100 protein-coding genes and 1 other RNA gene (2 of these 101 cut by a window edge) are annotated in these 114153 nt (G+C 69.0%); 46 read left to right on the forward strand and 55 right to left on the reverse strand.

Annotated features, from left to right (window positions below; translation table 11 throughout):
* On the forward strand, window positions 1-732 hold the 3' portion of the coding sequence (locus D7Y04_RS18730; protein WP_121760198.1) for a M28 family peptidase. It extends 1410 nt beyond the left edge of the window; 732 of the gene's 2142 nt are visible here — the last part of the coding sequence; the start codon falls outside the window, past its left edge; the stop codon is at window positions 730-732.
* Window positions 733-820: 88 nt separating this feature from the next.
* Entirely contained in the window at window positions 821-1777 is a 957-nt protein-coding gene (locus tag D7Y04_RS18735) for a hypothetical protein (protein WP_147477137.1), read from the forward strand.
* 55 nt (window positions 1778-1832) lie between these two features.
* On the opposite strand, the gene D7Y04_RS18740 is transcribed toward D7Y04_RS18735, so the two are convergent.
* The 3 genes from D7Y04_RS18740 to D7Y04_RS18750 are packed head-to-tail and all read right to left on the reverse strand — an operon-like array spanning window position 1833 to window position 5906.
* On the reverse strand, window positions 1833-4031 hold the full coding sequence (locus tag D7Y04_RS18740) for a peptidase domain-containing ABC transporter (protein ID WP_121760200.1): 2199 nt from the start codon (window positions 4029-4031) through the stop codon (window positions 1833-1835).
* A complete protein-coding gene (locus D7Y04_RS18745; protein ID WP_120574890.1) occupies window positions 4021-4968 on the reverse strand; it encodes an HlyD family efflux transporter periplasmic adaptor subunit in 948 nt (315 codons plus the stop codon). Before D7Y04_RS18745 ends, D7Y04_RS18740 begins: the two co-directional genes overlap by 11 nt.
* A complete protein-coding gene (locus tag D7Y04_RS18750) occupies window positions 4965-5906 on the reverse strand; it encodes an efflux RND transporter periplasmic adaptor subunit (protein WP_121760201.1) in 942 nt (313 codons plus the stop codon). Before D7Y04_RS18750 ends, D7Y04_RS18745 begins: the two co-directional genes overlap by 4 nt.
* Before the next feature lie 402 nt (window positions 5907-6308).
* Between D7Y04_RS18750 and D7Y04_RS18755 the strand changes: the two genes are divergently transcribed.
* Entirely contained in the window at window positions 6309-7070 is a 762-nt protein-coding gene (locus D7Y04_RS18755; protein ID WP_233601487.1) for a hypothetical protein, read from the forward strand.
* Window positions 7071-7090: 20 nt separating this feature from the next.
* On the opposite strand, the gene D7Y04_RS18760 is transcribed toward D7Y04_RS18755, so the two are convergent.
* Entirely contained in the window at window positions 7091-8017 is a 927-nt protein-coding gene (locus tag D7Y04_RS18760; protein ID WP_121760203.1) for an RluA family pseudouridine synthase, read from the reverse strand.
* A gap of 104 nt (window positions 8018-8121) precedes the next feature.
* Here D7Y04_RS18760 and D7Y04_RS18765 point away from each other — a divergent pair, with 104 nt between their 5' ends.
* From D7Y04_RS18765 to D7Y04_RS18780, 4 genes are all read left to right on the forward strand, one after another.
* Complete coding sequence (locus D7Y04_RS18765; protein WP_121760204.1) at window positions 8122-8691, forward strand: hypothetical protein; 570 nt, start codon at window positions 8122-8124, stop codon at window positions 8689-8691.
* Between the two features lie 181 nt (window positions 8692-8872).
* A complete protein-coding gene (locus D7Y04_RS18770) occupies window positions 8873-9100 on the forward strand; it encodes a mersacidin/lichenicidin family type 2 lantibiotic (protein WP_199749692.1) in 228 nt (75 codons plus the stop codon).
* Between the two features lie 116 nt (window positions 9101-9216).
* Complete coding sequence (locus D7Y04_RS18775; RefSeq protein WP_121760205.1) at window positions 9217-12435, forward strand: type 2 lanthipeptide synthetase LanM family protein; 3219 nt, start codon at window positions 9217-9219, stop codon at window positions 12433-12435.
* A gap of 463 nt (window positions 12436-12898) precedes the next feature.
* Entirely contained in the window at window positions 12899-15463 is a 2565-nt protein-coding gene (locus D7Y04_RS18780) for a hypothetical protein (RefSeq protein ID WP_147477138.1), read from the forward strand.
* 25 nt (window positions 15464-15488) lie between these two features.
* On the opposite strand, the gene D7Y04_RS18785 is transcribed toward D7Y04_RS18780, so the two are convergent.
* Both D7Y04_RS18785 and D7Y04_RS18790 read right to left on the reverse strand, forming a co-directional pair.
* Entirely contained in the window at window positions 15489-15806 is a 318-nt protein-coding gene (locus tag D7Y04_RS18785) for a hypothetical protein (protein ID WP_120593302.1), read from the reverse strand.
* A gap of 78 nt (window positions 15807-15884) precedes the next feature.
* Window positions 15885-16235, reverse strand: coding sequence for a PaaI family thioesterase (locus D7Y04_RS18790; protein ID WP_121760207.1), 351 nt, complete (start codon window positions 16233-16235; stop codon window positions 15885-15887).
* Here D7Y04_RS18790 and D7Y04_RS18795 point away from each other — a divergent pair.
* Window positions 16125-16829: a GlxA family transcriptional regulator gene (locus tag D7Y04_RS18795; protein ID WP_121760208.1), complete on the forward strand. Its 705-nt coding sequence runs from the start codon at window positions 16125-16127 to the stop codon at window positions 16827-16829. The genes D7Y04_RS18790 and D7Y04_RS18795 overlap by 111 nt on opposite strands.
* A gap of 16 nt (window positions 16830-16845) precedes the next feature.
* Here the strand turns inward: D7Y04_RS18795 and D7Y04_RS18800 are convergent, their stop codons facing one another.
* Window positions 16846-17202, reverse strand: a complete 357-nt coding sequence (locus D7Y04_RS18800) for a hypothetical protein (RefSeq protein WP_120593304.1) — start codon at window positions 17200-17202, stop codon at window positions 16846-16848.
* A gap of 167 nt (window positions 17203-17369) precedes the next feature.
* Between D7Y04_RS18800 and D7Y04_RS18805 the strand changes: the two genes are divergently transcribed.
* Window positions 17370-18365, forward strand: coding sequence for a zinc ribbon domain-containing protein (locus D7Y04_RS18805; RefSeq protein WP_147454393.1), 996 nt, complete (start codon window positions 17370-17372; stop codon window positions 18363-18365).
* On the opposite strand, the gene D7Y04_RS18810 is transcribed toward D7Y04_RS18805, so the two are convergent.
* Complete coding sequence (locus D7Y04_RS18810) at window positions 18334-19104, reverse strand: hypothetical protein (RefSeq protein ID WP_120593306.1); 771 nt, start codon at window positions 19102-19104, stop codon at window positions 18334-18336. The two genes, D7Y04_RS18805 and D7Y04_RS18810, sit on opposite strands and share 32 nt — an antisense overlap.
* Before the next feature lie 178 nt (window positions 19105-19282).
* Here D7Y04_RS18810 and D7Y04_RS18815 point away from each other — a divergent pair, with 178 nt between their 5' ends.
* The 4 genes from D7Y04_RS18815 (at window position 19283) to D7Y04_RS18830 (ending at window position 25006) form a co-directional block, all read left to right on the forward strand.
* Window positions 19283-20398: a sterol desaturase family protein gene (locus D7Y04_RS18815; protein ID WP_233601500.1), complete on the forward strand. Its 1116-nt coding sequence runs from the start codon at window positions 19283-19285 to the stop codon at window positions 20396-20398.
* A gap of 12 nt (window positions 20399-20410) precedes the next feature.
* A complete protein-coding gene (locus D7Y04_RS18820; protein ID WP_120593308.1) occupies window positions 20411-21271 on the forward strand; it encodes a hypothetical protein in 861 nt (286 codons plus the stop codon).
* Window positions 21272-21497: 226 nt separating this feature from the next.
* Complete coding sequence (locus tag D7Y04_RS18825) at window positions 21498-22580, forward strand: TIGR03118 family protein (protein ID WP_233601489.1); 1083 nt, start codon at window positions 21498-21500, stop codon at window positions 22578-22580.
* A 191-nt stretch (window positions 22581-22771) separates the two neighbouring features.
* Entirely contained in the window at window positions 22772-25006 is a 2235-nt protein-coding gene (locus D7Y04_RS18830) for a M9 family metallopeptidase (protein ID WP_121760211.1), read from the forward strand.
* A gap of 4 nt (window positions 25007-25010) precedes the next feature.
* Here the strand turns inward: D7Y04_RS18830 and D7Y04_RS18835 are convergent, their stop codons facing one another.
* Window positions 25011-25745, reverse strand: a complete 735-nt coding sequence (locus D7Y04_RS18835; RefSeq protein ID WP_121760212.1) for a class I SAM-dependent methyltransferase — start codon at window positions 25743-25745, stop codon at window positions 25011-25013.
* 108 nt (window positions 25746-25853) lie between these two features.
* Between D7Y04_RS18835 and D7Y04_RS18840 the strand changes: the two genes are divergently transcribed.
* Both D7Y04_RS18840 and D7Y04_RS18845 read left to right on the forward strand, forming a co-directional pair.
* On the forward strand, window positions 25854-26096 hold the full coding sequence (locus tag D7Y04_RS18840; RefSeq protein WP_120593312.1) for a hypothetical protein: 243 nt from the start codon (window positions 25854-25856) through the stop codon (window positions 26094-26096).
* A 36-nt stretch (window positions 26097-26132) separates the two neighbouring features.
* Window positions 26133-27002 carry an endonuclease/exonuclease/phosphatase family protein gene (locus D7Y04_RS18845; protein ID WP_233601501.1) on the forward strand — a complete coding sequence of 290 codons (870 nt, stop codon included), beginning with the start codon at window positions 26133-26135 and terminating at the stop codon, window positions 27000-27002.
* A gap of 22 nt (window positions 27003-27024) precedes the next feature.
* Here the strand turns inward: D7Y04_RS18845 and D7Y04_RS18850 are convergent, their stop codons facing one another.
* Window positions 27025-28026 (reverse strand): GlxA family transcriptional regulator, encoded by a 1002-nt coding sequence (locus D7Y04_RS18850; protein ID WP_121760213.1) that lies wholly within the window; start codon window positions 28024-28026, stop codon window positions 27025-27027.
* A gap of 75 nt (window positions 28027-28101) precedes the next feature.
* Here D7Y04_RS18850 and D7Y04_RS18855 point away from each other — a divergent pair, with 75 nt between their 5' ends.
* From D7Y04_RS18855 to D7Y04_RS18865, 3 genes are all read left to right on the forward strand, one after another.
* Window positions 28102-28938, forward strand: coding sequence for a dienelactone hydrolase family protein (locus D7Y04_RS18855; protein ID WP_121760214.1), 837 nt, complete (start codon window positions 28102-28104; stop codon window positions 28936-28938).
* Between the two features lie 275 nt (window positions 28939-29213).
* Window positions 29214-29483 (forward strand): hypothetical protein, encoded by a 270-nt coding sequence (locus D7Y04_RS44060; protein WP_147454394.1) that lies wholly within the window; start codon window positions 29214-29216, stop codon window positions 29481-29483.
* 73 nt (window positions 29484-29556) lie between these two features.
* A complete protein-coding gene (locus D7Y04_RS18865) occupies window positions 29557-30018 on the forward strand; it encodes a nucleoside deaminase (RefSeq protein ID WP_120593317.1) in 462 nt (153 codons plus the stop codon).
* 276 nt (window positions 30019-30294) lie between these two features.
* Here the strand turns inward: D7Y04_RS18865 and D7Y04_RS18870 are convergent, their stop codons facing one another.
* Complete coding sequence (locus tag D7Y04_RS18870; protein ID WP_121760272.1) at window positions 30295-31059, reverse strand: hypothetical protein; 765 nt, start codon at window positions 31057-31059, stop codon at window positions 30295-30297.
* A gap of 140 nt (window positions 31060-31199) precedes the next feature.
* On the opposite strand from D7Y04_RS18870, the gene D7Y04_RS18875 reads away from it, so the two are divergent.
* Window positions 31200-31733: a hypothetical protein gene (locus D7Y04_RS18875; RefSeq protein WP_120593318.1), complete on the forward strand. Its 534-nt coding sequence runs from the start codon at window positions 31200-31202 to the stop codon at window positions 31731-31733.
* A 45-nt stretch (window positions 31734-31778) separates the two neighbouring features.
* Here D7Y04_RS18875 and D7Y04_RS18880 read toward each other — a convergent pair whose 3' ends face one another.
* Both D7Y04_RS18880 and D7Y04_RS18885 read right to left on the reverse strand, forming a co-directional pair.
* The gene (locus D7Y04_RS18880; protein WP_120593319.1) at window positions 31779-32534 is read right to left on the reverse strand and encodes a DNA alkylation repair protein; all 756 of its coding nucleotides are present in this window, start codon (window positions 32532-32534) and stop codon (window positions 31779-31781) included.
* A 157-nt stretch (window positions 32535-32691) separates the two neighbouring features.
* Window positions 32692-33063, reverse strand: coding sequence for a hypothetical protein (locus D7Y04_RS18885; protein WP_121751841.1), 372 nt, complete (start codon window positions 33061-33063; stop codon window positions 32692-32694).
* 313 nt (window positions 33064-33376) lie between these two features.
* Here D7Y04_RS18885 and D7Y04_RS45720 point away from each other — a divergent pair, with 313 nt between their 5' ends.
* Window positions 33377-33577, forward strand: a complete 201-nt coding sequence (locus D7Y04_RS45720) for a DUF1615 family protein (RefSeq protein WP_233601490.1) — start codon at window positions 33377-33379, stop codon at window positions 33575-33577.
* Between the two features lie 28 nt (window positions 33578-33605).
* Here D7Y04_RS45720 and D7Y04_RS18895 read toward each other — a convergent pair whose 3' ends face one another.
* Window positions 33606-35246, reverse strand: coding sequence for a hypothetical protein (locus tag D7Y04_RS18895; protein ID WP_147477139.1), 1641 nt, complete (start codon window positions 35244-35246; stop codon window positions 33606-33608).
* 314 nt (window positions 35247-35560) lie between these two features.
* Complete coding sequence (locus D7Y04_RS18900; protein ID WP_158620535.1) at window positions 35561-37285, reverse strand: FG-GAP-like repeat-containing protein; 1725 nt, start codon at window positions 37283-37285, stop codon at window positions 35561-35563.
* A gap of 222 nt (window positions 37286-37507) precedes the next feature.
* Between D7Y04_RS18900 and D7Y04_RS46385 the strand changes: the two genes are divergently transcribed.
* The 3 genes from D7Y04_RS46385 to D7Y04_RS18910 all read left to right on the forward strand — a co-directional run bounded on the left by D7Y04_RS46385 (window position 37508) and on the right by D7Y04_RS18910 (window position 39498).
* Window positions 37508-37636: a hypothetical protein gene (locus tag D7Y04_RS46385; protein WP_255428478.1), complete on the forward strand. Its 129-nt coding sequence runs from the start codon at window positions 37508-37510 to the stop codon at window positions 37634-37636.
* 1219 nt (window positions 37637-38855) lie between these two features.
* Window positions 38856-39125 (forward strand): hypothetical protein, encoded by a 270-nt coding sequence (locus D7Y04_RS18905; protein ID WP_121760273.1) that lies wholly within the window; start codon window positions 38856-38858, stop codon window positions 39123-39125.
* Between the two features lie 4 nt (window positions 39126-39129).
* Window positions 39130-39498: a DUSAM domain-containing protein gene (locus tag D7Y04_RS18910; RefSeq protein WP_120579501.1), complete on the forward strand. Its 369-nt coding sequence runs from the start codon at window positions 39130-39132 to the stop codon at window positions 39496-39498.
* Here the strand turns inward: D7Y04_RS18910 and D7Y04_RS45725 are convergent.
* Window positions 39456-39785 (reverse strand): hypothetical protein, encoded by a 330-nt coding sequence (locus D7Y04_RS45725; protein ID WP_233597302.1) that lies wholly within the window; start codon window positions 39783-39785, stop codon window positions 39456-39458. The two genes, D7Y04_RS18910 and D7Y04_RS45725, sit on opposite strands and share 43 nt — an antisense overlap.
* Complete coding sequence (locus D7Y04_RS18920) at window positions 39786-40433, reverse strand: hypothetical protein (protein ID WP_121760216.1); 648 nt, start codon at window positions 40431-40433, stop codon at window positions 39786-39788.
* A 239-nt stretch (window positions 40434-40672) separates the two neighbouring features.
* Between D7Y04_RS18920 and D7Y04_RS18925 the strand changes: the two genes are divergently transcribed.
* Complete coding sequence (locus tag D7Y04_RS18925) at window positions 40673-40867, forward strand: hypothetical protein (RefSeq protein WP_120593324.1); 195 nt, start codon at window positions 40673-40675, stop codon at window positions 40865-40867.
* 751 nt (window positions 40868-41618) lie between these two features.
* Here D7Y04_RS18925 and D7Y04_RS45730 read toward each other — a convergent pair.
* The 4 genes from D7Y04_RS45730 to D7Y04_RS18935 all read right to left on the reverse strand — a co-directional run bounded on the left by D7Y04_RS45730 (window position 41619) and on the right by D7Y04_RS18935 (window position 43307).
* Entirely contained in the window at window positions 41619-41756 is a 138-nt protein-coding gene (locus tag D7Y04_RS45730; RefSeq protein WP_233597303.1) for a hypothetical protein, read from the reverse strand.
* 18 nt (window positions 41757-41774) lie between these two features.
* Window positions 41775-42158 carry an NlpC/P60 family protein gene (locus D7Y04_RS45735; protein WP_233601491.1) on the reverse strand — a complete coding sequence of 128 codons (384 nt, stop codon included), beginning with the start codon at window positions 42156-42158 and terminating at the stop codon, window positions 41775-41777.
* 548 nt (window positions 42159-42706) lie between these two features.
* Window positions 42707-42853 (reverse strand): hypothetical protein, encoded by a 147-nt coding sequence (locus tag D7Y04_RS44505; RefSeq protein WP_158627551.1) that lies wholly within the window; start codon window positions 42851-42853, stop codon window positions 42707-42709.
* A gap of 4 nt (window positions 42854-42857) precedes the next feature.
* Window positions 42858-43307 carry a transposase gene (locus tag D7Y04_RS18935; protein WP_233597305.1) on the reverse strand — a complete coding sequence of 150 codons (450 nt, stop codon included), beginning with the start codon at window positions 43305-43307 and terminating at the stop codon, window positions 42858-42860.
* Window positions 43308-43459: 152 nt separating this feature from the next.
* Between D7Y04_RS18935 and D7Y04_RS18940 the strand changes: the two genes are divergently transcribed.
* Window positions 43460-44740 carry a TcdA/TcdB catalytic glycosyltransferase domain-containing protein gene (locus D7Y04_RS18940; RefSeq protein WP_158627552.1) on the forward strand — a complete coding sequence of 427 codons (1281 nt, stop codon included), beginning with the start codon at window positions 43460-43462 and terminating at the stop codon, window positions 44738-44740.
* Between the two features lie 381 nt (window positions 44741-45121).
* Here the strand turns inward: D7Y04_RS18940 and D7Y04_RS18945 are convergent, their stop codons facing one another.
* On the reverse strand, window positions 45122-45892 hold the full coding sequence (locus D7Y04_RS18945; RefSeq protein ID WP_121760218.1) for a hypothetical protein: 771 nt from the start codon (window positions 45890-45892) through the stop codon (window positions 45122-45124).
* Window positions 45893-46681: 789 nt separating this feature from the next.
* Between D7Y04_RS18945 and D7Y04_RS44510 the strand changes: the two genes are divergently transcribed.
* The gene (locus tag D7Y04_RS44510; RefSeq protein ID WP_158627553.1) at window positions 46682-46978 is read left to right on the forward strand and encodes a transposase; all 297 of its coding nucleotides are present in this window, start codon (window positions 46682-46684) and stop codon (window positions 46976-46978) included.
* Between the two features lies 1 nt (window position 46979).
* On the opposite strand, the gene D7Y04_RS18955 is transcribed toward D7Y04_RS44510, so the two are convergent.
* The 5 genes from D7Y04_RS18955 to ssrA form a co-directional block, all read right to left on the reverse strand.
* Window positions 46980-48407, reverse strand: coding sequence for an NAD(P)/FAD-dependent oxidoreductase (locus D7Y04_RS18955; RefSeq protein WP_120593328.1), 1428 nt, complete (start codon window positions 48405-48407; stop codon window positions 46980-46982).
* A complete protein-coding gene (locus D7Y04_RS18960; protein ID WP_121760220.1) occupies window positions 48404-49717 on the reverse strand; it encodes a Dyp-type peroxidase in 1314 nt (437 codons plus the stop codon). Before D7Y04_RS18960 ends, D7Y04_RS18955 begins: the two co-directional genes overlap by 4 nt.
* 1 nt (window position 49718) lies before the next feature.
* Window positions 49719-50549 (reverse strand): hypothetical protein, encoded by an 831-nt coding sequence (locus D7Y04_RS18965; protein ID WP_171813212.1) that lies wholly within the window; start codon window positions 50547-50549, stop codon window positions 49719-49721.
* A 9-nt stretch (window positions 50550-50558) separates the two neighbouring features.
* Window positions 50559-51092, reverse strand: a complete 534-nt coding sequence (locus D7Y04_RS18970; protein ID WP_120579509.1) for a hypothetical protein — start codon at window positions 51090-51092, stop codon at window positions 50559-50561.
* Window positions 51093-51404: 312 nt separating this feature from the next.
* Window positions 51405-51768: a transfer-messenger RNA gene (ssrA, locus tag D7Y04_RS18975) on the reverse strand.
* A 157-nt stretch (window positions 51769-51925) separates the two neighbouring features.
* On the opposite strand from ssrA, the gene D7Y04_RS18980 reads away from it, so the two are divergent.
* The 3 genes from D7Y04_RS18980 (at window position 51926) to D7Y04_RS18990 (ending at window position 55994) form a co-directional block, all read left to right on the forward strand.
* Complete coding sequence (locus tag D7Y04_RS18980; RefSeq protein ID WP_121760221.1) at window positions 51926-52933, forward strand: NAD(P)-dependent alcohol dehydrogenase; 1008 nt, start codon at window positions 51926-51928, stop codon at window positions 52931-52933.
* 107 nt (window positions 52934-53040) lie between these two features.
* Entirely contained in the window at window positions 53041-54408 is a 1368-nt protein-coding gene (locus D7Y04_RS18985) for a pitrilysin family protein (protein WP_120575756.1), read from the forward strand.
* Window positions 54408-55994, forward strand: coding sequence for a pitrilysin family protein (locus tag D7Y04_RS18990; RefSeq protein ID WP_120596757.1), 1587 nt, complete (start codon window positions 54408-54410; stop codon window positions 55992-55994). Before D7Y04_RS18985 ends, D7Y04_RS18990 begins: the two co-directional genes overlap by 1 nt.
* Window positions 55995-56015: 21 nt before the next feature.
* Here the strand turns inward: D7Y04_RS18990 and D7Y04_RS18995 are convergent, their stop codons facing one another.
* The gene (locus D7Y04_RS18995; RefSeq protein ID WP_121760222.1) at window positions 56016-57029 is read right to left on the reverse strand and encodes a DUF3616 domain-containing protein; all 1014 of its coding nucleotides are present in this window, start codon (window positions 57027-57029) and stop codon (window positions 56016-56018) included.
* 196 nt (window positions 57030-57225) lie between these two features.
* Here D7Y04_RS18995 and D7Y04_RS19000 point away from each other — a divergent pair, with 196 nt between their 5' ends.
* Both D7Y04_RS19000 and D7Y04_RS19005 read left to right on the forward strand, forming a co-directional pair.
* Window positions 57226-59109, forward strand: a complete 1884-nt coding sequence (locus tag D7Y04_RS19000) for an OmpA family protein (protein WP_121760223.1) — start codon at window positions 57226-57228, stop codon at window positions 59107-59109.
* 257 nt (window positions 59110-59366) lie between these two features.
* Window positions 59367-73211, forward strand: coding sequence for a non-ribosomal peptide synthetase (locus D7Y04_RS19005; RefSeq protein WP_158627554.1), 13845 nt, complete (start codon window positions 59367-59369; stop codon window positions 73209-73211).
* 39 nt (window positions 73212-73250) lie between these two features.
* Here D7Y04_RS19005 and D7Y04_RS19010 read toward each other — a convergent pair whose 3' ends face one another.
* Entirely contained in the window at window positions 73251-73721 is a 471-nt protein-coding gene (locus D7Y04_RS19010) for an FBP domain-containing protein (protein WP_120596753.1), read from the reverse strand.
* Window positions 73722-73855: 134 nt separating this feature from the next.
* Between D7Y04_RS19010 and D7Y04_RS19015 the strand changes: the two genes are divergently transcribed.
* The 3 genes from D7Y04_RS19015 (at window position 73856) to trxA (ending at window position 75959) form a co-directional block, all read left to right on the forward strand.
* Entirely contained in the window at window positions 73856-74545 is a 690-nt protein-coding gene (locus D7Y04_RS19015; RefSeq protein ID WP_147454610.1) for an Ig-like domain-containing protein, read from the forward strand.
* Window positions 74546-74593: 48 nt separating this feature from the next.
* Window positions 74594-75505, forward strand: a complete 912-nt coding sequence (locus tag D7Y04_RS19020) for a LysR family transcriptional regulator (RefSeq protein WP_121760225.1) — start codon at window positions 74594-74596, stop codon at window positions 75503-75505.
* Between the two features lie 127 nt (window positions 75506-75632).
* Window positions 75633-75959: a thioredoxin gene (gene trxA, locus D7Y04_RS19025; RefSeq protein ID WP_120596750.1), complete on the forward strand. Its 327-nt coding sequence runs from the start codon at window positions 75633-75635 to the stop codon at window positions 75957-75959.
* A gap of 3 nt (window positions 75960-75962) precedes the next feature.
* Here trxA and D7Y04_RS19030 read toward each other — a convergent pair whose 3' ends face one another.
* Genes D7Y04_RS19030 through D7Y04_RS19040 form a run of 3 tightly spaced genes read right to left on the reverse strand, consistent with a single transcriptional unit; the run spans window position 75963 to window position 79457 of the window.
* Window positions 75963-77807 carry a DHHA1 domain-containing protein gene (locus tag D7Y04_RS19030; RefSeq protein WP_121760226.1) on the reverse strand — a complete coding sequence of 615 codons (1845 nt, stop codon included), beginning with the start codon at window positions 77805-77807 and terminating at the stop codon, window positions 75963-75965.
* A 10-nt stretch (window positions 77808-77817) separates the two neighbouring features.
* Window positions 77818-78396, reverse strand: coding sequence for a TlpA disulfide reductase family protein (locus tag D7Y04_RS19035; RefSeq protein WP_172817731.1), 579 nt, complete (start codon window positions 78394-78396; stop codon window positions 77818-77820).
* The gene (locus tag D7Y04_RS19040) at window positions 78393-79457 is read right to left on the reverse strand and encodes a CFI-box-CTERM domain-containing protein (protein ID WP_120596748.1); all 1065 of its coding nucleotides are present in this window, start codon (window positions 79455-79457) and stop codon (window positions 78393-78395) included. The genes D7Y04_RS19035 and D7Y04_RS19040 overlap by 4 nt, the downstream gene beginning before the upstream one ends.
* 113 nt (window positions 79458-79570) lie before the next feature.
* On the opposite strand from D7Y04_RS19040, the gene D7Y04_RS19045 reads away from it, so the two are divergent.
* From D7Y04_RS19045 to D7Y04_RS19055, 3 genes are all read left to right on the forward strand, one after another.
* The gene (locus D7Y04_RS19045; RefSeq protein ID WP_121760227.1) at window positions 79571-79858 is read left to right on the forward strand and encodes a hypothetical protein; all 288 of its coding nucleotides are present in this window, start codon (window positions 79571-79573) and stop codon (window positions 79856-79858) included.
* 129 nt (window positions 79859-79987) lie between these two features.
* The gene (locus D7Y04_RS19050) at window positions 79988-81223 is read left to right on the forward strand and encodes a S1C family serine protease (RefSeq protein WP_120599040.1); all 1236 of its coding nucleotides are present in this window, start codon (window positions 79988-79990) and stop codon (window positions 81221-81223) included.
* 151 nt (window positions 81224-81374) lie between these two features.
* Window positions 81375-81647, forward strand: coding sequence for a vegetative protein (locus D7Y04_RS19055; RefSeq protein ID WP_120575743.1), 273 nt, complete (start codon window positions 81375-81377; stop codon window positions 81645-81647).
* A gap of 36 nt (window positions 81648-81683) precedes the next feature.
* Here the strand turns inward: D7Y04_RS19055 and D7Y04_RS19060 are convergent, their stop codons facing one another.
* Entirely contained in the window at window positions 81684-82424 is a 741-nt protein-coding gene (locus D7Y04_RS19060; RefSeq protein WP_120599041.1) for an RNA methyltransferase, read from the reverse strand.
* Between the two features lie 51 nt (window positions 82425-82475).
* Between D7Y04_RS19060 and D7Y04_RS19065 the strand changes: the two genes are divergently transcribed.
* Together D7Y04_RS19065 and D7Y04_RS19070 are read left to right on the forward strand one after the other, a co-directional pair.
* The gene (locus D7Y04_RS19065) at window positions 82476-83066 is read left to right on the forward strand and encodes a hypothetical protein (RefSeq protein WP_120599042.1); all 591 of its coding nucleotides are present in this window, start codon (window positions 82476-82478) and stop codon (window positions 83064-83066) included.
* Between the two features lie 78 nt (window positions 83067-83144).
* Window positions 83145-84101 carry a phosphoribosylaminoimidazolesuccinocarboxamide synthase gene (locus D7Y04_RS19070; RefSeq protein WP_120575740.1) on the forward strand — a complete coding sequence of 319 codons (957 nt, stop codon included), beginning with the start codon at window positions 83145-83147 and terminating at the stop codon, window positions 84099-84101.
* Between the two features lie 27 nt (window positions 84102-84128).
* Here the strand turns inward: D7Y04_RS19070 and purB are convergent, their stop codons facing one another.
* The 16 genes from purB to rimP all read right to left on the reverse strand — a co-directional run bounded on the left by purB (window position 84129) and on the right by rimP (window position 103285).
* Window positions 84129-85442 carry an adenylosuccinate lyase gene (gene purB, locus D7Y04_RS19075; protein ID WP_120599044.1) on the reverse strand — a complete coding sequence of 438 codons (1314 nt, stop codon included), beginning with the start codon at window positions 85440-85442 and terminating at the stop codon, window positions 84129-84131.
* Window positions 85439-86398: an ABC transporter substrate-binding protein gene (locus D7Y04_RS19080; protein WP_171809677.1), complete on the reverse strand. Its 960-nt coding sequence runs from the start codon at window positions 86396-86398 to the stop codon at window positions 85439-85441. Before D7Y04_RS19080 ends, purB begins: the two co-directional genes overlap by 4 nt.
* Entirely contained in the window at window positions 86398-89439 is a 3042-nt protein-coding gene (locus D7Y04_RS19085) for an SUMF1/EgtB/PvdO family nonheme iron enzyme (RefSeq protein ID WP_121760229.1), read from the reverse strand. Before D7Y04_RS19085 ends, D7Y04_RS19080 begins: the two co-directional genes overlap by 1 nt.
* Before the next feature lie 113 nt (window positions 89440-89552).
* The gene (gene dut / locus D7Y04_RS19090; protein WP_120599047.1) at window positions 89553-90008 is read right to left on the reverse strand and encodes a dUTP diphosphatase; all 456 of its coding nucleotides are present in this window, start codon (window positions 90006-90008) and stop codon (window positions 89553-89555) included.
* A gap of 75 nt (window positions 90009-90083) precedes the next feature.
* Window positions 90084-91094 (reverse strand): M23 family metallopeptidase, encoded by a 1011-nt coding sequence (locus tag D7Y04_RS19095; protein WP_121760230.1) that lies wholly within the window; start codon window positions 91092-91094, stop codon window positions 90084-90086.
* An 11-nt stretch (window positions 91095-91105) separates the two neighbouring features.
* Entirely contained in the window at window positions 91106-91903 is a 798-nt protein-coding gene (locus D7Y04_RS19100; RefSeq protein ID WP_121760231.1) for a hypothetical protein, read from the reverse strand.
* Between the two features lie 274 nt (window positions 91904-92177).
* Window positions 92178-94334: a polyribonucleotide nucleotidyltransferase gene (gene pnp, locus D7Y04_RS19105; protein WP_121755226.1), complete on the reverse strand. Its 2157-nt coding sequence runs from the start codon at window positions 94332-94334 to the stop codon at window positions 92178-92180.
* 374 nt (window positions 94335-94708) lie between these two features.
* On the reverse strand, window positions 94709-94978 hold the full coding sequence (gene rpsO, locus D7Y04_RS19110; RefSeq protein ID WP_014398807.1) for a 30S ribosomal protein S15: 270 nt from the start codon (window positions 94976-94978) through the stop codon (window positions 94709-94711).
* Between the two features lie 125 nt (window positions 94979-95103).
* Window positions 95104-95433, reverse strand: coding sequence for a hypothetical protein (locus tag D7Y04_RS19115; protein ID WP_120599794.1), 330 nt, complete (start codon window positions 95431-95433; stop codon window positions 95104-95106).
* Window positions 95434-96297, reverse strand: coding sequence for a tRNA pseudouridine(55) synthase TruB (gene truB / locus D7Y04_RS19120; RefSeq protein ID WP_121760232.1), 864 nt, complete (start codon window positions 96295-96297; stop codon window positions 95434-95436). It lies immediately after the preceding gene.
* 10 nt (window positions 96298-96307) lie between these two features.
* Window positions 96308-96667, reverse strand: coding sequence for a 30S ribosome-binding factor RbfA (gene rbfA, locus D7Y04_RS19125; protein ID WP_120599792.1), 360 nt, complete (start codon window positions 96665-96667; stop codon window positions 96308-96310).
* Window positions 96664-97272 carry a DUF503 domain-containing protein gene (locus tag D7Y04_RS19130; RefSeq protein ID WP_120599791.1) on the reverse strand — a complete coding sequence of 203 codons (609 nt, stop codon included), beginning with the start codon at window positions 97270-97272 and terminating at the stop codon, window positions 96664-96666. The genes rbfA and D7Y04_RS19130 overlap by 4 nt, the downstream gene beginning before the upstream one ends.
* A gap of 120 nt (window positions 97273-97392) precedes the next feature.
* Complete coding sequence (gene infB / locus D7Y04_RS19135) at window positions 97393-100593, reverse strand: translation initiation factor IF-2 (protein ID WP_121760233.1); 3201 nt, start codon at window positions 100591-100593, stop codon at window positions 97393-97395.
* 120 nt (window positions 100594-100713) lie between these two features.
* Window positions 100714-101010, reverse strand: coding sequence for a YlxR family RNase P modulator (locus D7Y04_RS19140; RefSeq protein WP_121760234.1), 297 nt, complete (start codon window positions 101008-101010; stop codon window positions 100714-100716).
* Window positions 101011-101028: 18 nt separating this feature from the next.
* A complete protein-coding gene (gene nusA / locus D7Y04_RS19145) occupies window positions 101029-102729 on the reverse strand; it encodes a transcription termination factor NusA (RefSeq protein WP_120598526.1) in 1701 nt (566 codons plus the stop codon).
* 70 nt (window positions 102730-102799) lie between these two features.
* Window positions 102800-103285 (reverse strand): ribosome maturation factor RimP, encoded by a 486-nt coding sequence (gene rimP, locus D7Y04_RS19150; RefSeq protein WP_121760235.1) that lies wholly within the window; start codon window positions 103283-103285, stop codon window positions 102800-102802.
* Window positions 103286-103496: 211 nt separating this feature from the next.
* Between rimP and D7Y04_RS19155 the strand changes: the two genes are divergently transcribed.
* From D7Y04_RS19155 to D7Y04_RS19180, 6 genes are all read left to right on the forward strand, one after another.
* Window positions 103497-104300 carry a carbon-nitrogen hydrolase family protein gene (locus D7Y04_RS19155; RefSeq protein WP_120580019.1) on the forward strand — a complete coding sequence of 268 codons (804 nt, stop codon included), beginning with the start codon at window positions 103497-103499 and terminating at the stop codon, window positions 104298-104300.
* Window positions 104301-104429: 129 nt separating this feature from the next.
* Window positions 104430-104840 carry a FecR family protein gene (locus D7Y04_RS19160; RefSeq protein ID WP_171809357.1) on the forward strand — a complete coding sequence of 137 codons (411 nt, stop codon included), beginning with the start codon at window positions 104430-104432 and terminating at the stop codon, window positions 104838-104840.
* A complete protein-coding gene (locus D7Y04_RS19165; protein WP_121760236.1) occupies window positions 104837-105688 on the forward strand; it encodes a peptidoglycan-binding protein LysM in 852 nt (283 codons plus the stop codon). Before D7Y04_RS19160 ends, D7Y04_RS19165 begins: the two co-directional genes overlap by 4 nt.
* 29 nt (window positions 105689-105717) lie before the next feature.
* Window positions 105718-107436: an HD domain-containing phosphohydrolase gene (locus tag D7Y04_RS19170; RefSeq protein ID WP_120598523.1), complete on the forward strand. Its 1719-nt coding sequence runs from the start codon at window positions 105718-105720 to the stop codon at window positions 107434-107436.
* Between the two features lie 56 nt (window positions 107437-107492).
* Window positions 107493-107879 (forward strand): DUF971 domain-containing protein, encoded by a 387-nt coding sequence (locus D7Y04_RS19175; RefSeq protein ID WP_120598522.1) that lies wholly within the window; start codon window positions 107493-107495, stop codon window positions 107877-107879.
* A 31-nt stretch (window positions 107880-107910) separates the two neighbouring features.
* Window positions 107911-109896 carry a serine/threonine-protein kinase gene (locus tag D7Y04_RS19180; protein WP_121760237.1) on the forward strand — a complete coding sequence of 662 codons (1986 nt, stop codon included), beginning with the start codon at window positions 107911-107913 and terminating at the stop codon, window positions 109894-109896.
* A 21-nt stretch (window positions 109897-109917) separates the two neighbouring features.
* On the opposite strand, the gene D7Y04_RS19185 is transcribed toward D7Y04_RS19180, so the two are convergent.
* The 5 genes from D7Y04_RS19185 to D7Y04_RS19205 all read right to left on the reverse strand — a co-directional run bounded on the left by D7Y04_RS19185 (window position 109918) and on the right by D7Y04_RS19205 (window position 113576).
* Complete coding sequence (locus D7Y04_RS19185) at window positions 109918-110460, reverse strand: ClpXP protease specificity-enhancing factor SspB (protein ID WP_120598520.1); 543 nt, start codon at window positions 110458-110460, stop codon at window positions 109918-109920.
* Window positions 110461-110496: 36 nt separating this feature from the next.
* On the reverse strand, window positions 110497-110982 hold the full coding sequence (smpB, locus tag D7Y04_RS19190) for an SsrA-binding protein SmpB (protein ID WP_014398822.1): 486 nt from the start codon (window positions 110980-110982) through the stop codon (window positions 110497-110499).
* 17 nt (window positions 110983-110999) lie between these two features.
* Window positions 111000-111854 (reverse strand): pantoate--beta-alanine ligase, encoded by an 855-nt coding sequence (gene panC / locus D7Y04_RS19195; protein WP_120598519.1) that lies wholly within the window; start codon window positions 111852-111854, stop codon window positions 111000-111002.
* A gap of 2 nt (window positions 111855-111856) precedes the next feature.
* Window positions 111857-112765 (reverse strand): 3-methyl-2-oxobutanoate hydroxymethyltransferase, encoded by a 909-nt coding sequence (panB, locus tag D7Y04_RS19200; protein ID WP_120598518.1) that lies wholly within the window; start codon window positions 112763-112765, stop codon window positions 111857-111859.
* Between the two features lie 169 nt (window positions 112766-112934).
* Window positions 112935-113576 carry a deoxynucleoside kinase gene (locus D7Y04_RS19205; protein ID WP_120598517.1) on the reverse strand — a complete coding sequence of 214 codons (642 nt, stop codon included), beginning with the start codon at window positions 113574-113576 and terminating at the stop codon, window positions 112935-112937.
* 181 nt (window positions 113577-113757) lie between these two features.
* Between D7Y04_RS19205 and D7Y04_RS19210 the strand changes: the two genes are divergently transcribed.
* Complete coding sequence (locus tag D7Y04_RS19210) at window positions 113758-114048, forward strand: hypothetical protein (protein WP_121760238.1); 291 nt, start codon at window positions 113758-113760, stop codon at window positions 114046-114048.
* 20 nt (window positions 114049-114068) lie between these two features.
* Here D7Y04_RS19210 and rsmA read toward each other — a convergent pair whose 3' ends face one another.
* Window positions 114069-114153, reverse strand: partial view of a 16S rRNA (adenine(1518)-N(6)/adenine(1519)-N(6))-dimethyltransferase RsmA gene (gene rsmA / locus D7Y04_RS19215; RefSeq protein ID WP_121760239.1) — the end only. 794 nt of this gene lie beyond the right edge of the window; only the last 85 of its 879 coding nucleotides appear in the window; the start codon falls outside the window, past its right edge; it ends in the stop codon at window positions 114069-114071.

The following is a 114153-nucleotide window of genomic DNA, read 5'->3' on the forward strand; positions in this document are numbered from 1 at the left end:
CAGCTGCACCGCGCGGCGTTCGCGGGCCTGGCCGGCATCACCGTCGCCGCGTGGGCCGAAGGCACGGGCGCCCTGGAGCTCTCGCGCCTGGTGGCGGTGCATGGCGCGAAGCGCGTGGCCGAGGACGAGTTCCGGGCCCGCCGCGAGCTGGCCTCGACGCCCGCCGCGCAGGTGCCCGGCTTCGCCCGTCTGGCCCGAGCAGGGGTGCGCGCGGGCTACCAGCGCGAACGCGACGCCCTGCGCTCCTGCTTGGCCCTGGGCGCGCCCTCCGAGCCGGTGAAGGCGATGGTCCAGGCGCTGGAGACCGCCGAGTCCCAGGCCCTGAAGCGCCTGGATGCGGACGGGAAGGCGCGCGGCGTGTCCCTGAAGGAGCCCTCACCTGGCGAAGCCGAGCGCAAGGCACGGGCCTTCGTTCCCCGTCGCGTGAAGGGCCAGGAGCTGGCTTCGTTCGATGACCTGGAGCGCAGCGCGCCCCCCGAATCCAAGGCCCGGGTGGAAACGGTGAAGGCCGCCATGACCACCGCATCCACGGCCCTGCGCGAGCAGGGGGAGAGCGAGCTGCGCTTCTACCAACTGGCGGATGCGCTCGCGAGCTACGCCGACGGCAAGCGCTCCGTGGCGGACATCCGCGACGCGGCCCATGCCGAGTATTGCTATGTCTTTCCCGTGGAGGCCCTGCTGGAGCTGTTCGAGCTGCTGGAGCAGGGCGGCGTCATGACGCACGGACGCTGAGGCCTGGAGACCGCAGGAAGTCCTCTTCGACCCGTTGGAGTCATTCCTCGCGTTCGACGCCCCTGGGAGCCTCGCGCATACTGGAGCGATGTGGCGATCCATCCGGTACAGCGTTGATATCCATTACAGCTGGGCAGGTCCCCCCAATGCCCAGGACCGCGACATCAATGGGCCCATCTCGCTCCGCGGCCAGTTGAAGGACGGACTCACGACGACCTACCAGATGTACTTCTGGTGTCTCGACGCGGAGGTCGCCGCGTTCCAGCGGAAGTTCCAGGCGCGCGGAATCAAGAACATCACCGTGCGCGGAATGCAGTCCTTCCTCTCCACCTGCACGGGCACCGCTTATCGCTGGTGGTACTGGTATGGCGGGAAGCAGGACGACGTCGTCGCGCGCGTCACTCCCATCATCCAGGCCGCGGCCAGGCCCACGGCGACAGTGCGGGAGCGCGTCAATGCGAAGAACGTGTGGAGCTTCTTCGTGCTCTACACGTGGGGCGGCTACCACTTCGACACCGGCATCGAGGCGGACACCACCCGGACCGTCCGGCTGACCACATACAACCAATACAAGGCGCCCGCGGTGCTCACGGAGCGGAGCATCGGGTACTGCCACATTCAACGGAGCACCCTCGGGGGGGTGAATGGAATGTGCAGCACGGTGGCCTCCGCGAGCGAATGGCGCGATGGGCACGGGCGGAACAGCACCGAGGACGGCAGGGTGGGCTACCACGACGATGTCTGGGCGCTCTATGCGCCGCGCTATGACGCGCGCGTGTTCCGGTCGCTGTACTGGTATTGCCGCATCTGGGATCACCTTGAGTTGAAGCGCAGGGCCATCGCGAACGAGCGCGACGAGGAGGCCTACAAACAGGCCAGCCGGTATGCAGTCATCGACGCGCTCAACACCGGCTTGTCCCACACCGACAAGGGCGCGTGCCGGGACGTGGAGAAAGCCGACTTCTGGGACGCGGGCGCCTCACTCAACGATGGGCTCATCGCCGAGTTGGGCATCCGCAAGCGGTACTACGGCTCGCACCGGTAACGCGTCCCCTGGCGGTCCGTCTCAAGGCCTTGGGGGCTCTCTTCACGCCCGGAGGTCAGAGCTGGGCTGACACAAGCCGGGCGTAGGCGCCGTCCTCTTGCACGAGCGTCTCATGGCGCCCCTGCTCGACGATGCGCCCGTCCTCCATCACCAGGATGAGGTCCGCCTTGCGGATGGTGCTCAACCGGTGCGCGATGACGATGCGCGTGCAGTTCAGCGAAGCCAGCGCGTCCTGGACCCGGTGCTCCGTGACGGAGTCCAGGGCGCTGGTCGCTTCATCCAGGAGGAGGATTTTCGGGTCGCGCACCAGGGCGCGAGCCAGGGCCAGCCGCTGCCGCTGGCCTCCGGACAGGGACATTCCCCGGTCCGCCAGCGGCGTGTCGTACTGGAGCGGCATGGCCATGATTTCATCGTGGATCTGCGCCTGCTTCGCCGCGCCGACGATGCGCTCCGGGGGCGCTGCAGGGTCGCCGAGCGCGATGTTCGCGCGCAGGGTCGCCCCGAAGAAGGAGGGCTCCTGCAGGACGATTCCCACCTGCTCCCGCACCGCGCTCAAGGACAGCTGCTCCAGGTCGACCCCGTCGTAGAGCACCCGTCCTCCCGTGGGCAGGTAGAGCCCCAGCAGCAGGTTCGCGAGCGTGCTCTTCCCCGCGCCGGAGCGCCCGACAATCGCCACCAACTGCCCGGGCTCGATGCGCACGGACACGTCCTGGACGATCATCGGCGCCAGGGTGCCGAAGCGGAACGAGACGCGCTCCATTTCAATCCGTCCCTGCAGCTCCGCGCTCGCCTCCGGCCGCGCCGGGTCTCGCTCCACCGGGGTGTCCAGCACGTCATCGATGCGCTCGATGTAGCTGCCCACCAGCTGCAGCTGACCCATCGTGGCCACCAGGTTCGCCAGGGGCGTGAGCAGGGCCACGGCCAGCGCGTTGAGGCTCAACATCGTCCCCAGACTCATCCGACCCTCCAGGACCTGGAGCGCGCCCATGCAGAGCAGCAGCAGCGGCGCGCTCAACTTCAGCGTGCCGGAGAGCGCGTCCACCCAGGCGGTCAGCCGGCCCCGGGCCAGGGAGACGTTGAGCACGTCCACGAAGAGGCTGGAGTAGTGCTGGACCGCGCGGTGTTCCGCGCCGAAGGCCTTCAGCGTCTGCATCCCCGTCAGCATTTCAATCTGGTAGCTCTGGTTGCGCGCCTCCAGCTCCAGGTTGCGCGCGAGCAGGCTGCGCTGCTGACGCCGGGACACCTCGAACACCAGCACCTGCAACGCACCCAGGGCGCCCACCAGCAGGGCCGTTCCGGGGCTCGCCACGGTCAGGATGACGAAATAGAGCACCACCAGCAGGCCATCCAGCAGCGTGGACACGAGGCTGGAGGAGAGCACCTCGCGCACGGTGGCGGTGACGTTGAGGCGCGCCATCAGGTCGCCCGCGGCGCGCGCCTGGAAGAAGGGATACGCCAGCGACACCAGGTGCTCGAGGAAGCCGAGCGTCATGTCGGAATCCACCCGCGTGCGCAGCTCCAGCAGCAGGTGGCTGCGCACCAGCGAGGTCAGCAGGTGGAAGCACACCAGCGCGCCCAGCCCCACGCCCAGGACCAGCAGCAGGTGGTAGTCGCCCCGGGGAACGACGCGGTCCACCACCAGGCCGGTCAGCAGGGGGATGGAGAGCGTCAGGACCTGCAACATCAACGACAGGACGAACACCCGCGTGAGCGTCTGGGATTGGCGCGCGAACTTATCCACGTAGCGCGACCTGCGCTTGGGTTTGCCCGGGGCGCGCACGAAGCTTTCGCCGGGCTCGAAGAGCAGCGCCACGCCGGTGAAGAACTGCCGGAACTGCTCCATGGACACGAAGCGCCGACCTTGAGCAGGGTCGACGATGTGCACGCCGTCGGAGGCCCACCGCTCCAGGACGACATAGTGGGTGAACTTCCAGTGGAGGACCGACGCCTCGGGCAGGAAGGGCACGCCGTCCAGGTCGACGGAGACGCCCCGCCCCCTCAGGCCGAAGGCGCGTCCCGCCGTCAGCAGGTGCGCCGCCGCGAGCCCGTCCTGGGAGGTGCCCATCACGCGCCGCAGTTCGTCCAATTCCACGCCCCGGCCATGGAAGCCCAACACCATGGCCAGACAGGCGAGCCCGCACTCCGCCGGCGTCATCTGCCGCACTTCCGGGATGCGCTGTCCGCGCGGCGCCGCCTGGAGCCTCCTCAGCGCGGGGAAACGTTCCACGAGCCCCCGTCCAGGTTCATCCGCCATGGGGGAGCAGCTCCTTCAGTCCGGGAACGAGCGTGAGCAGGATGCTCTCCGATTTCACCCGCGCCTCCGCTCGCGCCGGCATGCCGTCGTAGTAGTTGAAGGTCCGTCCCTCACGGACGAACGTCCGAAGCGGCAGCCGCGCGCGCACGAGCACCAGCGCTCCCTCCAAGGGAATGGCGTCCCCCAGCTCCGAGCCCAGGAAGCGCCGCGCCTCCGCGGGCCCGATGATCTGATCACCCACGGACTCGATGACGAGGTCGCGGTACTCGTAGGCGAAGCCCTGCAGCTCCAGGCGCAGGTCCATGCCCGGCACGAGCAGCGGACGGTACTGCCCCGGCAGGAAGCCCAGCACCACCACCGTCGCGTCGTCTCCCAGGAGCGACAGCGCGCGCATGCCAGAGGGGATGTACTGGCCGGGCTGCAACCGCAGGTCCCCGACGACGCCCGCGTGGGGTGCCCTCAGCGTGCGCTCCTCCAGCCGGGCCTGGGCCAGTTCGCGCTCGGCCCTGAGGCCCGTGAGCGCCTGGCGTGCCCCTTCATCCGAAGGGTCGCGCAGGTAGCGGACGAGTTGCAGTTCGAACTCGCGGGAGATGCGCGCCAGGGTCCCCTGCTCCTGTTCGGACGCGAAGTGCACCAGCGGCTGGCCCGCGACGACGCGCTGGCCGGGCTGCACGTCCACCGTCAGCACCACGCCGGAGAACGCGACCGTCAGGTCCGTCTTGCCCTCCACGCGGATCAGCGCGGGGCCCGCCGCGTATTCGAAGAGCGTGCCCACGCAGAAGAAGAGCAGTGAACAGGCCAGCGCGCCCACCAGCACCCAGTAGGCCCACCGGGTCCACGCGGGGCTGATCCGCAAGAGGTCCCCCCCGGACTCCGCGTGGGCCCGCTGCCGGTACTCCAGCGCCTCCTTGCGATACGGGCTCGGCCTGGACGTCATGGCGTGACCGCCTGGGATGCCGCTTCCTTCTGGACGAACACCCGCACCACGACACCCGAAGGCACCGGCGCATGGCCTTCCCGCGGCACGCTCGCGATGGCCAGGACCATGCGCGAGGCCGCGTCCACTTCCGGCGCCAGGTTCTCCACCCTCCCCTCCAGGACCTGCCCCAGGGACGGCATCTCCACGGACAGGCGCGTGCCCACCGAAAGGCTCGCCACCTGGTCCTCCGGAATGGCGAAGCGCACCTGCTGTGCTCCGGAGCGGATGAGGTGGAAGACGGCGCGGCCGGGAGCCACCATCGCCCCGGTGTCGAGGTAGCGGTTCGCGACCTGCCCATCGAAAGGCGCGAGCACGGAGGCATCGGAGATCTTCTGGGCAATCTGCGCCACGCGCGCCTTGCGCTCCGCCACCATCGCCTCCGCCGCGCGCAGACGTGCCACGGCGGTCTGCTCCTGGAAGCGCGCGGTGGCCAGTTCCTCCTCGGAGAGGGCCCCCAGGGCGCGCTGCTGCGGGTCGGAGCGGCGCTGGAGCCGCTCCTGCATCTCCGTGAGCGCGATGGAGGCGATGTGTTGCTCCGCCTCCCCTGCCTGGAGTGACGCCTGCGCCACCGCCAGCTCGCGTTGCAGGGCCCGCGTGTCCAGTTGGGCGAGGACCGCGCCCTGGCGCACGGTGTCTCCGACCTGCGCGTTCACGCGTTCGAGGGTGCCTTCCAGCCTGGCGGCCACGTCCACGCTGCCGCTGGCGACGATGACGCCCAGGAAGCCCTCACGGCGGGACGCAGGCTCCATCACGCGGGGCACGAGTTCCTGTGAGACAGCCGCTCCAGGCCGGGCCACGGCCGAGGCTCCACGGCCGCCGTGCCACCGGATGAGCAGGAGCGCCCCCAGGAAGACCAGGGCGCCCAGGCCCATCATCCATGTCGTGCGTCGTGACATCACACAGAAGTCATGCGGGGGGCGGCTCGCACGGGCTCCAAGGGGCAGAATCGAAGGAAGGTGAGGCGAGTCGTAACCAGTGCCGCATTGTACTTCGGCGGGGCGCGACGCCACTTTCCATCTCCAGGGGACGGGAGGCCAGGAGCCGGGCCAGCGCTCCCCTCCCCAACAGCGCTCCCATTTCTCCTATGTTTCATCGCGCTCCCCCCACCGCGCATACAGGTCCTCCCCATGCTCCGCCCGAGACTCGTAGCCCTTGCCCTGCTCCCGCTCGTTTCCGCCTGCTCCGACCCAGAGTGCACGGACACATCGGACTGTGCGTCCCGGGGCCCCAACATCGTCTGCGTTGAGGAACGCTGCGTTCAGGCGTCCTCGCCAGATGCAGGTGCGGGTGACTCGGGCGTGGACGCAGGCACGTCCGACGACGCAGGTTCGGGGGACGCGGGCTCCGGCGACGCGGGCTCCGGCGACGCGGGCTCCGGCGACGCGGGCGCTCCGGATGCGGGGGACTCGGATGCGGGCACCCTGGATGGCGGTGAGCCTCCGCCGGAAGCCTCTCTTCGCATCACCGAGATCAACCCAGACGCCCCGCAGGACCTCATCGAACTGGTGGCCGTCACTGGCGGGACGCTGACCGGTATCTCCCTCCAGGAGCTCACCAACTCCGAGTTCGCCTTCACCTTCCCCCAGGGCTACACGGTGGAGACGGGCGCCGTGCTGGTGCTTCACCTCGGCGGTGCCTGCACCGACGCTCCCAGCAACGCGGCATCCTGTGGACAGACCGAGCCCTTCAGCGCCAGTGCATGGGACTTCAGCATGACTGGCACGCTGAGCTACTCCGGCAAGGCGTTCGAACTGCTGTCGTCGACGGGCGTGCCTGTTGATGGCGTTCCCTTCGTTCGAGCCTCCGGAGAGATGCCCTTGAGCATCGTCGCCGCCGTCAAGCGCCTTCAAGCGGACCGCGTCTGGGATGCCACCCCCTGCATCCACGACATGACCACCGGCTTCGCGAAAGACCGCTACTGCCGAAACATCGCCGCGGACTGGTCCAGCCTCAACGAGAGCTCCAGCATCATGCGCATCAGTGGCACCGCGCCGCTGACGACGCCGGGGCTCAAGACGCAATGGAGTGGCCCGCTTCCTTCGCGCTGGGGCTCCTACTGAGGCCATTGCGTGTCGGGAGCTCAGGATTCCGACGCCATCCTCAACGCGGCCGGAGGTGGGGCGTACAGTCGCAGACGCTCCGCCGTCATGGGGTGCGTGAACGCGAGCGTCTCCGCATGGAGCAGGTAGCCTCCATCTCCGGGCAGGCCGGGCGCGTGCTCGCGGGGCAGACCTCCCGAGGCGAACATCGGATCTCCCGTGAGCGGATGACCGATGGCCGCCAGGTGGATGCGGATCTGCTCGGGGCGGCCCGTGTGGATGCGCACCTCGAAGAGGGTCTGCCCTTCACGCCGCTCCAGGACCTCCGCGCGGCTGTGTGACGGCTTGCCCTTCGCGGTCGCCCCGTGCACCGACCCCAGCAAGGGGTGCGGCACCAGCCCGATGGGCGTGTGGATGTCATAGGCCGCCTGCGCCGCGACCCCGTCCGAGAGCGCCCGGTAGCGCTTCTCCACGTCGCCCTCGCGCCAGTTGCCAGAGAGCTTCGCGGCGGCTTCCTGCGTGCGGGAGAAGAGCACCAGCCCCGAGGTCGCCCGCCCCAGCCGGTGCAGCGCGGACGCCTCCGGCCAGCGCAGCCGCACGAGCGAGAGCAGCGTGCGCTTGAGGAAGCCGCCGGAGGGCAGCGTCGGCAGCCCGCTCGGCTTGATGACCGCGAGCAACGAAGCGTCCTCGTACACCAACTCGAAGCTTTCGGGCGCCTCCGGTTCCCGCCAGGGCGGCCGGTACCAGCAGAGCTCCTGGTGGGCCCGCAGCACCTCTTCGCCGGTCGCGACGAGGCCGTCCAGTCGCACCTCGCCGCGCACGAAGCGCGCACGCCACTCCTCCTCGGTGGAGTGCCGGTACTTGTCCGACAGGTGGGCGAGCGTGGTGCGCCCCACGGAGGCGGCGCCAATCCGCTCGCGGTACACGTAGCCGTCATTCAGGCCGGAGGAATCGTCAGGCTGGGACATCACCCGTGCACTCTACGTCAGTGCTGCGGACACCAGGACCTCGTGGTCCTTCCATGGGACGCGATATCAAAATAGAGAGAAGGCACACGCCCCAAGGAGGACAGATGTCGCCGCGTCATCTCGCGCCGTGGTTGTTGCTGGTGACCCTTGTTACTGCCTGCGCATCGTCCCCGCCGGTGGAGCAGCGAAGGCAGCCGCCCCCGAGGATTCTCTTCGAGTCGCCCCTCGCGTTGCTGCTCGAGAACTATCAGGACCTGGGGCTGAGCACCGACCAGTTGATCAAGATAGGCCAGCGGGACGAAGCGCTGACCGTGACCAACAGGCCCCTGCGTGAAGAGCTCCGGGCCATCTGGACTCCCCCCATGGGAGGCAATCCGCCGCCGGGAGCCATGCCTGTCAGGGTCGGCCCCGCGGGCCGAGGAGGCCGGCCTCCGTACAGGCCACCGGCCCAACCTCCCGAACCCGTGAGCGAAGAAGCGATGAAGCGGCAACAGCTCCTGCTCCAGGCGATGGAGGCCAACGAGACAGCGGCATACAGCGAGGTCGAAGCACTCCTGGAGGAGCCGCAGAAGGAGAAAGCGCGAGCGCTGGTCGAGAAGCAGCGCGAGGAGCGGGTTCGCGCACGTGAGTCGATGCAGAAGGCCCCCGAAGCCCCACCCGAGACGGAGTCCTGAAGGGGTCTCGGTGCGTGGCTCTTCACCACGCGTGATTACCCTCCCACGCGCCAGGGGAAATGGGGCGCCCGCGACTCACACCGGCATCACCCGGTGATACATGAAAAGGCCGCAGACGTTTGAAGCAGCCGGAGTTCGCGGGCTAGCCTGGGTGGGCCGTCAAAAAAGGAGGCGGCTCAACATGATGACCCCCGACATGATCATCCGCGCCTGGAAGGACCCGTCGTTCCGCGAGAGCCTCACCGCCGAGCAGCGCACCCAGCTGCCCGCGAACCCCTCCGGCGCGACGCTGAACGAGCTGAGCGAGACCGAGCTGATGGACGTGGTCGGCGGCAGGATCGACGTCGGTTTCACCGCCACCAACTCCTGTGAGTACATCTGCACCAACCTGACGTTCTCCATGTGCTGATGGACGGTGTGTGACGGGCGACTCCCACGAGGAGTCGTCCCGTTTCACTCGAGGCGCGGGGGCTCCGGTCCTCGCGCCTGTCTTTTTCCAAGTCCAGACGGACGTGCAGGGCGCGCATGCGAGAGGGCTCGAAGATGGGTGCGTGGGAGCGGGCTGCCTTCCTCCATGAGCGGGAGGCCGCGGGAGAGGACCCTTCCGCCCCGTCGCTCCAGCAAGCCGAGTCGCGCCTCCAGGCGTGGCGGCGCAGCACGCTGGGGGATGAGGCGTCCTTCGATGAGCGGCTTCGAGGCGTGGGGCTGGACGCGGCGTCCTTCGTGCGCAGGCTCGCGGGAAGCACGACGCGGACGGAAGCCCTGACGTGGCTGCCGCTCATGGAAGAGGTGCTGTCGGACCGCGCGGCCGACGTCGCCCTCCCCTCCCCCGTGGATCCGAGCCCACGGATGCGCGTACCCGCACTGACGCGCCGGTTCCTCCAACTGGGACTGCGCCGGCTGCGGGCTGGCGTTGATGCGCTGGCCACCCGGAGCGGATTGGCCGCCGACGCGTTGCTGGACGCGCGCGCCGAAGCCTGGCTCGTGGACGCGCTGGAGCAGCGGCTGATGCAGACCGCGACCCGGTCTCTGGTGCTGGAGCTCAACGTGGCCCGGCTGCGCGGCGAACTGCATGGCGAAACACCCCAGGCGCGCTTCGAGCACTTCGCGCTGCACCACCTGGAGGCCCCGGGCCGGCTCGCCGCGTTCCTGGAGGAGTACCCGGTGCTGGCGCGGCTCCTGGTGACGTCCCTGGAGCGATGGATCCAGACGAGCCTGGAGCTGCTGACCCACCTGGCGGAGGACCGGGAGGCCCTGGTGGCCGTGCTCGGCGCGGACGTGGATCCGGGGCCGCTCGTGGAGGCGCGCACGGGCGCGGGAGATCCGCACCGCGAGGGCCGCAGCGTGGCGCTGCTGACGTTCCGCTCCGGCTTGCGGGTCGTCTACAAGCCGCGGTCGCTGGAGGTCGAGGCCCGCTACCAGGACCTGCTGGAACAGTTGGAGCGCTGGGGCCTGCGCCATCCGCACCGCAGGCTGAAGGTGCTGACGCGCGAGTCGCATGGCTGGGTGGAGCACGTCGAGACCGGCGGGTGCGCCGACCGCGACGCCGTGGCGCGCTTCTATTGGCGGCAGGGCAGCCACCTGGCGCTGCTGTATCTGCTGCGCGGAGTGGACCTGCACTCCGGCAACCTCCTCGCCGCCGGGGAGTTCCCCGTCCTGGTGGACCTGGAGGGGCTCTTCCACCAGCTGCCCGCTCCGCGCGCTGACGACACGGCGGTGTCCCGCGCCGCGCGCTTCCTGGAGCGGTCCGTGCTCAGCAGCGGCCTGCTGCCCACGCTCATGTTCGGAAGGGAGGGCCGGGCCGGAGTGGAGCTGAGCGGCCTGGGCGGCGAGGCCGGCCAGCTCTTCCCCCACGCCGCACCCACGCTGGAAGACCGCGCGCGGGATACCCTGCACGTCGTCCGTCGGCAGCCGACCACGGCGGCGGCCCACAACCGCCCGCTGCTGGACGGCCGGCCCGTGGACGTCACTGCGTTCGGGGCGTGCATCGAGGAGGGCTTCCAGGAGACGTACGCGTTGCTTCTCCAGCATCGCGACGAGGTAGCGCGGACACTCGAAGGATTCCGGGACGTGGAGGTGCGCCACATCGCGCGGGCGACGATGCGCTACGGCTTCCTTCTCCAGGAGGGCCTGCACCCGGACTTCCTGCGCGACGCGCTCGACCGGGATCAGCTGCTCGACAAACTGTGGGCAGAGGTCCGCGTGCGTCCTTCGCTGGCGACGCTGACGCCCTCCGAGCACGAAGACCTCCGGCTGGGGGACGTGCCTGTCTTCACCGCGCGACCGGGTTCCCGCCACGTCTGGGACAGCCGGGGGCACTGCATCCCGGACCACCTGCCGCACGCCGGCCTGGAAGGCTCGCGCCAGTTGCTGGAGGACCTGGGCCCCGAGGACTGCGCCGACCAGGTGGCGCTGATCCGCCAGTCGCTGGTGACGCTCGAGCGCGAGCAGGAGACCGTTGCGCCCCGAGCGTCGGGCATTGCCGCCGGGGATGCCCTGCCCCCGCCCGCCACGGCCGAGGCGTGTCTGGCGGGCGCGGTGCAGTTGGGCGAGCTGCTGGCGGCCCGAGCCATCCAGGGCGCCCACGACGTCGGCTGGATTGGCGTGGGCATCCAGGACCTGGAGCGCCGTCGCTGGGGGCTCACTCCCCTGCGCACGGACCTCTTCGACGGCGTGGGGGGCGTGGCGCTCTTCTACGGCTACCTGGCGGCGGTGACAGGCCGGGAGGACTTCGCGGCGCTGGCGCGCAGGGCGTCCGTGCCAGTACGCGAGCAGTGGCGCGCGTCCGAGTCCCAGGACCCTTCCGGCGTGGGGGTGTTCACGGGGCGCGCGGCGAACATCTACGTCCTCAGCCATCTGGCCGTGGCGCTGGGCGACACCGCGATGCTGGACGAGGTCCACGCGGGCCTGGGTTCGCTGGAGGCGAGAATCGACGCGGACACGGCGCTGGACCTGATCGCGGGCGTCGCGGGGACCGCGCTGGTGCTGACGCGGCTCCACCAGCAGACCGGCAGCGAGGAGGCGCTCCGGCTGGCGCGCAAGTGCGGAGAGCGGATGCTCCAGGCAGCGAGCGACTCCGAACACGGTGGACGTGCGTGGGTGGTGCCCGCCGCCGGGCGCGCGCTCACGGGCCTGGCCCACGGCGCGGCCGGCTTCGTCTGGGCCCTGCTGGAATTGGCCACGCTCACCGGCGACGAGCGCTACCGGGAGGCGGCACGCCAGGGATTGGCCTTCGAACGGGCCCTGTTCATCCCGGAGCGCGGCAACTGGAAGGATTTGCGCACGTCGAAGGAAGGCGAGCCGCTGGTGCCCGGCGGCTTCATGACAGCCTGGTGCAACGGGGCCGCGGGCGAAGCACTGGCCCGGCTGCTGTCACTGAGCCACCTGGACGATGTGCGGCTGCGCGACGAGCTTCGCGCGGGACTCGCCACCGTGCAGCGGGAAGGCTTCGGCGGCAGCCACAGCCTGTGCCACGGGGACGTAGGCAATCTGGAGGTACTGCACCTGGCGGGAGAGGTGCTGGGCGACGAGTCCTGGAAAGAGGCCGCGCGCTCGCGGGCCGCGAGGGTGCTGTCTCAGGGCCGGGACGGAGCGTGGCGCTGCGGCCTGCCGAGGTTCACCGAGGCGCCAGGATTGATGCTGGGCCTGTCCGGAATCGGGATGGGACTCCTGCGCCTGTCCGCGCCCGACTTCGTGCCGTCCGTGCTGGCGTTGCAGCCTCCGCGCGGCCTCCCCTCTCGGTAGCGTCGCTCATGACTCGGGGCGCATCAGACGCCCGCCCGGGAAGCCCCCTGCTCGCCCGGCCACCAGGGCCCAGGCCATCCAGGTGAGGTGTCTGCGGTTGCCGCAACAGGTCGTGTTCTCGTTGCTCCCGAGGTGCCATCCTCCAGCGCCTGGGGCGTGAAACACCGACCTGGTGGACTTCCGCCCGCGACAAGGACGGCACATGGTCTGGCTTGTGAACGTGGATCCCAAGAGCGGCACGGCCCGGATCCAATACGATCTGGAGTGGCTGCTCGCGGTCATGACCGTGTCCGCCAACTCGATGGTGCCGTTCACGTTCTTCTCCGTGGGGAAGGCGAAGAACCGGAGCTTCCCATCGCGGTCCTACCCGCGCTCCGCCACGCCGGGGTTCATCCTGGGCCCGAAGAGCGCGATTGATACCTCCGCGCGCGCGGGTGGCCGCCTGCATGTCGACGGGGCTCGCGTGTTCGAGCTCTGCGACCTCTTCGCGCCAGGGACCCGGGACCTCCCGATTCCCCTCAGCGACGTCGCGATCCAGTCCAAGCGGGCGGTCTGCGTGGAGGTGCTCCGGACCTTCAAGGGCAAGAACTTCCAGCTCAGCGGCGGAAATCCCCACAGGGACAGCCGGTCTCCGGACTGGCGGATCCACGGCTACCCCATGCTCTGCATCATCGGAGGGGCGAGCAAGGTCTTCCCGAAGGACCAGGGAGAATGGCGGGCGGTCCAGTGTGTCTTCGGCGCGCTGCTGACCCAGCAGATTCGCGCCAGGGGGATTGGCATCGAGGTCGTCTCGCGGGAAGGGTTTGGTTCGGTGTTCCCGACGCTCGCGGACCTCCCGGACGGCATCCGGCTCGACCCGGGACTGCTGCCGCCCGGCGCGGGAGCGGCCGCCATCGCCGCGGCGCTCACGGTCACCGACCAGTTCATCACCGAGATGCGGAAGCTGAAGGTGCCCGAATCGATCGGCACCTTGAATGGCTACACCTCCGCGGCCCTTGAAGCCGTCGACCGCCTGATGGCTGTCTTGCATGACCACGCATTGACGACGCCCCTGGCCAACGCCAGCACCTACGCGGCGGCCGTCTCGAGGTACACCGGCCGCGCGGCCGAATGCGCGCTGCCAGCGGTCAAGGCCACCATCGCCTACGAACTTCCCGGCATGCTGCCCATCGCCTGGGGCCCCAAGAAGAAGCTCCGTCCCGAGCCCGAGGAGGACTCCGGCTATGGGTCGGAGTCCGATTACGAGGACGAGGACGAGGACGAACCGGCGCCTAAGAAGAAGAGCGGCAAGAGCGACGGGGACGAGGAGGTCGCGACCCGCGAAGGATTCACCGTCAAGAAGATCTCCGTTCTCTCCGGCATGGCCGCGCTCCGGATGGCCACGTTCTACGGGATGCATTATTCCAAGGCCTTGTTCAACGCCAAGGGGAGCATGAAGGACAGCGGATTGACAGGCACGCAGTTGCTCAATGCCTGGGCTCCCTACTTCGAGCTCGACCACGATCCGATTTATCAGGGAATTGTCTCGAAGGATGGCGTGCGGCTCCTGGTCATGGACGGCGCGCCGAACCCCATCAACATCACCGGCGACGCCATTCCGAAACAGAATCAACTGGGCGCCGTCGTCATTGACACGACCAACAACACGTCGAGCGAGAAGGCGGAGTATCTGGCTTTCTTCCAGGCACTCCTGGCGAGCGCCCCAGACTCCAAGAAGCCCGGCGGATTGCTGTTCATGGTCGAAAGCGCCAGCAAGCACCCCACGGGCGGAGACCTGGTTCACGGGGTCATGCGGGTGTGTGGCACCCGCGTGTCGGTCAGGGCGTTCTTCACCAATTTCCTCAAGAACCACCTTGAGATCATGAGCAGCACCACCAGCGCCTACGGTCTGACAGTGCTGGACGACAATGAGACGCTCGCGCGGCGAGCGATGCTCACGAACCGGCTGGTGATGCGAAACGGGGATCTCTTCAGGACGGGCGGCACCGCCAGCCCCGTGGGCTCCGAGCCTGGCGTCTCCAAGCCGGGCGGCGTCGAGCTTGTCGGCTCCAAGCCTGGCGGTGCCGAGGATGCGCCGGCAGTACCGCGTCCGAGCACGGACCTCCCGCTGTTGGCCCTCCGGAACAGGGGCAAGGTGAGGCGGGTCGCGCTCCGCCCCCTTGTGGCGCCGGCTCCCATCGATGGCTCGAAGAAGAAGGAAGTCCCGTCAGCCAGCGCAGAAGGGAGGGAGGAGCCGGATGTGGCTTCGTTGAAGAAGCAATTCGCGGCGCTGGGGTCGTTCGAGGCCCCGCCGCTGGTGGCCCCGAATCTCGAAGCCCCCGGCTACTATTACGAGGAGGACGACATCTACAACCTCCAGCGGTACCTGCTCAGGAACCAGGCGAATGTCGCGGTCCTGCCAGGGGTCAGCAGGCCACAGTGGCTGCAGATGGGCCCCGCCGCGTACACCACCGGCGTGCACCCGGCGATCACCACGAATACGCAGATCATCATCCAGCCGCTCAACCGGGGCGGCAACCACTGGGCCCTGCTCTACATCACGCTGGGCGCGCCCGACCCGCTCGGGGGCCGCCACGCGAGGCTGCTCTATCTCGACCCGCTTCACCCCAACGATGTCCCCGTCGAAGACCTCCGTCTTCTGCAGCTGCCGTTCCCTGGAATCGAGATCGAGCACTGCGACATCCCATATCAGGATGACAACGATGGACCTCTGCTGAAGGGCCAGGACAGCTGTGGCGCCTGGGTTGTCCATCTGGCGGTGCACCTGGCGAGCAACGGCCATGTCCTGCCTCCCGCCAGCCCGAACCGCAGGACCGCCGCGCTGCTGCTGCGACATGACCACAATGCAGACATCGCGGCGGCCCGGGTCCTGGACCTGCCGGTCGCCCCCGTTGACCGCCGGCTGCATGTCGTTGAACCGCGCGGAGGGCCCGTCTTGAGGCGCCGCGCCAGCTTCGGGAGCCTGCCGGCCCTGGCGTCGTCAGGGCTCCAGGGAGGAAAGAAGAAGCCCCCCAGCTCCGAATACTGAGGGTCTTCCCTGGCCTGTGTGAGCCTCAGGGGCAATGCGTGCAGTAGAAGTAGTCGGTATAGACGGGGTAGGCGCTCTCCACGCCCCAGCAGGTGGGATTGCAGGACGCATCCAGCTCACACTCACCGACCTGCCCATCGGCTTGCATGGGGAGTGAGGTCCAATAGGTGGTGAGCCTGGGGACGTAATATTGAGTGCAGGCGCTCGCCTTCACGGAGCCTCCTGACTCGGAGACCACCGAAGGCAGCTGTCCTTCGTTCCCGGTGCCTTCCAGGCTGGAATCGCCTCCGCACGCAGCCAGACCCGACGCCAGGAACGCAGCCACTGCCAGGAGTTGCTTCATGGGGCCCTCACCTCGTGAAAGGAGTTACGGATGAATCTCGCACATTCGTTCATCCCAACTCCAGCCGGGGTCGCCTCTTCACCTCAGATAAGCAGTTGCCTGGAAGGCCGCGACCTGCCGCTCCCCGGAGTCAAGCACGCGCACTTCATACGTGGCCAGCTTCCGGCCGCGTGAAAGCTCGCGGGCTGTCGCATCCAGGGGACCGTCATTCGCCGCGGTCAGGTACGTGATGTTGGCCTGGATGCCGATGGCTGTCTGGCCATGCGAGTTGCAGGCCGTGGCGAAGGCGATGTCGGCCAGCGCGAAGATCAAGGCGCCGTGCGGCGTCCCAAGCCCGTTCAACCGGCGAGAGGACACCGGAAAGCGGACGCGAGCGGTCCCTGGACCGCGCACAACCAGCTCGCGGAGACAGGCCTGCTCCATGGACATACGGCCACGACCCACTGGGCCAGCCTGGACCGCTGCCGGCAGCAGTATCCCGGAGTCGACTGGACGAGCGACCTGCGCATCTCGGTCACGGGGCAGATCGTGACCGCACGAGACATGGGTGCGTCCGCGGTGGCACTCTGTCACGGGGTCGGCCGCGCGCTGAGCGCCGCCATCGCCGAGCGCACCTACCAGTATTCGCTCATCCAAGAGCCCGGCTCCGAAGCGTTGCCGCTCCTGCACACCCTCCCCCTCCGAGACCACCGGGACGCCCCGGTTCTTGAGGTCCAGGAGTGGCTCGAAACCCGCTACGCCGAGCCTCTGTCAGCGAAGGAAGCCGCGAAGCGGGTGCACATGAGCCCGCGAAACCTGCGCCGCCGCTTCCTTGAAGCGACAGGGCGAACACTGTTGGCGTACCTCACGGAGGTCCGCCTGGCGCGAGCGCGGGCGCTGCTGAACTCCAGCGACGAAGCCGTCTCACAGATTGCGCACCGGGTGGGCTACGCGGACGCCTCCACGTTCACCGCGCTCTTCAGGAAGCACCACGGCCAGACGCCGACCCTCTATCGCGAGTCGTCCAGGGGCGCCGCTGGCTGACCGGCAGCGCGCGCACTCAAAGCGCCAGCAGCACATCCACTTGCGCCTGGAGCGTCCGGGCCTCTTCATGCTTGCCAAGTCGGGTGTAGAGCGCCACCGCGTCGCGACGCTCCTGCATTTCACGCTGGACGAGCGCATCCACCGCCTCCGGCGACAACAGCAACCGGGCCACCTCTCCACTGCCGAGCCCGCTCACGCCGCCGGCGATGCCGCCAGAGACCGGAGCAGGAGCGACGCTCACGTCGGGCGCCTCGGCATTGTCGATGGCGGCGAGCGTTTCCCGAAGCACCGCCGAAGCGGGCGCGTTTCGGGTGCGCAGGGACTCCTTCAGCGCGGCCCGCAGCGTTGCCTTCCATTCATCCACGGTCTTCATGCGTCCACGGTAGCAGTCGACAGAGTCCTACGACGCCTGCAAACGCTCTTGGACACAGGCGACCCAGAAGAGGACGCGTCAAGGCGGATTGACGGCTCCGGGTGGGACGCTGGACAGTGGCGGCCCCAGGGTCCTTCAACGCGCCCAGCCCCACCAGACAGGTCCACATGTATCGCTGCCCCCGTTGCAAGCACGAGTTCGTGGTCAACGCGTTTCTCGTCGGCGAGGCAGAGCTCACCAAAGCCTGCCCGCAGTGCAAGGCGGGCAGGCCGGCAGCGGGAAGCGGGGCGAGCAGCGCGCCCCACCCGCGGCGCGAGAGATACGCCAACTCCGCTCGCAGCATGGGGGGAACCCTGGCCATCTGGATTGGACAAGGAGACAACCCGGGACAGGTGCACAACGCGCAGCTCGTGAAGGCCTCGGAGAACGCGGTCCTGCCCTCCGAACGGGCCTATCCCGAGGCGTTGGCGGGCGTCTGCAATGCCATCGTCACGGAGTTCTTCCGCGTCCTGCTCACGGGGGACTCCCTCATCCCCTTCTACGAAGACATGCTGTGCATCACCGACTTCTACCGGAAACTTCAAACCCACTACAACCAGACGATGCAGGAATACCGGCTCGCCGCGAGGTTGGTGGCAAGGAACGACCTCCTCATCCAGCGGTACACTGCCCTCCTCGCTGGTGGCGGACAGGTACAGCCCGCCATCAGGGCGCATTGGGAAGCGCAGCGGGCGCGCGCACTGCAAAGCATCGATGACAACTCCGACAAGGTGTTCAGGTTGGTCAAGCTGCTCTACACGACCCCGAGTCTGGTCAGCAGCGGCATCACGGACACGCTGGTTCAGAAGAACCTTCCGGTGGATGCCTCCATCGCACTGAAGGCCATCTCTTCCGCGGGCTGTTATCTGTTCGCACTTCAGGGAAGGACCCAAGGACACGCGGTCGGAATCTACAGGACGAAGAACCTGTTCAGGGATGACCTGTTCCTGTTCATTGATCCGAATTCGGGTGTGTTCGCGTTCCGCGACCTCACTGCCTTCAGCGCCTTCCTCAGGATCTACTGGGACGTGGCGCTGGCCAAGGTCTACACGACCGGCACGATCTGCCAGTACGCATTGAAGAAGAAGCAGGTCAGGTCGAGTACCAGACCCGGTGGGGAATGAGCGAGGGCATGTCGTTATAGAGCGCCTCCCAGAGCTTCACGAGGAAGGCGGCGAGCCCCTTGGGATCCTGGACGAACCGGAACTCTCCCACGTTCGGGTCGAAGAACTCGTACACCGTCCTGCGTTCCAGGCGCCTGCGCAGGGCTTCCTCTTCGCTCATGAGCGGTTCGCGGATGTAGAAGGCCACCGCGTGCCCCACCTTCTTCTCCGCCGAATCAAATTGGAGGATCAACCCCTGGTATTTCGAAAGAGGCTCGTCCTCCATGTCGAGCAGACTGCTCGCGACGATTGACGTGAAGGCAGTGACGGGCCGTGCCCTGTCCACCTCCAGCTTCTTCAGGGTGAGCGCATGCAGCTCCTTCCAGCCGAACTCCTGGGCCTCCTTGTCCGCCAGATGCCGGAACTTGGAATGGACTGCCTTCGGGTCGTGGTCCAGCTTCGACAGCTCCATTGCGAGTTCCATGGTCAGCGCCGTGGTGGGAGCCTTGAGATGCAGGTCATGGATGGTGATATGCCGGGTGGCGAGGGTGAGCTTTGCCTGCCGACTGGTGAAGTCGGCATGGTCGAAGTTCTTTCCACCCGCCATCTTCCGGCGCAGCCAATCCATGCTCATTCCCAGACACACCCCACCCCGGCTGGCGATGCGCCCATCCAACGACTGGTCCCAGAAGTAGACCAGCCGCTTCTGCTCTTGTGCCTCCAGCTTGAGCGCCTCGAACTTGACCTGATTCACCGGCATGCAACCTCCCAGGAGTTCAAGCGAGTATCGGCAACAAGCCCGCAAGGTGAAAGCCACTCTCTCGCTTCCACATCCGATATGGCAGTGCCCGGGACAGGCCCGGACCTTCGCTCTCTTCTCCTGAAGGTGGTGTAGGCTCATGCCTCGCCGCACTCCTTCTGGACGGTCTTCCTTGGAAATGCTTCTTGATCCCGCCCGGCGCATCGACCTGGGCAAACGCGCCGGTGTCACCGGCGGGTTGTTGGGTGTGCTCTGCGTGGTCGCGGAGTTCTGCTTCCTGTTCCCCCACGTGCTCGTGTCCAACGATGGCCGGGCCTTCTATGTGGAGCACCTGGAGGTCTTCCGGGGCATCCTCCAGGTGTCCATCATCGCCACCTTCCTGCTGGGCACCTTCAGCGTGATGACCCTGCGCTCCAAGGCGCACGGCGGCATCGCCATGGTGCTGGCGCTGGTGGCGCTGCTTCTGGGAGGCAGCGAGGCGGAGCCCCTGACGCACACGCAGCGCGCGATGAGCGCGGGCCTGGACTTCTTCGCGTTGGACCTGCTGGTGCTCGGGCTCGTGTTCATCCCCATGGAGCGGCTGTGGGGGCTGAACGACCAGAAGATCTTCCGCCCCGGCTGGCAGACCGACCTCAAGCACTTCTTCGTCAGCCACGTGGGCGTGCAGCTCATCTCCTTCGCGGTGCTCATCCCCGTGCAGGTGTTCCTGTCCTGGGCCGTGAAGCTCGACTTCCAGGCGCACGTGGCCGCGCAGCCCATCTGGTTGCAGTTCTTCGAGATCCTGCTGGTCATCGACCTGGTGAGCTACTGGGTGCACCGGGCCTTCCACACCGTCGGGTGGATGTGGAGCTTCCACGCCATCCACCACTCGACGCTGCAGATGGACTGGCTGGCCAGCTCGCGCAGCCACCTGGTGGACATCCTGGTCAACCGCTTCGCGGGCTTCGTGCCGGTGTTCCTGCTCGGTTTCCACCCGTCCGCCATCTACGGCTACCTCGTCTTCGTGTCCTTCCACGCGGTGTACATCCACGCCAACGTCAACCACCGCTGGCCGTACCTGCGCTGGATCTTCGCGACGCCGGAGTTCCACCACTGGCACCACACGTCCGATGACGAAGGCATCGACAAGAACTTCGCCGTCTTCCTGTCGTTCATCGACGTCATCTTCGGCACCGCGCACATGCCGTCCCACTGGCCCTCGAAGTACGGCACCACGAAGTTCCAGCCGCCGGAGACCTACCTGGGTCAGCTGGCGTACCCGTTCAAGCGCCATGAAGAGACGCCCTACGGGTAGCCCTCGACCACCATGGGAAAATACAAGCTGATCTCCAAGCCGTTTCCCGCGCTCACCACGGGGGACGTCAAGCACGGCGGGACCGGCCTCATCGAGGACGCACGACACGTGGTGTCTCCGTTGAGCGTGGGCAACAGTCACGCGAGCACGCCTCTTGAGTTCCTTTTCAAGAAGTTCGCGGTGCACGTCATGTCCTTCGAGATCGAAGGTGCCGAGGCGCCGAACTGGTTTGGCGTGAGCTTCCGCAAGGGCATCCAGTCCTTCGATTCCGTGAACATCTTCTGTCACCCCAGCCCGGGGACCGCCGGGATGACGGACCGGGACTACCCGACGCGCGCGGGTTCGTGGCCGCGCCTGTTCCGCTACGCGCAGATGATGGGGGCCCAGTTCGCCATCGCCGGCTCCGACCAGGTCGCGATCGTCCCCTTCTTCAACAATGCGTCGTACTCGAGCACGGGCCTCTTCGGTGCGAACTGGAAGGACATCGTCCTGGACATCCTGACGGAGGTGAGGGCGGAAGCGCTGCAACGCACCGACCCCTTTCCCGTGGTGCTGAAGGACGTCGTGCTCTCCGACTTCAGCTTTGGCCGTGGCCTGATGCGGAACATCCGGGCGCGAGCCCCCGGCCTGTCCCGATACCTGCGGGAGATCTGGGACTTCGACGGTGTCGGCGGGGCGCCTCCCTACGGAGCGGGAGAGGTGGGCGCCATCCTCTACGACCAGTCCACCGGCGGCGACCCGCGCATCTTCCATGTGCCGCCGACCCGGTGGCAGCAGTTCCACGGCAAGATTGCTTCAAGCGTCCACAGCAACATCCCGGACCTGCTCGCGTGTCACGCGGCCACGGTGAGCACCGTAGGCCGCGGCGGATAGCGCCCGGTCCGGGGTCGGATGACGCGTTGGAAGCCGGGCAATAAGCACTGGCAGTCATTTCCCTGCTCAAAAGGGCCTGTTGCGGTGGAGTGCCCCTCTTCTCAGGTTTCAGCCAGACGAGAAGGTCACAGCAGCGCGATAGCTCAAGGGGGGAATCATGAAGACAACGTCGATTCGCGAACTGGGGCTGCGGTGTAGGGGATATGTGCTTGGATTGTCGCTTGCCGTGGTAGCGCTGCCTGGAGCGGCCATCGCCCAGGCACCAGGCGGGCTTCCCAACACGTACACCCAGAGGAACCTTGTCTCCGATGGCAGCGTGGCCGCGGAGCATCCGGATCCCAATCTGATCAACGGCTGGGGGCTTGCCTTCAACCCGTTCGGCGCCGCCTGGGTCGCCGACAACGGGACGGGGGTGTCCACCCTCTATGACGGCGATGGGAACGCGCAGCCGCTCGTGGTCACCATCCCGGTGCCCACGGGAGCCACGGCTCCGTCGAGCCCCACGGGCGTCGTCTTCAACGGCTCCGAGAGCTTCGTGGTCACCTCGGGAAGCGCCAGTGGGGCTGCTCGCTTCATCTTCGTGACGGAGGAGGGCGTCGTGGCCGGCTGGTCTCCGCTGGCGGCCCCAGCCAGTGCCATCCTCACGGTGGACAACTCCGGCAGCAACGCGATCTACAAGGGCGTCGCCCTGGCGAACAATGGCACCGCCGCCTATCTCTACGCGACCGACTTCCACAACGGGAAGGTGGATGTCTTCGACAGCAATTTCGCGGCGGCCACGCTGAGCGGGAACTTCACGGACCCGAACCTGCCTGCCGGCTTCGCGCCGTTCGGCATCCAGAACATCAACGGCGACCTCTACGTGAGCTATGCGCAGCAGGACGATGAGCGCGAGGACGACGTGCACGGCGCGGGCCTGGGCTACGTCAACGTCTTCGATTCAAACGGGAACCTGATCCGCCGGCTCATCTCCGCGGGCAGCCTGAACGCGCCGTGGGGCATGGCCGTGGCGCCAGCCAGCTTCGGGCGGTTCGCCGGGCGCCTGCTGGTGGGCAACTTTGGCGACGGCACCATCAACGCCTTCGACACCGTGACGGGCACCCTGGATGCCCAACTCCAGGGCACCAACGGGCAGCCGATCGTCATCGACGGCCTCTGGGGGCTCGCATTCGGCAATGGCCTGCTGAACCAGCCCACGAGCACGCTGTTCTTCACCGCGGGTCCGGCGGAGGAGAGCCAGGGCCTGTACGGCCGGCTGGACGTGGCCACCCCGGGCGCGACTCGCGTCCCCTCCCGTCCCACGCGCTGAGCCGCGCGCGGTCGAAGCAGGGAACACTTCAGGGATGCGCCCGGGGAAGCCTGCCCCGGGCGCGTCCCTTTTTCTTTCGCATCGACAGGGCCCCCATCCCTCGAATGCGTCAGGCCTGTCAGACCTGTCTGCTAAATCATGCTCAACACGAATCAACCCAAGCCAAAATCCCCCACCCGGAGCATGAGTGCATGCGTTGTCCTGCCACGGATTGGTATCGCTGGAACTTCGCCTTCGCTGTTGGGCTCATCCTGTGCGCGACGAGCGCGCTCGCCCGCCCTGGTGCGCCCCCACCCGCCGAGTCCTCCTGGGAGGGCCACGGGCTGGAACATCCCCATCAACGCATCCAGCCCGACGAGCGCGAGCCGGAGATGGCCCCCGAGCGACTGCGACAGAAGCACGCTCCTGGCCTCCGGTCGCGGACCCTGGTGGCCTGTGAGCCGGCTGCCTTCGCGTCCGCCAGTGGCATGGAGCTTGTCTCACGGGTGAAGGGCTCCACGGAGGACTGTCTCAACTCGCTGTTCTATGCGACGGCCCCCCAGTCCGGGCAGATCTTCATCGAGAGCAAGATGGTCACCATCGCCAACGCGCTCACCGTCAGCGCCCAGCAGTACGCGGGCAACAACTCCGCGCAGACACTCCAGCTCATCCTGTTCCTGCGCGCTGGCTACTACGTCCAGTTCTACCAATCAGGCACGGTGGGCAGCTACGGAGCCTCGCTGCGCGACGCCATCCGCCCGGCCCTCGCGGCCTTCGTCGCCAATACCCATTTCACGGACGTCAACGACGCGCACGGCGCGGTGCTGCGGGAGTTCGTCATCCTCATCGACAGCGCGGTGGAGGCAGCCCAGCACCTGGGCACGCTCCGGGGCCTGCTGGACCGCTTCAATGCCTCCGCCGAGGCGTCCTATTACATGAGCAGCGCCACCAACAGCGTCTACCAGGTCCTCTACCGGAGCCATTCCAACGCGGACTTCCTGGCGGCCGTGCAGGCGGACACGTCCATCCTCCAGGCGCTCGAGTCCTTCATCACCCGCACCGAACACCTGCTGGGCACCTCCAACCAGTACCTCACCGTCAACGCGGCGCGCGAGCTGGCCCGCTTCCTCAGACACACCGGACCGCTCCAGACCCTGACGCGCCCCAAGGTGAAGGCGGTCATCGACAACCACTCGATGACCGGTCCCTCGGCGGGCGTCTGGGTGGGCACGGCGGAGATGGTCGACTTCTACGACAAAGCCAATTGCGCGTACTACGGCACCTGCGACTTCCGCCGGACGGTGGAACAGACGGTGCTCGGCATCACCCACACCTGTGGCGCCACCCTGCGCATGCGCGCGCAACACATGACAGCGACACAGCTCACGCAGAGCTGCGGCCAGCTCGCCACGCAGGAGACGTACTTCCACGACACGCTGAAGACGAACCGCGTGCCCGTGGCCAGCGACAACAACACGTCCCTGGAGGTGATCATCTTCGACAGCAGCCTCGACTATCAGAACTACGCCGGGGTGCTGTTTGGCATCAGCACCAACAATGGCGGCATGTACCTGGAAGGGGACCCCGCCGCCTCCGGCAACCAGGCCCGCTTCATCTCCTACGAGGCGGAGTGGCTGCGGCCCAGCTTCGAAGTCTGGAACCTGCGCCACGAGTACGTCCATTACCTGGATGGCCGCTACAACATGAAGGGTGACTTCAACACGAGCACCAGCCAGCCCACCGTCTGGTGGATCGAGGGCCTGGCCGAGTACATCTCCAAGAAGAACGACAACGCCGGCGCGGTGACGCTGGGCAAGAGCAAGGCCTTCCAGCTCAGCGAGGTCCTGCGCAACAGCTACAGCAGCAGCGCCGACCGCGTGTACTCATGGGGCTATCTGGCCACGCGGTTCATGTTCGAGCGGCACGCGGACCAGGTGGACACCTTCCTCAACCAGTTCCGCGCGGGCAATTACGCCACCTATCGCCAGTCCCTGGATGCGCTGGGCACGACGAACGACACGGAGTTCCACCAGTGGATTGACTGCGTCTCGAGGGCCGCGGACCCGAGCGTCTGCGTGCCCCCTGGCTCCGGCCCCGGGCCGATTCCTGCCTGCACGGCGTCCAACCCGCAGCAGCTCGACAACGACTGCTACCGGGGCCCGCTGGCCTCCACCGGCACGCTGCTCTACTTCTATCTCTATGTGCCTCCCGGCGCGCGCAACCTGCGCTTCGTGGCAAGCGGCGGCACGGGCAACGCGGACCTGTATGTCCGCAGCGGCACCTGGCCCTCGCAGACCGTGTATGACTACCGGCCCTACCTCCCAGGCAATGACGAGACGGTGGAAATCCCCTCCCCCACCACTGGCGCCTACTACTACCTCATGCTCATGGCCCGCACGCCCTACTCGGACGTGAAGCTGGAGGCCCACTTCGACAGGGTGCCCTGAGGGGCTACTCCGCCACGCAGGTGAACACGGTGGCGTGGGGCTGTCGCAGATAGGGCTCCCAGTAGCTGGCGCCCATGGCGGTGACGCCCTCCGGGGAGACCTGCGGCTCGCGCCAGGTGATGTCGCGAAAGCCTGCGTCCCGGAGGGCTGCCTCGTAGGTGGACCGCGTCCAGTGGTACGCGACGAGCGCGAAGGGCAGCTCCGGGAGGACGCTGACCATGCGCACCTCGTCGCCCTCCTGGCCGCGGGACTGGAGCTCGAAGCCATAGGGCCGGTAGTAGCCGGAGTCGGCGAGCTGGATGTCCGGGCTCATGCAGATGGACACCAGCCGGTGCCCGGGCGCCAGTGCCCGGCGAAGCATGCCGCACATCGACCGCAGGTCCTGACGAGAGGGCGCGTAGTGGAGCAGGTACGCCGCCACCACCACGTCGAAGACGCCCATATCGCCCGCGCGGGCCGCGTCCTGGACGACGTACTCGATGCCCAGCGGAGCCTCGCGCTCCAGGTGGCGGGCGTAGTCGATCATTCCCTCGGACGCGTCCAACCCGACGACCCGTTTCGCGCCGCGCTGTTTCAACCGCCGGCTGTAGAGACCGGTGCCACAGGCCACGTCCAACACGGATTGGCCTGTGACGTCGCCCAGCGCACTGAAGAAGGTGAACTCCTCGAAGTGCTTGCGGTAGGGCGCTTTCGCGGTGGCCTCGCTCAGCTTCGCCAGCAGGTCGTATTGGTTGCTCATTTGTTATTGACCGGGGAACCCGACGGCTAAGGTTTTCCATGGTTGCCAAGCTCATCTCGAAATGCAACTATTCCAGGAAAACATCCCTACTGCGTCGGAGGTTTCGCCATGAAGTTGTCGAAGCAGTCCCTGCTTGTCGCGGCGGTGTTTCTTCTCTCGGCGAGCAGTGGCTTCGCGCTGTCCTTCCAGGGTACGGGGCCCGTGTCCCAGGCGCCCCGGTTCTGCACCAACTCCCTTCAGTGTGAAAACCCGTGGTCGCCAGACGGCGAATGCTGCGCCGTCCAGCCCCTGGACCCCAGCATGGGCATCTGCGCCCCGCGCCAGGCCGGGCTGCCCTGCCTTGACGTCTGAACCCGCACATTCCCAGGAGGAGTCCACGTGAAGCAGATGCTGATGGGATTGTTGTGTGCCCCCTTCGTCGCGCTGGCGAGCGAGGCTCCGGCCCCGGCCGAGTCCCGCGAGGCGCAGGAAGCGGCTGCGTTGGTCAACCCCGGTTACATCGTCGCGATCACCCACAACATCGCGGGAGAGCTTGCCTACGGGGGCGGCACGGGCGCCATCGACCTGGTGAACGCCTTGATGGGCGGCGCCAATCAACCTGACGTGGTCGCCCTCCAGGAGGTCTGCCAGACGCAGGCAAGTGCGTTCTGGAACGCCAACTATCCCCGGGGCTATTGGGCCGCGTTCTACCCCACCAAGTACAAGGCTGCGTGCGGAGGCGTCGGTGGGGCGCTCAACCACGGCAACCTGATCGCCGTGCGGACGGAGTACGGCCCCTCCGTGCAATACAACCTCGACCTCCCCGGGAACTCGGGCCACGGGATGATCTGCATCGACTTCACCAAGCAGAGCCGGGCCTTCCGGGCTTGCAGCACCCATCTCATCGCGGGCTCGGGCCCGGACGACAACACGCGGCTGGCTCAAGCCAATACAATCCGCTCCTGGGCGACCAGTTGGATGAACTCGGGCTACCGGGTCATCGTTGGCGGAGACTTCAACGCGGCGCCCAGCTCGCCCGTCATCCAGACGTTGAACCACCTGGGCAACGGTGACCCTTTCATCGACGCGGACTTCAAGGCGCCCCGCGAGACCAAACGTCAGTACAGCCCGGCCTGCAACCAGCCGTGGAACTCGAAGCTCGACTACGTGTTCTTCTCGTACAACTGGACGGGGAGGAACAACATCGAGGCCACCCTGCGCGGGGAGACGTGCTCCGATCACCGCGCGCTCATGGGAACGGCCAAGGTGACGAACTGAGCCGGGTTCACCGGCTCGGAACTCATCCCTGACGGGAGCCCCTCGGCCGCCTGCCGCGGGGGCTCTCGCCGGCGTATCGCCGGTACACGCGTCGAAAGGCAGCCGCGTCGGCGTAGCCCACCCGGGCGGCGACGTCATCGACCGAGTCCCGGGTCGTCTCCAGGAGATGGGAGGCATGCGCCACGCGGACGCGCTGCACGAACTCGAGCGGCGTCATGCCCAGGCCGGCCTGGACCCGTCGCGCGAGCGTGCGCGGTGACGTGGCGGCGGCGCGGGCGAGCTCCTCCAGCGACAACTGCCGGCCGAGGTTCGCGGTGATGAACCGTTCGACCAGGCGCAGCGCCGGGTCCGAGACGCGCAGATGCTCCATCACCATGTATCGGGCCTGCGAAACGCGCTCGTCGAGCACGAGGTAGCGAGCCACCAGGTGCGCCAGTGATGGGCTGGCGACGCGCGCGAGGATGGCCAGCATCAAGTCGGCGTGCGCGAAGGCCGAGCCCGCGGTGAGGATGCCGTCACTCTCGATGACCATCCGGTCCGCGCGGACGGTGACCTGGGGGAAGCGGCGCACGAACGCGGGCACCAGCCACCAGGTCGTCGTCGCGTCCCGTCCCGCGAGGAGCCCCGCCGCCGCCAGGACGAAGGTCGCCGAGCACGAAGCCGCGACCATCGCCCCCTTCGCCGCCGCTCGCGCGAGCAGCGCCATGCCGCGTGCGGTGTCGGCGCGGGAGAGCAACTGTTCGACGGCGCGCTCACTGGCCGCGGAGAGTCCGGGCACCAGCAGCACATCTCCCGCCTTCACGCTTCGCAGGCTGAGCGCGCCGTCCACGCAGACGGAGCGACCCGTGCCGGAGCGGACCGGGCGGCCGTCCAGCGACACCACGCGTTGACGCAGTGGGTTCGCTCCTCGAGGAGCGCTTGGGACAAGGCCTGACTCCAGCAGGCGCGTGGCCGTGTTGATCACGTCGAGGCCAACACCCAGCGGGCCCTCGGCCACGCCATCCAGCACGACATGCCAAATCATGCGTGGCAAGAGTAGACCGAAAGCTGTCAGTGTCGCCACTGGCTCGCCAGGGAGGGTTTCCCGCATCGTCCGGGCATGACTCCTCCCGCCCCCGAGCCCACCGCCGACGATCCCCTGGATGACTTCGAGCGGCGCGCCATCACGCTTCAGGAGACCGTGCGCACCGTCTACGTCGCCGGTCGAGGTCCCGCGGTCATCGTCATGGCCGAGATGCCTGGCATCAGCCCTCACGTCGCGCGCTTCGCACGGTGGGTCCGGGATGCAGGCTTCATGATTTACATGCCGTCGTTGTTCGGGAGGGATGGGGCCTATCCGCAGGCGGAGGCGGGGCTCGCCGTGATGAAGAAGGCCTGCGTGAGCGCGGAGTTCCGCGCGTTCGCTGCGAATGCGTCAAGCCCTGTGACGCAGTGGCTGCGTGCGCTCGCGAGCCTCGCGCACCAGGAATGTGGAGGACCCGGCGTCGGCGCCATCGGCATGTGCTTCACCGGCAACTTCGCGCTCAGCATGATGCTCGAGCCCGCCGTGCTGGCGCCCGTCCTGTGCCAGCCCTCGCTGCCGCTCGACACTCCGGGCGCGATTCAGATCGCCCCCGAGGAAGCCGCGGCCGTGAAGGAGCGGCTCGAGCGTGAAGACCTGACGGTGCTCGCATACCGCTTCGACGGCGATCGCTTCTGCACGGCGCAGCGCTTCGCCGCCTACGCCGAAGCGCTGGGGCCTCGCTTCCGCCCCAGGGTGCTGCCGTCGTCGGCCGCGAATCCCAAGCCCCCGCCCTTCTTCGAGCGGATCGTCGGCGGTGCGCACAGCGTCGTGACCGCGCACCTCATCGACGCGGCCGGAGAGCCGACCCTCGCGGCGCGAGACGACATCTTGTCCTTCTTCGCGCGGAGGCTTCGCCAGGAGGCGGCTCCGTGAGGACCGGATGAAGGGCGGGGTCACCCGTTCTTGCGCAGCCCGTCGTGTCGCGTGGCACGGCGACGAGGATGCGAAGGAGGCCACGGCGCCGGAAACGCGATATCCTGGCAATGCAGTACAACCAGGGAGACGTCATGCGAGGATTTTTCGGGACGGTTCTGTTGGCCGGGCTGCTGGCCGCATGCGGTGGCTCGGAGCCGGAGTCGGAGTCGGACGCCAGAGGGGTGCAGGAAGCGTCGTGCCTGAGCGAGTGCCAGGCGGAGTACCACCAGTGCATGGTTGAGAACGCTGGCAACGGCCCCGGCAAGGTGCTGTGTGGCTACGCGCTCAATGCGTGCAAGGCGAACTGTCCTCCGGGGGGCGCGCCCGCGGCGGAGCATGTATCGCAAGCCGAAGCGTCCATCGTCATCCCGGACTGCACCGTGTTCGAGGGCTACGCGTGCGCGCCCCCGCGTGCACGAAAGAGCTGCTACCACAACCAGTCGGGCCAGCAGACTCCTGGCCTGTGCATCTGCTCGGCTGCGGGCATCTGGTCCTGCGGGTGAATGAGGGCAGCGGCCCTCGATGAAGCGAAGCCACGCGCCACTGCGTGCTGCTCGTCGCAGCCGGAGGTCTCTGATGGAGCCGTCCACCGAAGAATTCATGCGCGAGGCCATCGCCCTGGCTCGCGCCAATGTTGAGTCGGGTGGCCGTCCGTTCGGGGCCGTGCTCGTGCGCGACGGTCGGGTGATCTCGCGCGCGGTCAACGAGGTCATTCAAACGAAGGATCCCACCGCCCACGCCGAGCTTCTGGCCATTCGCAATGCAAGCCAGAGCCTCGGCAGCGCCAGCCTGAGTGGCTGTATCATCTACGCCAGCGGTCATCCCTGTCCGATGTGTCTGGCCGCCATGCACCTGTGCGGTATCCAGGGCGCCTACTTCGCCTACGCCAACGAGGAGGGCGAAGCCTTCGGCCTCTCCACGGCGCCAATCTACGCGCAGTTGGCCCGCGGGCCCCAAGCCCAGTCCCTCCCGCTGCGAGCGCTGCGCCCGGCGGACGAGCATGGACTGTACGACGAGTGGAAGCGCCGGCAGGACTGACCCATCAGGAACTCCAGATGAGGCCCCTGCGGCCGCTCCCACCCGGCCTGCGTCTGGATTACAGCGCGTAGCGCACGCGGAAGCCGTGGATCAGCACACTGTCGTTGATGACTGACTTGGCCGCGAAGCCGATGGTGTAGCTCGCACGTGTCACGCGTCGGGCGGGAGGGGATGGTGCAAGGGTAGAAACCATCCACATCAAGACGCCCGATGTATGTCTTGATGCATCTCCAAGACAGCCCCATGACCGAAGACCTGCTTCGGGAAGCGCACTCATCACCCCTCGACGATGAACGTGGTGGAGTCCACTCCGGTGTTGCCGGTGACGGGGTCGTACGCAGTCACCGTGACTTCGTATGCGCCCTGCTGCTGAACGGAGAGTTCTGCCTCGAAGGTGCTGGTCTTCCCGGCGTACTTCAGGGGGACCTGGGTGAGCGGCTTTCCATTGTGCTTCACCGTGGCCTGCAACTCATAGCGATTGGAGTCCCAGAGCCCCTGGGGCTCCGTCGGGCAGCCACACATGAGGACGAGGTTGGCGCGAAGAGGCAGGGTGAGCTTCTTGTCTTTCGCGAGCTTGACGAACTCGTGAGCGGAGGGCGTCAGCACATCCACCACGAAGCCAGGCAGCTCCAGGATGAGGCCATCGCCCTCGATGTGCTTGCCGGGCAGCAGCCAGAGCTGGGTCGTGCTGGTCGCGAGCGCCTGCCGCTGCGCAAGAGGCCCGGACACCTCCACCGTCACCAGCCGCGGCTCGGCGAGGTCCAGGGTGGCCGTGAACTTCGCGGAGGCCTCATCCGCGAGCGGTGCGCCCCGCACCTGTGGCTGCTTCATCAGCGTCTGCGTGTTGCCTGTCGAGCCGGCGGTGACGCCGCTGGCCAGCATCTGGCCGGTCTGCCCATCCCGGAGCACCACGCGCACGCCCCCCATGGACGTCCCGATGAACTTGCCGTCCCGCGCACGGGCCCTCACGACCAGCCGCGTCTCCGCGGCAAGTGCCGTCGAGGAGAGCAACACCAGGACCCAGGGGATGAGGCTTCGCATGATTCGCTCCGTATCGGAAGGGAAGGTCTGAAGCGAAGCCACGTACCACGGCTTGCTCCCCGTGAAGGCGCGCACTGCTAGAATCTCGCGCCATGAGTCAGAAAGCTGCTTCGAAGTCGGGTGGGGCCAGGATCCTCCTCATGCTCGGTTGCGTGGTGCTGGCGATGGGTGGCGGCGTCTTCGCGGCGTTGAAGCTGCTCGGCGGCGGCGCGGGCAAGACCGACGTTGGAAACCGGAAGGCGCTCGCTTCGGTGCAGGCCCAACTGCGCACGGTCGATGCGTGTGTCATCGAATACAACCAGTGGACCCGGTCCCATCACCGGCAGATGCACCGGCGAAACGTCTTCATCACGTCCTGCGATGCGAAGGGCCTCGTTCCCAGGAGCGCGAAGGTGGTGCTCCCCGAGCAGTGGTCGCATGACACACTCTCGTTCAAGGCGGAACGCTCCTCGGTGAATGACGAATGGTCCATCCTGGTGGACACGGAAGCGGTGCCCTTCCCGGTCCTGGTCGCGGGACTGGAAGAGCTCGCGCCCATCGTCGCGCGTGATGCCTCCGAGGCCCTGGAGAAGAGCCGGGCCGCCGAAGCAGCGAGCAATGCGAAGTATGAAGAGCAGCAGCGCCAGCAGGAACAGCAGCGGCGGCAGAACCAGGAAAGCTACCCCTCGCGGTGAAGCGGGCACAAGCCCTTGCAGAGGCATCGAGGACGCGCCGCGAGTTCAGGATGTCTTGTACTCCAGCGACAGCAGCGCCTTCCGTTGCTCCGGCTCCAGCCGTTCAATGGCATAGCGCAGGGTGTCCCGCTGCATCCCGGAGATGTTCTCCTGGATGAATGCCACCACCGCCTCCCGGTGGTGGTCCGCCGCGACCTTCAGCAGCCACCCCACGCTCTTCTGCACATACGGCTCCGGATCCAGTAGCAACCGGTGTGCATTTCCGAGAATCACTTCGAGGGGCAGCATGTACTTGGAGGATCGAATCCCGCGGCTCACGAACTTCACGAGCGCGACGTTCGCCGCCCTCCGACACCAGGGGGAACGGGATCCGGTCCAGTGCTGGATTCGGGTGAGCGCGGGCGTCCGGGTGAGGAAGAACGGGTAGAGCACGGTCAGACACAGGTCGTCGCACTGGGCCCAATTCCAGACGGAGTGCTCCAACCAGTACCGGAAGCGTTCCAGCAACGACTCGTCGAACGAGCGCCCGACCACCTTGCGAACTACGGCGAACCCCAGGAGCACCTCCTCGTGATGGGTCGCCTGGGCGAGTAGCGCCTCGGTCACCGCCAGGCGGTCCTCGGGCGGCAGGCCCTTCTCCTGGATGAACGCATCGGCGATGCGCCGCACCTCCGCGTTGCGGACCCCAAGGGCACGGATGTCCGTGGGGAAGTAGCGGCGCGTCGCCTCGGCGAGGCGGGGGTCACTCCGCGCCTTCAGGGTGCGTCGAAGCTCTTCGGTCACGGCGTGGGTCGCGCTCATTGGCCGCCACTCCAGGCCGCGGGGTGTTGAAGGTCAAGCCGCCAGGGCCAGGCCCCTGCCGCGTCCCGCCTGGGAAGGCGGCTGGGCGGGGCTGGCGTGTGTCCGCTGGAGATGAATGGCTTCTGCGCCGGTGAGGAGCGCGATAGCCAGTCCGCCGTCAGTTGCCGCGGTAGGTGGTGTTGAGGATGCCGATGCCCGCGCCTTCCACGTACAGGCTGACGGACGTGCCCTGGGTGGCGGCCTGGGTGGCGCGCTCGAACAGGCCCAGGCGCTCGGCCTCGCTGTACTGGTAGCCGGCGGACGAGGCGCCCGAGCCCAGGTAGTAGTAGTTGCCGACGAAGCTCCCTGTGCAGTTCGCCCCGGTGTTCACCTGCACGACCACGTAGCCCTGGCCGTAGGTGACGTTGGGTTGCCGGGTGTACGTCGCCGCGCAGACGTAGCCATTCACGGTGATGGGGGCCGCCAGGGCCGTGCTGGCAAATCCGACCGACATCATCACCGCCGAAACAACGATGGACGCTCGCTTCATTGTGTTGTCCCCTTATGCCGTTGGTTGAGGCCTCCGCGCCCAGGATGGGCGTGGGGCTCCGGAAAGCGTTTCTGCATTTCCGCTCGAAGTAACGTGCGGGGCGGTATTTCCTCCTCACCTCTTTTTCGCGTTCGAGTGCTTCTCGGAAACAGCAACCACAACCAGGTCGCGGGCTCTCACGCGAATGAGTCCCTTGCCACACCGGGCGTTCCGACGTGGTTCACCCATGCCCCTGAGGGTGCCTTGCATGGCCACCCAAAGGACATTCGCCCTGGATGTGTTCGCGTGCTGGAGGTGTGGAGGCAGGCGACGGGTGTTGGCGTACGTGAAGCGAGTGCGCACCTGGCCCCTGCGCGAGGGCCGCCCCAGAGCGCGGATGCTCTTCGCGGACTTCAACAGCGGTGTCTACAGCTCACGCAACGCCGCGCTGCAAGCCCAGGTCAGCAAGCTCACCGGGTCCGTGGACGTGCGCCACCCGCAGTGCCTCACCCGCCACCGCCAGACGGCGCGGTAGCGGGCGGGCCCGCCCGGGACTCCGCGGGCTACGGCGTGGTGAACGCGGCGCTGAACGTGGACGCGCTGGAGCCGGGCAGCCGCTCCATGCTGATGGAGGGCGCACGCCAGGGCTCGAAGCCCGGCGAGCCATCCGCCGTCACACGCAGGAAGTACGTGGAGGCGGGCTCCAGCGCGTTGGGAGGCAGGCGCAGGTACGTCCTGTCGCCGGGCACGTAGAAGCGCTTCGCGGGCGGCGTGACGGAGCTGTCGGTGAGCTGGGTGAGCGTCACGCTGTAGGCCTGGGGCGTGCCCAGGACCGGCTGCCGCCAGCTCACCATCGGCTGGGTGGTGCCCACCGACCGCGACACGTAGGCATCCAGGCCGTCGATGCGCACCTCCCGCGGCGGTGAGATCTTCGGCACGATGGGACCCGCGATGAAGTGCTCCAACCGGTCGACCACGGTGATGGAGCCAGTGGGGTAGTGCCCCCTGGCCCCCACGACGACCGGGGCCCCCGCGCGGAACGTATAGGTCGCGTACCCCAGCACGCCCCACGAGGCGGGATAGGGATTGCCGAAGGCCATCCGGCGCGTGATGACGCCGTTCTCACCGCGCGGCAGGGTCAGATTGAGCAGCTCTCCCTGGTAGCCCACCCAGCCATCCTCCAGGCCGTGCGGCACGGGCAGCACCTGGAAGATGGGCAGGCTGAGCGTCGAGTCCGGGTTCACGTCCGCGCGCCAGCGGGTGAACTCGGACAGGCGCCACTCCATGGAGAACTCGCTCCGGGGCGTGGGCTGCAGGCTGCTCGTCAGCGACAGGGGCGTGGTGCCATCCGGCGTGAACGCGAAGGACGGCAGGTGCTGGCTGCTCGTCACCGTGGTGTAGGCCATGGGCGCGCCGCTCGGCAGGGTCCCGGACGGCACGGCATTGAGCTGGTTGACGTACACCCGGTCGCCCTTCGCCGGGTCCAGGACGGGCAGCGGGTAGCCGGTGAAGCCTGTCAGGAAGGCGTCCGGGTCTTGATGGGACGTGGTGCCGGCCGAGGGCCACGCCGCGAAGTCGAGCGACGCGGCCAGGTCCACGTCGCCGCTGACCACCTGGAAGAGCGTGCCCGGCGAGCTGATGGACTCGTAGTCCTGCCAGGGATCCATCTGGGACAGGTCCGCCGTCACGGGCGTGTAGGTGACCGGCGAATAGACGGCGTCCGGACGCCCCACGCGGTTGACGCCCAGGTCGAAGCGCCGCTCCCGGGTCAGGTAGTAGAGGTGGTTGGAGCGGACGAAGAACTCCCCGTCCGGGATGTTCTCGAAGCGCATGCCGCCCGGCACGGGCGTGCCCGAGCGCCGGTCGAAGCCCACCCCGCTCGGGTCGGGCACGAGGAGCTCCAGGTCGCGGGTGGACAGGTCCTGGGGAACCACCGTCACGCCGGTGCTCGCATGGAAGCGGGAGTCGGCCGTCACCAGCACGGAGGTGTCGGGTACGCCCGCGTCCGGCTCCACCGGCCCCGCGTCGGGTTCGCCACAGCCCGGCAGCAGGTCCCCGTCGCTGACCGTCGCGGTGCCTTCGCGGGGGTCGCTCCACACGACGTCCGGACCCTTCACCTCATCCGAGGGAGGCCCTGCTTCCGCGCAGCCCAGCCAGGCCGCGCAGGAGGGAACGAGCAACAACGACAGACGGCGCAATGACATGACGGTCCCGGGAGGCATGCAATGGATTGACGGCCGGGCCTCAGCCCAGACCCGGCCCCTCTATACGCAGTGGGCGTTTTTCCCTGACTCATTGAATTTCCCGGGATTTTCCAGCAGCTCCCTGCGCGCTGACCGCGTCCGGATGGACCGCGCCGCGGTGGACGGTGAACGCGGAGAGGAGCCAATCTGGCGTGTGTCTCACGCTGCTCCCGCCCGCTACGCCCAAGAGGGCTCCTGTCCTTCCCATGCTCCGCGAGTGCTGCCCGGAGCGGCGTCCTCGCGAGGACGGCGCCGCTCCGGTGACTCCGAGGGGGCTACGGCGCGAGGGCGTTCGCGTCGAACGTCTTGCCCAGGAATACCTGGGTGCCCTGCGGGCGGCTTCCCACCAGGTCGACCTTCCCGTCGTGGTCCACGTCTCCGATGAAGCGAGGGAAGGCGGCCTGCCAGCTTCCGCCGGTGACGGTGAAGTTCTTCAGGACCCGCTGCGCCGGGAGAAACGTCGTGCCGGTGGAGAACGAGACCCAGACGTAGTCATGGCCGAACCCGATGATGTCCGCGCGGCCATCCGCGTTGAGGTCGCCCAGGTATCGCGGGTAATCCGCCGTGGCCCAGCTTCCCACGCTGGGGTCCGCTCCGTAGTCGGCGACCCAGAGGGCCGGCGGCGCGAAGGAGGCGGTGGTCGCGGTGGAGGTGGACAGCGCCACGATGACGCCCCACTCCGAGAAGCCCACGATGTCCGCCTTGCCGTCGCCATTCACGTCGGCGACCCGGCGGGGGTGGCGCACTCCGTCCCAGCCGCCCTGCGCGACGGAGCTGCCAAAGGCGGCCAGGGCCACCACGGGGGCCGCGAACTGCGTGCTCGCGGTGCACAGGGCCCCCGTGCACTGCGACAGAGAGACCACGGTGCCGCTGCCGTTGAAGCCGATGATGTCGTCGGTGCCGTCGCCATTGACGTCCTCGAGCATGCGCGGCGCGGCCAGGGCGCTCGGCCAGTTCGGGCTGGCGTGGTGGAAGCCGACGAAGCTGAAGGCGCCCGGCGTGAAGCTGAAGCCCGTGGAGTAGGAGAGCGAGACGCCGTTCTCGCCGAAGCCGACGATGTCGGCCAGGCCGTCTCCGTTGACGTCGCCGACGGAGCGGGGATGCAGGGTGCCGCTCCAGCCCGCGCTGGTTCCGAAGTCCGCCAGCCAGACCTGGGCCACCTGGAAGGTCCGCTGCGAGGCGTTCGCCGCGGCCACGCGCACGCCGTTGCCGTGGAAGTAGATGAGCTCGTCGTCTCCGTCCCCATCCACGTCCGCCAACTGGCGCAGGATCTCCCCGGGGGTCTCACCCTGGGTCCCGAACTGGTCGGTCCAGCGCCTCGGGCCATACACGCTGGCCACGCCCACCTTGTCGAACGCGCTCAGGTCCTCGGACATATTGCTGTTGCAGGCGTTCATGGACTGCATGAGCGAGTCGCGGTCGTAGCGGGTGTACGCCTGGCCGAGGTTCACATTCGCGCTGCACGGGGACTGGGCGTCGTCGCGGTGCTGCTCGTGGTTGAAGCCCATCACGTGCCCGAGCTCGTGGGAGGCGAGATATTGCAGGCGGCTGAGCCGGCCCGAGAAGTTGGTCCCGGGCAGGTCGATGTAGCCCGACCTGCCCTGCGATGGCAGGCGAAAGGCCCCCGCCATCCCCACGCTCACCATGCCTCCTCCGCTATCCGGGGGCGCGCTCGGTATCAACTCGAGGCGGACGTACTTCGCGGTGCCCGTGGTGGGGCACCCCTCAGTCCAGGTGAATTGGACCTGGGATTCGAACTCCCAGGTGCGAGCGAGGGACTCCTTCATGAGCTGCTTGTCCACGTCGTAGCCGGGCGTCAGCCAGCAGACCGGGATGACCGGGTCCGTGAGCGACCAGAGCTGGACTCCGTTCTCGGAGTAGAGCGCATCCGACTTCACGGAGAGGTCCGGCTCCCGCACGGGCGCCTGGACTTCTCCACCACATCCATTGATGACAACTCCAGACACCGCGAGCCACAGGACACGTCGAAGCAACGCCACGAAGGTTCTCCCCAAGGGGTTGGAATGGAAGACGGAACCCCTTTCGAGTGGGGCGGAGTCTACCGTCCGGGCCTGGAAGCGCTCCAAATGACGGACGTGCTGCTTGCCAATCCGCGCGGCGGTCGCTCGCGCGAGTCTGGGGGGGACTTCAGGGGGCCGGGTGTCAGGCCAGCCAGGTCTCCACATCCTTCAGCTGCGGCTGCGCGTCCGCGAGGAGGAACCATGACGGAGACACTGGAAGTCGTCCCACGGGAGCGAGAGGAAGGCGCGGCGGTCCTCCTGCGTTCCTGGCAGCTGACGAGGGCGCTGCTGCAGGAGCTGTCCCCCAGGGACCTGCGCACGGGGCGCTGATTCACCCAGCTGCTGTCCATCGACCTGCGGCTGGCGTGCGACCTGGCCAGCGCCTTCCACATCCGCTTCGACCCGGAGGACCCCGCGGATGTCTCGCGACTCTACGCCCTCCTCCCTGGGCAGAGGGCACCTGGAAATGCTGGTGCGTCGCTACCGAGAGGAGGGCGTGGCCCACGCGCCCAAGGCCCCGGCCGCCGTGCCACGCGCATACCCGGCGGCGCGGGAACAGGAGACGCCAGCGCGCATCCACTGAGGTCCCCTCCCCTCCAGGCCCTGAAGAAGGAGCTCTGTCGTTTCAGGAGTTCCGCCGGACCTGCACGGTGATCGCGCGGCGCCCGAGCTGCCACGTTGTCGCTGGGGGCATCCATGACATCACCCGGTAGGCCCTCGCCTGGCGTTGCTGTCGGAGGTAGTTTGCAGGAGGGCTGGTTGCACCCGAGTTTGCCGGCTCGGGGATGGCCTCGAAGAGCCAGGAGTGGTGCCTCTAGCGCTCCTGGCCCTTCGCTTCCCCGACCCCATCCTCTGGGTGGCAGGCGCGACGGAAGCCATCAGCCAGGCAGGTCGGTAGAACCGATACCCTCGGCGCTCGTGCCCGCGCGTGCGTGGAGAGCACCCGTCGGGGCGCGTTGTCGTCGATGGGGGTGGCCACCACGGACTCCGTCGCCATCCCGCGTGCAGCCACCGTGAAGGGGGCGGCAAAGAAAAAGCCTGGCAACCCGTACTGGATTGCCAGGCTCTTTCACTGTGGAGGCGGAGGGAATCGAACCCTCCGACCTGGGCTTGGAGAATCGCGCACTTCCCTTCACGGCCCCTCTGGGAAAGGTGAGAGCAGCGGCGCCAGAGCGCTGAACGACGCCAAGCAGCGTAACAACGTTACGCCCGTCTCCCCTGGCGCATCCGAGGTCGCTGCCTACCGCGAGAAGGTGCTGCCGGCCGACGGGCTGCCCGCGCTCATCGCGTAGAGGCGGCGTGCTCCGGGGCCGGCCTTCATGCGCGGCTCCGGCTCCCTCCTGAGAAGGATTGAAGCACAAGAAAAACGAAACTAAACAGCTATGCATGCGCAGTTTGAACACCCGATTCTTGGGCATGCTCGTGGCGGCGCTCGCGCTGGTGGGGGGCGGGCTGTGGTGGCGGTGCCCATGCGCGGGCGAGCGACACCGAGCCCAGCGCCACTGCGGTGTACCTGGCCCAGGCGCAGTGCGGCCCCCAGGACTCCACGGTGATCTGCTGCGTAAAGACGCACCCGGGCAACCCCACGCGCTGCGGGGCCACGGACTTCGAGGCAGAGGAAATCCTCTTCGGCGCCAGGGTCGCCAAGGAGCTGGCCCGCGAGGACCTGCCGGAGTGGAAGCGCTACCGCATGAACGAGTACGAGAAGTGCCAGAATCAGGACTGGATAGGCTCTTGCTACGACTGCTTCCGCCTCTGTGAGGGCCAGCAGGGGGAATGGCCGCACGACCGATGCTTCCGGCAACGGAAGGGCCGGTAGCGGCATGAGCCAGGACATCAACTGGGACGAGGTGCGTGCGCTCGCTGCGCGCATCGAGGCCGGCGAAGCACTGGCGCTCACTCCAGACGTGCGGGAGTTGCTGCTGCGTACTGCGCGCGAGGTGGCCATCCCTGAGCCGGATGCACAGGCCGCCGTCCAAGACGCGGCTACTGCGACCGCGCTTCTGCGCGAGGCTCGCTCGCGGATCCGCGAGGGCTCCATGCGCTTGGCGCGCACGAGGATGCTGGCTGGGGACCTCGCGAAGGCGGGCGATAAAGCCGGGGCCCGGAAGCTGCTGGAGGACCTGCTCGCCGTGGAGGTGGTGCCTCTCTACCGGCAGCAGGCGGAGCTGGAGTTGGAGGACCTGGACTGACCGGCGCTCACGCGCACCGCGGGCACAGCACCAGCCACTTCTTCTGGAAGCTGGTCCCGCGAGTCGTCTCCTTCAGCACGAGCGAACCCTCGCGAGGGGCCACCTGGGCGCCGCAACCGGCAGAGCCCAGCGCGGAGGTTGGGGCGCCTGCCCTGCTCGGCGCTCGCGCACACCAGGTGCCGCGTGCCGGTGGCGGCGGAGTACTCCACGTACTCGCCCTTGAGGATGCGCCCGCTGCACCCGGCCGCCGTGCACGTGCCCGCCTTCGCCGCGATGATGGTGGGCACCTACGCGCCCCACGCCGACGGGCGGCGGGACTCCACTGCGGGGAGCGCGAGCCCCATCTGAGCGCCCTGCCCCACCGGGCGCGGCCGCACATCCCGAGGCGCGGCCGCGCGGCGCTGGCGCAGTTTCCCGGAGACGCGCGCGGGCAGCTCCGGCCCGAGCCCCTTGGCGTCGAGTGCCTCGCGCATCCGCTTCAGCGCCTGTCGGTGGAGCCGCAGCACCTCGTCCTCCGACAGGCGCAGCTCCTGGGCCACAGTCCGCGCCGCGGGCTCAGCGCCCGGGCCCCGCTCGTAGCCCGCCAGCTTCTGGGCCACCACGCGCTGCAGGCGAGGCATCTGGTACAGCTCGGTGAGGGCCGCCTCGCGCTCGGCCACCAGTCGGTGACGCGCGGCCGTCGTGTCCACCAGCCCGAGGCGCGTCTCCATGTTCGCCGCGGAGTCCCGGCCTTCCTCGCCGGCCAGCAGCTGGTCCAGGGAGACGGTGGAGATGGAGCCCTCCCCCAGCGTCAGGATGGAGGCCTCGTCCAGCCCCTGGGCGCGCAGCGCGGTGGACACCGGCACGCCCTCCTTCCGCGCCGCCTTCTTCGCCCGCCGAAGCCGATTCAGGGCGTGGTCGGTGACACCCGCGGCCAGGGTGAGACGCTTCTTCATGGTGTTGCTCCCGTTGAGGGGGGTGGATAGCACCAGGAAGAAGGGGCGGCTCAGACGCGCGGCATCCAGTTCCAGCAGCCGTCCATTGGGGCCTCGGTGGCCGCCTGGCGGCCATGCTCACCGGGAAGGGCAGCGCGTTGGGCGGCTTCACGAGCAGGGACACTGAGCCGTCGCTGTTGACGGCGGTGATGTCCGCCGCGCAGACCAGGACGCCGTGCTGGTAGTGGACGGCGCGGTCGATGGAGGGCTTCTGGCCGGGCGGCACCACCGGAGCCCCGACCGGTCCCGGCAGCACCGTGGACACGGACGCGACCGGCGTGTTGATGGTCTCGGCGACCGCGAGCCAGCCGGCGCGCACCAGTGTGGAGCACTTCTCGAACGGGCGCAGCTCGGCGCCCGTCACCGCGGAGCGTCCTCCGGTGACGCTGCCGTAGCAGTGGTACAGCATCAGGGCGAGGGCGAGCTTGCTGGGGCTGGCCTGGGCCAGTGCCTTCTCGGCACTGGCGATGAGCTCGGGCGGAGGCGTGTACGGCGCGGGGGTGGGCGTGGACATGGGCGCTTTTCCTGGTGCGGCGGATGAGCTGCACCACGAAGAAGGGGCGCCTCGCGGGGGGCTCGCCTCTTGGTGGCTTCGGTCCTGCCTCCGCCTGAGGTCACTTGCGATATGCCAACATGGCCATCAGCCGACGGCGCTTCGCCCCCGCTGAATGGCCAAGCAAATGAAGGAGCGGATCATGCGAACAGCCCCAATCCTGCTGGCTGTCCTAGGTATCCTTGCATTTCAGCCGTCGACCCCAAATTACGGAGCGCCAACGGAGGCCGGCCAGAAGGAAAGCGCCTCGTCCGGCCAAGTAGTAGGGGGGGCCTGCACGCCCATCTCATACGCATGCGCACCAGGCAGTGGTGGGTGGCTGGTCTGTAACGCCCAGGGGGCGTGGGTATATGGGGGGGATTGTCCTCCAGGCACGAGCTGTTGGTTCTATCAGCCCGCCCTGAGCCCATATTGCGTTCCCCAAGGCTTCACACTGCCCTGATTGCAGTAAGCGCTCATGCTGCGCGTTGTTGCGTGCGGGTGGACTTCACGGCACTAGCAGGAAGGGGCGGCTCAGCGGCGTGGCAGCCAGCGCGGGTGGTCGCACTGGCCCAGGCGCCTGCCGCACAGGCGGCATCGAGGTGGCGAGCCCATCAGGAGGTGAAGGGCAGCCGGCGGAAGCCCAGGACGTCGCTCCGGTAGGCGATGCGCGGGTGCGTCTTCACGCGCGCCCCAGCCGCAGCCGCATCGGCCAGGGTGAGCGTCGTGCTCCCGCCTCCGGAGGCTCCCATCACCACGCCCGCTCCGACTTACACCATGACGTGGTTCGGGTCGTCACGCGTCACCGGGCGCCCCTGAAGCGTCGTGTGGCCCGCGCGCCCGTACAGCACGAGGTCGCCTGGCAGCAGCTCCGCCTCCGTCGCCACGGGCGCGCAGATGTCCCAGAGGCGGTCCGTGTTGTGCGTGGCCCGCCAGTCCGGGCCGCCCACCTGGTTGAGAGCCCACGTCACGAGTCCGGAGCAGTCGAAGAGGCGCGGGCCATCCGCTGGCACGCGCTGCCCCTTTGCGCCCCACCGGTAGGGCGAATGCATCCGGGCGAGGACGAGGGCGAGGAAGGCGGCGCGCTGCGAGGTGATGATGGGCACGGTGGACTCCGGGGACTGCGACGTGTTCCCCGGAGAAGGGGTGCCCATTGGCTCACCGCGAATGGCAGCGCTATCCTGGCGAGGCAGCACCAACCCTCAAACCAGGAGAAACGGATGCGAGTGGCAATCATTGCCGGGCTGATGACTGTGGGGCTGATACTCGGCTGCGGCGGCCCTGAAGCAGAGGGAACGGCAGAAGCCAGCGATGGGCGAGCGGATAGTGCTTCAGCTCAATCAGCGTCCGCCGACTGCTACGATGCGTGCAGCGAAAAGCTGAGGATTTGTTATCGAAAAGGGGGCGGCATAAACGAATGTTTTGCCGCATTCGAAGCATGCGAGGCGAAGTGCGAGCTGGCGGGAGCTGCCCCCTCCCGCCAGGACGAGAGCGCAAAGGTTCTCGCGGCAGGCCTCCCACCCGACAACATCTGCCACGTCTGGTGTGACGTCGGCCCTCGCGCGGGCTATCGAACGTCCGCCTACGCCGGCAGCATCGCGGCATGCTTTGCCTTCGCCCGTGATGAGTGTGGAGAATCGGGCACGTACACGTACAACGGCCAAGCCTGGGCCTTTTGATCTGCCACGGCAAGGGATGAGGCTCAGGGGTGGCCAGGGCTTGCGTCCTTGGCCACCACGTTGGCGGCGTGCTGCATCTGCCGAGAGGTGCGCTCCCCCATCAGCAGCGTGACGTGGTTCACCGCCTGGTGCAGCTGCGGCCGCGCGGCGCCCATCCAGCCCTGAGCCATCCCCTCATATGAAGCCAAGCGCTTCTTTGAAGACAGGGTGACAATGGAGGAGTTCGGCGAAGCGCTCGACGAGAGGCCGCAATCGTTCCTCCTTCATCATGGGAATGGCTTGGCAATACATGCAGCCCTGCCGGAAGAGCGAGTAGGTGCGCGTCTTGGCTGTGTTGGCCTTCAAGCCCTTTTCCATCCCCAGACTCTCCCCAGCGGCGCCCAGCAGCGTCAGCAGCACCTGGGCCAAGGCACTCACCAGCAGCAGCCTGTCTCTGCGCTCGGGACTCTTCACACGCACCGAGGACAGTCCCATCCCGAATCTCAAGTCCTTGACGTCCCGGAATGTCTCCTCGCACGAGAAGCGTCGGGCATAGAGGTCCACCACCTGGCGTGCGCTGACAGCCCCCAGGCTGGTGGCCAGACACCACGGCTCCTTCATTCCCTTCTGGCGCACCAGCACCACCGCGGGCACCGGAAGGTCGGCTGGAGCGCTACGGACAGCTTTCGCTATACTCCCCCTCCGCCTAGGAAAACGCCGGGGGTGTGAACATGGGCATCAGGGGCAAGTGCTTCAACAAGCGATACGGCGAACCGCCCAGGCCGTGTCCGTTATTCATGCAACAGCAGGATACAGATGATGGTCTGTGCGCCACCTGCCGCAAAGCGCTGAAGGCTCCAACCGCGCCCAAGTTCGAAGCCCCCAAGACGCCCTACCTCAAGAAGAAACCCACGCCCTCAGGGGTCGTCGAAAAGAAGAGCACCGCCCCGAGGCAGGTGTCCTCCACGTCCACCAGCCTGCCGCCCGTCGAGATGATCTCGGCCCGGGAGCTCACGAAGCCCGCGAACCTTCCTCTCAGGGATGCAATGCATGTGGAAGTGAAGGGGCGTGGAAAGCTCTTCGGCCAGCTCGCCAGCCCGTCGGATGCGCCTACGCTGAAGGTGCGCGTGGGTGGAACCACGAACCAGCATGTCTGGGTCAACGCCCAGGACGTGGTCCCGCACCCCACACTCCAGGCCATGCGCGAGGACGAGGTCTCACGCGAGGCCTTCTCCCAGGCGCTCTGCCGGCTGACCTGCGACGAGCAGCCGCGGCTTCACATCATCTGGTTCGGGAGCGCGCTGCCCGAGGCCCGGATGAAGGCCCTGGACACCTGGATCAGCGCATTCGACCCCGGCCTCCAGGTGTATGTCTGGGCGGACTCACGTGTTCGCGGCTGGGACGCCATCAACTCGCAGTTCTTCGGCAAGTCCCGATGCAAGGTGTTCGATGCCAGCGTGGCGCTGGCCGCGGCCTGTCAGGCGATGTGGACCGATGCCTATGAGAAGGAAATCGGGCTCAGGCCCCGCATGAAGGACGCCGAGTGCTTTGTCGCGTCCGCGGCTGCTTCGGATGTGCTGCGCCTGGTGGTTGTCTACCTGTACGGGGGCCTCTACTTGGACATGGACATGCCCATGGCCCGGGATTGGAAGAAGAGGAACATCTCCTTCCCGCTGAACGAGCACGGCTTCGCGCTTCTGCGGTGGCAGAACGGGCATCCCGTCAACGCGGGCATGGCCGCCCGTCCGAATTCTCCCAAGCTGGCCAAGGTCATCCATGCGTACGTGGTGGCGATGGCGAACTACCTGTCGTTGTACCTCTCCGACAAGGACCTCCAGCTCATCACCCAGACGATGCGCGAAAACCACGACAAGTGGACGGAGGAGATGCCGGTGTTTCTCACGGCGAAGAATTTCACGATGTTCAGGACAGGTCCCGACGTCCTCAATGAGGCCGTCACAATGGTCCTCGGCGCGCCAATGATCACCTGGGAAAGAAATTATCAGTTCGCCGTGGAAGGCATGCATTACGGCAATGAACTCTCGTGGCTATCCCCCAGGGCCATGTGGTTCCCGTAGGGAGTCCTCTGCGCAAAAGTGGCGAAACCCCGGGTCCAGAGCCATGCGCGAGGCCAACTCGTCCGACAGCCCCCGAGCTCGGCCCAAAGAAAAAGCCTGACAACCCGTACTGGATTGCCAGGCTCCTTCACTGTGGAGGCGGAGGAAATCGACCCCTCGGGCAGTTACCCCCTATCAAGGCCTCTGGGCGCTCGCGTTCGGCAACGGCCTCATGAACCAGCCACCCGTACGCTGTTCTTCACCGCGGATCCGGCGATGGAGTCCCAGGCGCTGAGCCTCTCGCGGTCGAAGCAGGAAACATTCCAGGGATGCGCCCGGGGAAGCCTGCCCCGGGCGCATCCTGCTTCCTGTCGGTGACCGCCCCCCGCTGGGAGCTTGTCGCTACCAGATGCAGCTGAGGAATCCGCCGGGGGTGAACACCGGGATGGAGCTCAGCGCGCCATCCGGAACCTCACCGTGCGCGGTGGCGGCCACGGGCGACCGATACATACCGGGGAGAGAGGAGTTGACATACCCCAGACTATACACGGTGCTGCTCGAGCGCTCGCGCAAGAGAGCGCCGCACCAGGGCTCGTGCGTGTTGTTGGCAAGCGTTCCCAAGGGGACGATCTTCACGCTGGACGCGCCCCCGTAGTAGGCGAGGTCCGACGCATTGGTGATGGGGTACTTGGCGCCCGCGATCCAGAGATAGACCTGGCTCCCCGTGCGCTCCTGGACCAGGATCTTGTAGGAGTAGTTGAAGAACGTATCACTCCAGCCGGCGTTCGGGATGTTGTTGACGGTCCTCCAGTCATCCCAGTAGTCCAACTCCGTGGGACTCGGAATCCACCAGAACATCTCTCCCACCACGACATAAATCGCAGAGAAGCCAATCTGGCGGAGCAGCGTGCCCTCCTGGGGAATCTCCGCATAGGAATCGATGGTGGCCTGGGACAGCACCACCGTGCTGGCGGAGGAATAATTGCTCCACTGCGCGGGAGGGATGAAGAACCGCGCGCCACCCGCCACCACGTATCGGTTTGTCGTGTCCGTGCTGAGGAGAACGTAACCGTCCGGGATGGGCGCGTAGCCCGCGAGGGCCTGAGCACCAAAGAGACTCAGCCCCAGAGCGAGCCAACGAGGAAATATTGCGAGAAACGAGACAACGCGCACGGATTCATCTCCATTCAAGGGTGGGTGCTGCCAAGCGGACCGGGTATCCGGGGACAAGGCGATTCCGCTGACAGCCGCTGGGGGCGGACAATGATTCGCACTCCCAGGAACTGACGTCGCCCGGGCCGGTGGCGACGCCTTGAAAGGTAGAGCAAGGCAAACCAATGGAGCAACAAGTGCTTGCCTTGTGAACGCTATCGCCAGGATTTGCACCTTCACCAGGAAGCGAATTGCAACAGGACTGGAGAAGTCCAGAGCAGGTGCCGGAACCGGGCCCGCCCAAGGCCCCTGGCCATGAAGGCTCCCAATACCAGAGGTGAGAGGCCATTCGCGCGCAGGGCTCGTTGAACCCGTAATGCCATGCACGGGAGCCTCCGCGGCCACACCGCCCACCATGCTCCAGCCGCAAAGCAAGAGGCCAGCCCAGGTGGAGCAAGGACTCCTCACTGGTTTTCATCGGAGAATCCCCCACTTCGAGTGGAGTTGGATTCCCACCATGATCTGGTGGGTCATGCGATGGAGTAGGGGCAGCTCTGATCAGACAGGAGCGGCCTCGAACCTCGCGAGCCCCGCCTCCGCACCGGCCTCATCCATGGCCCGGGTGTAGCCGCGGGTGACGGGCTCCCTACCGGCAGTGGACGCTGTCCTTTCCGCATCGGGTGCGGTGGGTGCTGCTCAAGGACGTGGGGCTACTCTCGGACGTCCTCACCCTCTTCCTGCGCGCAGTGTTCGCCCTGCAGCGCCGGAAGGGCACGATGGCATGGCCTACGTGGTGGGCAGGTCGGGGCCGTGTCGTTCATCCAGCTCTTCGGCTCCGCCTTGCAGGTGACTCCTCATTTCCACTCGCTGGTGCCGGACGGCGTCTTCGTGCCGCGGGAGGGCGGCGTGCGCTTCGAGCCGTTGCCTCCGCCCACGCAAGCAGAGGTGGAGCGACTGCTGCGGGTGGCGCGTCACCGGGTGCTGCGCCTGCTGGAGAAAAGAGGGGCCCTGCCCGCGCAAGGGCCCGAGGACACGCTGCAGACATACCAGGCGCACTCCCTGCAGCAGCGGCTGCGCTGGACGGAGGTGGCCGTGCGGCCACGCTGAGTCAAAGCAGCTCCGCGAGGCGAGCCCGGTCCACGTCGACCTGGAGCTGGCGGGCGGCGATGGCCGCCGCACGACCCAGGACGCCGGTATAGGTGGGGAACGAGAGCGGAACTCGAGCCAGTTCCTCCACCCGCATCCCCGCGGCGATGGCGATCGCCGCGGTCTGGACCAGATCGACCGCCCGCTCACCCACCACGTGGCAGCCGAGGAGCTTCCGCGTGGCGCGGTCGACGATGAGCTTGCAGAACCCGGTCGTTCGACCATCGATGAGGGTCCGCGTCGTCGAGTCGAAGCGGACCACCGCCACCACGACGTCGTGCGCTTGACGTGCCTTCGCTTCGGTCAGGCCCGCCTGCGCGTACTCGGGATCGGTGAAGCTGCCAATCGGACACACCTCGTCCGTGACGGAGATCATCGGTGCTCGTGCCGCGTTGGAGCCCGCGACGAACCCGTCCTGCAACGCCTGGGGGACCAGCATCCGGCGCCCTGTCACGTCTCCGGCGGCGAAGATGTGCGGCACGGAGGTGCGCAGCTGGGCATCGACGCGTACGAAACCCCGCGAGTCGGTCTCGACGCCCGCGGCCGCGAGGTTGAGCGCGGAGGTGTCAGCCCTCCAGCCCACGGCGACGACGACGAGCGCGGCCTCGGCGCTGTCTCGCACGCCGTCCCTGGAGAAGACCATCCGCACGCCCCCTGGCGTCGTTTCGAAGCGTTCAATCGTGCCGAAGGCCTCGCGCACCACAATACCGGCCTGACGGAAGGACTCCGCGACGGCGGCGGACACGTCTTCGTCCTCGGTCGGCAGGATGCGTGCTCCCGCCTCGAAGAGCTGAACCTGTGTGCCGAACGCGGCGAAGACCGACGCCACCTGGACTCCCGTGGCGCCACTGCCGACGACCACCATCGACGGCGGAACGGTGGTCAGGCTCCACGCATCGCTGTGGGTCTTCGTGAGCTCGAATCCCGGGATGGGGAGGCGCCGGCTCACGCCACCGGTGCAGAGGATGAACTTCTCCGCTCGAAACCGGAGCCCGCGCTGGGTTTCGAGGGTGTGCGGGTCCACGAAGCGCGCGGCGCCGACGTGCTCGTGCACGGTGACCCTCGCCGCGGCGATCTGCTCACGCAGGGCCGCGTGAGTGCGAACGTCGCCGGCCACTTCGCGCACGCGCTTGAGCAGCCGCTCGTAGTCCAGCACGGGCTCTGTCACCGCGATGCCATAGCGCCCCAGTTGCCGGGCGTCGCGGAGCAACCGCGCCGCCTGCGCCAGCGTCCTCACCGGAACCGGTCCGTCGTGGGCCGCCATGCCGCCGAACGCGTCGCGGGTGACCAGGGCGGTCCGGGCGCCCAGGTCGCCAGCGCGGAGCGCCGCGAGCAGTCCCGCGGGTCCGGCACCGATGACCACGACGTCCATGGGCGCTGAACCATTCATGTCCGGAGCTCCGCCAGCCACCGCAGCGCGCGCAGCCCGGGCATGAAGCAGTACTCGCCTCCGCGCGTGACCACGAACCGCGGAAGGCCCTGCAGACGCCTGGGGATGGGCCGGTTCGGGAAGGAGAAGGCGCCCGCTCCGTCGTGCGCGCCAGCGACGGGGTCCTTCGCGTCGCCCAGCCCCAGGAAGTCACCGCCGTTGGCCCACTCCGCTTGCACGAACTCGAACTGCCGTCCGAGGTGCGCGCCGATGAAGGCGAACATCAACCCTCGCTCGGCGCCATCGTCCTCGAGGACTCCGTCGGGCAGCTCGGGGCCGTAGGCGGTTCCGCGCCGGATCATCCGATGGAGCCTGACCACGCCAGCGACAGACGCGTCGCGGGGGTTCGTTCGCCGGATGTGCGACCCGCGAGGCGTCTTGTATCCGGTCGGGTCATCTGAATAGTGGAAGTCATTGTTGCGCGACGCATCGGCGCCCAGGCCGGGAGCGGTATGGTAGGGGCACAGCGCCAGCGGCGCGCCGCTCCGCCACCTCCCCATCATCTTCGCTGCCAGGACCTCCTCGTCCTCCGGGCTGTTCGCGGCGTTCTTCAGGTACTGCCTGAACGCGGCCACCCGCTGATGAAGCTTGCGGAAGGCGACGTACGTTCCATTGCGCCCCAGGACGTCAGGCCGGGGCATCGGAGGTACGCCGCCCGTCTCATCAGGGTAGCCGAGGACGAATTCGCCCGACCTGAGCGGCGCCTCATGGGGATTGCTCCCTGGAATGCCGCTCCCCTCGACGGCCGGATGGCTGATGCCGTCCCTGAACCCGAACGGCTCCTTGCCCGTGCTCAGTGCGTGGCAATCCTGACGCCAGATGGCCTGGATGCCGCCAAGCTCCCGCAGAGCCGTGTGCGCGCGGTCCAGCGCGGCTTCGAGCCGGGCCTGATCCGGCGAAAGCGCTGTCAACACGACGTGAACCTCGCTCGTTCCCAGCGGGGGTTCCCAGTGTTCGGGGCTGCTCTCACCGTCGTCGTACAGGGCCTTCGCCCGGGCGGCCATGCCCTGCCGGAACTCCCACGCGAAGCTGTCCAGGGAGTCCTGCGGTACACCCAGCGCCTCGAGCCCGTGATACGTGAGCGCGACGCCGAGCCCGCCGTCACGCATCGGGCTGCTCGGATGGCCGGCCGTGGTCACCACCGAGCCGAGCCGCCTCATCAACTCCCGTCCCGCGCTCCGTTCGTCGATGCGCAAGAGGATGTAGGTCGCGACGTACGGAGACGGCCGGGGCCGCAGCACTCCGCTCTGGATGTCGTCCAGTTCGAGCATCTCAATGGGCCGTGGCGAGGTTCTTCCAGAAGCGCACGAGGCTCTCGTCCGCCCCGAACAAGGTGCTGAAGATGGTGGAATCAGCCACCAGGACATCGCCGGCCCTGCCGTCGCCCGGCGGCATCCACACCAGCGCATTGAACTCGGTGTTTCCCGCGTTCGTGAACGGATGGGGCCGGGTCCGGTCGATGGGCTGCTTCGCCAGGACGCGAGCCGAACGGGAATCCTCCTGGGTGACTGCGTAGTGCGGCAGGTGCATGTGGAAGTTGAAGTTCTGGACCCCGGTAAGCCAGCCGCGCGTGTCCAGGTCCGGTGAGTGCCCGACGTCGTGGTGCGGGCCCATCACCAGACAGGTGCCTTCGCGCTCGAGGAATGCGCGGACCGCTTCTATCTCCTCCGGGGCGGCCACCTGTTCGGTGACATCGTGGTCCAGCCCGAAGACGAGCAGCGTGTCCGCATCCGCGAGGACCCGCTCGTCGAGCGGCAGGGGGAAGCCCGCCTGGTCGACCCGCTGGAACATGGGCACCTTGTGCCCGGTGACCTCTTCGATGACCTGCTGGAACCTCACCCACGCCCAGAAGAAGAGCTCCAGGGAGCCCGCGATTCCCTGCTGGAACCTCCGCGGATCCGCCCACTGCGGGGACTCATAGTTGGGCCAGAGCACCCGGCGGACCTCGGTCATCGTCGAGAACCGATTGTCCATCTCGGCGGGGTTGCGATTGGCTTCTCCGGGGTAGCTCCAGGACGTGTAGACGCTGACCCGCCGATGGCTCCTCGAGTATTTCCTCGGCGCGTGGTTCTGGTTGTAGGTCCGCCCGGATGGCTCGCTCATGACAGGTCCCTACTGCATCTGCTCGAGCATCTCGGTGAACGAGGCCTTGAGCTTCAGGGCCTTCTTGATCTCATCGCTCGTGAAGTACGGATACTCGCCGTATTCGAGAAAGCTGGTGCACTGATGGTCCCGGAGGAACTTGACGAACGCAGGCGCGTTGGTCTTCCAGTCCAGGGGAAACCCCTCGAGGTTCTCGAAGGCGGTATTGATGCCTGACTTCGTGAAGAGAACGACCGCGTCCTCGGTGTATTTGTCGAAGTCGGTATCGAAGATGCCCTGATACATGAACCGGGTGTCGTCATCGAAGAGCACCCAGCGGAGGTAGTGGAGCTTGAGCGGTGCGAGAAGGTCAGGGGCGCCCTTGAGCGCTTCGGCCAGACTCTGGCCGTAGCCGCGCAGCGTATCGGCGCGCCCTGGCTTGACGTTGGCGACGATCGTGAAGCCATAACAGGCGGGGGTCTTCGGGAAGATGGGACCGTACTTTCCCTTCTCGAGGTGGTCCGTCGACCTGGGTATCGCCATGGCCTGGGGTTTGATCTCCATCGCCCGTCTCCCTTTGCTCGTGCACTTCAAGCTCGGGGTGGGGATCCGCACCTGCAAGTACGGCATCGCCTTCGAGCGGGAGAGCACAGGCTGTCCCGTCGTCTCGGCACGCAGGGCCGCGAAGGCATGCCGCGGCCGGCAGCGCGTGCTTCAGCGTGCGCCTCAACCCCTCACAGGAAGTGCAGGAACTAAAGCGCATCGGCTGAACCCTTTCACGCGACAACTACATTGACGCTCACCGCTGAGGGCCCATGCGGAAACGCAGCCAAAGAAAAAGCCTGGCAACCCGTACTGGATTGCCAGGCTCTTTCACTGTGGAGGCGGAGGGAATCGAACCCTCGTCCGAAAGCCGTCGGCTCTTCGACCCTACGTGCGTAGTCCGCGATTTGCTACGTCACCAGGGCTCCCACGGACGGGATACCTGATGCCGGTCCTGGAAAGATCTCGTCACCTCGGGCCCAGGCACCCTTGGCGACCAGTCCGCATTATGACGGCCCATCCCCACCCCACGGACCGAGAGCAGGGGGACCGCGCACTAAAGACTGCTAATTAGGCAGCCAGCGCGAGCTCAACGTTGTCGTTGGCTTTTGTGATGTTGTCGGCAGTTTTACGAGCACCCAACAAGCTCGGCACGCGTCTCGAACGTCATTGCCCCCGTCGAAGCCAGGTCGCCCCCGGTTCGATGTACGTCATGCGGCCCCAGCAGCTCCGCACCCGTCCTACATTAACCGCTGAACGCCCTCCGTCAATCCTCCTGAAGCCGCGGCGGTCACTCCTGCGACATTCCCTCCCCTGCCTGCCCCTCAGGCAGCCCCTTCCTTCCGGAGTCCCCCATGCAGGCGTACGAGCTCCACACCCCCACCGGCTCCTCCAGTTGGACCCTCGTGGAGACGCCCCAGCCCCAGCCGGGCCCCGGCCAGGCGCTCGTCCGCATCCACGCCGTCTCCCTCAACTACCGCGACCTCATCATCGCCCGCGGCACCTACCCCGGCCTCAAGCTCCCTCTCATCCCCTGCTCGGACGGCGCCGGCCAGGTCGTCTCCGTGGGCTCTGGCGTCACCCGAGTGAAGGCCGGCGACCGCGTCGCCCCCACCTTCTTCCAGGTCTGGACCGACGGCGAACGCACTCCGGAGAAGGTCGCCCACGCGCTCGGCGGTAGCGTCCCCGGCGTCCTCGCTGAATACGTCTGCGTGGACGCCGAAGGGCTGGTGCTCCTCCCGGACTGGCTCTCCTACGAGGAGGGCGCCACCCTCCCCTGCGCCGCCGTCACCGCCTGGAACGCGCTTGTCCCCCAGGGTGGCCTCAAGCGTGGGCAGACCGTGCTCGCGCAGGGCACCGGCGGCGTGTCCATCTTCGCCCTCCAGTTCGCCCGCATCCTCGGGGCCCGCGTCCTCATCACCTCCAGCCAGGATGACAAGCTCCAGCGCGCGAAGCAGCTGGGCGCGCAGTGGCTCATCAACTACCGCCAGACGCCGGACTGGGAACAGGAGGTGCTCACCCTCACCGGCAACCAGGGCGTGGACCACGTGCTGGAGGTCGGTGGCGCGGGCACGCTGCCCCGCTCCATCGCGGCCACCAAGGAGGGCGGCCACATCGCGCTCATCGGTCTGCTCACCGGCGCCCCCGGCAAGCCGGACACCACCGCCACCAGCGCCAAACACCTGCGCGTCGTCAGCACCTACGTGGGCAGCCGCGAGATGTTCGAGGACATGCTCAAGGCCATGTCGCAGGAGCAGACCCGGCCCGTCATCGACCGCGTCTTCCCCTTCGACCAGGCTCGCGAAGCGCTCCAGTACATGGAGTCCGGCGGCCACTTCGGGAAGATCGTCATCACCCTGTGAGGCAGGGCTCTGGCGCGCAGGTGACATGCGCCGTCAGAAAGCCACCCACTCCGGGCCTACCTCCGGCGTAACGTCCCGCGCGTTCCCAGCACCGAAAGGGTCCGCGCATGCGCCGCCTGTTGCCCCTCCTGCTGCTGCTCCTGATGATGCCGGCGCTGCCGGCGTCCGCGCAGCAGCCTCCAGACGCCTCCCGTTTCTTCCCCTACACGCTGAACACCACGCGCCTGCCCAACGGGCTCACCGTGGTGCGCGTGCCGTTCAACTCTCCCGGCATCGTCGCGTACGTCACCGCCGTGCGCGTGGGTTCGCGCAACGAGGTGGAGCCCGGCCGCACCGGCTTCGCCCACTTCTTCGAACACATGATGTTCAAGGGGACGAAGGCGAACCCGGAGGGCCAGCGCGAGCGCATCCTCGGCGGCTTCGGCTTCGACGACAACGCGTTCACCACCGACGACATCACCGTGTACCAGGTGTACGGCCCCACCGCCGGCCTGGAGAAGCTCATCGCGCTGGAGGCCGACCGCTTCCAGAACCTGGAGTACTCCGAGCCGGCCTTCCAGACGGAGGCGCTCGCCGTCCTGGGCGAGTACCACAAGAACGCCGCGGGCCCGGACCTCAAGCTGGAGGAGGCCCTGGCGAAGACGGCCTTCACCCGCCACACGTACCAACACACCACGCTCGGCTTCTACGAGGACATCCAGGCGATGCCGAAGGCGTACGCGTACAGCCGCTCGTTCTTCGAGCGCTGGTACACGCCCGCCAACACCACCCTCTTCATCGTGGGTGACTTCAACGATGCGCAGGTCGTCTCGCAGGTGACCAAGGCCTACGGCGGATGGCAGCGCCAGCCCACCAGCGTCATCATCCCCACCGAGCCCCCGCAGACGAGTCAGCGCACCGTCCACGTGGACTGGCCGCAGCCCACGCAGCCTCGCCACGTGCTCGCGTGGCACACGCCCGCCGCGCGCGCGGACACGGCCGACGCCGCCATCCAGACCATCCTCGCCGAGTACCTCGTGGGCGACACCAGCCCCGCGTACAAGGAGCTGGTGCTGGAGAAGCAGTACGTCGAGTCGCTGAACGTCTACACCACGCCCCACCGCGACCCGTACCTGTTCCCCATCGACGCCACCTTGCAGGACGAGAAGTTCCGCGCCGACGTGGACGCCGTGCTGCGCCGCGAGGTGACGGCCGTGGCCGGCGCCCCGGTGGACGGCGTGCGATTGAAGGCCATCCAGGACCACCTGCGCTACGGCCTGCTGATGGACCTGGAGACGCCGCGCGACGTGGCCATCGACCTGGCCCTCTACGCGGGCGTGATGGGCCGCCCTGACGCGCTCGCCAGCTATCTGAAGCAGCTGGGCAGCGTGACGCCCCAGCAGATCACCCTGTTCGCGAGGAAGTACCTCGAGGACAAGAACCTCACCGTCCTCACCCTCACCCCCAAGGCCGTCGCCGCCGGAGGGACGCCGTGATGAAGACCCGCGCCATCGTGTCGCTCGTCCTGGCCGCCGCGCTGTCCCTCGCCGGCTGCGCCCACCACAAGCCTCCCGAGGAACCGCCCCCGACTCCGACGCCCACGCCGACTCCCGAACCGGGCTCCGTGCCCGCGGTGCCGCTGAATGAGCCGCCGCCGATGCACCTCGTGGTGCAGGCCCGTGCGGACACGCCCATCGTCAGCCTGCGGCTCGTCTTCCACACGGGCTCCATCGACGACCCGAAGGGCAAGGAGGGCCTCACCGCCCTCACCGCGAAGCTGATGGCGGAGGGCGGCACGCAGCGGCTCACCGCCGCGCAGCTGCTGGAAGCGCTCTACCCCATGGCCGCCGAGCTCAAGGTCTTCACCGACAAGGAGATGACCACCCTCTCCGGCCGCGTCCACCAGGACTTCCTGCCCGCGTTCCTGCTGCTCTTCACGGACACGCTGCTCCAGCCGCGCTTCGACCCCGCGGAGTTCGAGCGCCTGCGCGCCAACGCGCTCAATGCCGTGCGCAACGGCCTGCGCAGCGAGGACGACGAGACGCTCGGCAAGGTGGGCCTGGACGCGCTCATCTACGCGGGGCACCCGTACGCCCACTACACCGGCGGCACCGTGCAGGGGCTCCAGTCCCTCACGCTGGAGGACGTGAAGGCGCACGCGCGCCGCGTCTTCACGCAGGACCGGCTCGTCATCGGGCTCGCGGGCCCGGTGGACGCGAACCTCCAGCAGACGATGACTTCGCGCCTGAGCGCGCTGCCCGCCAAGGGCGCGCCCCGGGTGGAGTTGCCCACCGTGAAGTCCTCCGCGGGGCGCACGCTCATCCTCCAGAAGCCCACGCTCTCCACCGCCGTGAGCATGGGCTTCGTCACGCCGATGCGCCGGGGTGACCCGGACTTCTTCCCGGTGGCGTTCGCGCTGTCGAACCTGGGCGAGCACCGCCAGTTCATCGGCGTGCTCTTCAACGAGCTTCGCGAGCAGCGCGGCCTCAACTACGGCGACTACGCCTACGCCGAGCACTTCATCGAGGACCGGGGCAACGGCACCTTCAACCGCACCAACCTGGTGCGCACCCAGCAGGACGTGTCCATCTGGCTGCGCCCCGTGGTGCCCGCCAACGGCGTGTTCGCCACGCGCGGCGCGGTGTTCTTCCTGGAGCGCATGTCGAAGGAGCCGCTCACCCCGGAGCGCTTCAACCTGGTGCGCGGCTTCCTCCAGGGCTACACGCGCCTGTGGGAGCAGACCGACCAGCGGCGGCTGGGCTTCGCCATCGACTCGCTCTACTACGGCACGCCTGACTTCCTGAACGCCTACCGCTCCGCGCTGACGACGATGACGCCGGAGTCCGTGCAGGCCGCCGTCAAACGGCAGCTGGCACCGGAGAAGCTGGCGCTCGTGTACGTCACGGAGGATGCGCAGGGGCTGGCGGAGAAGCTGAAGTCCGGCGCGCCGTCGCCCATCACCTACGCGTCGCCCAAGCCGCCGGAGCTGCTCAAGCTGGATGAACTCATCATCCAGCAGAAGCTGCCGGTGCGTCCGGACGCCGTGCAGATTGTCCCGGCGTCTGGGTTCATGGAGCGCTGACGTCCGCGCGCCTTCCGGCGCTCAGGGGCTTTCCGGCAACGCCGTCCACATGCCGCGGAAGCGCTTGAGCGCCGGATCCTTCTGGCGCTTGCACTCCACGCCGTCCACCTGCACGGTGCCGTCGTCGCTGAGCAGCAGGATGTCCTCCGACGTGTCGGGCGTGAAGAACGCCTCCGGGTTCACGCCGGACAGGTCCACCGACGTCAGCGGCACCGGCGCGTCGTCTCCGCCCTTCCAGGTGAACAGGCGCGACTTCGCCTCGGAGGCGGTGGCCCCCGCCATGATGAGGTAGCGCCCCCGCCACGACGACAGCGAGCGGATGCCCAGCCCACCCAGCTCCAGCAGCCGGGGCTCACCGAAGCGCGCGGTCGCGCCGTCGCGCACCACCGCCTCCGGGTTCAAGAGCGGCACCACCAGCGCCTTGCCTTGCGTCAGCGGGCTGCGGAAACCAATCAGCATCCCGGGCGCGTCCAGCATCGCCGTCATGCCTTCGATGTTGAGCCCACCCGGCTCCTTGGGCGGCAGCGGCTCCGCCTGCGCGAGCCCGTACGGCGCGAGCCGGGCGTCCGCGAGCAGGTCCTCCAACAGCTGCGTGTACGGCTGCCCTACGAGTTGCACGTGCTCGGGGTCTTCCACACCGGTGGCGAAGAAGCGCAGGCGCGCGGGCTGCTTCTTGCCGGAGCTGTTGCGGCCGTGCGACGTGAGCCAGAAGGCCAGGTTGCCCAGCCGCGAGCCCGCTTCGATGTCCGTCTCCGGTGGCTTCTTCTTCACCGGCAAATCGAGCGACGGCGACAGGTCCACCGTGCGCAGCGGACGGCCTCCCTTCCGCGCATCGTAGACGCGCAGGATGTTGTCCTCGTCGTCCGCCACCACGAACAGGCCCTGGCCCAGCTCCACCGCGCCGGACGCGTCACAGCTGCCTTCGAAGACGACCGTGTTCGCGGACACGGCGGGCAGTGCGTCGCGCCGCACGTTCGCCTCGCGGGTGCCACAGCCCGCCACCAGGACACATCCCCACAGGAGCCAGCGTTTCATGGCCCTTCTTCTCGCTGCTCGCACAGCGTCACGCGCGCCGGGAACCCAGAGGTCCCGCGTGAAATGTGTCGTATGCAACAAGACACACGGCGGATCCGAGATGATCGGGGTTTGTATAAATGGCATGGGGCTGTAGCTCACACCGCGAGGGTGGGTTTTCTTCCGGCGGGGGGAGGTGGGTGCTAAGAGCCTCAGGATGCAATGCCCCGACTCCGAACCTTCGTGGAGCCGGTCCGCGTGCGGCGCGGCCCTGCGACTCGCGCTCCTGGGCCTGCTGCTCACCACGGCAGCGGCCCACGCTCAACCAGACCCCTTCTCCCGAGGCTTCGACGCCGTCCCGGTGAAACCGACGGCCGCGCAGTCCAGCGGCATCGGCCTGGAAGGCGCCACCGTCGAACCGGTGGGCAGCTACCGGGGCGCTCTGCTCTTCGACTTCAACTGGCGCATCCTCGCGTTGAAGCTGGGCGACGAGAAGCTGGGGAACCTGCTGCCGTACCGGCTGGACGCGCACCTGCTGTTCTCCTACCAGTTGCTGGAGCGGTTGGAGCTGGGCGTGGACCTGCCCGTCACGCTCATCCAGGGCGACAACTTCTCGCTCTTGGGCGACGCGCTGAATGCGCCGGACTTCCCCGGCGCCGCGGGCGTCAGCGGCACCACGCTGGGCGACATCCGCGTGCTGCCGCGCGTGAGCCTGTTGAATCCGGACCGCTTCCCGTTGGGGCTCGCGCTGGTGGCGGAGGTGCGGCTGCCCACCGGCAGCGCGCAGAGCTTCACGGGTGAGAGCGGCGTGGTGTTCGCCCCGCGCCTGGCCATCGAGAAGAAGCTGGGGCCCGTGCGCGTGCTCGGCAACGCGGGCGTGCTGCTGCGCCCCGCGGCGCAGTACCTCAACCTGCGCGTGGACGACGAGCTGACGCTGGGCGCGGGCGGCATCGTGGACCTGCCGGACATCAGCCGGCTGCGCGAGGTGAAGGCCACCGCGGAAATGCACCTGCGCACGCCGCTGGCGCGCCCCTTCAACTTCGACCAGGCGGATTCGCTCAAGTCTCCGTGGGAGCTGCTGGTGGGCGCCCGCGCGAAGGTGTGGGGCGACTGGGGCGTGGAGCTGGACGTGGGCCGCGGCCTCAACGTCACCACCGGCTACGGCCGTGAGGCCCTGCGGGTCATGTTCGCGGTGCGCTACGACAAGACCTTCAAGGACGAGGGCCCGGACTCCGACGGCGACGGCGTGCCCGACGTGCGCGACCGCTGCCCCACGCAGCCCGAGGACAAGGACGACTTCGAGGACTTCGACGGCTGCCCGGATCCGGACAACGACGGCGACGGCGTGGCGGACGGCGACGACATGTGCCCCAACAAGCCCGGCCCCAAGGAGAACAAGGGCTGCCCGGTGGAGCCGGACAAGGACACCGACGGCGACGGCGTCATCGACCCGCTGGACAAGTGCCCCCTGGTGCCCGGCCTGAAGGACTTCGACGGCTGCCCGGACACGGACTTCGACGAGATTCCGGACGGTGAGGACGACTGCCCCGACGTCGCCGGTCCGCCCGAGAACAACGGCTGCCCGTACGACGCTCCGCCCTACGTGGTGGTGGAGTCGGACCGCATCCGCATCAAGGGCAACATCCTCTTCGAGACGGGTTCCGCGGTCATCCAGAAGCAGTCGTACCCGCTGCTGGATGAGGTGGCGACGGTGCTCGCCAAGAACCCGACGCTGGGGCCCGTGCAGATTGAAGGGCACACGGACAACAAGGGCTCGCGTGCGCTCAACGTGGACCTGTCCAACCGGCGCGCGAAGTCGGTGCTCGAGTACCTGACGAAGAAGGGCATCGACCGCAAGCGCCTCACGTCGCAGGGCTTCGGGTTCGACCGGCCTATCGCCACCAACGACACGGCGCTCGGCCGCGCAAAGAACCGGCGCGTGGACTTCAAGCTGGTCAAGTCGGAGCTCGAATCCGGCCCGAAGGAGACCATCGTCCCCCACGGCCAGCCGCCTCCGCCCGGCACCGAGCCGGTTCCCGGACCGGGTGCGCCTCCCGCGACTCCCGCGCCTGGAACGGGCACACCGGCCGGCAAGAAGTAACGCGGACCCTTGGGACGGCCCGGCACCAGGGCCGTCCCAAATCGATACATTTGTTGTTTTACGGGATGACTGAAGGCCCGGGGCAAAATGCCCCGCTCCGAGGCCTCGTCTCCCCACCCGCACGACGCTTTCTGTCGAGTGCGCTGCGTCGAAAATAATCGGGAATATCGCCGAGGGTCAGTTTCACCCAGTACCCCTCGCTGACCAGTTATTCTCGAAACATGAGGACATTTGAAACAGAAGGTAACGGCGCGGGGATGACCCCGGAGCAGAAGCGCGCGCGGTTGGCGGAGCTGCTGCGCGGCAAGGTCCGGCCCACGCATGCACCGGTGTCCTTCAGCCAGGAGCGCATGTGGTTCCAGGACCGGCTGAGCCCTGGCAGCGCTGCCTTCAACATCCCGGTCCGCGTGCGGTTCTCCGGCGTGCTGGACGTGGACGTGCTGCACGCCAGCCTCCAGACGCTGGTGCGGCGTCACGCGCCGCTGCGCACCACCTTCGTCGAACAGGACGGCCGGCCGCTGCAACACATCGCGCCCGCGTTGGAGCTCGCGCTGCCCCTGGTGGACCTCCAGTCGCTGCCCGCGTCGGAGCGTGAGGCCGAGGCCACGCGGCTGATCACCGACGAGGCGCGCCAGCCGTTCGACCTGGAGAAGGGACCGCTGCTGCGGACCGTGCTGTACCGGCTGGAAGCGCTGGAGCACGTGCTGCTGCTCAAGCTGCACCACATCATCACGGACGGTTGGTCCATGGGCGTGCTGGTGCGCGAGCTGAGCGCGCTGTACCCGGCGCTCGCGGAGGGCAAGCCGTCACCGCTGGCCCCGCTGCCCATGCAGTACGCCGACTATGCGGCCTGGCAGCGTGAGTTCCTGCGCGGTGACGTGCTGGAGTCGCACCTGGGCTTCTGGCGCGAGCGGTTGGACCCGGACGCGGTGCTGGAGCTGCCCACCGACAGGCCCCGCCCCGCGGTCCTCTCCGGGCGCGGCGCGCGCATCAACGCGGTGCTGCCCGTCGCGCTCGTGGAGTCGCTGAAGGCGCTCGCGCTCGCGGAGGGCAACACGCTCTTCGGCGTGCTGCTCGCGGGCTTCCAGGTGCTGCTGTCGCGCTACAGCGGCCAGCAGGACGTGGTGGTGGGTACCTCCGTGGCCGGCCGTGGCCGCGCGGAGCTGGAAGGACTCATCGGCCTGTTCACCAACTACCTGGCCTTCCGCACGGACCTGTCCGGACAGCCGTCCTTCCGCGAGCTGCTCGGCCGCGTGCGCGAGACGACGCTGGAGTCCTACGCGCACCAGGACGTGCCCTTCGAGAAGCTGGTGGACGCGCTAAAGCCGGAGCGCCAGCTGAGCGTGAATCCCCTCTTCCAGGTGGCGCTGACGATGCAGAACGCGCCCCTGCCGCCGCTGCGATTGCCGGGGCTCGTCCTGGACGCGCAGCCGGTGGACAACCGCACCAGCAAGACGGACCTGTCGCTCATCGCCATGGAGGTGCCGCAGGGCATGCGCCTCACGGCGGAGTACAACACGGACCTCTTCGACCCCGGTTCCATCCAGCGGCTGCTCGCGCACCTGCGCACGCTGCTGGAAGGCGTGGTCGCGGATCCGGGCCGGCGCGTCTCCGAGCTGCCCTTGATGGACTCGGCCGAAGCGACGCGGGTCCAGCGCGAGTGGGCCGGTGAAGCCGCGCCCTTCCCGGAGGACTGTTGCCTGCACGCGCTCTTCGAAGCGCAGGCGCAGCGGACGCCCGAGGCCGTGGCCGTGCGGTTCCTGGGACAGGCGCTCACGTACGCGCAGCTGGATGCTCGCGCGAACCAGCTCGCGCATGCGCTGCGCCGCCGGGGCGTGGGACCGGAGGCCCGGGTGGCCTTGAGCGTGGAGCGCTCGCTGGACGTCGCCGTGGGATTGCTTGGCATCCTCAAGGCGGGCGGTGCGTGGGTGCCCGTGGATCCGATGCTGCCTCGGGAGCGGTTGGCCTTCATGTTGGAGGACAGCGGCGCCTCCGTGCTGGTGACGCAGGCTCCGCTGTTGGAGCGATTCCCGGAGGGAGCGCGCTCCCGTGCGCTGTGCCTCGACGTGGAGCGGGATGGGCTCGCGAGGGAGAGCGTGCTGGCTCCGGCCTCCGGCGTGGGGCCCCGGAATCTCGCTTACGTGCTCTACACCTCTGGCAGCACGGGCATGCCCAAGGGGACCGCCATCGAGCACCGTGGCGTGTGCAACCTGGTCGCGCATGAGGCCACGGCCTACGGCATCGGTGCGGGCAGCCGCGTCCTCCAGTTCGCCAGCCTCTCGTTCGACCTGTCGGTGGAGGAGATCTTCACCACGCTGTGCAGCGGGGCCACGTTGGTGCTGGCACCGCTGGAAGACCTGATGCCCGGCGAGCCGCTGCGCAAGCTGCTGCGCGACGAGGCCCTGACGGTCATCAGCCTCACGCCCGCGACGCTCGCGGCCACGGCCCCGGAAGGACTGCCCGCACTGCGGACCGTCATCTCGGGCGGTGAGGCACTGCCTCCGGAGGTGGTGGCGCGGTGGGCTCCGGGCCGCGTGTTCATCAACACGTACGGCCCCACGGAAGCCACCGTCATGGCCACGCTCACCGAGTGCACGGCGGACGGACGCGTGCCGTCCATCGGCAGGCCGCTGGCCAACGTGCGCGCGTACGTGCTGGATGCCCGGGGCGGGCTCGTGCCCGTGGGCGTGAAGGGCGAGCTGCACCTGGGCGGCGTGGGCGTGGCGCGAGGCTACGCGGGCAGGGCCGCGCTGACGGCCGAGCGCTTCGTGCCGGATGCCTTCTCCGGTGAGGCCGGGGCGCGGCTGTACCGCACGGGCGACGTGGTGCGCTGGCGCGAGGACGGCACGCTGGAGTTCGTGGGCCGCGCGGACGCGCAGGTGAAGGTGCGTGGCTTCCGCATCGAGCTGGGTGAGGTGGAGACCGCGCTGGCGAAGCTGCCGCCCGTGCGGGACGCGGTGGTGGTGGCACGCGAGGACGGGCCCGGCGGCAAGCGGCTGGTCGGCTACGTCGTGCTTCGCGACGGCGTTGACTCCAACGGCAGCGCGCTGCGGGCGGCCCTCAAGGACGCCCTGCCCGAGTACATGGTGCCGTCGGCCGTGGTGGTGCTGGCCACGCTCCCGCTCACGACCAACGGCAAGGTGGACCGCAAGGCGCTGCCGGCTCCGGACATGGCGGGGGGTGATTCTCGGGAGTACGTGGCGCCTCGCACGCCCACCGAACAGCGCCTGGCGGGGCTGTGGCAGGAATTGCTCGGCGTGACGCGCGTCGGGGCGAATGATCACTTCTTCGACCTGGGCGGCCATTCGCTGCTGGCCACACAGGCGCTCAGCCGAATCCGTCAGGCCTTCTCGGTGGAGTTGCCCCTCCGGCGCCTGTTCGAGACTCCCACGCTGGACGCCGTGGCCCGTCTCATCGACGAGGCGCTCGCGGGCAAGGGGCAGCCGGTCCCGGCACCGAACAAGCCACAGGAGGCCCGTGCACGGCCCGCGCCCACGGTTCCGCTGGAGGACGTCGCGCGCGAGTGGGAGGCCCGCGCCGTCGCGCAGCCACGCGACACCGTGATGCCCTTCACGGCGGAGCTGCGCCAGCGGGTGCTGGTGGAATGGAACGCGACGGCGACCGAGTACCCGCGCGACTCCACCCTTCCGGAAGTCTTCGAGCAGGTGGTGTCCCGCTTCCCGGAGAAGGTCGCCGTTGAGTTCGGCGAGACGCGCCTCACCTACCGGCAGCTGGATGAACGCGCCAATCGGCTTGCGTGGCATCTGCGCTCGCTGGGCGTGGTCACGGATTCGCGTGTGGCCGTGGCCCAGGAGCGCTCGCTGGAGCTGGTCGTCTCGCTTGTCGCCATCCTCAAGGCGGGCGCGGCCTACGTGCCGCTGGATCCGGCCTACCCACGCGCGCGTCTGGCCGCGATGGTGGAGGACGCACGGCCTCGCGTCCTCGTCACCTCTCGCGCGCTCCTGTCGAACCTGCCCCACGAAGGCCTGTTGCCCGTGGTGCTGGAGGAAGTGTTCCTCGACGCGCTGCCCGCGCATGCACCTCCACGAAGCGCTTTGCCCCAGAGCCTCGCGTACATCGACTTCACCTCCGGCTCCACCGGCAGGCCCAAGGGTGTCGGCACGCCTCACTCCGCCGTGCTCCGCACCCTCTTCGGCGTCGACTACGCACGCTTCGGGCCCGACGAGACGCTGCTGATGATGGCGCCCCTCGCCTTCGACGCCTCCACCTTCGAGGTCTGGGGCGCGCTGCTGCATGGGGCAAAGCTGGCCGTCTTCCCCGCGCACCCTCCAACGGATCCGCATGAACTGGAGCAGGTGCTGGTGCACCACGGCGTGACGACGCTGTGGCTCACCATTGGCTTCTTCACCCAGCTGGTGGATTCACACCTGCCCGCGCTGCGCTCCCTGCGCCAGGTGCTCACGGGGGGTGACGTCATCTCCGCGTCCCACGTGCGTCGTGTGCTGGAGCAACTGGGCGTCCCCGTCAGCGCGTTCTATGGCCCCACGGAGACCACCGTCTTCGCCACCAGCCACCGCTTCACGCATGTCTCGCAGGTGGGCGCCTCCGTCCCGCTGGGCCGTCCGCACAGCAACATGCAGGTGTACGTGCTGGATGCTTCCGGCCAGCCCGTTCCCCCGGGCGTCCAGGGCGAGCTGTTCATCGGTGGCGACGGACTCGCACGCGGCTACGTGGGCCAGCCTTCGCTCACCGCGGAGCGCTTCCTTCCCGACCCGTTCTCCTCCACTCCCGGCGCGCGCCTCTACCGCACCGGTGACCTCGGCCGCTGGCGTGAGGACGGAGTGCTGGAGTTCCTGGGCCGCGCGGACGCACAAGTGAAGGTGCGCGGCTTCCGCATCGAACTGCCCGAAATCGAAGCCTCCCTGCGCGCCCATCCCGAGGTGCGCGAGGCCGTCGTCATCGCCCGCGAGGACGTGCCCGGCGACAAGCGTCTCGTCGCCTACGTCGTCGCTCCTGAGTCCCTGGACGTGGCCGAGCTGCGCGCGTTCCTCAAGCAGCGCCTGCCCGACTACATGGTGCCCTCGGCCATGGGTCGGCTGGATGCCCTGCCCCTCAACTCCAACGGCAAGGTGGACCGCAAGGCCCTCCCCGCTCCCTCCACCTTCCAGACTCGCGCACGGACGCGCCCGCCGCGCACGGACACGGAGCGGTTGCTCGCCACGCTCTGGGAAGAGGTTCTCCAGACGGGCACGGTCGGCGCCGAGGACAACTTCTTCGACCTGGGCGGCAACTCACTGAGCGCCACGCAGATCCTCTCGCGCATCCGGCGTGCGCTCCAGGCGGAGCTGTCCATCGCGAACTTCTTCGCGGCCCCCACCGTGGAAGCCATCGCGCGTCGACTGGAGTCCCAGGGCCCGGTGCTCCCTACCCTGGCCGTGCCCACGCTCAAGCCGGTGCCGCGCGACGGAGGCCTGCCCCTGTCCTTCGCCCAGCAGCGGCTGTGGTTCTTCGCGAAGCTGGAGCCCGCGAGCACCGCGTACAACCTCCCCTTCGTCATGCGGCTCGAAGGCACCCTTGATGTGCCCGCGCTCGCACGAGGCCTGCGAGAGCTGTCCCAGCGCCACGAATCCCTGCGCACCACCTTCCGTGAAGAGGCATCCGGCCCCGTCCAGGTCATCAGCGCGTCCCCCACGCTGCCCGCGGGCTGGATGGACCTGAGCACGCTGCCGGATGCCGAGCGCGAGTTCAGCGCCATCCTCGACGACGAGGCACGGCAGGTCTTCGACCTGGAAGCCGGTCCGCTCTGGCGCGTCCTCGTGGTGCGCATGAGCGCGCAGCACCACCTGTTGCTGCTGACCATGCATCACGTCATCTCCGACGCCTGGTCCATGGGCGTGCTCCTCCAGGAGTTGACCACGCTGTATGCCGCCCACGCGGATGGCCGGACGCCGCAACTCAAGCCGTTGCCCGTGCAGTACGCGGACTTCTCCGTCTGGCAGCGAGGCTGGTTGCGAGACGCGGCCCTGGAGTCCCAGCTCGGCTGGTGGCGCGAGCAACTCCACGGCGCGCCGAAGGCCCTGGAGCTGCCCACGGATCGGCCTCGTCCCGCGGCGCAGACCTTCCGTGGCGCGGTGGTGCCATTCCAGTTCCCTCGCGAGCTGTCGGACGCGATGCAGGCGCTCTGCCGGAGCGAAGGCGTCACGCCCTCCATGGTGGTGCTGGCCGCGTTCCAGGTGCTGCTCTCGCGCTACAGCGGCCAGGAGGACGTCTCCGTGGGCTCGCCCATCGCCGGCCGGAACCAGGCGGAGCTGGAAGGGCTCATCGGATTCTTCGTCAACACGCTGGTGCTGCGCACGAAGCTGGACGGAGACCCGAGCTTCCGCGAGCTGCTCGCCCGCGTGCGCGACGTGGCCCTGGGTGCGTACGCGCACCAGGACGTGCCCTTCGAGAAGCTGGTGGAGGCGCTCCGGCCGGAGCGTGACCCGCGCCGCACACCGCTCTTCCAGGTGATGCTCGCGTACCAGAACGCGCCCATGCCGGAGACGCTGGGCACGGGCCTCAAGCTCCAGCCGCTGGAGCCCCGGGGCGGCACCGCGAAGTTCGACCTCACCCTGGCGCTGAACGACACCGCGGATGGGCTGAAAGGCCTGCTCGAATACAACACCGACCTCTTCGACGCTTCGACCGCCAGCCGCATGGTGGGCCACCTGCGCGCGTTGCTGGCCGGCGCCCTCCACTCACCGGAGCGCCGCCTCTCCGCGCTGCCCATGCTCACGCTCGAGGAGCGCGGGCTCCTGCTCCACTCGTGGAGCGAAACCGGCGCGGCCACGGCGGAGGATGCTTCCCTGCCCCGGCTCCTCCAGGCACAGGCCCAGCGCCATCCCGACGCGGTCGCCGTCGAGCACGATGGCCAGGTCCTGACCTGGGCGGAGGCTCACCATCGGGCCCGGGAGGTCCTCCGCGAGCTGCGCAGGCGCGGCGTGGTGGCCCTGCCTCCCGCGCCGCCTCTCGTGCCCGTGTCCCGCACGGGCCCGCTGCCCCTGTCCTTCGCCCAGCAGCGGCTGTGGCTCCTTGATCAGCTGGAGCCGGGCAGCGCCGCCTACAACATCTTCCTGGCCCTGCGTGTGGAGGGCGCGCTGGATGTGACCGCGCTGGAGCAGGCCTTCGCCGCGCTCGTCGCCCGCCACGAATCCCTGCGCACCGTCTTCGTCGCGAAGGAGGGCCAGCCCGCCCAGGTCATCCTCGCCGAAGTGCCTTTCGCCCTGGAGGTGGTGGAGCTGGGCGAGGTCTCCCGCGAAGCGCTGGACGAGCGGCTGCGTGAAGAGGCGCGGCGCCCGTTCGACCTGGAGCGGGGGCCGCTGCTGCGCGTCTCGCTGTTGCGCCTGGGCGCAGGGGAGCACGTGCTGTGGCTGAACATGCACCACATCGTCTCCGACGGTTGGTCCATGGGCGTGCTCGTGCGGGAGCTGTCCGCGCTGTACGGCGCCCGGGTTTCGGGCCAGCCGTCGCCGCTGTCTCCCCTGCCGGTCCAGTACGCGGACCACGCGGCCTGGCAGCGCGACTGGCTGAAGGACGAGGTCCTGGATCACCACCTCGCGTACTGGCGCCGTCAGCTGTCCGGAGCGCCGCCACTGCTGGAGCTGCCCACCGACAAGCCGCGTCCGCGCGTCCTCTCTCTCCAGGGCTCCCAGGTGCCCGTGCAGTTGCCCGGAGCGCTGTCGGAGTCCCTCCAGGCGCTGTGCCAACGCGAAGGCGTCACGCTCTTCATGGCCCTGGTGGCGGCATGGCAGGCGCTGCTCTCGCGCTACAGCGGCCAGGAAGATGTCTCCGTGGGCTCACCCATCGCAGGCCGCACGCACGAGGACACGGAGGGGCTCATCGGCTTCTTCGTCAACACGCTGGTGCTGCGCACGCACGTCGACCCGAAGGCCACCTTCCGCCAGCTGCTGGCCCAGGTGCGCGCCACCACGCTCGCCGCCTACGAACACCAGGACGCGCCTTTCGAGAAGCTGGTGGAGGAGCTTCAGCCCAAGCGCAGCCTGAGCCATTCGCCGCTCTTCCAGGCCGTGCTCGCGCTGCAGAACGCTCCGACGCAGCCGCTGGTGCTGCCGAGCGGACCTGGTGCTTCCGAGCCGGTGCGGCTCCTGCCCCTGGAGCAGACCGAACAGACCACGCAGTTCGACCTCACCCTGGCCCTGGCGCAGACCGCGCAGGGCCTGCGGGGCGCGCTCAGCTACCGCACGGACCTGCTCGAAGCCTCCACCGCCGCCCGGATGGTGGAGCATCTGCGCACGCTGCTGGAGGCCGTGGCCACGAAGCCTGATCAGCCCCTGGGCGAGCTCTCCCTCCTCACCCGCGACGAGCGCCAGCGCATCCTCGTGGCGTGGAACGACACCGCCGTCACCAGCCCCACGGACATCCCCGTCCACGTCCACTTCGCCCGGCAGGCACAGCGCACGCCTCACGCGGTCGCGCTCGTGCTGGGGGATGATTCGCTGACGTACGCCCAGCTGGACGCGCGCGCGAACCAACTGGCCTGGCACCTGCGCGCGCAGGGCATCATCCCGGGTGCACGCGTCGGACTCGCCGTCGAGCGTTCCTTCGAGCTGGTGACGGCGATGCTCGCCATCCTCAAGTTGGGCGCGGCCTTCGTTCCCGTGGACCGCAACGCGCCCGTGGAGCGCACCGCGGCCCTGCTGGAGGACGCGGACGTCCGCGTGACGGTGACCCACCAGCCGTTCGCGCCGTTGCTGCCGGCCTCTGGTGGTCGTGTCTGGCTGGATGCGCAGCGGGACGTCATCGCCGCGTTGCCCACGCATGCACCCGACCTCCGCGTGGACGGCGAGGCCCTGGCGTACATCATGTTCACCTCCGGCAGCACCGGCCGCCCCAAGGGCGTCTGCGTGCCGCACCGGGGCATCACCCGGCTGGTGCTCGGCAGTACGTTCATGCGCTTCGGGCCCGACGAGGTCTGGCTTCAGTTCGCGCCCGTTGCCTTCGACGCGTCCACGCTCGAAATCTGGGGCGCGCTGCTGCACGGCGCGAAGCTCGTCCTTCCGCCGCCGCATGCCCTGTCACTGGAGGAACTGAGCGGACAGATTCGCCGCCACCGCGTGACGGCGATGTTCCTCACGACCGCGCTCTTCGAACAGCTCGTCCTGCACCAGGGCGAAGTCCTGTCGGAGGTGCGTCAGGTGCTCGCGGGCGGAGAGGTGATGCCGTGGCCCCGCATGCGCGACCACCTGGCCCGTCTGCCTGAAGGCGCGACGGTCATTCATGCCTACGGCCCGACGGAGAACACGACCTTCTCCACCACGCTGCCCCTGAACCGGGACGCGCGCGTGGAGGGCCCGGTGTCCATTGGCCGGCCCATCCCGAACGCCACCGCGTATGTGCTGGATGCGAACCTGCAACCGGTGCCTGTGGGCGTCGCCGGTGAGGTGTACGTCGGAGGCAAGGGCCTGGCCTGGGGCTACCTGAACCGCCCCGAGCTGACCGCGGAGCGCTTCGTCCCCCATCCCTTCGCGTCCACGCAGGGCGAGCGCCTCTACCGTACGGGCGACAAGGCGCGCTGGCTTGCGGACGGCACGCTCGACTTCCTGGGCCGCGTCGACTTCCAGGTGAAGGTGCGCGGCTTCCGCATCGAGCTGGGTGAAATCGAAGCGGCGCTGCGACAGGTGGAGTCGGTGAAGGAAGCCATCGTGGTGGCGAGGGGCGAGACCACGGAGAAGCAGCTCGTCGCGTACGTGGCGCCGAAGTCTGGCAAGACGCTGGACGTGGACGCGCTGAAGGCGCACCTGCGTCAGCGGCTGCCGGAGGCCATGGTGCCCGGCGTGGTGGTGGTGCTGGAGGCACTGCCGCTCAACGTCAACGGCAAGGTGGACCGCAAGGCATTGCCGGAACCGGAAGCGCCGACGGCCAGCAGCACGTACGAAGCGCCTCGCACGGAGCTGGAAGCGAAGCTGGCTGCCATCTGGGCGCAGGTGCTGCGTGTGCCCCGCGTCGGCGTGAAGGATGACTTCTTCGCGCTCGGTGGGCACTCGTTGCTCGCGACGCAGGTCGTGTCGCGGGTGCGAGCGGAGACGGGCGCGGAGCTTCCGCTGCGCACGCTGTTCGAAGCCCCCACCGTGGAGGCGCTGGCCTCGCGCATCGAGGCCGCCTCTCGTGCTCAGCAGGGCGCACGGCGTCCACCGCTGGTGCCCGTTCCCCGCAACGGCCCGCTGCCGCTGTCCTTCGCGCAGCAGCGGCTGTGGTTCCTCGACCGACTCAACCCGGAGAGCGTCCACTACAACGTCCCTGCCGCCTTGCGGCTCGACGGGCCCCTGGATGCGTCGGCGCTGGCTCAAGGCCTCCAGGCGCTCGTCCAGCGCCATGAAGCCCTGCGCACCACGTTCCACGCGCGCGAGGATGGCGAGCCCGTCCAGCACCCGCACGCGCATGCGGAGCTGTCCATGGCCCAGGTGGACCTGAGCCACCTGCCCGAAGCGGAGCAGGACGCGGAGGCCCGGCGACGGGCCCTGGAGGAAGCGCTCCTCCCGTTCGACCTGACGCGCGCGCCCCTGATGCGCGCCACCCTGATGCGCCTGTCCGCGCGGCGCCACGTGCTGCTCGTCACGCTGCATCACATCGTCTCGGATGGCTGGTCCAACCGCGTCCTCGTCGAGGAGTTGAGGGCGCTCCATGCCGCGTTCTCGAAGGGTGAGCCGTCGCCCCTGTCACCGCTGGCGCTCCAGTACGCGGACTACGCGACCTGGCAACGGGGGTGGCTCCAGGGCGAGGTGCTGGAGCAGCAGCTAGGGTGGTGGAAGCAGCAGCTCGATGGCGTGCCGCATGCGCTGGAGCTGCCCACGGACAAGCCTCGTCCGTCCGTGCAGACCTACCGTGGCGCGCAGGTGGCCGTGCGGCTGTCACAGGCCGCCACGCGGGGACTCAAGGCCCTCTGCCAGCAGGAGGTCACCACGCCGTTCATGGCGCTGCTCGCGCTCTGGCAGGTCCTGCTGGCCTTGTACTCGGGACAGGAGGACTTCGCCGTCGGCTCGCCCATCGCGGGCCGTGAGCAGGGGGAGTTGGAGGGACTCGTCGGCTTCTTCGTGAACACGCTGGCGCTGCGGGCCCGGGTGGACCGCCGGGGCTCGTTCCGGCAGTTGCTGCGCCGGGTGAAGGAGGTGGCGCTGGGTGCGTATGCCCACCAGGACCTGCCCTTCGAGCGATTGGTGGAAGCGTTGAGGCCCGCGCGAGACCCGAGCCGCGCGCCGCTGTTCCAGGTGCTCTTCACGCCTCGGGACGGCGCTCCGCCCGCGCCGGCCGGAGAGGAGCTGACGCTGCGCCCGTTGGACGTGGAGGAGACCACGTCCAAGTTCGACCTGGAGTTGAGCCTGGTGGAGTCACCCGAGGGCTTCACGGGAGCGCTGGTCTACAACACCGCCCTGTTCGAGCCGCGCACGGCCGCGCGCATGGCGGAGCACCTCCGCACGCTGGCGGAAGCGCTCGTGGCCCGGCCCGAGGCGCCCCTCGCGTCCATGTCCCTGCTGACGGAGGGCGAGCGTCAGCGCGTGTTGGTGGAGTGGAACGCGACAGCGACCGAATACCCGCGCGACTCCACCCTTCCGGAAGTCTTCGAGCAGGTGGTGTCCCGCTTCCCGGAGAAGGTCGCCGTTGAGTTCGGCGATACGCGCCTCACCTACCGGCAGTTGGATGAACGCGCCAATCGGCTTGCGTGGCATCTGCGCTCGCTGGGCGTGGTCACGGATTCGCGCGTGGCCGTGGCCCTGGAGCGCTCTCTGGAGTTGGTCGTCTCGCTCGTCGCCATCCTCAAGGCGGGCGCGGCCTACGTGCCGCTGGATCCGGCCTACCCGCGCGCGCGTCTGGACGCGATGGTGGAAGATGCTCAGCCGCGCGTCCTCCTCACGTCGCGTGCGCTCCTGCCGAATCTGCCTCACGAGCACCTGTTGCCCGTGGTGCTGGAGGAAGTGGCCCTTGACGCGCTGCCTGCGCATGCGCCTCCACGAAGCGCTTTGCCCCAGAGCCTCGCGTACATCGACTTCACCTCCGGCTCCACCGGCAGGCCCAAGGGTGTCGGCACGCCTCACTCCGCCGTACTCCGCACCCTCTTCGGCGTCGACTACACACGCTTCGGGCCTGACGAGACGCTGCTGATGATGGCGCCCCTCGCCTTCGACGCCTCCACCTTCGAGGTCTGGGGCGCGCTGCTGCATGGCGCGAAGCTGGCCATCTTCCCCGCGCATCCTCCGACGGATCCGCATGAACTGGAGCAGGTGCTGGTGCATCACGGCGTGACGACGCTGTGGCTCACCTCTGGCTTCTTCACTCAGTTGGTGGATACGCATCTGCCCGCGCTGCGCACGCTGCGCCAGGTGCTCACGGGGGGTGACGTCATCTCCGCGTCCCACGTGCGTCGTGTGCTGGAGCAACTCAACGCCCCCGTCACTGCCTGCTATGGCCCGACGGAGACCACGGTCTTCGCCACCAGCCACCGCTTCACGCATGCCTCCCAGGTGGGCGCATCCACTCCGCTGGGCCGCCCCCTGGGCAACACGCAGGTGCACGTGCTGGATGCCTCCGGCCAGCCCGTTCCTCCGGGCATCCAGGGCGAGCTGTTCATCGGTGGCGACGGACTCGCACGCGGCTACGTGGGCCAGCCCTCGCTCACCGCGGAGCGCTTCATCCCCGACCCGTTCTCCTCCACTCCCGGAGCGCGCCTCTACCGCACCGGCGACCTCGGCCGTTGGCGTGAGGACGGCGTGCTGGAGTTCCTGGGCCGCGCGGATGCACAGGTGAAGGTGCGCGGCTTCCGCATCGAACTGGCGGAGATCGAGGCCGCGTTCCTCGCCCACCCGTCGGTGCGGAACGCCGTCGTCATGGCCCGCGAGGACGTGCCCGGCGACAAGCGCCTCGTCGCCTACGTCGCGCCCGAAACCCTGGACGTGGCCGAGCTGCGCGCGTTCCTCACGCAGCGGCTGCCCGACTACTCGGTGCCTTCCACCCTGGTGTGTCTGGACGCATTGCCCCTCACCGCCAACGGCAAGGTCGACCGCAAGGCCCTCCCCGCGCCCGAGTCCGCGACCTCCGCGTCCGGAAGCTACGTCGCGCCCCGCACGCCCCTGGAGGAGCAGCTGGCCTGGTCCTTCGCGGAGGTGCTGCGCGTGCCTCGCGTCAGCATCACCGACAACTTCTTCGAGCTGGGCGGTCACTCCCTGTTGGCCCTGCGGTTGATCGCCTCCATCCGCGTGCACACCGGGCACCTGGTTCCCATGGCTGCCCTCTTCCAGCACGCCACCGTCGAGCAACTGGCGCGTCGGATCCAGCAGGAGACCACCCCGCTTCCCGCCAACCTCGTGCGACTGAAAGCGGGCACCGACGAGAAGCGGCCCCTCTTCCTCGTCCACGGCGGAGGCGGCGGCGTGCTGGGCTACTCCGAGCTCGTCCGCCAGTTGGGCAATGACCGGCCCGTCTACGGACTGTCCGCGTCGGGCCTGGAGGGCGGCGCCCTGCCTCCCGCATCCATCGAGGCACTGGCGCGCGACTACCTGAGCCAGCTGCGCACCGTGCAGCCGCAAGGGCCGTACTTGCTGGGAGGCTGGTCCTTCGGCGGGCTCGTCGCGCTGGAGATGGCGCGTCAGCTCCAGGCCCTCGGTGAAACGGTGGAGCTGCTGACCCTGATGGACTCCACCGTGCCCACGCCCCAGCCGCGTCCGGAAGCTGACCCGCTCGGACTGCTGGCGCTCGTCGGGCGGACGCTCGGCCTGCGCTGGCAGGACCTGTCCCTGGACCTGGAGCAACTGCGGCGCATGGAGCCGCGCGAACGCCTCGCGTACGTCCTGGAGCAGCTCAAGGGAAGCAACCTGGGGCTGGACCTGGCTGCCGCCGAGCGCCTCTTCGAAATGCACACGCGGTTCTACGAAGCCCAGCGCCTCTACGTTCCTGACGGTGGCTACTCGGGCAACACGCTCGTCTTCCGGGCCACCGCGGGACCGCGTGATGCCGACGAGCCCGCATGGAGCACGTGGCTCACGGGGTCCGTGACTTCGTACGACGTGGCGGGAGACCACTACACGATGCTGAGCGCGCCCCACGCATCGTCGGTGGCGGAGCAGCTCCTCCACCACCTGCGGACGCTGTAGCGCGAAGGAGGGCGGGCCCGGACGCGCGGGCCCGCTTCCTCAATCCGCTGAGCCGGGCTCCAAGCCCAGTGCTTCGCTCGCGAAGCGAGCCATGCGCTCCATCAGCCTCGCCTTGTCGTCCAGGATGCTGCGACCGGACCGGTCCGACATGGACTCCAGCCGCTCACCGCAGCGCAGGTCCAGGCAGGTGATCACACCCACCCTGCGCTTCGAGTCGACATCCGTGGTGATAAGCCCCACCTCCGCCACGGTGGGCGTTCGGCACCAGTCACACATCTTGGGCGCAAGGGTCGGGTCTCCGTGCTGATCCCTGCGGAAGGCGATACCCGTGGGCTGCTTGCTCCCCGGCGCGACGAACACCAGGAAGACGCGCACCCCGTACGGATCCACCCACGAAAGGTAATCCCGCACGAAGAGCGGGAGCTGGGTGCCCTTGGGCAGTTCGACGTGCTTGCGATCCCTGGAGCGGAAGGCTCGCAGCAACTCTTTTTCTGACTCGATTCGGAACATGGCGTGCTCTTACGGACTGCCTTCGAGAACATCCTGAACGTGCGTCAGCTTGATTTTGTCCAACCCTTGCGGACACTGGGTTGAAATCACCACCGCATGCCAGCTTGGCGGGCACTCGCGTTCCGAGGACCCCCATGCACTTATCCCTACGGATCCTGTTGCCCCTGCTGGTCATCGGGTTGGGAGGCATCGCCTGTGGCGATGATGCCTCCTCCCCGCCCAACCAACCGCCCACCGTGAGCGACACCGTCTCCGCACCCACGGCACTGGTCGCGGGAACGACCGGCACCCTGACCATCACCGCGAGAGACCCGGACGGCGACCCGCTGACCTACACATGGATGCAGGTCGCTCCCAGCACAGCGGGCACCTGGGTGGGCGGTACCACCGGAGAGAGCGCGCAGTGGTACTCGCCCGCCGTGGGCACGGAGACCGCGTTCACCTTCCACGTGAGCGTCACGGATGGCGTGAACCCGCCCGTGGTGCGGACCGTCACCGTGCCCGTGTCGGTGCCCCACTACGGCGCGGACATCCAGTCGCTGTGGAACTCCGGGCAGTGCACGAACTGCCACGGCAAGGCCGGCAACCTGAGCCTCGCCCCGCTCAGCAGCCACGCGAGCCTGGTCAACGTCACCGCCAAGGCCTGTGGCACCCTCCAGCGCGTCATGCCCGGCGACCCGGACAACTCGGCGCTCGTGCGGAAGATGGAGGGCACGGCGTGCGGAGAGCGCATGCCCACGGGCAAGCCGGAGTACTTCGATCAGCACCCGGGCATGAACGTCCTGGTCCGCTCGTGGATCCTCGCGGGCGCGGCCAACGACTGACGCACGGCGGGCTCGCGCCCGTTCCAGCCGGGGCATAGGCTCGCGGTCGTGGCCGCGAACCCGCCCCTGCTGGACGACATGGTGCTCTTCGCGGAGGTGGTGGCGACAGCCAGCATCACCTCCGCGGCGGAGCGCCTGGGCCTGCGCAAGTCCACGGTGAGCCGCCGTCTGGCCGCCCTGGAGGAGCGCCTGGGCATCCGGCTGCTGGAGCGCAACACGCGCAGGCTCCGCCTCACGGAAGCGGGCCGCGAATACCACGCGCACTGCGCACGGCTCGTCGCCGAGGCCCGCGAAGTGAACGCGGCGGTGAGCGAGTCGCGCGGCACGCCCCAGGGCACGCTGCGCATCGCCACGCTGTCGCTGCTGGGCGAACTGCTCACGCCCGTCATCGCGGAGCTGCTCCTGCACCATCCCCGGCTGCGCGTGGAGGTGTCGCTCGCGCAGACGCACGTGGACCTCATCGCGGAGGAGTACGACCTGGCGCTGCGCACCGGGCCGCTCGCGGACTCGTCACTGATGGCGCGCAGGCTCGGGCGCCTGCGCACCGGTTACTACGCCAGCCCGCACTACCTCAGCCGCCACGGCACACCCCGAACGCCCGAAGCGCTGACGACCCACGAGTGCATCCTCCTGGCCGAGTCCGGCACCGACGAGGTGTGGTTCTTCGGCGAAGGCCGGAGCGCGCGCACCGTGCCGGTGACGGGCCGCCTGCGCGTGCCGAGCGAGCGCGCGGGACAGGCGGCGGCGCGAGCAGGACTGGGCATCGTCCGGCTCGCGGCATCGCTGGTGGCGGACGACGTGCGCGCGGGGCTGCTCGTCCCCGTGCTCGAAACCGACACGCCTCCGGGCCTGCCCATCTTCGCTGTCTACCCGAGCAGCAGGCAGCTGCCCCTCAAGGTGCGCGCCTTCCTGAAGCTGCTGTCCGCGCGCGGCGCAGCGCTCCCGTGGCAGGAGGAATAGGGGGCTCCTGGCGGAACAATGCGTCCCGCCAGGGGCGCTCGTCGTCACATCCGCCCGCGATTACATCCCGTGGACACGAGGCGCGGCCCCACGTGAGGCCCGCGCCCTTCACGCAAGGATGGGCCCCATGGCTGGCAACGTCATCGAGCTGGGAGACGCGGAGTTCCAACGCGAGGTGCTGGAGTCGGAGGAACCGGTGCTGGTGGACTTCACCGCCACCTGGTGCCCGCCGTGCCGGGTCCTCGCGCCCGTCATCGACTCGCTGGCCGCCGAGTACAAGGGCCGGATGAAGATGGCCAAGCTCAACGTGGACGATCATCCGAAGACGCCCGAGCAGTACGGCATCCGCGCCATGCCCACCCTGCTGTTCTTCAAGGGCGGGAAGGTGGTGAAGCAGGTGGTGGGCGCCGTGCCCAGGGCGAAGCTGGAGGAGGCCGTGCGCCAGGTGCTCTGACGCTCAGCCCACGCCGCCGGACGGCGCCCAGTTGCCCAGGCGCGACTCCACGAAGCGCCGGGTCGCGCTGAGCGCCGCTTCGACGCCGTCCGCACGCGAGCCGCCGCCCCAGGCCACCTCCGGCGAGCCGCCGCCCTTTCCCTCCACGCAGGGCGCCGCCTGGGCCATGAGCTGGCCCGCGTCCATGCCCACGCTGAGAAGCGCGTCGCTCGCGATCGTCACCAGCACCACCTTGTCGCCACGCGTGGCGGTGAGCACCACGCCCATGATCCCCACCAACTCCCGCCGCAGCGCCTCCACCAGCGCCTTGAGGTGCGGCGCCGGCACTTCGCCCAGGTGCGCGGCGACGAGCTTCGTGTAGAAACCCCAGCACGTCGCATCCTGGAGCAGCTGCCGGGCCTGCTCCGCGGGAGCCACGCCCGCGGGCGCCACGGCCTGAGCGGGCTTGCGGCGCGCCTCCTGCTCCAGCCGCGTCAGGCGCTCACGCAAGGCCACCACGCGGCGCATGGGCTGCGGCCAGTTGTGCAGGGTCTCCGACAGCGGCGAAAGCGCACGCAGCCGGGCCTCGCCCTCCAGCCGAGCGGCGGACTCCAGCGAGGTCTCCAGCGCCTCCACCTGCTCGCGCAGCGCCCGGGCCGATTCGCGCGGCGTCTGGCCCGTGGGCGGCGTGAAGGGCAGCGTCAGCGGTCCGAAGCCGACGATGCCGTCACCATCAATCTTGCGCAGCATCGCGTTCGCCGCGGGCCGCACCCCTCCGTTGACGTAGCGCTGCAGCGTGCGCCACGCGTACTGGCGGAAGCCCGACAGGTGCTTCACGTAATACGCGGTCCAGCGGGGCACCGGCTGAGAACCGCGCAGGCTCTTGAACGGATCCGCGCCCGGCCCCAGCTCGATGGTGAGCCCCACCTCCAGCGCGTCCTGCATCAGCCGGTGCACGAGCCCTCTGTACAGGCCCAGCTCCTGCGGCAGCGACAGGTCATAGCCGAACAGCGGGGACCAGACCGTGTCGTCACTGACGTGCGTGGCATAGAAGCCATCCACGCGTCCGTCCTTCACCGCGAGCCAGTACTGGAAGATTCCCTCGCGCAGCGTCCACGCGAACCACTCTTCCGTGAAGTCGAGCGTGGAGTGGTACTTGTCCGCGTTGAGCGACCGGTACAGCTCCCGCAGCCGGGGCGCGCAATCCGGCATCTCCCGCCCGTCCACGACGCGGTAGCCCGCTGCCTCCAGGAGCCGCCCGTCGCGGCGCCGGTTCTCGCGCACCTGCCGGCTGACCTCGTACGTGGGCAGCGTCATGCGCGTGTGCGACCCGTAGACGAAGCCGTAGTCCCGCGAGGCCAGCGTGTTGAGCAGAGGCGACGCGTTCGCCGGGTTGATGGCGGGGAACACGATGGCGTGGCCGGGGAACTGCTCCACCAGGAAGGCGGTGAGGCGCTCCAGCTGTGCCTCGTCCAGGCTCACGCTCAGGTTGCGCAGCACCAGCCAGTGGTCCACGTAGACGCACTTGTCGATGCGCGCCGCCTTCAACATCCCGCCCAGCGTCCGCATGGCCCCGCGCATCACCACCGCGCGCGCCGCGCCGTACGTCTCCGCCGTCACGGCCGCCACCGGCAGGCCGATGTAGCGCACCCACAACGAATGCAGCGGGGAGTTGCCGTACTCCGCTTCGTTGATGGCCAGCGGGATGCGCAGGTCATCCATCGCCAGCAGCCGCAGGGTGGTGCGGTCGGAGATGAAGGCGGTGCTGCCGCGCTTCATCAGCGGGACGAAGTAGTCGCGCGCGAGACGCGCTTGCGGCGTCTCCGGCCAGGCGCACGCGTCAACCGTGTCCGCATCGTAGAGGGTCATGCCCTCCACTCTAGCGCTTGAGTGCGCGCTCGATGCGGCGGCGAAGTCCGTCCTCGGACAGCATGCCGCGCTGCGCGTCGATGACCTTCCCGTCCCGGTCCAGGAAGTAGAGCGTGGGCAGCGCATTCACCTGGAATGCGCGCGCCACGTCGTCGTCCGCGTACACCACGTACGGGCGCAGGTCCGGCTGGAAGCGCTGGAGGAAGTAGTCCACCTCCTGCGACGCCGTGGAGCCCTCGTCCCGGCTGGCCGCCACGAAGACGAGCCCCTGGGACTCGTACTCCTTGGCCAGCTTCACCAGGGACGGCATCTCCTCGCGGCACGGCGGACACCACGTGGCCCAGAAGTCGAGCATCACCACGCTCCCCTTCAGGTCCGACAGCGCGAGCGAGCCGCCCTCGTGCTTCGTCAGCTGGAAGGACGGCGGCGACGCCCCGTCAGGCACCAGCCGCGCACGCTGCGCCTCGCGCACGCCCAGGAACGCCAGCGCCGCCAACCCCAGCACCGCCACCACGGACAGCGCCGTCTTGGCCTTGTCCCCGCGCGCGCCCGGCGGCCGCGTCCCATCCGTCCCAGCCTGCTGTGTCATCCGCGTTCCTTCCGTGTCAGGCGGCCGTGCACCCGCGTCAGGGCCCAGCGCACCCCGGCCCGCACCCGCGGTCGGCGCACCACCCACGCCGCCAGCGGAGGGCCCCAATAATAGTACCCGTCGATGAACCCCTGGCCGAGCCGGCTCTTCCGGAGCACGTCATCGCGGTAGGCCCGGAACGCCACCAACTCCGGCGCGCCCTCGCCAAAGGCCGCCGTCACCACGAAGCACGACGACGCGGGGCTCACCCACATCAGCTTCCCGTTGGTGAGGTTCACCACGACCTTCAACTCCCGCTGCTCCGTGTAGAGGAAGGCCAGCAGGTCGCGCCGCGCGGCCGGGAACTCCTGTCCGCCCGCCTCCTCGAAGTCGATGCGCGTGCTGACGGTGCTGCCCACTTCATCCACCGTGAAGCGGTAGCGCTTGGAGCTGCGCCGGTGCTCCACCTCCAGACCCTTCAATTCGCCGAAGTAGGACAGGAAGGGCACCCGGCACGCCGGGCAGACGAAGCGGTGGTAGGCGTGCGTCGGGACGAAGGCGTAGTCCCCCAGGCGTTTGCAGCCCGTGTTGGGGCACACCAGCTTCACGGTCGCCTGGGCCGCGTTGCGCGGGTCGTAGCGCGACAGGCCGGAGTCCTTGTCGAATACCGGCGGCGGCCGCGGCGGCTGGCCCACCATCTGACGCGTGGGGTGCGCGGCGCGCTCCAGCTCCTGGGCCTTTCGCCACGCCAGCTCCGCCGCCTCCAGCCGGCCGTCCGCGGTGTGCACCAGCGCCTCCGCGTGCGCGCGCAGGGCCGCCACCAGCCGGTCCACCAGCGGCGACACCGCCGGCTCGCGCGCCACCGCGAAGGCCTCCGCCAGCACCCGCTCCATCTCCGGGATGAGCGCCTGGGCCGTCTTGCGCGACGGGTCCTCCGCCCGCCGGTACACCGGAGGCTCCGGCAGTTTCGCGAACAACGCCGAGGCCTGGGCCCGCACGCGCTCCAGCGCAGCGTCCCCCCGCCCCACGTCCAATCCCGCCGCCCGCGTCTGGGCGGCCCTGATGAGTTCTTCGGGCTGCAAGCGCGTGGACCTTAAGGGCCCCCAGGCCCCCTGTCAGCGACTGAGGAGCGACAGGTCAGGAAACTCGCCATGTGCCCGGGGTCGATGTAAGACGACGTAGGAGGATGTGAATCATGGGCGTGTTGAAGTTCCTGGTCTGGACGACCTGCGCTGTGGGTCTGGGCGTCTTCCTGGCGCGGGGCAACGTGGACGGCCGGTCCCCGCTGGAGCACATGGAGCGCACCTGGAAGCGCACCGTGAACCCCTCCACCCTGGACAAGGTGAAGGGCAGCGTGGGGGGCGCACTGGAGGACGCGAAGGGCGCCGTGTCCCAGAAGTCCGCCAACGCGGCGGGCCCGCGCGAGCGCATCACCGCCGAGGACCGGGCGGCCATCAACGACATCATCGCCAAGAAGAAGTAGGCGCCGAAGCAGGCGACGCCGCCCCAGAGGGCCGTTTGCTGATCGCCGGCCTCCCCCTTCCGCCCGCCCCACCCCGTGCCTAGCTTGCGCCGGGGCATTGGGTTGGACGGTGGTGGGAAGGCGGGGCCCATGGGTTGGTCGCGGTTCGGGGGCGGCATCAGGGTGGCGGTGCTGGCGTGCGCGCTGGGGACAGCGGGCAGCGCCGCGGCACGCCCCCCCGGAAAGTTGTGGCTGGAGGCGCAGAACCGCGCCGTCTCCCGGCAGCACTCCAACATCAGTGACGTGGCCCGCAAGGCGATGCCAGCCGTGGTGTCCATCACCACGCGCCAGGACCTCGCGGAGGTGGCTCCGGGCGAGGAGCCCCAGCGCGGCATCGGCTCCGGGTTCATCATCCATCCGGACGGCTACATCCTCACCAGCGCGCACGTGGTGGACGGGGCCTCGGAGGTCACCATCTCCATCCGCAGCGCCAACGGCTACGTGGAGGAGTTCCCCGCCACGGTGGTGGGCGAGGACGAGCGCACGGACTGCGCGCTCCTCAAGGTGGACGCGCCCCGGAAGCTGCCGGTGCTGAAGCTCGCGTCCGCGTCCCACGTGGGCATCGCGGACTGGGTGGTCGTCATCGGCAACCCGTTCGGCCTGGCGCACTCCGTGACGGTGGGCGTGGTGAGCTACGTGGGCCGCACGGACGTGACGCCCAACGGCCGCGACGGCGACTTCGACTACCTGCAGATGGACGCCTCCATCAATCCGGGCAACTCCGGCGGGCCGGTGCTCGACTTGCACGGCGACGTGGTGGCGGTGGCCAACGCCGTCAACGTGTCCGGCCAGGGCATCGGGTTCGCCATCCCCATCGACATCGCGAAGACGGTGATTCCGCAGCTCAAGGCCCACGGGCGCATGCGCCGCGGGTGGATGGGCATCAGCGTGCAGGACTTCTCCCCGGAGGTGGCGCAGGCGTTCAACCTGAACCCCCGAGGCCGGGGCGTGGTGGTGACGGACGTGGTGGAGGACGGCCCCGCGGCCCGCGCGGGCCTGCGCACCGGGGACGTCATCCTGAACATGGACCGGTTGTCCGTGGCGCGGGCGCACACCCTGCGCTGGCAGGTGGCCGCGCGCGGTGTGGGCCAGCACATCCGGCTGCAGCTGCGCCGGCTGGGCCGCCCGCTGGCGGTCAAGGTGAAGCTGGAGGACCTGCCCCTGGTGGAGTCGCCCCCGTCCACGCTGGCCTCGGGTGGCACGCCAGGCGAGCGCGCAGCCGGGGCCCGCTCCGTGCTGGAGGAGCTGCTCTCCCCGGTGCCGCGCACCCAATCCGGACGGTCCGGAGGCATTCCCAAGGCCGAGGACGGCCTGGCCGCCCCCTGACGGATGGGGCCTCCAGGGCCCTGGCGGGTCTCCAGGCTCCTTGCGTTCCGCGAAACCCGGCGATACACCGTCCGCCTTCACATCGTGGCGGATCCACCCCCAGGTGGCGTCACGGGTCTTCCAAGCATCGATTCGCAGGAGAGTCCGTACCATGGCCGAGGCCACCCAGACGACGAAGCCCACCCATTGGCCGCGCACCGCCAAGGGCAACGGCAAGAAGGCGTGCACCGTGGAGGGCTGCAAGCGCCCCTACCGCGCCAAGAGCTACTGCTTCTTCCACTTCAAGAAGTGGCGCCAGGGCGAGCTGCCCCACACGCGCTACCGCGTGTGCTCCAAGCCGGAGTGCCGCGCCAAGGTCGGCCCCAAGGCCGGTCTGTGCGAGAAGCACTTCGCCGAGACCTACAAGAAGGAAGCGGCGGCCTAAGTCGCCCCGGCTGTTCGCGTGGCGCCGGCCCCCGCCTCACTCGCGGGGAGTTCCCGGCGCCACCGCGCGGCCCAGATGCTTGAAGGCGTTGAGCCACAGCTCCGCCTCTCGCTGGGTCAATCGCGCACGCATCAACGTCCGCTCCAGTTCGTGCAGCACGTGCTGCGGCGCCTCCGGGTTGAGGAAGTCCGCCGCCAGCATCGCCGCGCGCATGCGCCCGCTCAGCGCGTTGAGCGTCCCCAGCCGAGCACCGGCCTCCTCCTCCTGAGGCAGCACGGGCGCTGACGTGAGTCCCTGCCGGTGGCAGAGGTACAGCAGCACCGCGGAGGACTGCGCCAGGTTCATGGACGGCTGCACGTCCGACGTGGGGATGACGAGCAGGTCCTGGCAGTGGGTGAGGTCCTCGTCGGACAGCCCGCGCTGCTCCCCTCCGAACAACAGCGCCACCCGCCCCCGCGTGCTCTCCTCCGCCAGCCGCCGCGCCGCGTCCTCCGGCGTCAGGGGGTCACGCTTCACCACCTGGGTGCGCGACGTGGTGCCCACCACGTACACACAGTCTTCCAGCGCCTCCGCCAGGGTGGGTGCGACGCGCATGCCCGAAAGGATGTGGCCGCTCTTCACGGCCATCCGCTCCGCCAGGCTGAAGTCCTGGACCACGGGCTCCGAGAGGATGAGACGTTCGAAACCGAAGTTCGCCATGACCCGGCAGACAGCACCGAGGTTGTCGGGTGAACGGGTCTGATGAAGGACGACAGTCAGCTCCGCACCTGGTCGCATGCACCGGAGTTTAGCTGGTGGTGCGTCAGCGTGATCGGTATATTCCCGTTGATGCGTCGCTGGGTCCCTGGCCTGCTCCTGTCGCTGTCCCTGCTCACCACCGCGTGTGATGGCACGGGTGCGCCCGTGCGCTCCTCGCTCACGGCGCGGCAGGCGCTGAGCAGCTCGCCAGAGGTGGTGGAGTTCGAGTCCCCGTCCGTCCGCCTGGAGCTCTTCCGGGACATCGCCCGCCAGTCGGAGCAGCAGGCCGGGCAGTCCGCGCAGGGCGTGGCGCTCTTCCCCATCATCCAGGGCAACGAGTTCGTCGCGGCGCCGGGCTTCGAGCCCCGCGCGGACCTGCTCCAGCCGCCGGACGCGGGCAGCGGCCTCCAGTTCGTCTTCGACGCGCGGACGGGCGACCGTTGGCCGGAGGACCGGCGGGAGAGCCTGCAGGGCCTGTCGGAGCGCGAGGCCGCGGAGCTGGTGGCGCGCACGCTGCTGGCGCTCTGGGGCATCCAGCCGGAGGGCGCGGTGCGGGTGGACCGGGCGGCGGGCGCGCCGTACGCGGTCGCCTACGTGGACGGCATCCTGCGCATCAACCCGGCGTTCCTCTACCTGGCAACGGCCTACGGTCCTGCTTCCATGACGGCGGGCCTCCAGTAGAGTCGCGCGCCTCATGAGCTGGCCCCGCTCCCGCCCCTTCCCGGCGGTCAGTGGCCGGGGCCGCGAGGCGCCTCCGACGTGAACACCTCCGCCCTCCACGCGCAACTCACCCACACGCTTCGCCAGACGGACCTGCCGTCGCTCGGCACGCCCTACAAGGGCAAGGTTCGCGACACGTACCGCAAGGGCGACACGCTCATCCTCGTGACGAGCGACCGCCTCTCCGCGTTCGACCACGTGCTCACCACCATCCCCTTCAAGGGCGAGGTGCTCAACCGCCTGGCGGCCTTCTGGTTCGACCGCACGAAGCACATCGTCCCCAACCACGTGCTGGACGTGCCGGACGCGAACGTCACCGTGGCGCGCGCCTGCCAGCCCTACTCCGTGGAGGTGGTGGTGCGCGGCTACCTCACGGGCAGCCTGTGGCGCGACTACGAGAAGGGCACGCACACCGCCTACGGGGTGCCCTTCGCGGAAGGCCTGCGCAAGGACAGCGCGTTCGAAGCGCCCATCCTCACGCCGTCCACCAAGGCCGAGTACGGCAAGCACGACGAGCCCATCTCCGAGGCGGAAATCCTCTCGCGCGGGCTGGCCACGCCCCGTGACTGGGCCCGCATCACGGAGGCCGCCCGGGGCCTGTTCCAGGAGGGCCAGAAGTGGGCGCGCACGCGCGGCCTCATCCTGGTGGATACGAAGTACGAGTTCGGGAAGGTGGGCGACGAGCTCTACGTCATCGACGAGATGCACACCCCGGACTCCAGCCGCTACTGGGTGGCGGACGAGTACGAGGCGCGCTTCGCCAAGGGCGAGGACCAGAAGATGTTGGACAAGGAGAACATCCGCCAGTGGCTCATCCGCGAGCGGAACTTCTCCGGCCACGGCGCGCTGCCCGCCATCCCGGACGACGTGCGCGTGGACCTGGCCACCAAGTACGTGGCCGCCTACGAGCGCATCACCGGCACGTCCCTGGTGCTGACGCCCGGGGACGTGCACGCGCGCATCGAAGAGCACCTGCGGGCGAAGGGCTACCTGTAAGCCCCTCGCCCTAAGCCGCGCGGCGCTTCAGCTGGCGCGGCCGAAGACGCGCTGGAACACCGCGTCCATCTGGCGCGTGTGGTAGCCCGGGGAGAAGCAGTCGGAGACCTCCTCGGGCGTCATCATCTTGAGCAGGTCCGCGTCGTTCAGCAGGGCCTGCCGGAAGTCCACGCCCTCCTCGAACATCCTCATCGCGTTGCGCTGGACGACGACGTACGCGGCCTGCCGGTCCATGCCCTTGCGCGCGAGTTCCAGCAACAGGCGCTGCGAGTTCACCACGCCGCCCAGCAGGTCCAGGTTCTTCTTCATCTGCTCCGGGTAGACGCGCATGTTCTCCACCAGGCCCGCGAAGCGGTGGAGCATGAAGTCCAGCAGGACGGTGGCGTCCGGACCAATCACGCGCTCCACCGACGAGTGCGAGATGTCCCGCTCGTGCCACAGCGCCACGTCCTCCATGGCGCTCACCGCGTAGCCGCGCAGCAGGCGCGCCAGTCCCGTGAGGTTCTCCGACAGGATGGGGTTGCGCTTGTGCGGCATGGCGCTGCTCCCCTTCTGTCCCGCCGTGAAGGGCTCCTCCACCTCGCGCACCTCCGTGCGCTGGAGGTGGCGGATTTCGACGGCGAACTTCTCCAGGCTCGCGCCGACCAGGGCGATGGCGGTGAAGAACTCCGCGTGCCGGTCGCGCTGCACCACCTGGCTGGAGGCGGGCGCGGGCGTGAGGCCCAGCTTCTGGCAAACGTGCTCCTCCACCGACGGAGGCAGGTGCGCGAACGTGCCCACCGCGCCGGAAATCTTGCCCACGGCGATGGTGTCTCGCGCGTGCTGGAGGCGCGTGCGGCCCCGGCGCAGCTCGTCGTACCAGATGGCCAGCTTGTGCCCGAAGGTGATGGGCTCCGCGTGGATGCCGTGGCTGCGGCCCATCTGCAGCGTGTGCTTGTGCTCGAAGGCGCGCTTCTCCACCGCGGCCATCACGCGGTCCATGCCCTTCAGGAGCAGGTCCACGGAGTCGCGCAGGGTGAGGCCCAGCGACGTGTCCAGCACGTCCGAGGACGTCATGCCCAGGTGCAGCCAGCGGGCGCTGGGGCCCACGCGCTCCTCCACGAAGGTGAGGAAGGCGATGACGTCGTGCTTGGTGGTGCGCTCGATCTCCTCGATGCGCGCGGCGTCCGCTTCGGTGAAGTCACCGGCGCGGGCGAGGCAGTCCGCCAGCGCATCCTTGGGGGCGAGGCCTTGCGCGACCATGCCCTCCAGCGCGGCGAGCTCCACATCGCGCCAGCGGCGGTAGCGGGCGACGTCGGACCAGAGGGAGGCCATTTCGGGACGGCTGTAGCGTGGAATCACTCGTAGACCTTCACGGCAAAGTCCCGGCGCGCCGCGAACCGGAGCACTTCCAGCGCGACGTCACAGGACGGACCTGACTTCTTCGCGGCGGTGACGTTGAACGAGAGGTCCAGGCCTTCGGGCCGCGCCACCGCCAGCGCGCCGGGGTCGACCTTCTCGAGGATGATGCGATTCGCCAGCCTCCCCGCCTGCTGACCGAGCGCCAGCGGGGCCGGCGAGAGGGCCAGCGTCGCGCCCTCCTTCACCTGGCTGGCCGTGAGCGCCACCAGCGGCACCTTGCGGGAGGCACTGAAGGCGATGAGCGCCTGGACGACGGAAGCGTTGCCCACGGTCTTGTCCGCAACCATCAAGAGGCCGTCCACCTTCCCCGCCGCGCCCTCCAGCACCTCGCCCACGCGCTCCTGCGCCTCCACGGCCAGCGGGACGATGGTGAGCCCCAGGCCAGCGCCAGCGGAGCGGGCCTGCGCCACCGCGCCCGCCGAGGAGCGCGGGTCATGCAGGATGCCCACGCGCTTCGCGCCAGGAGCCACGGCCTTGAGCGCGGCCAGCTCCGGCCCGAAGTCACTGGTGAGCGCGATGCCGGTGACGTTGGAAGCCTCCAGGCCGTACTTCTCGTGGTACGGCACCATGGCGAAGAGCACGGGCACGTCCTCGCCCAGCGAGCGGCGCGCGGCGTTGGCGGCCAGCGGCCCCAGGGCGAGCACCAGCGCGGGCTTCTGCGCGGCCAGCGACTTGAAGACGCGCGCGGCCTCCGTGGGGCTTTCCTCCAGGGTCAGCTCGGTGACGTCCGCGCGGGCCTCGGACGTGAAGCCGGCGAGGAAGGAGGCGTACGGCGCCAGGCTCGAGGACTTCACGGCCACCACGCGGGGCCGGGCAGGACTTCGCGAGGAAGCCTGCGCGAGGGCGACGACGGGCAGGAGGAGCGTGAGGAGCGCGAGCCTCCGGAGCGTCCTCATCACGGCGCGTCTTGGCAGCAGCGGAAGCCCACGTTCGCGGCCTTCAACGACGGAGCACCCCGGCGGCGCGCGGAGCACCGGGCGGTGTCGCCAGCCGTGTCGAAGGAACCGCCCTTGATGAGCAGTTCCTCGGAGTTGGGGTTGGAGTTGGGGACCTTGGAGGCGGTCCACTCGGCGACGTTGCCGGAGAGGTCCGCCACGCCGTAGCCGGAGTGGCAGGCCTGATTGATTCCGGACTGCGCCAGGGTGCGCACCGCGGCCGCATCCGTCGTGCCGGTGTTGCAGGCCGTCTGGGCCTGCTCTTCGCCGGTGGAGAAGCGCGCGTTGCCAGGGCCCTTGCAGGCCTTCTCCCACTCATCCTCGTTGCACAGCCGCTTGCCGAGTCCTTCGCAGGCGGCCTTCGCGTCGAGCCACGTCGCGGAGACGCGGGGCTTCTTGCCGGCCTGGTTGGGGAACTCGAATTCGTCGACACAGAACGAGTTCACCGGGACGTTGGCCATGGGCATTTCGTCGGAGGAGCCGGACGCCTGCAGGTCCTCCGGGGACGCGCCCATCTTGAAGCTGCCGCCGCTCACCAGACGCATGCCCGCCGGACAGGAGCCCGTGGCCAGCATGCCGTCCCCCGCGGCGGCGGTTGCGGGCGTGGGGCTGTTCTTCGCGGCCTGGGCCTGGCGCAGGCGCAGGTAGAGGTAGCCGCCACCCGCGCCCAGCGCGATGCCGGCCACCGCGAGGATGATCATCCACACCATCGAACTGGGGCCGGAGCGGGCCGGCTTCGCCTGCGTGGCCCGCGTCGTGGGAAGCGTGTGCAGGCCGGAGGTGGAAGGCGGCAGCCGGCGCGCCGAGGAGCGGACACCCGATACATCCGGCGGGGGTTCGCCCTTGCGCGAGCGGCCGCCCGTGGAGTTCTCACCGTGAACGCCAGAAGCGCGGACCGCGCCCTGGGCCGCCGAGGCTCGCGGGGCGCGGGGACCCGAGGGCTCCGAGCCGCGCGAGTTCACCGACGACACCGCGCCCGAGGCCCGAGGATTGCGGCCACCGCGGCTGGAGGAACGGGACTCCGAGGGTTCGTCGTCGTCGGAGCTCCGGCCGGCGGCTGCATCCGCGCTCCGTTGGCTGGGGCGGCTGTCGGAGGACGCCTCACCGCCGCGGCCAGAGCGCCCGCCGCCCGACGAGGACTCACCGCGACCGGAGCGCTCGTCACTCAGGGCGGCTTCACCGCGACCGTTGGAGCGCGCGTCGCCAGCGGCGGCCTCGCCACGGCCGTTGGAGCGGCCCTCGCCCGATGCAGCTTCACCGCGACCGTTGGACCCGAGGTTGCCCGAGGAGGACTCGCCGCGACCGGAGCGCCCGTCACTGGATGATTCGCCGCGACCCGAGCGTCCATCGCCGGACGAGGCTTCACCGCGACCGGAGCGCCCGTCGCTGGACGCTTCACCCCGACCGTTGGAGCGAAGGTCGCCCGAAGAGGCTTCACCGCGACCGGAGCGCCCCTCGCTCACGGCGGCTTCACCCCGACCATTGGAGCGCCCGTCGCTGGAAGAGGACTCACCGCCTCCACGGGCCGAGGAGCGCGCCTCAGCCGCGCCCTCCGCGGAGCGAGCACCGCGAGGATCCGCCGGGAACGACGGCTCCTCTGCCTTCGCGAAGATGCGCATCACCGGCTCGGCGGCCTTGGCCGGAGCCGCGCGCGGTTCCTCCGCCGGGCGCGAGGCCGCACGGACCTCCTGCTGCGTCGCCGCGTCGGGGACCTGCCCCAGGAGCCGAGGGTCCTGCGCCGCCTCCGCACCCTTGCGGCCCGCCGGCGCCACCGCGCGCATCTCCTGCTGCGTCGCCGCGTCCGACACGGAGCGCGCTTCCGGCCCCGTGATGTAGTCCAGCGCCTGCGCGTTCGAGCCCAGGATGGCCGCCAGCGTCGCCGCGTCCAGCGGCTGCGTCGCATCCGGCGGAGGCGAGTCGTCCACCGCCGGAATCGGAGCGGCCGGCGTGGGCGCGCTCGCCACCGGCATCATGCCCGTGGGCACCGGCGGCAGCGGCTTGTTCGCCGCGCGCGCGGCCACCGCGGACGGCGGCAGTGCGCCCGACGCGGGCATCGCGCGCTGCCTCGACGCCGCGGCCGGGTGCCGATGCACCAGCGCCGCGAACTCCGCGTGCAGATCACCGCCCGACTTCGGACGGGCCAGCGGGTTCACGTTGAGCGCGCGCCGGTAGAGGGACTCGAACGCGGGCGGCAGGTCCGGATGCCGCACCGACACCTCGGGAACTCCGCCGTCCTCCGGCAGGAGGCCCGTCACCATCTCCCCCATCAACACGCCCAGCGAGTACACGTCCATGCGCGTGTCCAGCTCCGCGCCATTCACGTACTCGGGGGCGATGTACGCCGCCGCCCGGTGCCCCTTCTGCGCCTGCACGAAGGGCAGGTGCGGCACCGCGAGCCCCAGCCCGTAGTCCGACACCTTCAACATGTCCGGCAGGACGAAGACGTTCTCCGGCTTCACGTCCGAGTGCGGCCCGAAGCGGTGCGCCCCGTCCAGCGCCGCCGCCATCTGCGCCAGCAGCGGCTCCACTTCCTTCAGCGTGAACAGCTGCCCCTTCGCCGCGCGCTGCTCCATCATCCGGCGCAGCGAGAGCCCTTCCAGCAGCTGCATGGTGAAGAAGGGCCGGTCCCCGTCCACGCCCTCCTCGTACACGCGCACCAGGTTGGGGTGGTTGAGCTTCTTGCCCACCCGCATGGACAGCGCGAACTGCGTGCGCTCCTCCGGCTGCTGCACCAGCCGGGGCTGGATGACCTTCAGCGCCACCTCCACGTCGATGGCCTGGTCCTGCGCGCGGAAGACGAAGCCCAGAGGCCCCGACCCTACGACCTCCTGGATGGCGTAGCGGTCCGCGACGACGTCGCCCGGCTTGTACGGCGCGCCTTCCGTGCCTCGCTTGCGCGCCGCCCCCGCCGCCTGACGCGCGGCCGCGTCGAACTTCTGGCCACACGTGGCGCAGGTTTCACTCGTATCGGGGACATGGCTGCCGCAGCGGTAGCAGAGCAAAGCAGTGAAACTCCGGAACGGGGCCGCGGGGGGGCGGCCTCCCTGGCGGACGGCCGGGGGGCTCCATTCTGCCCGCTCCGAGGCCGTTGAGGAACGACGTTGCGCGCCGGGCCCTAGCGGCCGGTGGACCCGAAACCTCCGTCCCCCCGGGAAGTCACCTCCAGCACCTCCACCTCCCGCAGGGTCGTGGCCGTCACGGGGGCCACCACCAGCTGGGCCACCCGGTCGCCCCGACGCAGGGTGAAGGGAGTGTTGGACAGGTTCACGAGCAGCACCTGCACCTCCCCCCGGTAGTCCGCGTCCACCGTCCCGGGGGAGTTGAGGCACGTCACCCCGTGCCGGAGCGCCAGCCCCGAGCGGGGTCGCACCTGGCCCTCGAAGCCCGGAGGCAGCGCGAAGGCCAGCCCGGTGGGGACGGCCATCCGCTCCAAGGGCTGGAGCACCCGCTCCCCGTCGATGTCCGCCCGAAGGTCCAGCCCGGCGGCCAGCTCCGTCTCATGGCGCGGCAGGGGCAGCGGGTCCGGATGCGAGCGCACCCGGCGCACGGGGACGGTCAGCGAGGGGTCCATGCCCTCCGCCGTAACACGCACCCCGGCCCCCCTCTACTTCCTGGCGGCGACGTCACGGGTCGTGTGGCCGGCCTGTCACAGCTCGGTCGCGCCGTCCGCCATGCGCAGGGCGGTGCGGAACCCGAACGGGTCCACCGGCCGAGCGGCCAGCTCCAGCTGGTAGTGCAGGTGTGGCCCGGTGGACCGGCCGGTGCTGCCCGACAGCGCGATGGCCTGCCCCTTCTCCACCCGCGTGCCCGCCTTCACCAGCAGCTCCGAGTTGTGACAGTACGCCGTCGTCACACCCCGCCCGTGGTCCAGCACCAGCACGCGGCCGTTGACGGAGTCCTCGCTCGCGCGGCGCACCACGCCCGCGGCCACCGCCGTCACCGTCGTGCCCGAGCGCACCGCCAGGTCCACTCCCGTGTGCATCCGGCGCGTGCGCAGCGTGGGGTGGACGCGGTAGCCGAAGGGGCTCGTCACCGGGGCGCTCTCCGACACCGGCCACCCGAGCATCAGCGCCGTGGACAGCGCCAGCGCCTGCGCGGCGCCCACGGAGGAGCCCTCGAAACCGGGGGGCAGCTGCTTCGCCAGGCGCTCCAGACTGAGCGCCCCACCCTCCGCGTCCACCCGCTCCAGCGCGAAGCGCGCGGGCACCCGCCCGGCGAACACCGCCGTCACCCGCGCCTCCTCCGACGGGAAGTCCGTGGCGAGCGCGTCCAGCATCCGCCGCGTCGCCGCCGGTCCCTTCGCCGGATCCACCAGCGTCTCCGGAGCGATGCCCAGCTCACGAGCCAGCGCGAGCGACGGCTCGCGGGCCTTCGGCTCCAGGGCCTTCAGCGCCGCGTGCGTCCCCCACGCCAGCGCCTCCGCGCTCGTGGGCACGCGAGTGAGCAGCGCGGCGGGCAGCGCGTCCGGCACGGGCATGGCCGTCCCGCTCACGCCGTCGTAGTACGCGAGCAGCGGCCGGGCCGTGGTGCGCGTGTTGAAGGCCCAGGCGCCAGCGCGACGCAAGAGCGCGCCCGCGGGCGTGTGGTGGTACGCGCACCAGACGCAGAGCAGCGCGAAGGTGAAGTCCAAGAGTCCCCGGGCGCGTCGAGCGAACATGCGTCAGGGCCTCAGCGAAGGAAGGACAGCACCGGAGCCGCGTCCCAAGCCGCCGCCAATCCCAGGGGCGCCACCAGCAGGCAGCCCAAGAGCCCGCGAGTCCAAGCCCGCCGCGAACCCACCGCTTCACACGCCGCGTCCGCGTGCTGGAGGTTGCGCAGCACCGCGCGCCAGCCCAGCGACACGCTCACCCCGAGCAGCGCCGCCACCGCCAGCCCCCGGGCCGCCCAGTCCGAGGCGACGTCGCCGAACAGTGGCCGCCACGACAGGTACACCGTGCCCTGGACGAGGCGGGCCACCGTGCACGCCCCCGCGAGCACCACGCCCGCGGTGGCCAGCGGCCGCACCCACCGCATCGGAGTGGGCCGCCGCAGACAGCGCCGCAGCAGCGCCTTCCACGACGAAGCCTCCGAAGCGGACGCCGTCACCGGACGCCAGGGCTCCACGGGCCGGGCCGCCTCGGTCTCGCGATAGCCCAGCGCCGGTAGCGCCAGAAGCAGGTCCGCCGCCAGCTCCCAGGCCAAAGCCAGGCCCCGAGCCAGCCGGGTGCGCGTCTCCAGCGACACCCAATCCACCATGGAAGCGAGCGCGGGGAACTGGCCCACCCACCCATCGAACGCGGAGTCCAACCGGTCCACAGCCGTGAGCAGCCGGTCATCCAGCGTGTCCGCCGCCGCGTGCACGCCCACCGCGACCAGCGCGAGCAGGCCCAGCGGCATGAACGCCCAGCGGAACGCCCCCAGGAACCGGGACACGTCCGTGAGGAAGCTGCTCGAAGGCTCCGAGGAGCTGGATGGGTGGACCGGCATGCAGCGCCTCCAGGGCGGTCCCCCATCAACGCGGGAGGCCCTCCCGGGGTTTTAAGCCTCCACCCTGCCAGGACGAAAACACCGCCGGCTCCCGCCTCGGGCGCGCCAAACCTGTCCGACAGTCGGACAGGTTCGAGCGGTGCGCCGCCGCCGGGCGGAGAGCCCCCAGGCCCGCAATGACAACGCCCCGCCCCTTCGCGCCCGGAGGCGGGAGGAGACGGGGCGTTTCCGGTCGCGGCCTTCCTCACGGAGGGCCGCTACACGGGGGCCGGATTCAGGCCTTCGCGTCCGGCGTCGGGGCGGCCGGGGCGGCGGCGGCCGGGGGCGTGCCCTGCGCGGCGGTGCGCTCGGCCATGGCCTCCTTGCGCGACAGGCGGATCTTGCCCGTCTTGTCGATGCTGACGACCTTCACCAGCACCTCGTCGCCCTCGGTCAGCACGTCCGACACGCTCTTCACGCGCTTGTCGGACAGCTCGGAGATGTGGATGAGGCCGTCGGTGCCCGGGAACAGCTCCACGAAGGCGCCGAACTCGGCGATCTTCCGGACGGTGCCCGTGTAGATCTTCCCGATCTCCGCCTCGCGGGTGAGCGCCTGGATCATCGCGATGGCCGCCTTCACCGCCTCGCCGTTCGCGCTGGCGATGTCCACGCGGCCGGTGTCCTCGATGTTAATCGCGGCACCCGTGCGAGCGATGATGTCCTTGATCACCTTGCCGCCCGGCCCGATGACGTTCTTGATGAACTCCGGACGGATCTGGATGGTCGTGATGCGCGGCGCGAACTGGCTGATCTCCTTGCGCGGCGCGTCCAGCGTCTTCGCCATCTCCGCCAGGATGTGCACGCGGCCCTGACGCGCCTGCTCCAGCGCGCGGCTCATGATCTCCGTGGTGAGGCCGGTGATCTTGATGTCCATCTGGATGGACGTGATGCCCTTGGACGTGCCGCAGACCTTGAAGTCCATGTCGCCCAGGTGGTCCTCGTCACCCAGGATGTCGGACAGGATGGCGATCTTCTCGCCCTCCTTCACCAGGCCCATGGCGATGCCCGCCACCGGCGCCTTGATGGGGACGCCCGCGTCCATCAGCGCCAGCGTGCCACCGCACACGGAGGCCATGGACGAAGAGCCGTTGGACTCGAGGATCTCCGACACCAGACGCACGGTGTACGGGAACGAGTCGCTGGCCGGAATCATGTTGCGCAGCGCGCGCTCCGCCAGGGCGCCGTGACCGACCTCGCGACGGCCGGGGCCGCGCAGGGGCTTGGTCTCGTTCACGCTGAACGGCGGGAAGTTGTAGTGCAGCATGAAGCGCTTGAAGGCCTGGCCGCTGAGCAGCTCCAGCCGCTGCTCGTCCTCGCTGGTGCCCAGCGTGGCGACCACGAGCGCCTGCGTCTCGCCGCGGGTGAAGACCGCGCTGCCGTGCGTGCGGGGCAGCACGCCCACCTCGTTGGTGATGGAGCGCACCACGTTGTGCGGACGGTCACCGATGCGGCCACCGTTCACGGTGAGCTCACGCATGTGGTCGTACTTCAGGTCCTCGATGACCTGCTTGGCGTGCTTCTCCACCTGCGGGGTGAACTCCGCGCCCAGCTTCTCCTTGAGCGCCGCGACCGCCGCCTTCTTCGTCTTGGAGAGCGCCTCGTAGCGCGCGCCCTTCTCCTTGATGGCGTAGCCGGCCTTCACGCCCTCCAGCGCCAGCTCGCGGACCTGGTTGCGCAGGCCCTCGTCGATGGTGGCGGGCTTGTCGTAGGAGCGGACCTGCTTCTTCAGCTCCGTGCGCAGCTGGTCCTGGATGTCCAGCGCGGGCTGGGCGTTCTGACGGCCGAACTCCAGCGCCGCCACCATGTCCGCCTCGCTGACCTCTTCCGCGCCACCCTCCACCATCACGATGGCCTCGCGGCTCACCGCCATGACGAGGTCCAGGTCGCTCTGCTCGCGCTGCTTGGCGGTGGGGTTGGCCACGAACTGACCGCCCACGCGGCCCACGCGGATGCCCGCGATGGGGCCGTTGAACGGGATGTCCGACACCCACAGCGCCGCGGAGGCACCGGTGATGCCGTGGATGTCACCCTCGTTCTCCGGGTCCGCGGAGATGACGGACGAGATGACCTGCGTCTCGTAGGCGTAGCCTTCCGGGAACAGCGGACGGAGGGAGCGGTCCACCACGCGGGAGGCCAGCGTCTCCTTCTCCGTGAGGCGGCCCTCGCGCTTGAAGTAGCTGCCCGGGATGCGGCCCGCCGAGTACAGCTTCTCCTGGTACTCCACCGTGAGGGGCAGGAAGTCGATGTCCTTCTTCTCCCGCGCGCTCACCGCGGTGACGAGCAGCATGGTGTCGCCGTAGCGGACCACCACGGAACCGTCGGCCTGCTTGGCCAGACGGCCCGTCTCGATGCTCAGCTCGTTCTCACCAATCTTGACGCTCTTCTTCAACATGTCGTGTGGCCTCTGTGCCTGCTTCGCGTGCGAGGACCCTTGCCAGCCACGGCCCGCCCACGTGCGTGGGGCAGGAGCCGCCCGGAAAAGGGCCCTCTGGATTGAGCGGTCGCCAGGGCCTGAAGCAGGCACATGCCAGACGAACGCTGCCTGTACTGCGGAAACGGGCTCCGTTGCGGAGCGCCGGAGGGATGGACCAGACCTCTTGATCCCTGATCACACCCGCCCACCCATGACTCCGGGTCGGCCGGTCTGAACGGAAACCAAAAGAGCCCGCCTCCACCTCTCCCTCGCCCACTCCTTCGCCCTGAAACGTGCTGCCCAAATGCGCGGGGCGCTGGTGATGTGCCAGCGCCCCGGGTGCTGCTCGAGGACTACTTGCGGATGCCGAGGCCCTCGATGAGCTTCTTGTAGCGCGCCACGTCCTTGGACTTGAGGTAGTCCAGCATGCGGCGGCGCTGACCGACCAGCTTCAGCAGACCGCGGCGGGAGTGGTGGTCCTTCTTGTGGGTCTTGAAGTGCTCGGTGAGCATGTTGATGCGCTCGGACAGCAGCGCCACCTGCACCTCGGGCGAGCCGGTGTCGGACTCGTGGGTGCGGAACTTCGTGACCAGCTCGCTCTTGCGTTCCTGATGCAACGACATGGGCTTCTTCCTGAATCCCGCTCCGGGGTGACCGCTCGTGCCGCCTGGGTCCGCGGAGGGGTACAGACCCGGCCTCATGGTCCTTCTAACGAGCGGGCCGCTTATAAGCTTCACCCCCTGGGGGGTCAACCTTCGCCGACTCTCCGTCCGCCCTTGGGGGGCCGGGACAGTGCGAAGACGTACAACCGGCAACCGCCCGGAATTCCGCCTCCGCCTGGGGAGAGCTCCCGGGCCGAGGCCTCGTCCAGGGCCACGTGCAGGTACGCCCCCCCCGCCTCGCCACCGTCACCCGCCAACAACTGACGTGTACGGGGGTACAAGCGCAGCAGCGCCTCCACCACGTCGCCAATGCCCGCCGTCGCGGGTACGCCCAGGGACAGCTCGCGCCGCCCGTCGAAGGCGCCGCGAAGGCCCGGGGCCACGCTCACGGTGATGTCATGGGTGCGGGTGGCCACTCAGTTGAAAACCCGCTGGTAACGCAGCCGTCCGCCCACCACTTCCGCCATGGCGAGCAGCGCGTCATCCGGGCCCAGCACCCGCACCCGGCCGGGCACGGGGGCGACCTCCACGGGGACGCCGTGCAACACCCGCCGGGCCTCGTCCGCGTTCACCCGGACCGCCGGCAGGTCCGTCAGCGCGTCCGCCAGCGACACCAGCCGCCCGGCCACCGCTTCACGGGACAGGGACGCCAGGTCCCCCAGGGGCAGCGCGCGCGCCAGCGTGAAGGGACCGCTCATCGTGCGCCGCAGCGCCTCCAGATGCGCCCCACAGCCCAGCGCGCGGCCCAGGTCATACGCCAGCGTGCGCACGTAGAAGCCCTTGGTGCACCGCACGGACAGGGTCAGCCGGTCCGCGGAGAAGTCGCGCAGCACCAGCTCATGCACGGTGACGGTGCGGCTGGCCCGCTCCACCTCTTCCCCGGCGCGCGCCAGCTCGTAGAGCCGCTTCCCGGCCACCTTCACCGCCGAGTACATGGGCGGCACTTGGTCGAACGTGCCCCGGAACCGGGCGAGCGCCGCCTCCAGCAGCGGGGCCGTCAGCGGGGGCACCGGGGCCTCCGCCGTGGACTTGCCCTGGGCGTCCTGGGTGTCCGTCTCCACGCCCAGCCGCACCACGGCGTCGTAGGCCTTATCGCCCTCCGTGATGATGCCGGCGACCTTGGTGGCCTCTCCCAGGCACACCGGCAGCACGCCGGTGGCCATGGGGTCCAGCGTGCCCGTGTGGCCCGCCTTCTTCACCTTCAGCAGACCGCGCACCTGCCGGACCACGTCGAAGGACGTGGGGCCCAGGGGCTTGTCGATGACGAGAACGCCGTCCATGAAGCGGGGCCTACCAGCCTTCCTTGCCGCGCACTTCGCGCAGGAGCCGGTCGATCTTATCGCCCTCGCCCACGGACGCGTCGAAGGCGAAGAAGATTTCCGGCGACACGCGCAGGTTGACCGCGGACGTCACCTCGCGGCGCACGAAGCCCTTGGCCGCGTCCAGGCCCTTCTGCGTGTCCGCCTTTTCCTGGTCCGTGCCCAGCATCGAATAGAAGACCTTCGCCACCCGCAGGTCCGGCGACACCTTCACGCCGGTGATGGTGATGAAGCCGATGCGCGGGTCGCGCAATTCCCCGCGCGTCAGCAGGGCGCCAATGGCCGCCTGGATTTCCTGCCCCACGCGCTCGGGTCGTGAATGCGTCGTCATTTCTTCTCCCAATCTCGCGGGTTGCGCAGCGCCCGGGCCTTGGCCCGCGCGTCGTCCAGATTCAGCGTTCCACCGTCACCCGTGGGTCGTGGAGTCCCGGGCCCGGGGCCCGCGCCCTCGTGCCGCTGCTCCCACGAACCCAGCCCCTCCGCCTCCGCCAGCGAGCGGTCGCTGCGCAGGAAGCGGGCAATCGCCGCCTCCGAGTGCGAGTTCGCGTCCTCGGGAGACAGGTGGGCGTCCTCGTCCTCCAGCTCCGGCACCTTCGCCGGAGCACGGAAGGCGCCAGCCACCGGCCCCTTGTCCGAATAGAGCGTGTCCCCGAAGGCGACGATCTCCGTCTCCCGGGCCATCAGCGGCGCGACGTACATCTCTTCGATGAAGTGGATGATCTTCTCCAACTGCTCATCCACGTGCCCGCGCGCGTTGCCCACCACGGCCAGGGCCACCGACGCCTTCTGCCAGAGGTCCTGGTCGTCCACCTCCGCGACGGCCACGTTGAAGCGGGCCTTCACCCGGTCCGTCACCCGGCGGAGCACCTGCCGCTTGGACTTCAGCGAGGCGCTCTCCGGAATCTGGAGGGTGAGGCGTGCGACTCCGACGAACATAGAGGTCCCCCAGGCCAACGGCCGCCGGGCGCGTCATCCACGCCCAGGCGCCGTCGCGTCGTCCATCCCCCGGGAAAGGTGGGGCCTTCCCCGGGGTCCGTCGAGTGCGCCTCTCAAGGACTACGAGAGGCTCTGCCGGGTCTCCTCGATCTCGTAGGCCTCGATGATGTCGCCGGCCTTGAGGTCGTTGAAGTTCTCGATGCCGATACCGCACTCGAAGCCCTGCGCGACTTCCTTCACGTCGTCCTTGAAGCGGCGCAGCGACGCCATCTTCCCGGAGAAGAGCTGCTTGTTCTCGCGCATGAGGCGCACGAACGAGCCGCGCTTCATCACGCCGTCCAGGACGGCCGCGCCGGCGATGGTGCCCAGCTTGGGAACGTTGAAGGTGTTGCGAACCTCCGCACGGCCCAGCTTGCGCTCGGTGCGGATGGGCTCCAGGAGGTTCTCCATCTCCAAGCGAACCCCATCGATGAGCTCGTAGATGATGGAGTAGCTCTGCAGCGTCACCTGCTGCGCCTTGGCCGCGGCCTCCGAGCCCGACTCCGGCTTCACGTTGAAGCCCAGCACGACGCCCTTGGAAGCGGCGGCGCGCATGACGTCGGTCTCCGTGATGGCGCCCACGCCCGCGTCGATGATGACCACCCGCACCTTGTGCGTGGTGAGCTTGTCCACCGCCTGGCGCACGGCCTCCGCCGAGCCCTGCACGTCCGCCTTGATGATGACGCGCAGTTCCTTGGGCCCGCCGCCCGCCTTCGTCTTGGCGAAGAGCTGGTCCAGGGACTCGCGGCTGACCTTGCTGAGCTCGGTCTGCCGCTCCTTCATGCCGCGGTGGTCGGCGATCTGCTTGGCCGCCTTCTCGTCGGAGACGACGTTGATGGCGTCACCCGCGGTGGGCACGCCGGAGAGGCCCACGACCTCCGCGCAGTAGCCCGGCTTCACTTCCTTCACCGCCTCGCCACGGCTGTTGTTCATGGCGCGGACGCGGCCGTAGTGCGTGCCGGTGACGATGGCGTCGCCCAGCTTGAGCGTGCCCTCCTGCACCAGCACCGTGGCCACGGGACCGCGGCCACGCTCCAGCTTCGCTTCCACGACGGCGCCCACGGACGGACGGGAGGGATTCGCCGTCAGCTCGAGGACTTCCGCCTGCAGCGCCAGGTTCTCCAGGAGGAGATCCAGGTTCATCTTCGTCTTCGCGGAGACGGGCACCATGATGGTGTCGCCGCCCCACTCTTCCGGCACCAGCTCCTGGCTCGCGAGGTCCTTCTTCACGCGGTCGGGGTTGGCACCCGGGACGTCCATCTTGTTGATGGCGACGACGATGGGCACTTCCGCCTGCTTGGCGTGCTTGATGGCCTCGATGGTCTGGGGCATCACGCCGTCGTCCGCAGCCACCACCAGCACCACGATGTCCGTCACGTTGGCGCCACGGGCGCGCATGGACGTGAAGGCCTCGTGACCCGGGGTATCCAGGAACGTGACGTCGCCGCGCGCGGTGGACACGCTGTACGCGCCGATGTGCTGGGTGATGCCGCCCGCCTCGCCCGAGGCCACGCTGGCCTGGCGGATGGCGTCCAGGAGGCTCGTCTTGCCGTGGTCGACGTGGCCCATGATGGTGACCACCGGCGGACGGGGACGCTCGTCCTCGGCCTTGGCCGCGACCTCCGGCAGGTAGTCCTCCACCTCGAAGCCGACGCGCTCGACCTTCCAGTGGTATTCGGTGGCGATGAGCTCCGCGGTGTCGGCGTCCAGGATCTGGTTCGCCGTGGCCATCTTCTGCATGCCCATCAGCTTCTTGATGAGCTCCGCGGTGCGGATACCCATGCGCTGACCCAGGTCGGAGACGCTGATGCCCTCCTGGAGCTTGATGACCTTCTTCTCCTCGGCCATCTGGGTGATCTGCGTCTTGGCGCCCTTCTTCGTGGGCTTGCGCTTCTTGCCGCGGACGGGGATCTGGATGCGGCCCCAGACCATGTCCGACAGCTCCTGCTTGGACACGCTGGTCGTCTCAGGACCCGTGCGCTTGCGCTGGCCACGCTCCTTGTTCTTGGAGACGTCCACCAGCTCGCGGCCGCGACCCAGGTGATCCGGGACGACCTTGTACTCGCGCTTCTCCGTGCCCAGCGCCGTGCGGCCCGGGGCCATGGGGTACTGCTTGGCCTGGGTCGTGGTGGGCGTGACGCGGCGGACCTGGATGAGCGGGCGCGAAATCACCACGGCCTGGGTGGCCGTGGGGCGCGCCTGGGCACCCGGCGTGGGCGCGACCTGGGCGTGCGGGACGCCGCCGACCATGATGGTCGGGCCGGTCGGCTGCACCGGGGCTCCCGTGCCGGCCGTGGGCGGCGAGGACGGACGCACCGGCCCCATCTGGCCCGGACGCGCCTGCATGGGCGCTCCCGGACGGTTCATGGGCGGCCCACCCGGACGGCCGCCCTGCATGGGCGCGCCAGGACGGCTGCCAGGCCCACCCGGGCCACCCGGACGGCTGCCGGGACCACCCGGACCACCCGGACGGCTGCCCGGCGGCCCACCAGGGCGCCCGCCCGTGGAACCCGGACGCTGCACGTAACCGGGACCTCGGGAGATGACCGTCGCGGACGTCGACGTGGAAGAAGGCGTCCGTGCGGTGGGCGGGACCGGCGAGCGCGTAGGGGGGTTGGGCAAGCGGGGACTCTCCTGCGTAGGACTGCGCGGTGTCGCCGTGGCCGGGGTCGGCTCGGCGGCCCGGGGCGTCTCCACCACGGCCGCGGGAGGCGGGGTGGAGGGCGGCGTCACGGGCGGGGTGGCGGTTGCGGCAACAGACGGGGTGGCCGGGGCCTCGGGCGCGGACGGCGCCTCCGGGGTCGCGGCGATGGAGGCGACGGTCGCCTCCGGCGGCGTGGCCGTCACGGCCGGGGCCTCCGGGGCGCGGGCCACGGGGGCCTGCTCCACGGCGGTGGACGGCGGCTCCACGGCGACAGGCGCCTGCGAGGCCTCCGGCTCCATGGGAGCCGCGAACTGAGGCTCCGGCTCCGGCTCGTAGGCGGGCTCGTTCGACTGAGCGTAGCCGTCCTGGTTCTCCTGGGCGGACGCACCCGCGGGAGGACCAACCTTGCGGCGCACCACGAAGCCCTTGGCGGCGACGGGCGGGGCTGCCTGCTTGGGCTTGCGCTTGTCCAGGATCTTCTGGACCGCGGCGGTGGCCTGGTCATCGTCCAGGGAGGACGAGTGGCTCTTGACGTCGTAACCCAGCCCGGCGAGCTCGGTCACGACCTCCTTATTGTCGAGCTCAATCCCGTGGCTCTTGAGCTCCTTGGCGATTTCGTGAACGCGCTTCTTCGACATACCTTGATTGGCCTTCTGCTCCGCCGACGACGAGGCCGAGCACCCTAGTCCAAAGCCGAAATTGTGTGCGAGTGGTGCTTAACAGCCACCTCCCCCCGCAACCTCTCCACCCTCCCGCCCTCACTCCCAAGCCTGTCCGAGTGCTGACGGGTCGACCTGCCCCGCCTTGCCCCGGAAGGCCCTGCCCAGCGCCTTACGCTTGAGCGCTGCCGTCAGACAACCGGCACCGCACAGGTACGCCCCCCGCCCCGGCAGCATCCGCCGCCTGTCCGCCACCACTCCGCCCTGGGGACCTACCACGAACCGGGTGAGTTCCGCCTGTGACTTGCGAGAACCGCACCCGACGCAGGTCCTGACCGGACCTGACGCCGTGATTTCCGTGAGATGTGTCCCGGGCCGTTTGGTTTCGCGGCGCATCCGCCTAACCCCCTGTCGTTACGGTGCCTTGGCCGCTTCCACGCCCTCCGACCCGCCTGCCGATGCCTGCGCAGCCCGCTCCGCGTTCAGCTCCGCGCGCAGCTTGGCTTCCTCCACCAGGTAGTTCTCCGCCGCGCTCTTCAGCTGGCGGGCCTTCTTGATGCCCACGCCCGGCACGTCGCCCAGGCGGGTGAGGTCCTTCTCGTTCGCGATGTCCTCCACCGTGCGGTAACCGGCGAGGATGAGCTGCTCGATGGTCTTCTCACCAACGCCGCGCACGCGCGCCATGCGCTCCGGCTGGGACAGTTCGTCCGGGTGGCGGCGGGCCTCGGCCAGGCGGGCCTGCTCGCGCTCGTAGTCCATGCGCGACAGTTCCTGCTGGTCCTCCACCATGCGCCTCTTGGCCTCTTCCTGCATGGAGGCGATGCGGGTGGGGTCAATGCCTGGAATCTGCGCCAGCATCTCCGCATTGGCGTCCGCGACGTCGCGCGCCTGACGGAAGCCGTGCGCGTAGAGCGTCTCCACCAGCATTTCGTTGACGCCGGGCAGGGCGCCCAGCGAACGGCTGGCGAACTCGCGCATCTCCCGCACGCGGCTCTCGCTGTTGATGTCCAGCTTCCAGCCGGTCAGCTGGGCGGCCAGGCGCACGTTCTGCCCGCGCCGGCCGATGGCCAGGGACAGCTGGTCGTCCGGGACGATGAGCTCCATGGCGTGGTTGGCCTCGTCGATGATGACGCGGCTCACTTCCGCCGGGGCCAGGGCCGAGCACACGAAGCGCGCCGGGTCCTCGTCGTAGGGGACGATGTCGATCTTCTCTCCGCGCAGCTCCTGCACCACCGCCTGCACGCGGCTGCCCTTCATGCCCACGCACGCGCCCACGGGGTCCACGTCCGAGTCGCGGCTGGACACGGCGATCTTCGCGCGGCCACCCGGCTCGCGGGCCGCCGCCTCGATGACGACGATGCCTTCGGCGATTTCCGGCACCTCCATCTCGAAGAGCTTGGTGAGCAGGTTCACGGACGCGCGAGACAGGACGATCTGCGGGCCCTTGGACTCACGGAGCACGTCCAGCACGTAGGCCTGGACGCGGTCGCCCGGGCGGTAGGTCTCACGCGGGACCTGCTCGCGGACAGGCAGCACGGACTCCGCGCGGCCCAGGTCCACCACGATGTTGCCGCGCTCGAACCGGCGGGCGATGCCCGTGACGATCTCGTTCTTGCGGTCCTTGTACTCGTTGAAGACGTTCTCGCGCTCGGCGTCGCGGGTGCGCTGCAGGATGACCTGCTTGGCCGTCTGCGCGGCGATGCGACCGAAGCCGCGGCGGAAGGTCTTCAGCCGGAGGATGTCGCCGTACTGGTCGTCCTGGGCCTTGGCTTCCGCGGCGTCCTCGTCCCGGTAGAAGATCTGGAAGACGAGCTCGTCACCGGGCTCCACTTCCATGCCCTTCTTGTGGGCCTCTTCCATGGTGATCTGATTCACCGCCTGGACGGGGTCGTTGATCTCCGCGACCACGGTGATGGCCTGGAAGAGCTCCACGACGCCCTTCTCCGGGTCGTACTTGGCCTCCAGGTTGCGGTCCTGGCCAAAGTGCTTCTTGGCCGCGGTGTTCATCGCGTCCTCGAGGGTGGCAATGAGCACGGCCCGTTCGATGCCCTTGTCCTTGGCGACCTGATCCAGGACGAGGTTGAGGTTGACTGCCGGGTTGGCGGGCGTGGGCATGGCTGTGTCTTCTCCGAAAATGGGTCCACGGGCGGCCCTGGCGCGAACAGGGTCCCCTGTATGTCGGCTGCTAGAACTCGAACTCCAGATGGGCCTTGGCGATGTCCTTGAAGGGGATGATGAAGGCACCGCCCCCTTCCACGTCCACGGAGATGGCGTCGGCCGCCACTCCGATGAGCGTGCCGCTGAAGTTCTTCCGCGGCGGGTCACCCAGCGGGCCGAAGGTCTTCACCTTGACCTTCTGTCCCTTCACCCGTTCGAAGTGCGCCGGCTTCTTCAAGGGCCGGTTCACCCCGGGGCTGGAGACCTCCAGCTTGTATTCCTGGGGGATGAAGTCCTCCACGTCGAGCACCGGATCCACCGCGCGCGACACCTGGGAGCACTCTTCCAGTCCCACCCGGCCACCGGGCTTGTCGATGAACAGCCGCAAAACCCAGCCCTCGCGCTCGCGGACGTATTCCACGTCCAGGAGCTCCAGGCCTTCGTTCGCCACGATGGGGTCCAGCAGCGCCGCTGCCTTCTCTTCCACCGTCTGTTTGATGTTCTTCGGCTCCATGGCCAGGAAACAGGTCTCCAAAAACGCGAAAAGCGGGCACGGCGGCCCACTTTTCGAATGTGATGCGTCGAAAAATGTCGGGGCGTCCCGTAACACACGCCCCCTCGGGGTGTAAAGGAAGGACACACCCCGAGGCGCCGGCTCAAACGCCCCCCGGGATTGAAGGATTCCCAGGGGTTCCGAGTGACGCCGGTGGCGTTATAACGCCCCCATGCACCTCATCGCCGCCGCACAGATGGTGTCCACCGCGGACAAGGCCCACAACCTGGATGTGGCCACGCGCCTCGTGCGCCAGGCTGCCTCCCTGGGTGCCCACCTGGTGGGCCTGCCGGAAAACTTCTCCTGGATGGGCCCGGAGCCCGAGCGCCCCTCCGCCGCGGAAGCCCTGGACGGCCCCACCCTGAGTCGGATGGCGGAGTTGGCCCGGGGAACGAAGACGACGCTTTTGGCCGGCTCCATCCTGGAGGAGGGAGCGCCCGGCGGCCGGCTCTACAACACCAGCGTCCTGTTCGGCCCGGACGGCGCCCGGCTGGCCGTCTACCGGAAGATGCACCTGTTCGACGTGGATGTGGGGGACGGGGCCACCTATCAGGAGTCCGCGGCGGTGGCGCCGGGGACGGAGGTGGTGGCGGTGGACACGGTGGTGGGCCGGCTGGGCATGAGCGTCTGCTACGACCTGCGCTTCCCGGAGCTGTACCGGCGGCTGTCGAAGGACGGGGCGACGCTGCTCGCGGTGCCGGCGGCGTTCACCATGATGACCGGCAAGGACCACTGGGAGGTGCTGCTGCGCGCCCGGGCCATCGAGAACCAGGCGTACGTGCTGGCGCCAGCCCAGGGCGGGCGGCACTCCGCGCAGCGGCTGACGTACGGCCACGCGATGGTGGTGGACCCGTGGGGCCTGGTGACGGCGCGGGCCTCCGAGGGCGAGGGCCTGGCGCTGGCGCCGGTGGATCCGGAGCTCCAGGCACGCATCCGGCGGAATTTGCCGTGCCTGGCGCACAGGCGGTTGGACTGAGCGGGCGAGAGTGAACGGGAGGGGGCGGGAGGCCCTTCCGGCGCGGCGTTTCCGGGTAGAGTGGTTTTCAGGAAGACCCCTCTGGTGAACGTACGACGCTGGCCTCCCCTGCTTTTCGCGGTCGCACTCATGGCCCTTCCTCCCGGCTGTACCGCCGATGAGAAGCCTCGTGGGCCCACCGAGGCGCCCCTGCCTCCGCCTGTTCCCCGCGCGCACCTGCGGCGGCTGACGGGGGATGTGCAGATCAAACGCGCGGTGGCGGACGAATGGAGCCCCGCGCGCGACGAGCTGCCCCTCTACGAAAACGACAAGGTCCGCACCGAGGCCGGGGCCAGCGCCCAGGTGGTGTTCGCCAATGGCAGCACGCTGCACCTGGGGGGCGATTCCCTGGTGGGCATCGCGGAGAGCAAGTTGCGAACGGACGTCACCGTCCTGCGGGGACGGGTGGACGCCACCCTGGAGAAGCCGGCCACCCAGTCGCTGTCCGTCACCACCCCATCCGCCACGGTTCGTGCGGGCAGGAAGATTGAATTCCAATGAAGGCCGCCCTCTGGCTCAGCGCGTGGATGGGGCTGTCCGTAGTGCCGTCAACCGCACCGACCGCCGTGGGGCGAGAGCCTCCGGACGGCACGACCCTTCCCGGAGGCAGCGCCCCGACGGGCCCTCGCAAGGCGCCCGGTACGGAGCCACAGACGGCGCTCAAGGCGCTGGAGATGTCGCGCGCGGCGGTGAAGGCCGCGCCGGAGGATGCGCGCCGCCGTGAGGCCGAGTCCCGCCTCAAGGAAGCGGAGGCGCACTTCCAGGCCGCTCGGTACGCGGACGCGCTGCACAAGGCGGACGAGGCGTGGGCGCTGCTCAACCCGCCCCAGCCGTCCAACTTCACGGTGGAGGTGGACCACGACGGCGGCACCACCACCGTCACGCACCGGCAGGGGCCTCCCGTCACCGTGGAGGCGCAGCACGCCACCCGCGTGCTGGCGAAGGGCGAGTCCGTGCGCGTGCAGCAGGGCACCGTGCTGCCAGAGCCGCCCGGCGCGCCACAGCTGTCGCAGCCCGCGGACAAGGCCCGCTTCACGCTGAAGCCGGCGGATGGAGGGCTTCTGGCGCCGGTGACGCTGGCGTGGGCTTCCGTCTCGGGCGCCACGCGCTACGAGGTGGAGGTCGTCGCGGAAGGCGTGGAGGGGAAAGCCACGCCCGCGCCGGTGCGCATGGTGCAGGCCGCGCGGCAATGGACGTTGCCGGCGCTGCCCGCGGGTCGTTATCGCTGGACGGTGACGGCGGTGAGTCCGGAGCAGGGGCGGTCCCTGCCCTCCCAGACACGGCGCTTCGAGCTGGCCGCGGAATCGCTCGAACTCAACGTCAAGGTGAAGGACGGGTGGCAGAAGTAGCCGCCTGACCCGAGCGAGGAGCCACCGCCGTGCGACTTTTCAAAGCCATCCTCCTCCTGATGCTGGTGGTCAGCATCATCCCCACGTTGATGGTGGGCTGGTTGTCGGTGTCCCATACGCGCGAGCTGCTCATCCGCGACGCGCAGGAGCTGGCCCAGGAGCGGGTGAAGCAGCTGCGGCTCAAGGCGGAGAGCTTCCTGGAGGACCCCACGGAGCGAGTGGTGGGGCTGTCCAGCGTGCCGGGCGGATTCTTCACGCTGCCGGGCGACACACAGCGGCTGCACATCGCGGCGGTGCTCAACCAGCGTCCGGAGTTGCTGGCGCTCACCGTGTTCGGCGCGGACCGGCAGCGGCTGCCCGGCCTGCAGGCCTTCGCGGTGCACGACATGGCGCCCAGCGGAGTGGCGGAGCACGAGGAGCGTGCGCGGGCCCTGTTGGATGAGGGGCTCACCGGGGTGCGCTACTCGGACGTGGTGGCGTCCCACGGCGGAGCCGGCGGCGGGCCGGTGGTGACGCTGGCCTTCCCCGTGGGCGACCCGGTGCAGGGCTACATGGCCGCGGACATCACGCTCGCGGGCCTGCGGCAGATGCTGGCGCAGGAGCGCGTGGGGAGCACGGGGTTCGCGTACCTGGCGGACCGGCACGGCCGCTTGATTACGGGCGGCGGCGACCTGGGCGCGGTGGGTGACGACGTGTCGAAGCGGCTGCCCCTGGCGCACCTGCTCAAGCAGCGCGAGGGCACGCCCGATACGGAGCTGTTCCACGTGGGCAACTTCGGCGAGGGGCGCGACGCGGTGGTGTCCGCGTACTCGGTGCTGCCGGAGGCGGGCTGGGCCATCGTGTCCGAGCAGCCGGTGGAGCATGCGTATCGCCAGGTGGAGACCATGGAGCGGCGCATCCTCCTGGGCCTGGGCGGCGCCATCCTGGTGGCGCTGGTGCTGGCGGCCATCTTCTCCCGCAACCTCACGCAGCCGCTGAAGACCTTCATCGCGACGTCGCTGGAGCTGGCGCGCGGCAAGTTCGGCGTGGAGGTGCACCTGAAGCAGAAGAACGAGCTGGGGGAGCTGGCCCAGACGTTCAACTACATGAGCAAGCAGCTCATGGCGTACGACATGGAGACGCGCGGCCTCTACGAGAGCCTGGAGAAGGGCTACCTGGAGACCATCGTCGCGCTGGCCAACTCCATCGACTCCAAGGACGCGTACACGCGCGGCCACAGCCAGCGGGTGGGCGACGTGGCGGTGGAGATTGGCAAGGAGCTGAAGCTCACGGAGCGCGAGCTGCGGCAGCTGCAGTACGGCGGCATCCTCCACGACATCGGGAAGATTGGCATCCCGGAGAACATCCTCTGCAAGCAGTCCCGGCTCACCGACCAGGAGATGTCCCTGATGCGCGAGCACCCCGCCATTGGCGACGCCATCATCGGGCCGGTGACGTTCCTGGGTTCGGTGCGCGCGTGCGTGCGCCACCACCATGAGCGCTGGGACGGCACGGGCTACCCGGACAAGCTCAAGGGCGAGGCCATTCCGATGCTCGCGCGCATCGTGGCGTGCGCGGACACCTTCGATGCGTGCACCTCCACGCGCCCCTACCAGAAGGCCATGCCGCTGGAGAAGGCGATGGAGATCCTGGACAACCTGAGCGGCGCGCAGCTGGACCCCAAGGTGGTGTTGGCGCTGCGCGCGGTGCTGGCCCAGCGGGGCGTGCGGCTGGAAGGCCACCGGCAGCCCGTCAAGCTGGCTTCCTGAAGCCCCGTTCCCCGGGTCCTTCGCTTTCGCGGCAGGCCCCCCACTCCGCCGGAAGGATGGTAGGGAGGGGCTGCTGCTCCAAAGCCTTGGAAGGTGTACCGGTGAGCAATTTCTGGGATCGCATCAAGCCCGCGCCCAAGCCCGTCAGCGCGACGGATGCGAAGCTGTCCGCGGACGGCGAGTCGCTGACGCTGACGTGGGACGACGGCGTGACGACGTCCGCCACCGCGCAGGTGCTGCGCCAGCAGTGCCCGTGCGCCGCGTGCGTGGACGAGTGGACGGCGAAGCGCACGCTGGACCCCTCGCAGGTGCCCGCGAACCTGCGCGTGCTGCAGATGCAGCCGGTGGGCAACTACGCGCTCGCGTTCGTCTTCAGCGACCAGCACACCACGGGCATCTACCCGTGGAATCACCTGCGCGAAATCACCCAATCGCAGGGGTGAAGCGCCCCACCGCGTCCTTCCGGAGGTCCCCGTGACGTCGCGCTACCGGCTGCTGCAACCCCTGGCCACGGGAGGCATGGCGGAGCTGTTCCTGGGCGTGGCGAAGGGCGCGGAGGGCTTCGAGCGCACCGTGGCCATCAAGCGCGTGCTGCCGCACCTGGCGCGCGAGCCGGACATCTCCCGGATGTTCGTCTCCGAGGCGCGGCTGGCCATGCTGCTGCAGCACCAGAACATCGTCACCGTGCACGACGTGGGGGAGAGCGCGGATGGGCTCTTCCTGGTGATGGAGCTGGTGGACGGCTGGGACCTGGGCGCGCTGATCCGCGCGGTGACGCGCCAGGGGCTGCGCATTCCTCCGCACCTGGCGGTGTTCATCGCGAGCCAGGCGCAGGCGGGATTGCAGCACGCGTACCGCCGCCAGCACAACGGCCAGCCGGTGGTGACGGCGCACCGGGACGTATCCCCGTCCAACCTGCTGGTGTCGCGCGAAGGCGAGGTGAAGGTCACGGACTTCGGCATCGCGCGGCTGGCGGGCCTGTCGCGCACGGAGCCCGGAGCCTTCAAGGGCAAGGTGCCGTACGCGGCGCCGGAGGTCCTGCGCGGCGAGCCGGCCACGGCGCTGAGCGACCAGTTCTCGCTGGGCACCATCCTGGCGGAGCTGCTCGCGGGGCAGCACCCGTTCGGGTCGGCGGCGGCGGAGCCGATGGCGGTGGCGCACTCCATCCTCAACCGCGCGCCCGCGTCGCTGCCGGACGTGCCGGCGTCGCTGGCCACGCTGGTGCTGCGCATGCTGTCGCGCGACCCGGCGGCCCGCTTTCCGGAGCCGGAGGACGTGTCGGAGGCGTTGGCCCGGTGGCTCGCGCAGACGGGGGAGCCCGCGTCGTCGCACGCGCTGGCGACCTTCCTTCGCGGCGTCCGGCTGCCCCTGTCAGTGGGAGAGGTGGCCCGGACCGCGCTCGCGGAGGCCCCGGCTTCGACGTCGGCGTCGTTCGTGATGTCGGCCGTGCCGCTCGAGGGCGTGGACACGGGGCGCATCCCGTCCGCGTCTGGCGCACGACAGGCCACGATGGCTTATGGCGCTTCGCCAGCGTGGAAGGCGCCTCCGGCCTCTGTCCCCGTGGCGGCGGAGGAAGAGGAGCCGTGGAGCCCGCCGGCCGGAGGCGTCTCGCTGTCCGCGTCCGGCGCCGTGGTCCACACCTGTGCCCTGTGCGGTTCGGCGCTGGAGTCCCCTGGCTCTCCCTGTGAATCCTGCACGCGCGGACCTTCCGGGCGTTGGAGCGATGCGGGCGAGGCTCTTGCGATGGTTCCCGACGCTTCAGCGCCTGGACGCGACCCTGCCGCCCCGCATGGCTCCGCGCGGACAGGCCCTTCGCGGCCTCAGGCGAACGCGCCCACGATGGCGGCGTCCGCACCCGTTCGGGCTCCGGCGAGTGGGCCCACTGGAGCGCCTGATTCTCGACCGCAGACGAATGCGGCGACCCCTGCCTCGCGAGCCCGGACGCAGGCGCCCTCCCCTGCTCCGGCGGATGCGCCCGCGCTGGCCACCCAGTCCATCTCGGACGTGGACGACTCGGAGCGGATGAACCGGCCCAGCATCCGGCAGGCGGCCCAGGGTGACCTGGAACTGGAGGAGCGCGCGCCCCGGGCGGAGAGCTCGCCGTCGGAGTTCGAGCCCATGGCGCCTTCCCGCTCCCGCGGGCGCTGGGGACCGGCCGTGGCGCTGCTCGGCATCGCGGCGGTGCTCGCGGCGGGCGCGCTGTTCGTGTGGCCCCGCTACGAGCTCCAGGTGCTGCGCGCGATTGGACTCCCGTCGGCGGTCCTGTCCATCCGCAGCGAGCCCTCCGGCGCCACCGTCGTGGTGGACGGCGTGGAGGTGGGCGTGACGCCGCTGGTGATGGACAACGTCTACCCCGCGCGCTCCGTCCCCGTGCAGCTCAAGCTCAAGGGCTACCGCGTCTGGACGGGGTCGTTCATGGGCGGCAAGAAGTCGGACGTGGCGGCGGAGCTCAAGCGCTGACGCTCCGCCGGGCCCGTCGTCCTACTTCACCAGCCGCAGGTGGCCACGGCGCGGCGGCTGCGGCTCTTCCGGGGGGCCTCCCTCGGGCGGCGGCGGAGGCGCCACCTCCGGACGCGACTCCGGCTCTTCGGTGTGCTCGGCCTGCACCTCGCGAAGGAAGGCACGGGGCCTCTCCGCGGCCACGGGCACCGGCGCGGGCTGCGGCGGACGCGCGACGGAGGCGGACGCCACCGGCGGCTGCTGGAGCAGCTCCGGCGGCATCTCCTCCGGGTACATCCAGAACTCCTTCGTCACGTGGCTGGCGATGGCGAACAGCGCCGACCAGGGCACCGCCACCGTGAAGCGCGAACCGGAGAAGCTCAGCGTGCAGCGCACGCCCCACTCGCCCACCGTGAGGTCGGGGGGCTCGAAACGGTAGGAGAGGTTGAGGCGCAGGTGCGCTTCGCCCCTGAGGCTGGCGGGGACGAGCACGCCCGGACGGCGCGCGTCCAGGTGGATCATCACCATGCCCTGGTCGAGCGCGGCCAACAGCCGCTCCTTCTTGTCGGAAACCTTCTTGTCCATTCCAGCGTGTCCGGCAGGGGAATTGCGGGAGCGCCCTCAACGACGGCGCACTTCCCGGTCCATCTCCCGCTTCGTCTCCCGTTCCTTGATGTCGTGACGGCGGTCTTCGTGCGTCTTGCCGCGGCACAGGCCCAGTTCCACCTTGGCCCGTCCCTTCCTGAAGTACAGCACGAGCGGGATGATGGAGTAACCGCGCTCGCGAACCTTCGCCGTCCACCGGTCTATCTCCGCCCGGTGCATCAACAGCTTCCTGCCCCGGGTGGGAAGATGGTCGAAGACGCTGGCCGCCTTGTAGGAGCCGATGTGGGCGTTGAGCAGGAACAGCTCCGTGCCCTTCTGGAGCGCGTAGGCGTCCGACAGGTTGGCCGTTCCTTCACGCAACGACTTCACCTCGCTCCCCGTGAGCTCCAGCCCGGCCTCTATCTTCTCATCCACCGTGTAGTCGAAGCGCGCACGCCGATTCTCGGCAATGAGCTTCACCCCCGGCTCCGCACCCACACCCTTCGACTTTCCAGCGGCCATAACGTGTCCCGGGTCTCCTAACCGGCCAGCGGCATGTTGTCGATGAGCCGCGTGGTGCCCGAGAAGGCCGCCACCAGCATGCGCGCCGTCTGTCCGGGCGCCACCGAGTCCAGGGGTGAAAGCGTCCCGGCGTCCCGAACCTCCACGTAGTCCTCGCGGAGGTCCGCCGCCTGCAATTCACGGCGGGCAGCCTCCACCAACGCCCGTGTGTCCCGGGTGCCGGAGGCGAGCAGGGCCTGGGCCGCCCGGATGCCCTTCGACAGGGCGAGCGCCCGCTGGCGTCCATCCGCGGACAGATAGGCGTTGCGGCTGCTCATGGCCAGCCCGTCCGCTTCCCGCACCGTGGGCATGCCCACGATGTCCGCGCCCAGGTGCAGGTCGCGGTTGAGCGTCTTGATGACCTGGAGCTGCTGGTAGTCCTTCTCTCCGAACAGCGCCACGGCCGGCCGGAACAGCGCCAACAGCTGCGTGACGATGGTGGCGACGCCCCGGAAGTGGCCGGGACGCCGCTCACCGCACAGCCCCTGGCTGACCTCCGTGACGTCCACGTAGGTCTGGTAGCCCGGGGGATACATCGCCTCGGGCTCGGGCGCGAACACGGCCGTGACGCCCGCGCTCGCGCATTTGGCCAGGTCCCCCTCGAAGTCGCGCGGGTAGCGCGCCAGGTCCTCGCGGGGACCGAACTGCGTGGGGTTCACGAAGATGGAGGCAGCCACCACGTCCGCGCGCCGGCCGCCCTCTCTCATGAGCGAGACATGGCCCTCATGGAGGAAGCCCATGGTGGGCACGAGCGCCAGCGTCTTGCCCTCCTTCTGGAGGGACGCGACCCAGGCCTTCACTTCCGGAACGGTGCGCAGGACGTGGGGTGCCATGGCTAGACGGGAGCCCCGTAGATGCCGCCGACCTTCTCCGCGGGCTCGCCAGCGCCTTCCGCGTCGGGGGCCACCGGCGTGGGCGTCACCAGCCGGATGCCCTTGGTGGCCTTGAAGCTGTGCTCCTCGTCCGGGAAGGTGCCCGCGCGCACTTCGGAGAAGTACGTGTTCGCGGCCTCGGTGATGTTCCCGTGCAGGTTGGCGAAGCGCTTGACGAACTTCGGCTTGAAGTCCGGGTTCATGCCCAGCAGGTCGTAGCAGACCAGCACCTGGCCATCACAGTGCTTGCCCGCGCCAATGCCGATGGTCGGAATCTTCAGGCTCTGGGTGATGGTGCGCGCCAGCTCCAGCGGCACGCCCTCCAGCACCAGCGCATAGGCGCCGGCGGCCTCCAGCGCGAGCGCGTCGTCCAGCATGCGGCGCGCGGCGTCCTCGTCGCGGCCCTGCACCACGTAGCCGCCCATCTTGTGCACCGACTGCGGCGTCAGCCCCAGGTGGCCCATGACGGGGATGCTGGCGCGGACGATGGCGCGCACGGTGTCGGCGAACTCGGCGCCGCCCTCCAGCTTCACGCTGCCCACGTTGCCTTCGGAGACGAGCCGCCCGGCGTTGCGCACCGCCTCTTGCGGCGACACCTGGTAGCTCATGAACGGCAGGTCGCCCACCACGTGCGCCCGCTTGGCGCCGCGGCTCACGGCCGCCGAGTGGTAGACCATCTGGTCCATGGTGACGGGCAGCGTGGACTCCTGGCCCTGGATGACCATGCCCAGCGAGTCACCGACCAGGAGCACGTCAGCGCCGCCCTCATCGAGGATGCGCGCGAACGTCGCGTCGTAGGCGGTGACCATGCAGATCTTCTGACCGGACTGCTTCAGGCGCTTCAGCGTGTGGATGGTGACCTTGTCCTTCACGGTTCACCTCCTGTGGCAAGACGGGTGGGACAGCCGCGTGGAACTTCAGGCCCCTCGCCGTCCCCAGGGGGATCGCCGGAGGCCGGGGGTTCCACGGGGATGCACTCTAACGCCCCCGGGGCCTCGTGGGGGTTTAACCCACGCCAGGCAGCCAGGCGGGCGGCGCCCGTCAGCCCCGGCGGGACCTGGGGGTGTAGTGCTGCACGCCGGCCTTCGCGTTCGCGATGGTCTTCAGCAGGTCCTCGCGGTCGTCCTCGTTGTGCACGAAGTCGATGTCCGACGTGTTCACCACCAGCAGCGGCGTATCCGTGTAATGCGCGAAGAAGTCGTTGTACGCGTGCGTGAGCGACTCCAGGTAGCCCGCGTCGAACTTGCGCTCGAATTCACGGCCGCGCTTCTTGATGCGATGCAGCAGCACGTCCAGCTGGGCCTGGAGGTAGATGACCAGGTCGGGCTGCGGGACGCGGGGCCCCAGCGCCTCGAAGACGCGGTCGTAGAGGGCCAGCTCGTCCGAGGCCAGCGTGAGGTTGGCGAAGATGCGGTCCTTCGCGAACAGGTAGTCGCTCACGGTGACGGAGCGGAACAGGTCCTGTTGGAAGAGCTCCTGCTGCTGGCGGAAGCGCGAGAGCAGGAAGAACACCTGCGTCTGGAACGCGAACTTCTGCCGGTCCGCATAGAAGCTGGAGAGGAAGGGATTCTCCTCCACCACCTCCAGAATGCGGCGGCTGCCCAGTCGCTCCGTGAGGAGGTTGGTGAGGCTCGTCTTGCCCACGCCGATGGGGCCTTCGACGACGATGTAGCGGTGGTCCATCGGCCCGAGGCCTCCGCCCCCGGAATCCACGCATGAGACACATGCGCGCGCGGGGGGCGGATAACACAACCATGCCCCCGTGCATCCGGCAATTTTCGCCGGATCACCCGACCCTTGCGCCCTTGGGGGTCATCCCCTACGGTGCCCGCGAACACGACCCAGCAGGAGCGACGGGCCACAGATGCGCGGCAGGCAGCGGGTGAAGACGGCGGTGGTGGACCTGGTGGAGCCCACGGAAGTGGTGCCCGCCGCCCGTACGGCCACGGCCCCTCCCGCACCTCCCGTGGACGTGGATCCACTCTATGGCGTGGCCCTGCTGAAGACGGCCTTCGAGCTGAAGCGCCGGCCGGAGGGCTCCGTGGAAGAGGTCCTCAGCGGCGTGCTCGCGCGCCTGCGCATCGACGAGGACGAGTTCCGCGCGTTCCTCTCCCAGCAGGGTGGGCTCCTGGCCGCGCTGGGCCAGAAGCGCTGAGAACGTCCCCTACTCGTCTCCTACTCCTCTGAGGTGCCCTCTTCCGGCGCGTCCGGAGGCGGCGGCGCCATGGCGGTGACAGGCCCCAGGGCGCGCTCGATGGAA

It is taken from the genome of Corallococcus sp. AB038B, from assembly GCF_003668955.1.
GTDB classification, from domain to species: domain Bacteria; phylum Myxococcota; class Myxococcia; order Myxococcales; family Myxococcaceae; genus Corallococcus; species Corallococcus exiguus.

Coding starts and splice junctions, on each gene's coding strand:
- D7Y04_RS18735 (WP_147477137.1), top strand. CDS start 821: ATGTGGCGATCCATCCGGTACAGCGTTGATATCCATTACAGCTGGGCA.
- D7Y04_RS18740 (WP_121760200.1), bottom strand. CDS start 4,031: ATGGCGGATGAACCTGGACGGGGGCTCGTGGAACGTTTCCCCGCGCTG.
- D7Y04_RS18745 (WP_120574890.1), bottom strand. CDS start 4,968: ATGACGTCCAGGCCGAGCCCGTATCGCAAGGAGGCGCTGGAGTACCGG.
- D7Y04_RS18750 (WP_121760201.1), bottom strand. CDS start 5,906: ATGTCACGACGCACGACATGGATGATGGGCCTGGGCGCCCTGGTCTTC.
- D7Y04_RS18760 (WP_121760203.1), bottom strand. CDS start 8,017: ATGTCCCAGCCTGACGATTCCTCCGGCCTGAATGACGGCTACGTGTAC.
- D7Y04_RS18765 (WP_121760204.1), top strand. CDS start 8,122: ATGTCGCCGCGTCATCTCGCGCCGTGGTTGTTGCTGGTGACCCTTGTT.
- D7Y04_RS18770 (WP_199749692.1), top strand. CDS start 8,873: ATGATGACCCCCGACATGATCATCCGCGCCTGGAAGGACCCGTCGTTC.
- D7Y04_RS18775 (WP_121760205.1), top strand. CDS start 9,217: ATGCGAGAGGGCTCGAAGATGGGTGCGTGGGAGCGGGCTGCCTTCCTC.
- D7Y04_RS18785 (WP_120593302.1), bottom strand. CDS start 15,806: ATGAAGCAACTCCTGGCAGTGGCTGCGTTCCTGGCGTCGGGTCTGGCT.
- D7Y04_RS18790 (WP_121760207.1), bottom strand. CDS start 16,235: ATGTCCATGGAGCAGGCCTGTCTCCGCGAGCTGGTTGTGCGCGGTCCA.
- D7Y04_RS18800 (WP_120593304.1), bottom strand. CDS start 17,202: ATGAAGACCGTGGATGAATGGAAGGCAACGCTGCGGGCCGCGCTGAAG.
- D7Y04_RS18805 (WP_147454393.1), top strand. CDS start 17,370: ATGTATCGCTGCCCCCGTTGCAAGCACGAGTTCGTGGTCAACGCGTTT.
- D7Y04_RS18810 (WP_120593306.1), bottom strand. CDS start 19,104: ATGCCGGTGAATCAGGTCAAGTTCGAGGCGCTCAAGCTGGAGGCACAA.
- D7Y04_RS18815 (WP_233601500.1), top strand. CDS start 19,283: ATGCTTCTTGATCCCGCCCGGCGCATCGACCTGGGCAAACGCGCCGGT.
- D7Y04_RS18820 (WP_120593308.1), top strand. CDS start 20,411: ATGGGAAAATACAAGCTGATCTCCAAGCCGTTTCCCGCGCTCACCACG.
- D7Y04_RS18830 (WP_121760211.1), top strand. CDS start 22,772: ATGCGTTGTCCTGCCACGGATTGGTATCGCTGGAACTTCGCCTTCGCT.
- D7Y04_RS18835 (WP_121760212.1), bottom strand. CDS start 25,745: ATGAGCAACCAATACGACCTGCTGGCGAAGCTGAGCGAGGCCACCGCG.
- D7Y04_RS18840 (WP_120593312.1), top strand. CDS start 25,854: ATGAAGTTGTCGAAGCAGTCCCTGCTTGTCGCGGCGGTGTTTCTTCTC.
- D7Y04_RS18845 (WP_233601501.1), top strand. CDS start 26,133: ATGCTGATGGGATTGTTGTGTGCCCCCTTCGTCGCGCTGGCGAGCGAG.
- D7Y04_RS18850 (WP_121760213.1), bottom strand. CDS start 28,026: ATGATTTGGCATGTCGTGCTGGATGGCGTGGCCGAGGGCCCGCTGGGT.
- D7Y04_RS18855 (WP_121760214.1), top strand. CDS start 28,102: ATGACTCCTCCCGCCCCCGAGCCCACCGCCGACGATCCCCTGGATGAC.
- D7Y04_RS44060 (WP_147454394.1), top strand. CDS start 29,214: ATGGTTGAGAACGCTGGCAACGGCCCCGGCAAGGTGCTGTGTGGCTAC.
- D7Y04_RS18865 (WP_120593317.1), top strand. CDS start 29,557: ATGGAGCCGTCCACCGAAGAATTCATGCGCGAGGCCATCGCCCTGGCT.
- D7Y04_RS18870 (WP_121760272.1), bottom strand. CDS start 31,059: ATGCGAAGCCTCATCCCCTGGGTCCTGGTGTTGCTCTCCTCGACGGCA.
- D7Y04_RS18875 (WP_120593318.1), top strand. CDS start 31,200: ATGCTCGGTTGCGTGGTGCTGGCGATGGGTGGCGGCGTCTTCGCGGCG.
- D7Y04_RS18880 (WP_120593319.1), bottom strand. CDS start 32,534: ATGAGCGCGACCCACGCCGTGACCGAAGAGCTTCGACGCACCCTGAAG.
- D7Y04_RS18885 (WP_121751841.1), bottom strand. CDS start 33,063: ATGAAGCGAGCGTCCATCGTTGTTTCGGCGGTGATGATGTCGGTCGGA.
- D7Y04_RS18895 (WP_147477139.1), bottom strand. CDS start 35,246: ATGTCATTGCGCCGTCTGTCGTTGTTGCTCGTTCCCTCCTGCGCGGCC.
- D7Y04_RS46385 (WP_255428478.1), top strand. CDS start 37,508: ATGACGGAGACACTGGAAGTCGTCCCACGGGAGCGAGAGGAAGGCGCG.
- D7Y04_RS18910 (WP_120579501.1), top strand. CDS start 39,130: ATGAGCCAGGACATCAACTGGGACGAGGTGCGTGCGCTCGCTGCGCGC.
- D7Y04_RS18920 (WP_121760216.1), bottom strand. CDS start 40,433: ATGAAGAAGCGTCTCACCCTGGCCGCGGGTGTCACCGACCACGCCCTG.
- D7Y04_RS18925 (WP_120593324.1), top strand. CDS start 40,673: ATGGAGGGCTTCTGGCCGGGCGGCACCACCGGAGCCCCGACCGGTCCC.
- D7Y04_RS45730 (WP_233597303.1), bottom strand. CDS start 41,756: ATGGGAGCCTCCGGAGGCGGGAGCACGACGCTCACCCTGGCCGATGCG.
- D7Y04_RS45735 (WP_233601491.1), bottom strand. CDS start 42,158: ATGGGCACCCCTTCTCCGGGGAACACGTCGCAGTCCCCGGAGTCCACC.
- D7Y04_RS44505 (WP_158627551.1), bottom strand. CDS start 42,853: ATGGCTCAGGGCTGGATGGGCGCCGCGCGGCCGCAGCTGCACCAGGCG.
- D7Y04_RS18940 (WP_158627552.1), top strand. CDS start 43,460: ATGCAACAGCAGGATACAGATGATGGTCTGTGCGCCACCTGCCGCAAA.
- D7Y04_RS18955 (WP_120593328.1), bottom strand. CDS start 48,407: ATGAATGGTTCAGCGCCCATGGACGTCGTGGTCATCGGTGCCGGACCC.
- D7Y04_RS18960 (WP_121760220.1), bottom strand. CDS start 49,717: ATGCTCGAACTGGACGACATCCAGAGCGGAGTGCTGCGGCCCCGGCCG.
- D7Y04_RS18965 (WP_171813212.1), bottom strand. CDS start 50,549: ATGAGCGAGCCATCCGGGCGGACCTACAACCAGAACCACGCGCCGAGG.
- D7Y04_RS18970 (WP_120579509.1), bottom strand. CDS start 51,092: ATGGAGATCAAACCCCAGGCCATGGCGATACCCAGGTCGACGGACCAC.
- D7Y04_RS18980 (WP_121760221.1), top strand. CDS start 51,926: ATGCAGGCGTACGAGCTCCACACCCCCACCGGCTCCTCCAGTTGGACC.
- D7Y04_RS18985 (WP_120575756.1), top strand. CDS start 53,041: ATGCGCCGCCTGTTGCCCCTCCTGCTGCTGCTCCTGATGATGCCGGCG.
- D7Y04_RS18990 (WP_120596757.1), top strand. CDS start 54,408: ATGAAGACCCGCGCCATCGTGTCGCTCGTCCTGGCCGCCGCGCTGTCC.
- D7Y04_RS18995 (WP_121760222.1), bottom strand. CDS start 57,029: ATGAAACGCTGGCTCCTGTGGGGATGTGTCCTGGTGGCGGGCTGTGGC.
- D7Y04_RS19000 (WP_121760223.1), top strand. CDS start 57,226: ATGCAATGCCCCGACTCCGAACCTTCGTGGAGCCGGTCCGCGTGCGGC.
- D7Y04_RS19005 (WP_158627554.1), top strand. CDS start 59,367: ATGACCCCGGAGCAGAAGCGCGCGCGGTTGGCGGAGCTGCTGCGCGGC.
- D7Y04_RS19010 (WP_120596753.1), bottom strand. CDS start 73,721: ATGTTCCGAATCGAGTCAGAAAAAGAGTTGCTGCGAGCCTTCCGCTCC.
- D7Y04_RS19015 (WP_147454610.1), top strand. CDS start 73,856: ATGCACTTATCCCTACGGATCCTGTTGCCCCTGCTGGTCATCGGGTTG.
- trxA (WP_120596750.1), top strand. CDS start 75,633: ATGGCTGGCAACGTCATCGAGCTGGGAGACGCGGAGTTCCAACGCGAG.
- D7Y04_RS19030 (WP_121760226.1), bottom strand. CDS start 77,807: ATGACCCTCTACGATGCGGACACGGTTGACGCGTGCGCCTGGCCGGAG.
- D7Y04_RS19035 (WP_172817731.1), bottom strand. CDS start 78,396: ATGACACAGCAGGCTGGGACGGATGGGACGCGGCCGCCGGGCGCGCGC.
- D7Y04_RS19045 (WP_121760227.1), top strand. CDS start 79,571: ATGGGCGTGTTGAAGTTCCTGGTCTGGACGACCTGCGCTGTGGGTCTG.
- D7Y04_RS19050 (WP_120599040.1), top strand. CDS start 79,988: ATGGGTTGGTCGCGGTTCGGGGGCGGCATCAGGGTGGCGGTGCTGGCG.
- D7Y04_RS19055 (WP_120575743.1), top strand. CDS start 81,375: ATGGCCGAGGCCACCCAGACGACGAAGCCCACCCATTGGCCGCGCACC.
- D7Y04_RS19060 (WP_120599041.1), bottom strand. CDS start 82,424: ATGCGACCAGGTGCGGAGCTGACTGTCGTCCTTCATCAGACCCGTTCA.
- D7Y04_RS19065 (WP_120599042.1), top strand. CDS start 82,476: ATGCGTCGCTGGGTCCCTGGCCTGCTCCTGTCGCTGTCCCTGCTCACC.
- D7Y04_RS19080 (WP_171809677.1), bottom strand. CDS start 86,398: ATGAGGACGCTCCGGAGGCTCGCGCTCCTCACGCTCCTCCTGCCCGTC.
- dut (WP_120599047.1), bottom strand. CDS start 90,008: ATGGACCCCTCGCTGACCGTCCCCGTGCGCCGGGTGCGCTCGCATCCG.
- D7Y04_RS19095 (WP_121760230.1), bottom strand. CDS start 91,094: ATGTTCGCTCGACGCGCCCGGGGACTCTTGGACTTCACCTTCGCGCTG.
- D7Y04_RS19100 (WP_121760231.1), bottom strand. CDS start 91,903: ATGCCGGTCCACCCATCCAGCTCCTCGGAGCCTTCGAGCAGCTTCCTC.
- pnp (WP_121755226.1), bottom strand. CDS start 94,334: ATGTTGAAGAAGAGCGTCAAGATTGGTGAGAACGAGCTGAGCATCGAG.
- rpsO (WP_014398807.1), bottom strand. CDS start 94,978: ATGTCGTTGCATCAGGAACGCAAGAGCGAGCTGGTCACGAAGTTCCGC.
- truB (WP_121760232.1), bottom strand. CDS start 96,297: ATGGACGGCGTTCTCGTCATCGACAAGCCCCTGGGCCCCACGTCCTTC.
- rbfA (WP_120599792.1), bottom strand. CDS start 96,667: ATGACGACGCATTCACGACCCGAGCGCGTGGGGCAGGAAATCCAGGCG.
- D7Y04_RS19130 (WP_120599791.1), bottom strand. CDS start 97,272: ATGTTCGTCGGAGTCGCACGCCTCACCCTCCAGATTCCGGAGAGCGCC.
- infB (WP_121760233.1), bottom strand. CDS start 100,593: ATGTCGAAGAAGCGCGTTCACGAAATCGCCAAGGAGCTCAAGAGCCAC.
- D7Y04_RS19140 (WP_121760234.1), bottom strand. CDS start 101,010: ATGCGCCGCGAAACCAAACGGCCCGGGACACATCTCACGGAAATCACG.
- nusA (WP_120598526.1), bottom strand. CDS start 102,729: ATGCCCACGCCCGCCAACCCGGCAGTCAACCTCAACCTCGTCCTGGAT.
- rimP (WP_121760235.1), bottom strand. CDS start 103,285: ATGGAGCCGAAGAACATCAAACAGACGGTGGAAGAGAAGGCAGCGGCG.
- D7Y04_RS19155 (WP_120580019.1), top strand. CDS start 103,497: ATGCACCTCATCGCCGCCGCACAGATGGTGTCCACCGCGGACAAGGCC.
- D7Y04_RS19160 (WP_171809357.1), top strand. CDS start 104,430: ATGGCCCTTCCTCCCGGCTGTACCGCCGATGAGAAGCCTCGTGGGCCC.
- D7Y04_RS19165 (WP_121760236.1), top strand. CDS start 104,837: ATGAAGGCCGCCCTCTGGCTCAGCGCGTGGATGGGGCTGTCCGTAGTG.
- D7Y04_RS19175 (WP_120598522.1), top strand. CDS start 107,493: ATGGTAGGGAGGGGCTGCTGCTCCAAAGCCTTGGAAGGTGTACCGGTG.
- D7Y04_RS19185 (WP_120598520.1), bottom strand. CDS start 110,460: ATGGACAAGAAGGTTTCCGACAAGAAGGAGCGGCTGTTGGCCGCGCTC.
- smpB (WP_014398822.1), bottom strand. CDS start 110,982: ATGGCCGCTGGAAAGTCGAAGGGTGTGGGTGCGGAGCCGGGGGTGAAG.
- panC (WP_120598519.1), bottom strand. CDS start 111,854: ATGGCACCCCACGTCCTGCGCACCGTTCCGGAAGTGAAGGCCTGGGTC.
- D7Y04_RS19205 (WP_120598517.1), bottom strand. CDS start 113,576: ATGGACCACCGCTACATCGTCGTCGAAGGCCCCATCGGCGTGGGCAAG.
- D7Y04_RS19210 (WP_121760238.1), top strand. CDS start 113,758: ATGCGCGGCAGGCAGCGGGTGAAGACGGCGGTGGTGGACCTGGTGGAG.